This window comes from Paenarthrobacter sp. 22069 (assembly GCF_052046035.1).
GTDB lineage: Bacteria > Actinomycetota > Actinomycetes > Actinomycetales > Micrococcaceae > Arthrobacter.
In genome coordinates this window covers 56,608-157,155 of the sequence record NZ_JBQEQF010000010.1, presented here as the reverse complement: position 1 = coordinate 157,155, position 100,548 = coordinate 56,608, and the positions used below count along the sequence as shown (strand labels likewise).

99 protein-coding genes, 1 tRNA gene and 3 pseudogenes (1 of these 103 only partly in view) are annotated in these 100,548 nt (G+C 66.6%); 35 read left to right on the top strand and 68 right to left on the bottom strand.

The features are described from left to right. Positions 1-14 precede the first annotated feature (14 nt). Positions 15-903, bottom strand: a pseudogene (locus ACTJK0_RS10455) (IS5 family transposase). A 176-nt stretch (positions 904-1,079) separates the two neighbouring features. Here ACTJK0_RS10455 and ACTJK0_RS10450 point away from each other — a divergent pair. Beyond that, positions 1,080-1,412: a CBU_0592 family membrane protein gene (locus ACTJK0_RS10450; protein ID WP_440745099.1), complete on the top strand. Its 333-nt coding sequence runs from the start codon at positions 1,080-1,082 to the stop codon at positions 1,410-1,412. A 25-nt stretch (positions 1,413-1,437) separates the two neighbouring features. Here the strand turns inward: ACTJK0_RS10450 and ACTJK0_RS10445 are convergent, their stop codons facing one another. From ACTJK0_RS10445 to ACTJK0_RS10420, 6 genes are all read right to left on the bottom strand, one after another. Then, complete coding sequence (locus tag ACTJK0_RS10445) at positions 1,438-1,902, bottom strand: phage tail protein (RefSeq protein ID WP_440745098.1); 465 nt, start codon at positions 1,900-1,902, stop codon at positions 1,438-1,440. A 97-nt stretch (positions 1,903-1,999) separates the two neighbouring features. Continuing rightward, positions 2,000-4,279 (bottom strand): family 78 glycoside hydrolase catalytic domain, encoded by a 2,280-nt coding sequence (locus ACTJK0_RS10440; protein WP_440745097.1) that lies wholly within the window; start codon positions 4,277-4,279, stop codon positions 2,000-2,002. A 36-nt stretch (positions 4,280-4,315) separates the two neighbouring features. After that, positions 4,316-5,320 carry an oligopeptide/dipeptide ABC transporter ATP-binding protein gene (locus tag ACTJK0_RS10435; protein ID WP_440745096.1) on the bottom strand — a complete coding sequence of 335 codons (1,005 nt, stop codon included), beginning with the start codon at positions 5,318-5,320 and terminating at the stop codon, positions 4,316-4,318. Next, positions 5,317-7,395 (bottom strand): dipeptide/oligopeptide/nickel ABC transporter permease/ATP-binding protein, encoded by a 2,079-nt coding sequence (locus ACTJK0_RS10430; RefSeq protein ID WP_440745095.1) that lies wholly within the window; start codon positions 7,393-7,395, stop codon positions 5,317-5,319. Before ACTJK0_RS10430 ends, ACTJK0_RS10435 begins: the two co-directional genes overlap by 4 nt. Next, positions 7,392-8,345, bottom strand: coding sequence for an ABC transporter permease (locus tag ACTJK0_RS10425; RefSeq protein WP_440745094.1), 954 nt, complete (start codon positions 8,343-8,345; stop codon positions 7,392-7,394). The genes ACTJK0_RS10430 and ACTJK0_RS10425 overlap by 4 nt, the downstream gene beginning before the upstream one ends. 64 nt (positions 8,346-8,409) lie before the next feature. Further along, entirely contained in the window at positions 8,410-9,966 is a 1,557-nt protein-coding gene (locus ACTJK0_RS10420) for an ABC transporter substrate-binding protein (RefSeq protein ID WP_440745093.1), read from the bottom strand. 220 nt (positions 9,967-10,186) lie between these two features. On the opposite strand from ACTJK0_RS10420, the gene ACTJK0_RS10415 reads away from it, so the two are divergent. Further along, positions 10,187-11,446, top strand: a complete 1,260-nt coding sequence (locus ACTJK0_RS10415) for a glycoside hydrolase family 1 protein (protein ID WP_440745092.1) — start codon at positions 10,187-10,189, stop codon at positions 11,444-11,446. A gap of 57 nt (positions 11,447-11,503) precedes the next feature. Here the strand turns inward: ACTJK0_RS10415 and ACTJK0_RS10410 are convergent, their stop codons facing one another. Continuing rightward, positions 11,504-11,935: a universal stress protein gene (locus tag ACTJK0_RS10410; RefSeq protein WP_110542421.1), complete on the bottom strand. Its 432-nt coding sequence runs from the start codon at positions 11,933-11,935 to the stop codon at positions 11,504-11,506. Positions 11,936-12,346: 411 nt separating this feature from the next. Then, positions 12,347-13,069, bottom strand: a complete 723-nt coding sequence (locus ACTJK0_RS10405; protein ID WP_440745091.1) for an ATP-binding cassette domain-containing protein — start codon at positions 13,067-13,069, stop codon at positions 12,347-12,349. A 104-nt stretch (positions 13,070-13,173) separates the two neighbouring features. Here ACTJK0_RS10405 and ACTJK0_RS10400 point away from each other — a divergent pair, with 104 nt between their 5' ends. After that, positions 13,174-13,479, top strand: a complete 306-nt coding sequence (locus ACTJK0_RS10400) for a hypothetical protein (protein WP_110542418.1) — start codon at positions 13,174-13,176, stop codon at positions 13,477-13,479. Here ACTJK0_RS10400 and ACTJK0_RS10395 read toward each other — a convergent pair. Then, the gene (locus ACTJK0_RS10395) at positions 13,464-14,213 is read right to left on the bottom strand and encodes a GAF and ANTAR domain-containing protein (protein ID WP_110542417.1); all 750 of its coding nucleotides are present in this window, start codon (positions 14,211-14,213) and stop codon (positions 13,464-13,466) included. The two genes, ACTJK0_RS10400 and ACTJK0_RS10395, sit on opposite strands and share 16 nt — an antisense overlap. A gap of 102 nt (positions 14,214-14,315) precedes the next feature. Here ACTJK0_RS10395 and ACTJK0_RS10390 point away from each other — a divergent pair, with 102 nt between their 5' ends. Continuing rightward, positions 14,316-15,869, top strand: a complete 1,554-nt coding sequence (locus ACTJK0_RS10390) for a carboxylesterase/lipase family protein (RefSeq protein WP_440745090.1) — start codon at positions 14,316-14,318, stop codon at positions 15,867-15,869. On the opposite strand, the gene ACTJK0_RS10385 is transcribed toward ACTJK0_RS10390, so the two are convergent. From ACTJK0_RS10385 to ACTJK0_RS10375, 3 genes are all read right to left on the bottom strand, one after another. Then, positions 15,844-16,287, bottom strand: coding sequence for an SRPBCC family protein (locus ACTJK0_RS10385; protein ID WP_440745089.1), 444 nt, complete (start codon positions 16,285-16,287; stop codon positions 15,844-15,846). The two genes, ACTJK0_RS10390 and ACTJK0_RS10385, sit on opposite strands and share 26 nt — an antisense overlap. A gap of 93 nt (positions 16,288-16,380) precedes the next feature. Continuing rightward, on the bottom strand, positions 16,381-18,027 hold the full coding sequence (locus ACTJK0_RS10380) for an amidohydrolase (protein ID WP_440745088.1): 1,647 nt from the start codon (positions 18,025-18,027) through the stop codon (positions 16,381-16,383). After that, positions 18,020-19,474, bottom strand: a complete 1,455-nt coding sequence (locus ACTJK0_RS10375) for an APC family permease (protein ID WP_440745087.1) — start codon at positions 19,472-19,474, stop codon at positions 18,020-18,022. Before ACTJK0_RS10375 ends, ACTJK0_RS10380 begins: the two co-directional genes overlap by 8 nt. Positions 19,475-19,628: 154 nt before the next feature. Here ACTJK0_RS10375 and ACTJK0_RS10370 point away from each other — a divergent pair, with 154 nt between their 5' ends. Then, positions 19,629-20,237 carry a TetR/AcrR family transcriptional regulator gene (locus ACTJK0_RS10370; RefSeq protein WP_440745086.1) on the top strand — a complete coding sequence of 203 codons (609 nt, stop codon included), beginning with the start codon at positions 19,629-19,631 and terminating at the stop codon, positions 20,235-20,237. Positions 20,238-20,274: 37 nt separating this feature from the next. Here the strand turns inward: ACTJK0_RS10370 and ACTJK0_RS10365 are convergent, their stop codons facing one another. The 5 genes from ACTJK0_RS10365 to ACTJK0_RS10345 all read right to left on the bottom strand — a co-directional run bounded on the left by ACTJK0_RS10365 (position 20,275) and on the right by ACTJK0_RS10345 (position 24,519). After that, a complete protein-coding gene (locus ACTJK0_RS10365; protein WP_440745085.1) occupies positions 20,275-20,523 on the bottom strand; it encodes a hypothetical protein in 249 nt (82 codons plus the stop codon). Between the two features lie 20 nt (positions 20,524-20,543). Next, positions 20,544-21,035, bottom strand: a complete 492-nt coding sequence (locus ACTJK0_RS10360; protein WP_440745084.1) for an RpiB/LacA/LacB family sugar-phosphate isomerase — start codon at positions 21,033-21,035, stop codon at positions 20,544-20,546. Continuing rightward, complete coding sequence (locus ACTJK0_RS10355; protein WP_440745083.1) at positions 21,035-22,777, bottom strand: dihydroxyacetone kinase family protein; 1,743 nt, start codon at positions 22,775-22,777, stop codon at positions 21,035-21,037. Before ACTJK0_RS10355 ends, ACTJK0_RS10360 begins: the two co-directional genes overlap by 1 nt. A gap of 53 nt (positions 22,778-22,830) precedes the next feature. Next, positions 22,831-23,604, bottom strand: coding sequence for an SDR family NAD(P)-dependent oxidoreductase (locus ACTJK0_RS10350; protein WP_440745082.1), 774 nt, complete (start codon positions 23,602-23,604; stop codon positions 22,831-22,833). A 90-nt stretch (positions 23,605-23,694) separates the two neighbouring features. Continuing rightward, complete coding sequence (locus ACTJK0_RS10345; RefSeq protein ID WP_110542408.1) at positions 23,695-24,519, bottom strand: sugar phosphate isomerase/epimerase family protein; 825 nt, start codon at positions 24,517-24,519, stop codon at positions 23,695-23,697. A 185-nt stretch (positions 24,520-24,704) separates the two neighbouring features. Between ACTJK0_RS10345 and ACTJK0_RS10340 the strand changes: the two genes are divergently transcribed. From ACTJK0_RS10340 to ACTJK0_RS10320, 5 genes are all read left to right on the top strand, one after another. Then, the gene (locus tag ACTJK0_RS10340) at positions 24,705-26,042 is read left to right on the top strand and encodes an MFS transporter (RefSeq protein ID WP_110542407.1); all 1,338 of its coding nucleotides are present in this window, start codon (positions 24,705-24,707) and stop codon (positions 26,040-26,042) included. A 36-nt stretch (positions 26,043-26,078) separates the two neighbouring features. Beyond that, entirely contained in the window at positions 26,079-26,990 is a 912-nt protein-coding gene (locus ACTJK0_RS10335; protein WP_440745081.1) for a transketolase, read from the top strand. Next, positions 26,987-28,006, top strand: a complete 1,020-nt coding sequence (locus ACTJK0_RS10330) for a transketolase family protein (protein ID WP_440745080.1) — start codon at positions 26,987-26,989, stop codon at positions 28,004-28,006. The genes ACTJK0_RS10335 and ACTJK0_RS10330 overlap by 4 nt, the downstream gene beginning before the upstream one ends. A gap of 115 nt (positions 28,007-28,121) precedes the next feature. Then, complete coding sequence (locus ACTJK0_RS10325) at positions 28,122-28,781, top strand: GntR family transcriptional regulator (protein ID WP_110542404.1); 660 nt, start codon at positions 28,122-28,124, stop codon at positions 28,779-28,781. A 93-nt stretch (positions 28,782-28,874) separates the two neighbouring features. Continuing rightward, positions 28,875-29,324, top strand: a complete 450-nt coding sequence (locus ACTJK0_RS10320) for a transferase (RefSeq protein ID WP_440745079.1) — start codon at positions 28,875-28,877, stop codon at positions 29,322-29,324. Here the strand turns inward: ACTJK0_RS10320 and ACTJK0_RS10315 are convergent. The 12 genes and pseudogenes from ACTJK0_RS10315 to arfA all read right to left on the bottom strand — a co-directional run bounded on the left by ACTJK0_RS10315 (position 29,321) and on the right by arfA (position 39,630). After that, positions 29,321-30,346 (bottom strand): annotated as a pseudogene (locus tag ACTJK0_RS10315) (HoxN/HupN/NixA family nickel/cobalt transporter). The gene ACTJK0_RS10320 and the pseudogene ACTJK0_RS10315 sit on opposite strands and share 4 nt — an antisense overlap. Next, on the bottom strand, positions 30,347-31,180 hold the full coding sequence (locus ACTJK0_RS10310; RefSeq protein WP_440745078.1) for an urease accessory protein UreD: 834 nt from the start codon (positions 31,178-31,180) through the stop codon (positions 30,347-30,349). A 167-nt stretch (positions 31,181-31,347) separates the two neighbouring features. Next, complete coding sequence (gene ureG, locus ACTJK0_RS10305; protein ID WP_440745077.1) at positions 31,348-31,962, bottom strand: urease accessory protein UreG; 615 nt, start codon at positions 31,960-31,962, stop codon at positions 31,348-31,350. Between the two features lie 26 nt (positions 31,963-31,988). Further along, a complete protein-coding gene (locus tag ACTJK0_RS10300; protein ID WP_440745076.1) occupies positions 31,989-32,654 on the bottom strand; it encodes an urease accessory protein UreF in 666 nt (221 codons plus the stop codon). A 150-nt stretch (positions 32,655-32,804) separates the two neighbouring features. Further along, positions 32,805-33,290: an urease accessory protein UreE gene (gene ureE / locus ACTJK0_RS10295; protein ID WP_440745075.1), complete on the bottom strand. Its 486-nt coding sequence runs from the start codon at positions 33,288-33,290 to the stop codon at positions 32,805-32,807. A 21-nt stretch (positions 33,291-33,311) separates the two neighbouring features. After that, complete coding sequence (gene ureC, locus ACTJK0_RS10290; RefSeq protein ID WP_440745074.1) at positions 33,312-35,057, bottom strand: urease subunit alpha; 1,746 nt, start codon at positions 35,055-35,057, stop codon at positions 33,312-33,314. After that, positions 35,054-35,407, bottom strand: a complete 354-nt coding sequence (locus ACTJK0_RS10285; RefSeq protein WP_110542397.1) for an urease subunit beta — start codon at positions 35,405-35,407, stop codon at positions 35,054-35,056. Before ACTJK0_RS10285 ends, ureC begins: the two co-directional genes overlap by 4 nt. An 11-nt stretch (positions 35,408-35,418) precedes the next feature. Next, on the bottom strand, positions 35,419-35,721 hold the full coding sequence (locus ACTJK0_RS10280; RefSeq protein ID WP_110542396.1) for an urease subunit gamma: 303 nt from the start codon (positions 35,719-35,721) through the stop codon (positions 35,419-35,421). 98 nt (positions 35,722-35,819) lie between these two features. Next, positions 35,820-36,374 (bottom strand): cysteine hydrolase family protein, encoded by a 555-nt coding sequence (locus ACTJK0_RS10275; RefSeq protein ID WP_440745073.1) that lies wholly within the window; start codon positions 36,372-36,374, stop codon positions 35,820-35,822. A 79-nt stretch (positions 36,375-36,453) separates the two neighbouring features. Next, positions 36,454-37,458 carry a LacI family DNA-binding transcriptional regulator gene (locus tag ACTJK0_RS10270; protein ID WP_110542394.1) on the bottom strand — a complete coding sequence of 335 codons (1,005 nt, stop codon included), beginning with the start codon at positions 37,456-37,458 and terminating at the stop codon, positions 36,454-36,456. Continuing rightward, positions 37,458-38,045 carry an HhH-GPD-type base excision DNA repair protein gene (locus ACTJK0_RS10265; RefSeq protein WP_440745072.1) on the bottom strand — a complete coding sequence of 196 codons (588 nt, stop codon included), beginning with the start codon at positions 38,043-38,045 and terminating at the stop codon, positions 37,458-37,460. The genes ACTJK0_RS10270 and ACTJK0_RS10265 overlap by 1 nt, the downstream gene beginning before the upstream one ends. A 58-nt stretch (positions 38,046-38,103) precedes the next feature. Next, a complete protein-coding gene (arfA, locus tag ACTJK0_RS10260) occupies positions 38,104-39,630 on the bottom strand; it encodes an arabinosylfuranosidase ArfA (RefSeq protein WP_110542392.1) in 1,527 nt (508 codons plus the stop codon). Between the two features lie 306 nt (positions 39,631-39,936). Between arfA and ACTJK0_RS10255 the strand changes: the two genes are divergently transcribed. Then, positions 39,937-40,902, top strand: coding sequence for an ANTAR domain-containing protein (locus tag ACTJK0_RS10255; RefSeq protein ID WP_110542391.1), 966 nt, complete (start codon positions 39,937-39,939; stop codon positions 40,900-40,902). A 76-nt stretch (positions 40,903-40,978) separates the two neighbouring features. After that, positions 40,979-41,452 carry a hypothetical protein gene (locus tag ACTJK0_RS10250; protein WP_440745071.1) on the top strand — a complete coding sequence of 158 codons (474 nt, stop codon included), beginning with the start codon at positions 40,979-40,981 and terminating at the stop codon, positions 41,450-41,452. Positions 41,453-41,509: 57 nt separating this feature from the next. Here ACTJK0_RS10250 and ACTJK0_RS10245 read toward each other — a convergent pair whose 3' ends face one another. Together ACTJK0_RS10245 and ACTJK0_RS10240 are read right to left on the bottom strand one after the other, a co-directional pair. Then, positions 41,510-42,544: a LacI family DNA-binding transcriptional regulator gene (locus ACTJK0_RS10245; protein ID WP_440745070.1), complete on the bottom strand. Its 1,035-nt coding sequence runs from the start codon at positions 42,542-42,544 to the stop codon at positions 41,510-41,512. Between the two features lie 124 nt (positions 42,545-42,668). Next, positions 42,669-42,741: transfer RNA gene (locus tag ACTJK0_RS10240), tRNA-Lys, on the bottom strand. A gap of 245 nt (positions 42,742-42,986) precedes the next feature. On the opposite strand from ACTJK0_RS10240, the gene ACTJK0_RS10235 reads away from it, so the two are divergent. The 4 genes from ACTJK0_RS10235 (at position 42,987) to ACTJK0_RS10220 (ending at position 46,201) form a co-directional block, all read left to right on the top strand. Beyond that, on the top strand, positions 42,987-43,646 hold the full coding sequence (locus ACTJK0_RS10235) for a hypothetical protein (RefSeq protein WP_440745069.1): 660 nt from the start codon (positions 42,987-42,989) through the stop codon (positions 43,644-43,646). A 313-nt stretch (positions 43,647-43,959) separates the two neighbouring features. Then, positions 43,960-44,577, top strand: a complete 618-nt coding sequence (locus ACTJK0_RS10230) for a DUF47 domain-containing protein (RefSeq protein WP_440745104.1) — start codon at positions 43,960-43,962, stop codon at positions 44,575-44,577. Between the two features lies 1 nt (position 44,578). Further along, entirely contained in the window at positions 44,579-45,589 is a 1,011-nt protein-coding gene (locus ACTJK0_RS10225; RefSeq protein ID WP_110542387.1) for an inorganic phosphate transporter, read from the top strand. A 204-nt stretch (positions 45,590-45,793) separates the two neighbouring features. Further along, positions 45,794-46,201: a hypothetical protein gene (locus ACTJK0_RS10220; protein WP_110542554.1), complete on the top strand. Its 408-nt coding sequence runs from the start codon at positions 45,794-45,796 to the stop codon at positions 46,199-46,201. 107 nt (positions 46,202-46,308) lie between these two features. On the opposite strand, the gene ACTJK0_RS10215 is transcribed toward ACTJK0_RS10220, so the two are convergent. From ACTJK0_RS10215 to pstS, 5 genes are all read right to left on the bottom strand, one after another. Continuing rightward, positions 46,309-46,725, bottom strand: a complete 417-nt coding sequence (locus tag ACTJK0_RS10215; RefSeq protein WP_440745068.1) for a hypothetical protein — start codon at positions 46,723-46,725, stop codon at positions 46,309-46,311. A gap of 92 nt (positions 46,726-46,817) precedes the next feature. Further along, a complete protein-coding gene (pstB, locus tag ACTJK0_RS10210; RefSeq protein ID WP_110542385.1) occupies positions 46,818-47,597 on the bottom strand; it encodes a phosphate ABC transporter ATP-binding protein PstB in 780 nt (259 codons plus the stop codon). A gap of 55 nt (positions 47,598-47,652) precedes the next feature. Continuing rightward, a complete protein-coding gene (gene pstA / locus ACTJK0_RS10205) occupies positions 47,653-48,765 on the bottom strand; it encodes a phosphate ABC transporter permease PstA (RefSeq protein WP_110542384.1) in 1,113 nt (370 codons plus the stop codon). Further along, on the bottom strand, positions 48,766-49,698 hold the full coding sequence (pstC, locus tag ACTJK0_RS10200; protein WP_440745067.1) for a phosphate ABC transporter permease subunit PstC: 933 nt from the start codon (positions 49,696-49,698) through the stop codon (positions 48,766-48,768). Between the two features lie 102 nt (positions 49,699-49,800). Next, positions 49,801-50,922 carry a phosphate ABC transporter substrate-binding protein PstS gene (gene pstS, locus ACTJK0_RS10195; RefSeq protein ID WP_110542382.1) on the bottom strand — a complete coding sequence of 374 codons (1,122 nt, stop codon included), beginning with the start codon at positions 50,920-50,922 and terminating at the stop codon, positions 49,801-49,803. Between the two features lie 251 nt (positions 50,923-51,173). On the opposite strand from pstS, the gene ACTJK0_RS10190 reads away from it, so the two are divergent. The 3 genes from ACTJK0_RS10190 to ACTJK0_RS10180 all read left to right on the top strand — a co-directional run bounded on the left by ACTJK0_RS10190 (position 51,174) and on the right by ACTJK0_RS10180 (position 55,505). Next, positions 51,174-52,301, top strand: a complete 1,128-nt coding sequence (locus ACTJK0_RS10190; RefSeq protein ID WP_440745066.1) for an FUSC family protein — start codon at positions 51,174-51,176, stop codon at positions 52,299-52,301. 29 nt (positions 52,302-52,330) lie between these two features. Then, a complete protein-coding gene (gene radA / locus ACTJK0_RS10185; protein ID WP_110542380.1) occupies positions 52,331-53,704 on the top strand; it encodes a DNA repair protein RadA in 1,374 nt (457 codons plus the stop codon). A gap of 145 nt (positions 53,705-53,849) precedes the next feature. After that, complete coding sequence (locus tag ACTJK0_RS10180; protein WP_440745065.1) at positions 53,850-55,505, top strand: sensor histidine kinase; 1,656 nt, start codon at positions 53,850-53,852, stop codon at positions 55,503-55,505. Between the two features lie 54 nt (positions 55,506-55,559). Here ACTJK0_RS10180 and ACTJK0_RS10175 read toward each other — a convergent pair whose 3' ends face one another. Then, positions 55,560-55,793 carry a hypothetical protein gene (locus ACTJK0_RS10175; protein WP_110542378.1) on the bottom strand — a complete coding sequence of 78 codons (234 nt, stop codon included), beginning with the start codon at positions 55,791-55,793 and terminating at the stop codon, positions 55,560-55,562. A gap of 125 nt (positions 55,794-55,918) precedes the next feature. On the opposite strand from ACTJK0_RS10175, the gene ACTJK0_RS10170 reads away from it, so the two are divergent. Further along, positions 55,919-56,458, top strand: a complete 540-nt coding sequence (locus ACTJK0_RS10170; RefSeq protein WP_440745064.1) for an NUDIX domain-containing protein — start codon at positions 55,919-55,921, stop codon at positions 56,456-56,458. Here ACTJK0_RS10170 and ACTJK0_RS10165 read toward each other — a convergent pair. The 4 genes from ACTJK0_RS10165 to ACTJK0_RS10150 are packed head-to-tail and all read right to left on the bottom strand — an operon-like array spanning position 56,455 to position 60,016. Beyond that, positions 56,455-56,859, bottom strand: coding sequence for a universal stress protein (locus tag ACTJK0_RS10165; RefSeq protein ID WP_440745063.1), 405 nt, complete (start codon positions 56,857-56,859; stop codon positions 56,455-56,457). The two genes, ACTJK0_RS10170 and ACTJK0_RS10165, sit on opposite strands and share 4 nt — an antisense overlap. Further along, on the bottom strand, positions 56,856-58,403 hold the full coding sequence (locus ACTJK0_RS10160) for a tripartite tricarboxylate transporter permease (protein ID WP_440745062.1): 1,548 nt from the start codon (positions 58,401-58,403) through the stop codon (positions 56,856-56,858). The genes ACTJK0_RS10165 and ACTJK0_RS10160 overlap by 4 nt, the downstream gene beginning before the upstream one ends. A gap of 9 nt (positions 58,404-58,412) precedes the next feature. Next, a complete protein-coding gene (locus ACTJK0_RS10155) occupies positions 58,413-59,000 on the bottom strand; it encodes a tripartite tricarboxylate transporter TctB family protein (protein WP_440745061.1) in 588 nt (195 codons plus the stop codon). Positions 59,001-59,005: 5 nt separating this feature from the next. Then, positions 59,006-60,016: a tripartite tricarboxylate transporter substrate binding protein gene (locus tag ACTJK0_RS10150; RefSeq protein WP_110542373.1), complete on the bottom strand. Its 1,011-nt coding sequence runs from the start codon at positions 60,014-60,016 to the stop codon at positions 59,006-59,008. Between the two features lie 148 nt (positions 60,017-60,164). Between ACTJK0_RS10150 and ACTJK0_RS10145 the strand changes: the two genes are divergently transcribed. The 5 genes from ACTJK0_RS10145 (at position 60,165) to ACTJK0_RS10125 (ending at position 66,536) form a co-directional block, all read left to right on the top strand. Next, the gene (locus ACTJK0_RS10145) at positions 60,165-61,049 is read left to right on the top strand and encodes a LysR family transcriptional regulator (RefSeq protein ID WP_110542372.1); all 885 of its coding nucleotides are present in this window, start codon (positions 60,165-60,167) and stop codon (positions 61,047-61,049) included. 141 nt (positions 61,050-61,190) lie between these two features. Next, positions 61,191-62,105, top strand: coding sequence for a 5-dehydro-4-deoxyglucarate dehydratase (kdgD, locus tag ACTJK0_RS10140; protein WP_110542371.1), 915 nt, complete (start codon positions 61,191-61,193; stop codon positions 62,103-62,105). Positions 62,106-62,147: 42 nt separating this feature from the next. Next, a complete protein-coding gene (locus tag ACTJK0_RS10135) occupies positions 62,148-63,761 on the top strand; it encodes an aldehyde dehydrogenase (NADP(+)) (RefSeq protein WP_440745060.1) in 1,614 nt (537 codons plus the stop codon). Beyond that, on the top strand, positions 63,758-65,086 hold the full coding sequence (locus tag ACTJK0_RS10130; protein WP_110542369.1) for an enolase C-terminal domain-like protein: 1,329 nt from the start codon (positions 63,758-63,760) through the stop codon (positions 65,084-65,086). The genes ACTJK0_RS10135 and ACTJK0_RS10130 overlap by 4 nt, the downstream gene beginning before the upstream one ends. Positions 65,087-65,189: 103 nt before the next feature. After that, positions 65,190-66,536 (top strand): MFS transporter, encoded by a 1,347-nt coding sequence (locus tag ACTJK0_RS10125; protein ID WP_440745059.1) that lies wholly within the window; start codon positions 65,190-65,192, stop codon positions 66,534-66,536. A gap of 88 nt (positions 66,537-66,624) precedes the next feature. Here the strand turns inward: ACTJK0_RS10125 and ACTJK0_RS10120 are convergent, their stop codons facing one another. Both ACTJK0_RS10120 and ACTJK0_RS10115 read right to left on the bottom strand, forming a co-directional pair. Continuing rightward, positions 66,625-67,854: a beta-ketoacyl-[acyl-carrier-protein] synthase family protein gene (locus ACTJK0_RS10120; RefSeq protein WP_440745058.1), complete on the bottom strand. Its 1,230-nt coding sequence runs from the start codon at positions 67,852-67,854 to the stop codon at positions 66,625-66,627. Between the two features lie 7 nt (positions 67,855-67,861). After that, positions 67,862-69,475: a peptide chain release factor 3 gene (locus tag ACTJK0_RS10115; RefSeq protein ID WP_440745057.1), complete on the bottom strand. Its 1,614-nt coding sequence runs from the start codon at positions 69,473-69,475 to the stop codon at positions 67,862-67,864. A gap of 196 nt (positions 69,476-69,671) precedes the next feature. Here ACTJK0_RS10115 and ACTJK0_RS10110 point away from each other — a divergent pair, with 196 nt between their 5' ends. The 3 genes from ACTJK0_RS10110 (at position 69,672) to disA (ending at position 71,830) form a co-directional block, all read left to right on the top strand. After that, positions 69,672-69,914: a hypothetical protein gene (locus tag ACTJK0_RS10110; protein WP_440745056.1), complete on the top strand. Its 243-nt coding sequence runs from the start codon at positions 69,672-69,674 to the stop codon at positions 69,912-69,914. Between the two features lie 93 nt (positions 69,915-70,007). After that, positions 70,008-70,508: a 2'-5' RNA ligase family protein gene (locus ACTJK0_RS10105; protein ID WP_440745055.1), complete on the top strand. Its 501-nt coding sequence runs from the start codon at positions 70,008-70,010 to the stop codon at positions 70,506-70,508. Positions 70,509-70,753: 245 nt separating this feature from the next. Then, the gene (disA, locus tag ACTJK0_RS10100) at positions 70,754-71,830 is read left to right on the top strand and encodes a DNA integrity scanning diadenylate cyclase DisA (protein ID WP_440745054.1); all 1,077 of its coding nucleotides are present in this window, start codon (positions 70,754-70,756) and stop codon (positions 71,828-71,830) included. Between the two features lie 96 nt (positions 71,831-71,926). Here the strand turns inward: disA and ACTJK0_RS10095 are convergent, their stop codons facing one another. Continuing rightward, positions 71,927-72,631, bottom strand: a complete 705-nt coding sequence (locus ACTJK0_RS10095) for a hypothetical protein (protein ID WP_440745053.1) — start codon at positions 72,629-72,631, stop codon at positions 71,927-71,929. Positions 72,632-72,905: 274 nt separating this feature from the next. Between ACTJK0_RS10095 and ACTJK0_RS10090 the strand changes: the two genes are divergently transcribed. From ACTJK0_RS10090 to ACTJK0_RS10080, 3 genes are all read left to right on the top strand, one after another. Continuing rightward, positions 72,906-73,724, top strand: coding sequence for an A/G-specific adenine glycosylase (locus ACTJK0_RS10090; RefSeq protein WP_440745103.1), 819 nt, complete (start codon positions 72,906-72,908; stop codon positions 73,722-73,724). 56 nt (positions 73,725-73,780) lie between these two features. Then, a complete protein-coding gene (locus tag ACTJK0_RS10085) occupies positions 73,781-74,212 on the top strand; it encodes a DUF3592 domain-containing protein (RefSeq protein WP_110542360.1) in 432 nt (143 codons plus the stop codon). A 77-nt stretch (positions 74,213-74,289) separates the two neighbouring features. Then, positions 74,290-74,784 carry a hypothetical protein gene (locus tag ACTJK0_RS10080; RefSeq protein WP_110542359.1) on the top strand — a complete coding sequence of 165 codons (495 nt, stop codon included), beginning with the start codon at positions 74,290-74,292 and terminating at the stop codon, positions 74,782-74,784. A gap of 15 nt (positions 74,785-74,799) precedes the next feature. Here the strand turns inward: ACTJK0_RS10080 and ACTJK0_RS10075 are convergent, their stop codons facing one another. The 10 genes from ACTJK0_RS10075 to lysS all read right to left on the bottom strand — a co-directional run bounded on the left by ACTJK0_RS10075 (position 74,800) and on the right by lysS (position 85,981). Then, the gene (locus tag ACTJK0_RS10075; protein ID WP_440745052.1) at positions 74,800-74,973 is read right to left on the bottom strand and encodes a hypothetical protein; all 174 of its coding nucleotides are present in this window, start codon (positions 74,971-74,973) and stop codon (positions 74,800-74,802) included. A 35-nt stretch (positions 74,974-75,008) separates the two neighbouring features. After that, positions 75,009-75,770: an HPr family phosphocarrier protein gene (locus tag ACTJK0_RS10070; RefSeq protein WP_440745051.1), complete on the bottom strand. Its 762-nt coding sequence runs from the start codon at positions 75,768-75,770 to the stop codon at positions 75,009-75,011. Further along, a complete protein-coding gene (dhaL, locus tag ACTJK0_RS10065; protein ID WP_440745102.1) occupies positions 75,767-76,399 on the bottom strand; it encodes a dihydroxyacetone kinase subunit DhaL in 633 nt (210 codons plus the stop codon). Before dhaL ends, ACTJK0_RS10070 begins: the two co-directional genes overlap by 4 nt. A 2-nt stretch (positions 76,400-76,401) precedes the next feature. After that, entirely contained in the window at positions 76,402-77,403 is a 1,002-nt protein-coding gene (gene dhaK / locus ACTJK0_RS10060) for a dihydroxyacetone kinase subunit DhaK (protein WP_110542356.1), read from the bottom strand. Between the two features lie 250 nt (positions 77,404-77,653). Beyond that, complete coding sequence (locus ACTJK0_RS10055; RefSeq protein ID WP_110542355.1) at positions 77,654-78,163, bottom strand: amino-acid N-acetyltransferase; 510 nt, start codon at positions 78,161-78,163, stop codon at positions 77,654-77,656. A 254-nt stretch (positions 78,164-78,417) separates the two neighbouring features. After that, positions 78,418-80,550, bottom strand: coding sequence for an alpha/beta fold hydrolase (locus ACTJK0_RS10050; RefSeq protein ID WP_440745050.1), 2,133 nt, complete (start codon positions 80,548-80,550; stop codon positions 78,418-78,420). A gap of 396 nt (positions 80,551-80,946) precedes the next feature. Beyond that, complete coding sequence (locus ACTJK0_RS10045) at positions 80,947-83,439, bottom strand: ATP-dependent Clp protease ATP-binding subunit (protein WP_043450045.1); 2,493 nt, start codon at positions 83,437-83,439, stop codon at positions 80,947-80,949. Between the two features lie 356 nt (positions 83,440-83,795). Next, on the bottom strand, positions 83,796-84,125 hold the full coding sequence (locus ACTJK0_RS10040) for a histone-like nucleoid-structuring protein Lsr2 (protein ID WP_110542353.1): 330 nt from the start codon (positions 84,123-84,125) through the stop codon (positions 83,796-83,798). A gap of 138 nt (positions 84,126-84,263) precedes the next feature. Continuing rightward, entirely contained in the window at positions 84,264-84,440 is a 177-nt protein-coding gene (locus ACTJK0_RS10035; protein WP_181422393.1) for a hypothetical protein, read from the bottom strand. Positions 84,441-84,442: 2 nt separating this feature from the next. Further along, positions 84,443-85,981, bottom strand: a complete 1,539-nt coding sequence (gene lysS / locus ACTJK0_RS10030) for a lysine--tRNA ligase (protein WP_440745049.1) — start codon at positions 85,979-85,981, stop codon at positions 84,443-84,445. 68 nt (positions 85,982-86,049) lie between these two features. On the opposite strand from lysS, the gene ACTJK0_RS10025 reads away from it, so the two are divergent. Both ACTJK0_RS10025 and ACTJK0_RS10020 read left to right on the top strand, forming a co-directional pair. Further along, on the top strand, positions 86,050-86,964 hold the full coding sequence (locus ACTJK0_RS10025) for an alpha/beta fold hydrolase (RefSeq protein ID WP_440745048.1): 915 nt from the start codon (positions 86,050-86,052) through the stop codon (positions 86,962-86,964). A 164-nt stretch (positions 86,965-87,128) separates the two neighbouring features. Next, entirely contained in the window at positions 87,129-87,965 is an 837-nt protein-coding gene (locus ACTJK0_RS10020) for an alpha/beta fold hydrolase (RefSeq protein WP_110542350.1), read from the top strand. Positions 87,966-87,986: 21 nt separating this feature from the next. Here the strand turns inward: ACTJK0_RS10020 and ACTJK0_RS10015 are convergent, their stop codons facing one another. Both ACTJK0_RS10015 and ACTJK0_RS10010 read right to left on the bottom strand, forming a co-directional pair. Then, positions 87,987-89,471: a DHA2 family efflux MFS transporter permease subunit gene (locus ACTJK0_RS10015; protein ID WP_440745047.1), complete on the bottom strand. Its 1,485-nt coding sequence runs from the start codon at positions 89,469-89,471 to the stop codon at positions 87,987-87,989. Between the two features lie 121 nt (positions 89,472-89,592). Beyond that, positions 89,593-90,159 (bottom strand): type 1 glutamine amidotransferase domain-containing protein, encoded by a 567-nt coding sequence (locus ACTJK0_RS10010; protein WP_440745046.1) that lies wholly within the window; start codon positions 90,157-90,159, stop codon positions 89,593-89,595. A gap of 255 nt (positions 90,160-90,414) precedes the next feature. Between ACTJK0_RS10010 and ACTJK0_RS10005 the strand changes: the two genes are divergently transcribed. Further along, on the top strand, positions 90,415-91,995 hold the full coding sequence (locus ACTJK0_RS10005) for an HNH endonuclease (RefSeq protein WP_440745045.1): 1,581 nt from the start codon (positions 90,415-90,417) through the stop codon (positions 91,993-91,995). Between the two features lie 274 nt (positions 91,996-92,269). Here the strand turns inward: ACTJK0_RS10005 and ACTJK0_RS10000 are convergent, their stop codons facing one another. After that, positions 92,270-92,914 carry a TetR/AcrR family transcriptional regulator gene (locus ACTJK0_RS10000; RefSeq protein ID WP_440745044.1) on the bottom strand — a complete coding sequence of 215 codons (645 nt, stop codon included), beginning with the start codon at positions 92,912-92,914 and terminating at the stop codon, positions 92,270-92,272. A 143-nt stretch (positions 92,915-93,057) separates the two neighbouring features. Here ACTJK0_RS10000 and ACTJK0_RS09995 point away from each other — a divergent pair, with 143 nt between their 5' ends. Beyond that, positions 93,058-93,297, top strand: a complete 240-nt coding sequence (locus ACTJK0_RS09995; protein WP_440745043.1) for a hypothetical protein — start codon at positions 93,058-93,060, stop codon at positions 93,295-93,297. A 56-nt stretch (positions 93,298-93,353) separates the two neighbouring features. Here ACTJK0_RS09995 and ACTJK0_RS09990 read toward each other — a convergent pair whose 3' ends face one another. From ACTJK0_RS09990 to ftsH, 10 genes and pseudogenes are all read right to left on the bottom strand, one after another. Continuing rightward, positions 93,354-94,286 (bottom strand): pantoate--beta-alanine ligase, encoded by a 933-nt coding sequence (locus ACTJK0_RS09990; RefSeq protein ID WP_110542345.1) that lies wholly within the window; start codon positions 94,284-94,286, stop codon positions 93,354-93,356. Further along, positions 94,287-95,180 carry a DUF2520 domain-containing protein gene (locus tag ACTJK0_RS09985; protein WP_110542344.1) on the bottom strand — a complete coding sequence of 298 codons (894 nt, stop codon included), beginning with the start codon at positions 95,178-95,180 and terminating at the stop codon, positions 94,287-94,289. Continuing rightward, positions 95,173-96,904 (bottom strand): annotated as a pseudogene (locus ACTJK0_RS09980) (PH domain-containing protein). The gene ACTJK0_RS09985 and the pseudogene ACTJK0_RS09980 overlap by 8 nt, the downstream one beginning before the upstream one ends. Continuing rightward, entirely contained in the window at positions 96,901-97,413 is a 513-nt protein-coding gene (locus tag ACTJK0_RS09975) for a PH domain-containing protein (protein WP_440745042.1), read from the bottom strand. Before ACTJK0_RS09975 ends, ACTJK0_RS09980 begins: the two are co-directional and overlap by 4 nt. Then, positions 97,394-97,939, bottom strand: a complete 546-nt coding sequence (locus ACTJK0_RS09970) for a DUF3180 domain-containing protein (protein ID WP_440745041.1) — start codon at positions 97,937-97,939, stop codon at positions 97,394-97,396. Before ACTJK0_RS09970 ends, ACTJK0_RS09975 begins: the two co-directional genes overlap by 20 nt. Next, positions 97,936-98,481: a 2-amino-4-hydroxy-6-hydroxymethyldihydropteridine diphosphokinase gene (gene folK, locus ACTJK0_RS09965; RefSeq protein WP_440745040.1), complete on the bottom strand. Its 546-nt coding sequence runs from the start codon at positions 98,479-98,481 to the stop codon at positions 97,936-97,938. Before folK ends, ACTJK0_RS09970 begins: the two co-directional genes overlap by 4 nt. A 13-nt stretch (positions 98,482-98,494) precedes the next feature. Beyond that, a complete protein-coding gene (gene folB, locus ACTJK0_RS09960) occupies positions 98,495-98,887 on the bottom strand; it encodes a dihydroneopterin aldolase (RefSeq protein WP_440745039.1) in 393 nt (130 codons plus the stop codon). A gap of 13 nt (positions 98,888-98,900) precedes the next feature. Further along, on the bottom strand, positions 98,901-99,839 hold the full coding sequence (folP, locus tag ACTJK0_RS09955) for a dihydropteroate synthase (protein ID WP_440745038.1): 939 nt from the start codon (positions 99,837-99,839) through the stop codon (positions 98,901-98,903). Between the two features lie 9 nt (positions 99,840-99,848). Further along, positions 99,849-100,493, bottom strand: a complete 645-nt coding sequence (folE, locus tag ACTJK0_RS09950) for a GTP cyclohydrolase I FolE (protein WP_110542339.1) — start codon at positions 100,491-100,493, stop codon at positions 99,849-99,851. 9 nt (positions 100,494-100,502) lie between these two features. After that, positions 100,503-100,548 carry the end of an ATP-dependent zinc metalloprotease FtsH gene (gene ftsH / locus ACTJK0_RS09945; protein ID WP_440745037.1) on the bottom strand. Its footprint extends 2,018 nt past the window's final position, so only the last 46 of its 2,064 coding nucleotides appear in the window; its start codon lies off the right edge, out of view; it ends in the stop codon at positions 100,503-100,505.

The following is a 100,548-nucleotide window of genomic DNA, read 5'->3' as shown; positions in this document are numbered from 1 at the left end:
CTAGGTCGTGTCTGTTAATTGTGTACTCGGTGGAATGTTGTGATCGCTCCTAGTAGTACCCCGCCGAGGAATGTGGTGGCGTACTTGTCGTAGCGGGTTGCGATGCCGCGCCAGTGTTTGAGGCGGTTGAAGCCGCGTTCCACGGTGTTGCGTTCCTTGTAGATTGCCTGATCGAAGGCCGGTGGCCTTCCACCGGCTGAGCCTTTGGCCTTCCGGCGTTCAATCTGATCTGAGCGCTCCGGGATGGTGTGCCTGATCCGGCGGGACCTCAACTCGGTGCGCGTGGAGGGATGGGAGTAGGCCTTATCGGCGAGCAGCCGGAACTGCGTGGCGTCTTGAATCTTATGGGCTTCGAGTAAGGGCACCAGTTGCGGATTATCACCGGCCTGGCCGGGAGTCAGCAGCATCGTGACAGGCGCGCACGCCCGGTCGGTAAGAGCATGGATCTTTGTTGTCAGCCCGCCTCGAGAGCGTCCGATCGCGTGGTCAGCCGGCTCGCTGGGCAGAAACTTGTAACTCGGCACTGCCCCCTGTGTGGTCTGGATCGACCGTCACCTTGGGCGCTCCGGCAGCATGCTGATGTGCCCGAACACTGGTCGAATCAACGGAGAGCAGTGACTCCAACTCCGTGTCCTGGGCACCGGTTGCCGTCTTTACCGCCGCGAACATCTGCTCATAGGACCCGTCGACAGACCACCGCCGGTGGCGCTCCCACACCGACTGCCAGGCACCGAACTTAACCGGCAGGTCACGCCACGGCGAACCGGTGCGAAAACGCCAGCAAATACCCTCAAGCGTCAAACGGTGATCGTTCCAGGGCCGCCCTCGCCGGCCCCCTGCAGTCGCGACTACAGGCTCAATCACCGACCACAACTCATCTGAAATAACATTCGCACGAAGCATCCATCCAGCCTCGAACATCCAAAGCCGAATATTTAGCAGACACGCCCTAGGTCCATGTTAAGAATTTCTAAACCACAGCTTCAGAAGAAAGCAATTGAACTAAAGATATGACGACCCTAATAATGGCGATTGGAGCATAACGGAAGCCGATGAAGTAGCGAAGGTGGGAGGCACGCATGGAACTGGCCTGGGAGGTTTCCGGCTGGGCCGGTTCAGTCGTGATCCTCGGCGCGTTCCTGGCCGTTTCCATGGGTTGGCTGAAGGCGGGCAAGGGCTTCCAAACCGCCAATCTCGTTGGCGCTTGCGCCTTTATTGTCAACGGCGCGTTCCACGGGGCCTGGCCGTCGGTTGTCACCAACGTGGCCTGGTTCATCATTTCCGCCACAGCGCTCTACCGAATGAGGGCCGCCCGCTCATCCACTAAGACGGAGGCGGCGCCGGTGCACCTTCCCGGCGTCCCGGACACTACTGGCCAGCTGGCCGTGGTCGAACCGACCCGCGCAGCCTGACCCCTCTGGCTGCGGTGGCGGCGGTTCAGTACCCGCCCTTGATCACGAAGTACGAGCCGCGGATGGTGCCGGCGAGCTTGGACTTCTGGCGGGCGAACTTGAAGCTGGAGGCCAGTTCTTCGGGGACTTCCATGCCGTCCGAGAGCTTGAAGCCCACAGCCCGTTTGCCCCCGTCTTCGATGCTGTACATGACGTTGATGGACAGCCCGGACTCGTAGAACACGTACGTCATCCGCAACCCGTCCACCTCGAACGACGACACCTCCAGCGGTTTGGAGGCGATGACCAGGTCCCGCTCCGACTTAAGGATGGTGTTCACATACTCGAGCAGTTCCGGCGCATCCTGGGCAGGCGTGGTGGTGAAGTCATGGTCGTATTTGTTCTTGTAGTAGCGCGCCTCGTTGGCGCGCAGCCCGGCCAGCGCGTCCGCCACCGGTGATGATTCCAAACCAACAGTCGAGACGTCCTTGAAATCCACGGTGTACGGCATAAGTCCTCCTGGCGACGATGTTTTGGACATCGTTGCAGATTAGCGGTGGCGGCGCACCTGGTCCGGACTGGTTCTTCCGGACCAGGCGCAGCTTTCGCTAGGTCGTCACGAGGCCCCACGCCGCGGCAAAACGGTGCGTCCCACCAACAACCCCATGCCGGGCACCATCCGGAAGCACGACGTCGGCCGCCACCCCTTCAGGCACAGCCGCCTCAAGCAGGAACCCGCCGTCGTCGAGCTTCCATTCAACGCGGACCTCGCCGTGCGGGGTCTTCAGTGACGTCCTGGCCCAGTCAATCCCCTCCCCCGGCTGCGGGGCGATGAGGACCTTCGCATAGCCGGGTTCCAGCGGCCTGATGCCGCCGATGGCCTTGTGCATCCAGTCCGCCACGGCGCCCAGGGCGTAGTGGTTGAAGCTGGTCATCTCGCCGGGGTTGATGGTGCCGTCCGGGAGCATGGAGTCCCAGCGTTCCCAGACGGTGGTGGCGCCCATGGTGACGGGGTAGAGCCAGGACGGGCAGCCCTCCTCCAGCAGCAGCCGGTAGGCCTCGTCCACATGCCCGGTGTCCGTGAGGGCGTGGGTGATGAACGGCGTTCCGGCGAATCCGGTGGACACCCGGTAGTTGTTGTCCCGGACCAGGCCGGCCAGGCGGTTGCCGGCGAACTCCCGCAACTCCTGGCTGGGCAGCACATCGAACGCGATGGCCAGCGCGTACACGGTGGTGCAGTCGCTGCGGATGGTGCCGCCGGCACCGACGTAGTGTTCGGCGAAGGCCGCACGCACCCGGGCGGCGAGCGCCTCGAAGTGGGCCTCGTCGTCGTGCTTTCCCAGCAGGCCGGCGGCCTGCGCGGTGAGGCGTGCGGTCCGGTACATGCAGGCAGTGGCCACGACGGCGGTGTCCGCCTTGGCTGCCCACGGCTGGTCCGGCGCGGCGTCGGGGTCCAGCCAGTCGCCGAACTGGAAGCCCGAGTCCCACAGTCCCGCTGGTGAAAGCAGGCCCTCCACCCGGCGGGTGTGGGTGGCCATCGACTCGTACTGGGTCTCCAGCACGCCGAGGTCCCCGTACGCTTCCCACAGCGCCCATGGGACCCAGACCGAGGCCTCGCTCCACAGCGCGGACGATTCGGGGGCCGGGAATTCCGGCGGCTGCGGGCAGTACTTCAGGGCATCCGGCACGGTGATGGGGACCAGCCCGTCCTGCGCCTTCTGCTCGGCGGCCAGATCCAGCAGCCAGTCCTGCAGGAATCCCTTGACGTCGTAGAGGTAGGCGGCAGTGGGGGCGAACACGGCGATGTCCCCGGTCCAGCCGAGCCGCTCGTCCCGCTGCGGGCAGTCCGTGGGCAGGTCCAGGAAGTTTCCGCGCAGGCCCCAGACGATGTTGCGGTGCAGCTGGTTCACCAGCTCGTTGGAGCACTCGAAGGTGCCGATGCGTTCCAGGTCGGAGTGGACCACCACGGCCTCCACGTCATCCGCCGTGAGCCCGCCCGGCCAACCGGTGATTTCGGCATAGCGGAAGCCGTGGAAGGTCTTGGTAGGTTCGAAGACGTCCCGGCCGCCGGACAGGATGAAGGTGTCCGTGGCCTTGGCCGACCGCAGCGGCCGGACGCCCAGCTCGCCGTCCTCCAGCACCTCTGCGTGCCGGACGGTGATTGCCTGTCCGGCCTCCCCCTGTACGGTGAACCGGAGCCAGCCCACCAGGTTCTGGCCAAAGTCCAGGAGGGTCCTGCCGGACGGCGAGGTAAAGACGTTGACGGGGCGCACGACGCCGGCACGCACCACCGGCGGGCCCACCGGCTCGGCCAGCCGGTCGGCGTCGAACGCCAGGGTGCGCACGCCGGTCCAGCTGGCGTCGGGGGCAAAGGCGGGCTCGGCCCAGCCCGCCTGGCCGCGTCGGGTGTCGATGGTCTGCCCGTCGTACAGGTCGTTGAACGTGGTGGCCGACGGGCCGGCCTGCCAGCTCGCGTCGGTGCCGACGGACTGAATGTGGCCATCTTCGAACTCGATGTCCAGCTGGCCAAGGAAGCCCAGTTCGGACCCGTAGAGGTTGGACAGCCCGTGCCAGGCAAGGCGGCCGCGGTACCAGCCGTTGCCCAGCTCCGCACCAATGACGGTGCGCGGTCCCACCAGGGCGGTGACGTCGTAGGTGCGGTACCGGAGCCGCCACTCGTAGGAGCTCCAGCCGGGGCTCAGGACATCCTCCCCCACTGGGACGCCGTTGATGTACGCCTCATAGATGCCGAGCGCGGTGGCGCGCAGCGTCGCCTTCACCACGCTGCCGTGGCCCTCCTCAAGCCGGAATTCCTTGCGGAGGCGCGGGGCGCCGTCGAAGTCCTGCCCGGGGGTGATCATGGCGGCAAGCCAGGGAGTGGAAGTCATGGAAGAAATGATCCGTTCTGAAGTGGAGACAAAGTCTTAGGCGTAGTGGCAGGCGACGTCCGCGGCGCCCACCCTGCGCAGCGCCGGCCTTTCGGTGGCGCACAGCTCGGTGGCCAGGGGGCAGCGGAGCCGGAACGGGCAGCCCCCGGGTGCGGGCACGGCGGCGGCGCCCGTGCGGACACCCAGCGATTCCCGGGCCTCACGGCGCGCGGCCTGCTCAGCAGGGCGGGGCACCGGTGAGGCGGCCACGAGGGCCTGGGTGAAGGGATGTAGCGGGTTCTCCGTGACGGCCGCGGACGGTCCGCTTTCCATGACCTGGCCGCGGTACAGCACCACCACGCGCTGTGCCAGGAACTGGACCACGGCGATGTCGTGCGCGATGAACAGGTAGCTGAGGCCCCGCTCGTCGCGGAGGTCGGCCAGGAGGTTAAGGACCTGCGCCTGGGTGGAGAGGTCAAGCGCGCTAACGGCCTCGTCGCAGACCACGAGCTGGGGATCGCAGATCAGGGCGCGGGCCACGGAGATTCGCTGGCGCTGGCCGCCGGAGAACTGGCTTGGGTACCGGTCCACGGCCTCCCGGGGCAGGCCCACGCGTTCCAGCATGTCCTGGGCCTTTATCCGCGCCTCGGCCACGGAGATGCCGCGCAGGCGCAGCGGTTCGGCCAGGGATGTGCCGATGGTGTTACGGGGGTTCAGGGAGGAGTTGGGGTCCTGGAATACGGCCCGCAGTTCCCCGCCCAGGTCCCGGCGCTGGGCCGCGGTAGCGGACGTGATGTCCCGGCCCTGGTAGCTGATGGTGCCGCCGGAAACTTTCTGCAGGCCGAGGATCGCTTTGCCGATGGTGGACTTGCCGGAGCCGGACTCTCCCACCAGGCCCACCGTTTCACCGGGGGCGATGCTGAAACTGACACGGTCGACGGCGGCGGGTGCGGCGGCTGCCCGGCGTCCCCGGCCGTAGCGGACCACCAGGTCCTTCACCTCAAGCATGGGGACGACGGTGGCCGGTGTGGATCCTGTGCGCTCCGTGACTGCGGTGCTCATGCCATGTCCTTTTCGGTGAGTAGCGTCTGTTTGGGGGTGGCCTGGAGCAGGCGGGAGGCCGGGACGTCCGTGGCCAGCCAGTCCATGCCTTCGACGGCGAGCTGGTCCGCCTTGACGCACCGCACCAGGCTGTCTCCTGCGCCGGAGGGCAGCAGCGGGACGGGTTCCAGGCAGGCGGAGCCGGCAAACTGGCAGCGCGCGGTGAACCGGCAGCCGGTGGGCCAGTCCTTGGGCTGCGGCACCTGGCCGCTGATGGTGGCAAGCCGTTCGGGCATGGCGTTCCCGTGGTTGGCGTGCGGGTCGGCAGCCAGCAGGGCCAGGGTGTAGGGGTGGCGGGGGCTGTCCAGGATGGCTCCTGTCCTGCCGTTTTCCACCACCTGCCCGGCGTACATCACGGCCACCTGGTCGCAGATGTCCGCCACCACGCCCAGGTCGTGGGTGACCATGACCACGGACATGCCGGTATCCTTCACCAGTGCACGGAGCAGGGACAGGATTTCGGCCTGGACCGTGACGTCCAGGGCTGTGGTGGGTTCGTCCGCCACCAGCAGTTTGGGTTTGCCGGACAGCGCGAGGGCGATCGCCACGCGCTGCGCCATGCCGCCGCTGATCTGGTGCGGATAGGTCTTCAGGATCCGGGCAGCATCAACGATGCCCACCTTCTCCAGCAGGCTGAGCGCTTCCTTGCCGGCCTCGGCCTTGCCCATTCCGCGGAGCCGGCGGATGGTGGCGGTGAGCTGGTAGCCAACGGTGAACATCGGGTCCAGGGCGCGCATGGGTTCCTGGCTGATCAGGGCGATCTCGCGGCCGCGGACGGATTCCATGTCCTTGTCCGTGGTGGCGGCAAGGTTCCCGCCGTTCCAGAGGATTTGTCCGCCGGTGACCGAGACGCCGGAGGGCAGCAGTCCGAGCAGGGACAGCGCGGTCATGGTCTTGCCGCAGCCGGACTCCCCCACCAGGCCCAGGACCGTGCCCTGTTCGACGTCGAAGGAGACGTCGGTGACGAGCCGGACACCATTGTCGACGCCGACCGAGAGGTTGCGGACGCTGAGCGTCCCCCTGGCTGCGTCCCCGCCCGTGACATGCACGGGTGCGGCTGCCGCAATGGCGGCGACTGCTTTGGCGCGCTGCCGGCGGGCGGCAGCCGGGGGCAGGTGCGGCGCGGCGGCGTTGGGGGCCTTGCCCAGGGCGTTGCCGATGGCATTGGCGGACAGGACGGTGAGCGCCAGGACGGCACCGGTGGGCACCAACATCCAGGGGGCGTCGTAGACGTGCTGGGAGGCGCCCTGGATCATGCCGCCCCAACTGGGCTGCGGGATGGGCGGCCCGAAGCCGATGAAGGCCAGGCCGGCCTGGATCAGCATGCCGACGGCGAAGATGAGTGCCGCCTGGACCACGATGGTGTTGGCGAGTCCCGGCAGGACGTGGCGGAGGCTGATGCGCAGCGGGCCGGCGCCGTCCACCTTGGCCGCGTCCACGTAGAGCTGGGACCGCAGCGACTTGGCCTGGCCCAGGATCACCCGGTAGATACCGGCGGACATCAGGATGCCAAGGATGGCCATGACGACGGGGATGTTGGTTCCCACCGCGCCGATCACGGCCAGGATGATCACCGTGCCCGGCAGGGACATCATGACCTCGGTGACCCGGCTGATCACGCCTTCGGCCCGTTCACCCGCACCGGCGGCAAGAATGGCCAGGATGGTGCCAAGTCCGACGCCGACGATCACCGTGAGCATTGAGGTCCCCAGGGTGCCGGCCGCCGCGGCGAAGATGCGGCTGAGGATGTCGCGGCCCAGTTCATCCGTTCCCAGCCAGTGCGCGGCAGTGGGGCCGGAGAGGACGGCAGTGAAGTCCTGGTCCTCGGTTTTGAACGGCAGCCATAGCGGCGCCGTCAGTGACGCGGTGACCAGCGCGGCAAGCCAGACGAGGCCGGCCATGGCACCCGGTGAGGTGAACAGCCGGTGCTTGGAGAATTTGGTGATGGCCGCCCTGCCGGCGTTGCGGGCGGGAGCCGCTGCCGCCGTCGTGGTTTCTGCCTGGTCTGCGGGGGCCGGAGCCATGGAAGGGATCATGAGGCACGCAACTTCGGGTCGAGGAACTTGGTGGCCAGCTCCAGCACCAGGTTTACGGCAACCACCACCACGGTGGCGATCACCACCACGCCCTGGACGGCGGGGGCATCATGGGTGCTGACCGAGGTCTGGACGGCCTGGCCCAGGCCGGGCATGGCGAACAGCTGCTCGGCGATGACGGAGCCGCCGAACAGGCCAATGAACTGCAGCGCGATGCCGGCCACAATGGGCAGGCTGGCGTAGCGCAGGGCGTGGACGTAGAGGATCTTCCAGGTAGGAGTGGCCGTGGCGCGCAGCGTCCGGATGTGTTCCTGCTGCAGGGCCTCGAGCATGGAGGCCCTGGTCTGCCGGGCAATGAAGGCCGCCCCGCCCACAGCCAGGGTAATCACCGGCAGCGCCAGGGACAGCGCCCAGTCCTGCCGTGAGACCTCGAACGGGACGTAGCCGGTGGCGGGAAAGATGGAGGACTGGACGGCGAAAAGGTAGACGAAGAGGACGCCTACCCAGAACGCGGGCAGGGCAACCAGAAGGCCGACAAAACCGCCGATTGCCTGGTCCAGCACTCCCCCGCGCACCGCCGCGGTGACGCCAAGGGCGATGCCCAGGACCGCGCTGAGGATGGTGGCACCGGCGGCCAGCGAGGCGGTGACGGGCAGCCGGCTGGCCAGGTCTGCGCTGACGGAGCGGCCATCGATGAGGGAGATTCCCAGGTCGCCCTGGACCGCGGAACCGAGCCAGGTGATGAACTGCGTGAGCAGCGGGTCGTTCCAGCCCAGCCGCTGGTTGACCTCGTCGATGGCTTGCTGGGAGGCGCCGGCGCCGAGGGACACGGCCCCGGGGCTGCCCGGCATTGCGTGCACCAGCAGGAATGCCAGCACCGCAACCACCAGCACGGTGGCCAGCGCCATCAGCAGGCGCTTGGTGATGAATAGTGCCATGGTGACCTCCATCGGTCAGGCCCGTCCCGCCGGGCGCTCCCCATGGCGGGGAGGGCCCAGCGGGACGGTGCGGGTGTTAGCTGGCCGGGGTGTAGGACGAGAGGAGCGGGTAGGCGTTGGTGCCGGCGAACTTCACCGGGGCCACCTTCTTGGTGTTGTAGCCCTGGTTGGTCAGGGCCTCGTAGAGCGGGATCATCCAGCCGGACTCCACCAGGCGGGTGTTCAGTTTGGTGGCGGCTGCCTTGACGGCGGCGTCGTCTTTGGCTGCGGCCAGTTCGCCGGTGGCGGCGCTGAGCTGGTCATCGGTGGCCTTCTGGACGTTGGTGAAGCCGTTGAGGATGGCGCCATACATCACGCCGACGGGGTTGTCCCAGTTCAGCGGTGCGTAGCCCAGGGGCGTGGTGGCGACGGCGGCGAACGCTTCGTCGGTGGAGGCCGCCATCTTCACGTTCATGGTGATGCCGACGGCGGCGAGGTCCTTTTGGACGGCCTGCAGGTCTGTCTGGGTCTGGGCGCCGGCGATGATGGTGAACTCGAAGCCGTTGGCGTAGCCGGCCTCGGCCAGCAGGCTCTTGGCCTTGTCCGGGTTGTACGCGAACTTGGTGTCAAGGTCCTTGGTGAAGCCTGCCGAATCCTTGGGGAGTGCATTCCAGGCCGGGATGTCGCCCTTGTGGAGCGCGTCCACCAGGGCCTGGCGGTTGATGGCGTACTGGATGGCCTGGCGGACCTTTTCCTGGGCGAACGCCGGGGCGGTCTTGCCGATCTTGTCGAAGGCGATCATGGTGTTGACGGTGCCTCCGATCTGGGTCACCCCGACGCCCTTCGACTTGGCGAAGTCCACCGTGTTCGAGGTCAGCATGGAAACGTCCGCCTGGCCGGAGACCAGGGCGTTGGCCCGGGCCTGGGGGTCCATCACCACGCTGAAGACAACCTTTTTGTAGGCGTATTTTGAGGCATCGGCGCTCTTGTCGTTCTTCACCATCACGTACTTGTTGCCCTTCACAGTGGAGGGGTCCAGGGTGTACGGGCCGGAACCGTCCGGGGTTGCCGCCAGGCTGGCGGTGTCCGTGACACCGTTCTTGCCCACAATCATCCCGGTGGTGGAGGCCAGGTTCTTTTCGAATCCCGGTTGCGGCTTGGCGAACGTCAGGGCCACCTGGGTGGGACTAACCACGTCCACCGAGGCGATTTCCTGCGCGCCGCCCTTGGCGACGGCCGAGTAGGCGCTCAGCGCGGGATCGGAGCGGCGGTCGAGGTTGGCCTTGACCAGTGCGGCGTCCAGCTTGGACCCATCCGTGAACGTGACGTCGTCCTTGAGGGTCAGCGTCAGGACGGTGTTGTCCGCGTTGTAGCTGAACTCCTTGGCCAGGCCGGGGCCTGCGGAGCCATCCCGCTGCAGGGTCATGAGGCTGTCGTAGAGGCCTTCGAAGAACTGGCGCTGAGCGGCGGAGACGCGCAGCGGGTCGTAGCCGAACGAGGCCGAGTCGCTGTCGACGGCCAGCGTGAGGCTGCTGGTGTCGGCCTTGGCGGAGGCCTGGCTGGATCCACCGCCGCAGGCGGCCAGCGAGCCGATCAGCAGGGCTCCGGTCAAGACGGCAGCGCTGCCGCGTGCAGTGGTGGTCAGGAGTTTCATGTGGTGCGCCTTCGCATTCTTCTATGACTGCAACGGAAAGAAATCAGTGGGGGCCGGAGGTACCCGGCTCCCTTCCAGAATCAGCCGGAGCTGCCTGCCCCAGACATGACAATGTCATTCATTGAAAAGGTATTGTGGCGGCGGTCACGCCGGCCGACAGGATGGAAGGGAAGGCAGCGAAGCCTGGGACGCCGAGCGCGTCCATCACGAAAGGAACCCCATGACCAACCCGTTCCCCCGCGACTTCCTCTGGGGCGTGGCCACCGCAGGCCACCAGGTGGAAGGCAACAACGTCAACAGCGATACCTGGTTCCTGGAGCACCTGCCCGGGACGATCTTCGCCGAGCCGTCCGGAGACGCCGTCGACCACTACCAGCGGTACAGGGAGGACATCGCGCTGATCGCCGGCCTGGGTTTCACTTCATACCGGTTCTCCATCGAGTGGGCCCGGGTCGAACCGGAGGAAGGCCACTTCTCCGTAGCCGAACTGGACCACTACAAGCGGGTCCTGGAGGCGTGCCGCGACCATGGTCTGACTCCCGTCGTCACCTTCCACCACTTCACGTCACCGTTATGGCTCCTGCGCACCGGCGGCTGGGAGTCCCCGGAGACCCCGGAACTCTTTGCGCGCTACTGCGAACGGGTCATGGGACACCTGGGTGAGCTGATCGGCGTCGCCTGCACCCTGAACGAGCCCAACCTTCCATGGCTGCTGGAATCGTTTGGCATCGGCGGCGAAGCGCCGGAAAACCGCGGAAACGTGCCCGTATGGGCCGCGGCCGCGCAGCGCCTGGGCGTTGATGCCGCCACCGTGGCCCCCTTCCAGTTCTGCTCCACAGAGGCGGGCTTTAACGTCAAGCTGGCCGCGCACCGGGCGGCAACTGCCGCGATCAAGGCGCACCGCCCGGAGCTGCAGGTGGGCTGGACCCTTGCCAACTCGGACATCCAGTCCGTCCCCGGCGGCGAGGAACTGGCGGCCCGGGTGCGCCGGGACGTCAACGAACGGTTCCTGGAGGCATCACGCGGCGACGACTTCGTGGGCATCCAAACCTACGGCCGGACCGTCTACGGTCCCGACGGCCATGCCCCGGCACCCGAGGGCGTGCCCACAAACCAGATGGGTGAGGAAATCTACCCGCAGGCCCTGGAGGCCACCATCCGCGAGGCCCACCGGATCGCCGGCATCCCGGTGATCGTCACCGAGAACGGACTGGCCACCGAGGATGACATCCAGCGCGTGGCCTACCTCAAGGCAGCGGTCGACGGCGTTGCCTCCTGCCTTGCCGACGGCATCGACGTGCGCGGCTACATCGCCTGGACGGCCTTCGACAACTTCGAGTGGATCTTCGGCTACCGGCCCAAGTTCGGCCTGATCGCCGTGGACCGCACCACCCAGGAGCGCACGCCGAAGGAAAGCGCGCACTGGCTGGGCAGCTTTGCCCGCGAGCAGGCACAGGCCGGGGCTGTACAACCGGCCTAACTGGACAGGAGATGCCCCGGACTTCCCTTGCGAGGTCCGGGGCATCGTCCTTGCCTGCTACTCCGGCTCCCGGATCACCAGGACCGGGCAGCGCGCGTGATGGATGGTCTGGTGGGACACCGACCCGAGCAGCATTCCGGTGAACCCGCCATGGCCGCGTGAGCCGACCACCACCATGTCCGCATCACGGGACGCATCAATGAGCGCCGAGGCCGGATTGCCTTCCACGATGCGCCCCGTAATGGCAGCACCGCGGTCCTTGACGCGTTCCAGCTCCGCCTCAAGGATGGCCTGGGCGTCTTTCTGGAAGATGTCATAGTCCCACGCGGTACCAAGGGCATCGCTGACGTAGGGGAAATTCCACGCCGTCAAAGCCTGGATTTCACCTGCGCGCAGCCTGGACTCCTCAACCGCCCAGTCCATCGCGGCCCGTGACTGGTCGGAACCGTCCACGCCCACCACTATCCGGAAAGTCCCGCTACCGGCCACAGTTCCTCGTTTCCTGGTCCGCCCTTGCGGTCACTGCTGGCCCTGCCCGGCGGGGGTACCCTGTGGCGGTACGGCTACGGTCGAATGCTCTGGCTGGGCTGCCCTGTGCGGGTTCCCCGCCTCCCTGGCACAGTGCATGCAGCAATAGATGCCTGCTTCGCTTTCCACGGGATGGCCCAGGATCCGGCAGCCGCAATGCTCGCAGGCAGGTGCCATCATATGGATCGCGCATTCGAAGCTGTCGAATGTGCCGCTCTGGTTCCCCATACTGACAGTGAACATCCGGCCCTCGCTGCTGCCGCAAACGTCACATCCGCCCATCGTCTCCGCCTCCTGTTGAAACGCCTGATCCCGACACTCAAGTTGACCGCCGGCGCCGATTAACTGCCTAGGGGCGAAGGTCCTTCGGGCCTAAATGTGGCGGAGATACCGTTCGGGTGAGTCCATGAAGCTCCGCCAGGCCGCGACGAGTTCCAGTTCCTCCCACGACCTGGCCCGCAGCCCCCAGGGCCCGACTTCAAGGATGGTGGCCCCGGGAAGCGCCGCCAATAAAGGGGAATGGGTGGACATCAGCACCTGCGATTTCCCGTCTGCCAGGCGTTCCTTGAGGACGGACAGAAGGCCCAGGCAGCCGGAAAAGGACAGCGCGGATTCCGGTTCGTCCAGTACCCACAGGCCGGGTCCGTTGAACCGGTCGGCTGCCAGTTGCAGGAAGGATTCGCCGTGGGACATGTCATGGAAGGGGATGTCCGGACTTGAGGTGCTGGGGTTGTCTTCCAGGTACGTGTAGAAGCGGTGCATGGTTTCAGCCCGGAGGAAGTAGCCGCGGCGGGTGGCTCCCGCGTTCCGGATGAGCTGCAGGTGGTCGCCAAGAATGGATTCGGTGCGCCGGGTGACGTGGCGGGCACCTGTGGACCCGCCCTCGGGAGACAGTCCATAAGCGAGGGCCACGGCTTCCACCAGGGTCGATTTTCCCGAGCCGTTCTCGCCTACCAGGATGGTGGCCGGGCCCAGGTCCAGGCCCTGGTCGAGGACCTGCGAAACCGGCGGCAGGACCGCCGGCCACCGTGAGCGGTCCAGCATGTTTCCAGGGTCTTCTCCCAGCCGCCGGACCGGGTATGCGCTCAGGGCCATGGCTCCATCCTCCCAGCAGGAATTTATCCGCGCGGTTCCCATCCACCCGGTGTTCCGCTCCGAATCGCAACTGTACGAGTCCACGACGAGCCTGGGAGGGCACGATGGATAGCCTGGACCAGCAGGCCCTCACTGCTGCTGTCATCAAGGAACACGGGCTGGACCTCGCGCAGCTGTGGATGGAATTTGTCGCACTGGGCGGGGATGCCTCCGAGCAACTCCTCCGGGACTACTGCGCCGGCGAGGCCACCCTGTCGCCCAAGGAGCGGGATGCCCTGGCCCAGGCGGTGAACGAACATTGCGCCACCGAGGGCCTTCCACTGCGCGCCCCGCTCAGCGACTCCGACCTGGTCCATTTGCAGCCGGAACAGCGTGACCCTGACTGCAAGGGGCCTTACTCGTCAAAGTAGGTAAATGTGTCCGCGGCACCGGCCACCGATTCCACCACGGCGGCAGCAACCTCGCGGAGCTTCATGTTCCTGCTGTTGGAGGCGTCGCGCAGCAGCTTGAATGCGGCAGCCTGGCTGCACCGGTTCTGTGCCATGATGGCGCCTGTTGCCAGATCGATCACCGTGCGCGTCTGCATGGCCGCGCTCATGCCTTCCTTGGTCTCCTCAAGCTTCAGCATGCGCAACGCAAGTTTCAGTCCTTTGGAAGCCTGCCGAACAAACGCCTCGGCCATGGTGATCCCGCCACCGCCGACGTCAACAGGCTGCGGGCAGTAGAAAGTCAACACACCCCGTGCGTCCTCCTCAAGCACCGCCGGGATGCTCAGCACCGAAAGGAATCCCTGCCTCCGTGCAGCCCCGACGTACTCCGGCCAGCGCTGCTCCCGCCGCAGGTCCGGAACCAGGACAGTGCCGGCCGTCCGCATGGCCATCAGTCCCGGGCCGTCCCCGTATTTGGACTCCAGCTCGGCCATTCGCAGGCCGGGGTTGCTGCCGGCCGTCGCAGCCGGCTTCTTGGGCCGCAGCACGGTGATTTGGCAGCAGCACGGATGGTCTGGGGAGCCGAGCCTGGACGCTGCATATATTGCGAGGTTTTGAAGGAACGCCTCGGCCTCCGGATTCTGCAGGAACGACTCCTGGAGATGGAGGGCAACGTCTGCGAAGTCCCCGTATTCGGGGACGCCGGGATTGTGCACCGGTCTTACCTCCCGGACATTGGTTAAAAGCCACAACATTGCGGCCGCCCACTGCCGAACGGTGATGCCAGCCTACCTGTGCGGAAGCCTTAGTCTGGCAACATGACGCGCCTCTCCACCCCAGCCGGGTCCCTGCACGGGACTTCCCTGCAGGCCGAAGGGACAACGGTCCACCGTTTCCTGGGTATTCCCTACGCGGCATCGGTGTCGGGAACCAACCGGTTCCGCCCGCCCGCACCGGTTCAACCCTGGGGCGGGGTGCTGGACTGCACCGTCCCCGGACCTGCAGCACCCCAGGATCCCGAGTCGCACGCCCCGCCCGGCACTCTGCCGCGCACCTGGAGCGAGGAGGGCTGCCTCAACCTCAATATCTGGACGCCGGGGATGGATGGTCCGGCCAGGCCGGTGATGGTCTGGATTCATGGCGGCGCCTACCTCATGGGCGCCAACAGTGACGGCATGTACGACGGCGCCCGCCTCGCCGCGGCGGCTGGTGCGGTGGTGGTTGCCCTCAATTACCGGCTTGGCGCTTTGGGCTTCCTTCATCTGGCAGAACTGCTGGGCCCGGAGTTCGCGGACTCATCGAACCTTGCCCTGCTTGACCAACTGGAGGCACTGCGCTGGATCCGGCGCAATATCCTGGCGTTCGGCGGCGACCCGGAGAACGTGACTGTTTTCGGTGAGTCCGCAGGCGCCGCAGCCGTTGGCACCCTGCTGGGGATGCCGGCGTCGGAAGGCCTCTTCCGCCGGGCCATCATGCAAAGCGGCACCGCCGAACGCTGCCGCCGTCCGCAGGACTCGGCACGCGTCACGTCGCTGTTCCTTGAGCTGTGTGGCTTGGCGCCGTCCTCCGCCGCCGAACTGCTCACGCTTCCGGTGGAGCGGCTGCTGGCAGCCCAGCAGGACCTTGAGCAGCGTTTCGCCGCTGAATCCTTCGCGGTGCCGCTGCCGTTCCAGCCGACGTCCGGCACACCGTCACTTCCCGCGCCGCCGCTGGAAAGTATCCGCAACGGTCTCAACGGCGGGGTGGACCTGCTGATCGGGACCAACCTCAATGAGGGTTCATTCGCCGTCGAAATGCGTCCGGCCGTTGCCGGTGATCCGGACTTGCCGGAGCGCGCCGCGGCAACCCTTGCCGGCAGCGGAGTGCCGGAGGCAGCGGCCTCCGGCTACACCGAAGCATTGGCCCGGGTGATGGGCCGGGAAGCGACGGGGAAGGAACTGCTCGAGGCCTCGATCGCGGACTCCCTGTACCGCCAGCCGAGCAACCGCCTGCTGGATGCCAGGAGCCTCGCTGCCCGCAACGGAGCCGCCGGAAGGAACTTCGCCTACCTCTTCACCTGGCGCAGCCCGGCCACGGGCGGGAAGCTGGGTGCCTGCCATGCGCTGGAGATCCCGTTCGTCTTCCGGCATCTGGACACACCGGAGGCTGCGTTCCTCACCAGGGGCCGCGCTCCCCAGGCGCTGGGCGAGACCATGAGCGGCGCCTGGGCGTCTTTTGCGCGCAGCGGACAGCCGCTGCCGCCGGCATGGCCGGAATACGGCGCGGAGCGGAGCACCATGGTCCTCGACGAGGACGTCCGGGTGGAAGCCGACCCGCGCCGCTGGATCCGGGAGTTTTTCGCCTCCGTCAGCCCGCTGCTGCCAGCTGGTTAAGCTTGTCGCGGATCCCGTTCAGCGCGGGATCCCGCAGGGAATTGAAGGCCGGCTTCAGGAGCGGCTGGATGACCTTGGCCGGCCCGTGGATGCTGAACTCGGCCGTGTACTTCACCACCGAACCTGTCCCGTTGGGGCTGACATCGATGGAATCGAACGAGGTTACAGTCTTGTTCTCGCCGCGCAGCTTGATGTGGTTGGCGGTCAGCTCGATGACTTCGTATTCCAGGGACTGGCGCTTGCCCCTGAACTCGGACTCGGCATGGTACCGGTGGCCCACAGCCACAGGGCCCGGGGTGAGCTTATCCATGACAGGGGTGTTCGGATCCCACTCGCTGGTGTTCTCGAACGCGCTCATGAAGGCGAAGGCCTTCTCTGCGGACAGGTTGGTTTCCACACTTCCGGTGACTGTGATCATCGTCCCAGTCTAGGAAGGGGTCCGTGGGAAGCCCAGCCCCGAAAAAGGGGCCGGGCCACGCCGGGGCGTCACTAGCGTCCGTGGCCAATACAGCTAGCGGGTGACGCCGACGGCAAGATGCTGCAGCTGCCCGTCCACGACAGTGGCCAGGACCTGCCCTCGCGCAAGGTCGTCCGGCGCCGCGGCCAGCGGGTCAAGGTCCAAAATCGTGAAGTCGGCCCGCTTGCCCACGGCCACAGACCCCGCCTCCGCCCACTCCCCCGCTGCTTTGGCGGCATGGGAGGTGTAGCCTTCCAGCGCCTGGCGGGCGCTGAGTGCCTGGCCGGGGGCAATCGGCTGCTCTTCGGTATGGCCGGACCGCCGCCGCAGCTGGGCGTCCGCGAGGATCGGCAAGGGTTCAAACGGTGCCACCGGCCAGTCCGAACCAAGCGCGAGTGTCACGCCCGCGGACCGGAGGTCCGCGCACCGCCAGCCGCGGTCCGCTCGCTCTTTGCCCAATCGGGTTGACCAGTTGTCGGTCTGGTCTGCGCGGGAGTAATGGGTGCAATGGCTGGGTTGCATGCTGGCGATCAGGCCCGTCCTTGCGAACCTCGCGATGATCCCGTCCGGAACCGTTTCAATATGCTCGATCCTGTGCGGTGCCCGGGCCACGTCCGCCGGAAGGTCCTCGAAAGCCGCCACCACGGCGGCCACGCCGGCGTCCCCGATGGCATGGGTGGCGGTGGGGATGCCCCGTTCTGCAAAGAACCTGGCAGCCCGGGCGTACTCCTCCGGTCGCGGCCAAAAGGGCGTAACGGACTGGCCGTGGCTATCGGGCTCAAAGAGCCACGCCGTGCCGTTATCAATGGTCCCGTCCACGAACAGCTTGATCCCGGCCACTTCCCATCGGGAGCCGCGAACATTTTCCACCTGCCCGGCAAGCCGCTGCCAGTCATCGTCCCCGCTGCCCGGCATGCACCACGGCGACACCCGCACCCGGACCGGCAGTCCCCTCCCGGCCGCGGCCAGGTCTCTTTCGAGGGCAGCAAGGAGCTCCAAGGTTCCTTCTCCACAGTCCATGACATGGATGCCCGTCAGCCCCGCCCGGGAGAACGACTCGAAGACTTCGCCCAGCCGCTCCTTCCGTTCCTGGAAGGTCTCTGACGGCATGAGCGCCAGGACCAGGTCCAGTGCGGCGGCCTCCAGCAGGAGCCCGGTGGGCCTGCCCGTGCCGTCGCAGACCACTTCTGCCGCCTGGTCGAAGTGCCGTGGTCCTGTGATCCCGGCCAGTTCCAGCGCTGCCGTGCTGGCCAGGGCTGAATGGGCATCGAACAGGCGGATCAGCGCAGGCCTGCCGGCCACGACGTCGTCGATCAGCTCGCGGTGGGGTGGAACAGCCCCGAACGCGTTGGGATCAAGCCCCCACCCGCGGACCCAGCCGTCCGGCGGGGTGGCCTCCGCCTCCGCCCGCAGCAGTGCGCGGACGGCGGCGAGGTCGGTGATGCCGGAGAGGTCGCAGCCGCGCGTCATGTCCAGGCCCATGACGGGATGGACGTGGCAGTCCATCAGGCCTGGAGTGAGGACGGCGTCGCCAAAATCGATAACTTCGGATCCATCCCAGGAGCTGGCCTCTTCCCGCGTTCCGATGGCCTGGATGCGTCCGTCGCGTACCGCTACGGCCTGCGCGGCGGGGCTGTGCGTTTCGTCCATGGCGTGGACCGTTCCGGCCAGGATGATCAGGTCCGGTTTGATGTCATTCATGGGTTTCAAAGCTTCCAATTCGGTCGAAGGTGGCAGGACGACGGCGGCGCACCCACCGGGCGGCGAGCAGGCCGGCGGCGAACACCACGGGCGTCACCAGGATCAGGATGGTGTTGGTCAGCGGGTCGGCAGCGGTGAGGAGTTCAATGTTCACCGCTATGAGCAGGACGACGCCGAAAAGGAGGACGGCGGAAACGAGGCTGAGCGGGGCAAGGAGTTTGTTGCGGGCAGCGGAAGGGTTCCGGCGCAGGTAGAGGAACGCGGCCACGGACACCAGCCCCTGCAGTCCAACGATGCCGAAGATGCCCGGCGTATTCACCCAGATCAGGAGCTGCTGGTACGGGTCCGCGTTGAGGATGGCGCAGATGGTGATGACCACGGCCGCCAACAGGGTCTGCAGCTGTCCGGCGCGGTGCGGCGAGTGGAACCGGTGGTGCGTTTGGCCCAGGAATGCGGGCAGGATCCCGTCCTTAGCCAGCATGTAGACATAGCGGTTGATCGCGTTATGGAACGCCAGTTGTGATGCGTAGACGCTAGTGACGATCAGGACGTACATGGCAGTTTCGGCCCAGGGTCCCACGTATTGCCCGATGGTCTGGAAGAACATCCCGCCGGACAGCTCCCCGGCAGCTTCCACCACCTGGTCGTCGCCGAAGGCCTGAATGACCGCCCACACGATAAAGGCATAGAACACGGACATGAAGCCCACTGCGATGTACATGGCCCGCGGAACGGACTTATCCGGGTCACGGGCTTCGGACCGGTACAGCACGGTGGATTCGAACCCCATGAAGGCGGCGAAGCAGATTCCCAGGATGGCCAGGACACCGGGTCCAAAGGCCTGCTCCGGGCTGAAGGATCCCATGCTGATGCCGTGCGCGCCGCCGTTTCCCAGGATGCCCGCGCCCATCACGCCGAGGATGCCGGTCTCTGCGACCAAGAGCACGCCCAGGACCTTGGCGCCGACGTCGATGCCCCGGTACCCGAGGAACCAGACGGCCGCGACGGCGGTAAGGGCGACCGCGGGCCATGGCACGTCGAGTCCGAAGAGGACCCGCAGCATGTCGTGCGTCTGGACGGCGAAGAGACCGTAGACGCCGATCTGCAGGCAGTTGTAGGAGATGATCGCGAGGATGGCTGAAGCCAGCCCGACGGTCTTTCCCAAAGAAATCGAGATGTAGGTGTAGAAGCCGCCGGAAGCCTTCACGTGGCGCGTCATTGCCATGAAGCCGATGGCGAAGAGGGTCAGGACGATGCCGGCCAGGAGGTAACCGGCCGGGGCGCCGATGCCCGCGACTCCGATCGCCACCGGGGCTACGCCTGCCATCACTGTCAGGGGTGCCGCGGCCGAGATTACCAGGAAGGCGATGCCTCCGGTGCCCAGCGCATTGCGTTTGAGGGTGCCGTCCGGGGAGGGCGGTTTTGGTCGGGTTTTGGTAGCAGGCATTACGTGGTCCTTTCCTGGGAGCCCACTTAAACGAAAGGCTTTCGTTTAGTATGGGACCAAGTGGTCCAGAGCACAATAGGTTTCCGGTGAAGGCGATAAGGTTTCCGGCAGTTAGGCTGGAGCCGATGTCCAAGAGCTGCAGTCAGGAGAACCGATGGGCCGCCCGCCCCTCCCGTTGATTTCCGTGGAGGCCCTCACCTCCGCTGCACTCGAACTGGTGGACCAGACCGGTGATTTCAGCTTTCCCAAGCTCGCCAAAAGGATTGGCGTCAGCCAGTCCTCCATCTACAACCACGTCAGCGGCCGGGACGAGATCCTGGAACTGCTGAGGCACCGGATTATTACCGAGGAACCATATTCCCCGGTTGACCATCAGGACTGGGAAGCGGCCCTGCGGGTCCTTATCCGCGCGTACAGGGATGCTTTCGCCCGCCATCCGCGGCTGGCACCCCTCATGGTGCTGCAGTCCATCACCGACCCGGACGTGATCGGGCTGTACGAGGATCTCGCGCTTGCGCTGGAGGCGGCGGGCTTCAGGGGCCGGGACATTGTGTCGGCGATTTCGACAATTGACAGCTTTGCGTTGGGCGCAGCACTCGACCTTGCCGCCCCGGAGGTTGTCTGGGATCCGCCGGCTGACGGTTATCCTGCACTGAAACGTGCGTTGAGCTTTTCGGGGCCGCCATCGGAACGCGGCGATCATGCCTTCGACTTTGGGCTGGACGTCATTATTGCCGGGCTGCGGGCGAAGCTGGCCTCCTGACCTGCAGCCCCGCCGGAATGGTTCCCGAAGAGCGGCGCTACCGCAGGGCGGCAGCCATTTTGTAGCAGAGTTGCCCCGCCAGCATCCGCGGCTGGATCCATGCCTGGTACCCCTCGTCGGCGGTGAACAGCTCCCTGTGGCCGGCGGCGTCGGCGGCCAGCCACAGGGCGGCCGGGTTTCGCATGGCGTCATCCACCACGCCGGCCCGGACCAGGGTGGAGTTCCGGCGGATCTCCACAGGAACTCCGATCAGCCGGGTCCAGTCGGAAGAGGGGTAGGGCTTCATGGCATTCCCCGGGGGTTCGGCTAGCAGGACTCGAAGTCGGTGAGGACCTTCACTTTGCCGGCGGATGCCGACGACGGATCGAACGTGTAGCCGATCCACTCCTTCGCCAGCCGCCGGGCCAGCTCGATCCCCACGACGCGCTGGCCCATGGTGAGCACCTGGCAGTCGTTGGAGAGGATGGAGCGCTCAACCGAGAACGAGTCGTGCGCTGCGGTGGCGCGGATGCCTTCCACCTTGTTCGCGGCGATGGCCACGCCGATGCCCGTGCCGCAGAAGAGAATGGCCCGGTCGGCCCGGCCGTCACGGATCATCTCGCCGGCCGCAATGCCCACGTAGGGGTAGGGCCGGGTGAAGTCGTCCGCGGCGTCGGCCCGGTTGACGCCGATGTCGATGACCTCGCTGACGCGGGGGTCGTTGCGGAGGTCCGCGAGGACCTTGTCCTTGTAATCAACGCCGGCTTCATCCGCGCCGACAATGAGCCGCAGCCCCATAGCGTGTCCTTCCGTCGTCATTATTTCGCTCCTACCTGCGCAGAGGTGCTGGTGGTGAAATGCGGCCCCACCACGGCGAAGACCATGGCAAGGGACGTGGCCCCGGGGTCGGCGGTGCCCAGGCTCTTCTCGGCCAGTGGGCGTGCGCGGCCCTTCAGGGGCAGCAGATCGGCGGTTGCCTCCGCCGCGGCTGCCGCTTCGCGGGCAGCGTCTTGCCAGGCCAGGCCTGGCTCGGCACCGTCAGCCACCGCGCGGCTGAATGTTGAAGCGAACGGCAGCAGCGCGTCCACCATGGTCTTGTCGCCGATCTCGGCCTTGCCCAGCTGGACAATCCGGTCCGCGAACGCCGTCACGGCGGCCGCAAGGGCGCCAGCCTCAGGTGCGGAGGAGTTGCCTACCGTCTCGCCCAAGGCCCGCAGTCCTGCTCCCCACAGCACACCGGAGGTGCCCCCGGCCTTGTCTGCCCAGGCATCTCCGGCCGCAGCAAGGACATCTCCCGCGCCTGCACCTTCGGTGAAGGCGGCAGAAGCTGCTGCGGCTGCCGCATCCACGCCGCGGACCATGCCGCGGCCGTGGTCACCATCGCCGGCGATGGCGTCCATCCGGCCAAGCCGTTCCTCCGCCCGGTGCAGGGAGGATTTCGCGGCATCAATGGCGTCAACGCACGCGGCCGCATACTCGCGGGAGGCCTCCGTGGCGACGAACGCTGCTGCGGCCGCACCGCCGTCGGCCGCTTCTTCCCCGGCGGAAGTTCCCGCCTGGCTAACGACAGCACCGCGCCGGTAGGAGGGCGTCTCCGCGGGGGCAACCCACAGCGGTTCCAGTTCCTCATCCAGCCAGGTGATGGTTAGCGACACGCCGGCCATGTCCAGGCTGGTGACCAGTTCGCCCACCTCAGGCAAGACCAGGGTGTAGCCGGCCGCGCGAAGCAGTGGCGCCACCGTCCCCCAGAGGACGAAGAGTTCCTCGTGCTTGGTGGAGCCGAGGCCGTTAAGGATGACGGCGATCCGCTTGCCGGCGTTGGCAGGGGTCTCGGAGAGCACCCGGGCCACCAGTTCCCGGCCCAGCTCCTTGGCGGACGGCAGGTCCGTGTCATGGAGCCCGGGCTCGCCATGGATGCCAAGGCCCAGGCCCATCTGCCCCTCCGGAAGGGTGAACAGCGGGGACTCGGCACCGGGGAACGTGCAGCCGGCGAACGCGCTGCCGATGGTGCGGGTCAGGTCGTTGGCCTTGCGGCCCAGGCGGACCACCTCGGCCAGGTCGGCGCCGTTCTCGGCGGCGGCCCCCATCACTTTGAAGACGGTGAAGTCACCGGCGATCCCGCGGCGCTTTCCGGATTCCGACGGCGGCGCGCTGGCGATGTCGTCCGTCACCAGGACGTTCTCCGCGGCAATGCCCTCGGCGGCCAGGCGTTCGCTGGCCATGCCGAAGTTCATCACGTCGCCGGCGTAGTTGCCGTAGGTGAAGACGACGCCGGCACCGGACTCTGCGGCCTTGGCCACCGAGTAGGCCTGCTGGGCGGAGGGCGAGGTGAAGATGTTGCCCACCACCGCGCCGTCGGCGAAACCGGTGCCGATAACGCCGGCGAACGCCGGGTAGTGTCCGGAGCCACCGCCGGCCAGGACGGCAACCTTGGGCTGCGCAGGCCGGTAGCGGCGGACGGCGCCGCCCGGGACCTGGCGGACCAGGTCCGAGTGGACGTCGCAGAAGCCTGCCAGGGCCTCCTCGGCGAACTCTGAGGGGTCGTTGAAGATTTTGGTCATGGTGGGTTCTCCGGCGTCCGGGCGCTGTCAGTACTGGGGGCTGTCAGGGGCTGCTAGTGGATGTGGCTGCCGCCGTTGATGTCGATGGTGGTGCCGGTGAGGTAGGCCGAGTCCTCGGAGGAGAGGAAAGCGATTACGGAGGCCACTTCCTCGGTGGTGGCGTTGCGGCCCAGCGGGATGCCGGCGTTGATGGCCGCCTCCTGCTCCTCGGTGCTGCCGACGCGGATGTTGGTGTCCACGGCACCCGGGGTGATGGCGTTGACGGTGACGCCGGTGGTGCCCAGCTCGCGGGCCAGGGCCTTGGTGAAGCCCAGGATGGCTGCCTTTGCGGCGGAGTAGGGGACCTTGCCGAAGACGCCGCCGCCGCGTTGGGCGGAGACCGAGGACATGTTGACGATCCGGCCCCAGCCGTTGGCGATCATGTCCGGCAGGAAGGCCTTGGTCACCAGGTAGGTGCCGGTGGCGTTGACGTCCATGACTTTGTGCCACAGCTCAAGGGTGGTTTCCAGGAACGGGATCGGCGAGGTGATGCCGGCGATGTTGGCCAGGGCTCCGACGGGCGGGAGGTTGCCGGCGGCCACTTCGGCGGCGACGGCGGCCTGGGCGGCCGTGACGGAGGCTTCGTTGGCGACGTCGATCTCGTGGCCGAAGGCGGGGACGTTGAACTCGTTGCCGAGTTCGGCGGCGACCTTGGCCGACTTCTCGCCGTCGAGGTCCAGGATGACGATGCCCCAGCCGTCATGGGCGTAGCGGCGGGCGGTGGTGATGCCGATGCCGCGGTCGGAGGTGGCTCCAGTGAGGACGGCGGTGCGCTGGATGGTGGTCATGATGGTGCTCCTTGAATTGTTTTAGTGGATCGATTGCTCCGTAACGGCCCTTATGAGGCGTCAAAACGACGTTTACGGAGCAATGGATGGTTAGAGAAGGTCGGTGATGAAGCTTGCTGCCTTGGCGGCGGCGGCCGGGCGTTCGTCGTTGGTGACATCCCGGGTTTCCAGTTCGAGCGAGAAGTGGCCGGTGTAGCCGTCGGCGGCGAGCCGCTTCAGGCCGCCGGCGAAGTCGGCGTCCCCGTTGCCGATGCTGAGGTTGATGTTCCCCGGCACGGCGTCGCGGAGGTGGACGTGACTGATCCGGCCCTGGTGCCGGTCCAGGTAGGCCTGGATGTCCTCGCCGGAGGCCACGATGTGGCTGAAGTCCATGACGATTCCGACGCCGGATCCTGCCAGCCGGTCCGCAAGCAGTCCCGCGCGTTCCAGGTTCCAGCAGAAGCGCAGGAAGTGCAGTGACTCGGTCCAAATTTCGACGCCGAACCCGGCAGCGCGCTGGGTGGCACCGCTGAGCTGGGCGGCGATGAGGTCGAGGTCTTCCTCGAGGCTCCGGACCGGTTCGTGGTCCAGGGCGCCGCAGGGAAGCACCAGTGCCTTCGCCCCGATGTTGGCGGTAAGGGTGAGCAGGGCGTCGAGGTGGCGCTGCCGCGCTGCCTGCGCATCGCCGTCGAGCACCTTGTTGAGGTCCCCAATGTCGCCATTTACAGAACGCACCCGCAGACCGGAGGCGTTGACCTCGGCCGACACGGCGGCGACGGCCGCGGTATCCAGTTCGTAGGGAACGTGGTCGCAGACGCCGGGCAAGGCGCCGAGGTCGATTTCGTCGAAGCCAAGGCCCTTCATGGTGCGCAGCGCACTGGCCAGGTCCTGGTGCCGGAAGCTGATGGATGAGCATCCGAGTCTGGAGTGGAACATCATTGATCCTCTGGTTCGCGCCGGTCTGTAGTGATGGGCACCACAGTACAGGCGTTAACTGTCAACAGTCAACCCTGGAGGTCGACTGTTGACAGTGACGATGATGTAGGTCACACTTGGACTCATCAGTTGTTAACAGTCGACAGCGGCCTTCTTTTGCAGCCGCTCTTCGAAAGGGAACCACCATGAGCAAAGATGCTCTGACCATGCGCGGTCCGGTCCACGGCACCAAGGACGCCAGGCGCGTCGCCATCGGATCCGGCGTGGGGGCCGTCATCGAGACCTATGACTTCATCGGCTTCGGCACCGCTGCTGCGCTGTACTTCGGCACGGCATTCTTCCCCGGGAGCGATCCCGTCACGGGCACCCTCGCCTCCTTCGCCACCCTGGGCGTCGGCTTCGCTGCCCGCCCCCTGGGCGGCATCATCGGCGGGCACCTCGGCGACAAAGTAGGCCGTAAACCAGTCCTGGTCTCCTCGCTCATCCTGATGGGCCTGGCCACCTTCGCCATTGGCCTGCTCCCCACGTACGCAGCGGTCGGCCTCCTCGCCCCCGCACTCCTCGTCTTCGTCCGCATCGTCCAGGGCCTCGCCTTCGGTGCGGAATGGGGCGGTGCCATCCTGATGAGCTACGAGCACGCGCCATGGAAGGCCAAGGGCAAGTACACCGGCATCGTCCAGGCCGGCTTCCCGGTGGGCCTGCTGCTGGCCAACCTGACCTTCCTGGCGAGCTCCGGCCTTGGCGGTGAGCTGGCCTGGCGCATCCCCTTCCTGGCCAGCATCGTACTGGTCATCGTGGGCCTGATTATCCGCTCCAAGGTTCCCGAGTCCCCCGTCTTCGACGAGGTCAAGGACAGCGGCACCATCGTCAAGGCTCCCATTGTCGAGGTCATCAAGACGGACTGGCGCAACATCGTCAAGGGCATCGGCCTCCGCATCGCCGAGACCGCCGGTTACGCCGTTTCCATCACGTACATGATTTCCTACATCAACAGCCAGCACCTCGCGGACAAGACCCAGACCCTGGTCGCCCTTTGCATCGCGTCCGCCATCGGCATTTTCGCCACCCAGGCCTGGGCCGCCCTGACGGACCGCATCGGCCGGCGCCCGCTGTACGTCTGGTCCACCGCCTTCGCAGCCCTGTTCGCCATCCCGATGTTCCTGCTGGTCAACACCGGCCTGTTCATCGCCATCATCCTTACCATCGTGATCTCCTACGCGGTCTGCCAGAACTCCCTCGCCGGCGCCCAGGGTGCCTGGTTCCCGGAACTCTTCCAGGCCAAGACCCGCGCCTCCGGTGCCAGCCTCGCGTACCAGATCTCCGCCATGGTGTCCGGCTTCACCCCGTTCATCACCACCCTCCTGTTCGTCAGCTTCGGCTGGATGGGTCCGGCCCTGCTCTTCGGCGCCTATGCCCTGATCGGCCTCTGGGCCGCCGTCGCCACCCGGGAAACCTGGGGCAAGCGGGAACGCGAACTGGCTGACGAGGCCACCAAAAGCACCCCGAACACCGTCAACGCCTGAATGACCAGCACGCACAAAACGACCACGGAGACCGTAATGCCTACAGATACAGTCCAGGACGCCACCCCGCAGGGACAAACGCTGCAGAATGTGGTGACTCCGGAACGGCTGGAGAAGATCACCGCCGCCGCGTACCGCATCCGGCACCACGCCCTCAACATGGGCGAGGTCCAGGGCCAGGGGTATGTAGGCCAGGCCCTGGGCGCGGCCGACATGCTCGCCACCGTCTACGGGGACCAGCTGCGGTACCGTGCCGAGGACCCGCACTGGGAAGCCCGCGACCGGTTCCTGCTCTCCACCGGCCACTACGCAATCGGCCACTACGCGGCCCTTGCCGAAGCCGGAATCGTCCCGGTGGAGGAACTGGAAACCTACGGGTCGGATGACTCCCGGCTGCCGATGTCCGGGATGTCCACCTACACCCCCGGCATGGAAATCTCCGGCGGCTCGCTGGGGCACGGCCTGACCATCGCCGTCGGAATGGCACTGGGACTGCGCTACCAGGGGTCCTCCGCCAGGGTCTTCAACTTCCTGTCCGACGGCGAACTGGACGAGGGCTCCACCTGGGAAGCCGCCATGGGCGCGCACCACCACCAGCTGGGCAACCTCACCGCCATGGTGGACATCAACGCCCTGCAGGCCGACGGCAAGACGGACACCGTCCTGCGTACTGAACCGGTCACCGAAAAGTGGGAATCGTTCGGTTGGTACACCCAGCGCGTGGACGGGAACGACGTCGCCGCCCTGCTCGCAGCGTTCGACAACGCAGCCGCCCAGGCCGCCGCCGTCGGACGTCCCTCCGTCATCCTGTGCGACACCAAGGTGGGCCGCGGTGTTCCACTGCTGGAAAACCGCGAAAAGGCGCACTTCATGCGCATCGAAGAAAACGAATGGCAGATCTGCCGCGAGCAACTCACTGCCAGCTACGAAGGAAAGGCTTCAGCATGAGCACCACCACCGAGGCCCCAAACACCACGGCCGCCGTGAAGCCGAAGCTGAAGACCTCGGCGATGATCGCATCGTTCGCCGATCCCGGCCAGAAGACCTCCTCCGCACCGTTCGGGCACGCACTGGTCAAGGCCGCGCAGGAGAACGACAGGATCGTTGGCCTGACCGCGGACCTGGGCAAGTACACGGACATGCACATCTTCGCCAAGGCCTTCCCGGAGCGGTTCTTCCAGATGGGCATGGCCGAGCAGCTGCTCTTCGGCGCCGCCGCGGGCCTGGCCGAGTCCGGCCTGGTGCCGTTCGCCTCCACCTATTCGGTGTTCGCCGCCCGCCGCGCCTACGACTTCCTCTGCCTGGACGCTGCGGAACCGAATCTAAACGTCAACATCGTGGGTGGCCTGCCCGGACTCACCACCGGCTACGGCCCCAGCCACCAGGCCACCGAGGACATGGCGATCTTCCGCGGCATGCCCAACCTGACCATCGTTGACCCGTGCGACTCGATCGACATCGAACAGGCCGTCCCGCAACTGGCCGCCTCCGACGGCCCCACCTACCTGCGCCTGCTTCGCGGCAACGTGCCCACGGTCCTGGATGAGTACGACTACACCTTCGAACTCGGCAAGGCCAAGGTCCTGCGCGGCGGCAACGACGTCGTCTTCATCTCCTCCGGCCTGATGACCATGCGGGCCCTCCAGGCGGCCAAGGCGCTGGCGGAACACAAGGTGGACGTCGCCGTCGTGCACACCCCAACCATCAAGCCGTTCGACGCCGAGACCGTCCTCAAGGAGGTCAACACGGACCGCTTGGCCGTCACGCTGGAAAACCACTCCGTGGTGGGCGGCCTGTTCGAAACCGTTGCCTCCGCCGTCGTCACCGCCGGCGTGGGCAAGCGGGTGGTGCCCGTGGCACTGCCGGACCAGTTCCTGGACGCCGGCGCCCTGCCCACGCTGCACGACCGTTACGGCCTGGCTGTGGACCGCATCGTGGCCAAGGTCCTGGCCGAACTGGGCTAGGCAGTAACCAATGCAAAAGCACGGCACCGGTCCTAAGCCGGCGCCGTGCTTTCTGCCGTAGTATCGAAATCACTACCGACTGTAAACAGTCGACTTATGACATTGAGGACAAGCCATGGCCGGATTGACCGCCCCGCTGCTGGGACTGGAAAAGAAAAGCCTGCGCGAGCAGGCGCTCTCGGCGCTGAGGACCGCCATCACCAGCGGAGAACTGGAGCCGGGACGGCACCTGGTGGAAACAGAACTGTCCGAGATGCTCCAGATCAGTCGCGGCACCCTGCGCGAAGCCCTGCGGCAGCTGGAACAGGAAGGCTTGCTGTCCGCCGGGCCCCGCGGACGGCTCTCCGTCCGGCACCTGGACGAGAAGGAAATCCGGGACATTTACGCCGTGCGCGCCGCCCTGGAATCGCTCGCAGCCCGGACGCTGTGCGAGCTGCCGGACCGGCAGCACGTCACCGAATCCCTGCACGCGGCCGTTGACGCCATGAGCGCGGCCACCAGCGGCAGCCTCGAGGAACGGATCGAATCCGACCTGGAGTTCCACCGCACGCTTTGCCGGCTCACCGGCAACGAAACGCTGCTCCACTCCTGGGAATCGCTGGAGGGCTCCATCCGGATGTCCATCATGTTCGCAGGGCTGGAAAAGGGCGTGAGCAACATGAGCGTGGACCGCCATAAGGACATCGTGGCCGCCATCGACACCGGCGACTCCTCGCTTGCCCGGAAGACCATCCTGGAACACATGGACACCGCCGCCGCGAACCTGGTGGCCTAGCTTCCCTCGCCGGACGCCGTTTGGGAATCCCTGCGCGCTCCCGGCCGTTAACTTACTGCGCGGTAAATAACCGCGGCGTTAACGAGGGATGGTATGACCGCAAAGTTTGTGTCATTTGAGGACGACGCCGGCAAGGTCACCCGGTATGCCCGCCACGACAACGGCGGTGGGCTGATCGCCCCGGGAGCCATGGTGGCGGACAGCGCCAGGATCGGCCCCATGACCTACATCGAGCACGGTGCCAGGGTGGGTGCAGGGTGCCGTATCGGCCACGGCAGCTGGATTGACCGGGACGCGATCATCGGAGACCGGACCGTGATCGGCGACGGCGTACGCATTGGCCGGGGCACAGTAATCGGCCACCGCGTCAACATCGGCAGCCACTCAAGGATCGGCTCGAGCGTCCTGATTGAGCACGGCGCCCACCTTGACACCGACAGCACTGTGCCCGACGGCAGCGAAGTGCTTGCCGGTGCGCACTCACGCCTTGCGCCGGCACGTCACCGGCAGCACCGGAAAACCAAGGGCGGGATCGCGGCCTAAGTCACCCTGCTTTCCGCTGCGGCAGCGCCCCAGACGGCCAGCAGCAACGCCACCAGCAGCAGGCCGGCGTCGCCCAGGTCGATCGATCAAAGCCAAGCCGTCACCGGATCATGCAGGCCGAATGCGGCATGAATGAAGCCGGCCAAAGTAATCACGGCAATGAACAGGGCCGAGACCGCCGAGATGCCCGTCACCACAGCATTGAAGCCGAGCTTCCGCCGCGGGTCGGCCAGTGCCGAGCGGTACATCCGCATCATCGCCATGCCGTTCACCGAATCACACAGCGTCATCGCGGCTGCGAAGGCGAGCGGGAGGGCGAGCAGGGCGAACGGGGGCACCCCGGCCAGCGACGCCGCCGTCGTCATCATCAGCAGCCCGATGGTGGTGGCGGTATCGAAACCCAGCCCAAAGAGGAAGCCGATCACGTAGATGTTCCGGGGCCGGCGCACCCTGGCGAGGGGTTCGGCCAGCAGGCGCGCCACCAGTCCCTGCGGTTCCAGGTCGCGGGGATCAATGGCTGCTCCGGACCGGGAGCGCCAGAAGGCAGCGGCCGAGCGGGTGAAGGCCGAGCCGTTGAACAGCCCCATGGCCAGCAGGAACAGCCCGGATACACCGCTGCCGATCAGCCCCAGCAACATATTGCCGGCCGTACCGTCCTCCATCAGGCCGCCAACCATGGACGAACCGGCGATCACCAGCACCCCGGCGAGTGTCACCACCGAGCTGTGGCCCAGGCTGAACGCGAAGCCCACGCTCACCGGATGTTGCCGCTGTGCCACGAACTTCCGGGTGGAGTTGTCGATGGCGGTCAGATGGTCCCAGTCGTAGCTGTGCTTGACCCCGGCAAGGTAGGCGGTGAGGACAAGTCCCCAGGAGAGCGCCCCGCCGCCCACGGCGTTCCCGGCGAGGAGAAGGACGACGGCGGCAGCGTGCAGCGCGGCCACGGCACCAAAGGTGACGAGCGCCCGGGTCCGGAGCGGCAGCGAGTCCCGGTCCCGGTACAGTGCAGCGATGCTGGTCACTTAATGCTTCCTCAGGTTCAGTGGTCCCTGCCCGAACCACCGGTGCCGCAGCAGGTCAGTGCAGGATCGAAGCAGGCGGTTCAGTTCATCGGTGCTGTTGGAGAGGCTCCGCAGCACCAGCCCGGTGGTCCCCGAAACAGTGCGGGTCAGCGAGATGCCGGTCAGGGCGTGGTGGTCAGCGGTCAGCAGGTGCAGTTCGTCGGCGAGCGCCTGGTCCACCCGGGGATCCACCACCACCAGCGATCCGAGGTGGCTGTAGCCTTCCATGAAGCCAAGGCCGGTGACGTCACCAAGCGGCGGCCGGATCAGCAGGTTGTCCAGTGCCAGGAGCTGCGGGTCACTGCCAGCGGCATCGACCCAGACCTCGTTCCGCAACCGGACCTCCTCATAGCGGAAAGCAGCCCCGTCCGGGGACCAGCCCGGGGTGACCACCTCGGCCATGACCAGCGATGACGAGGGCCGCAGGGTCACGGACGTCCTCTGCCGATAGCTTGCTTCCCGGTAGGCGATGAGCTGGTCCGGCCTGAGTTCCAACCGGGCCCCCTCCCCCAGCCGCACAGACATCCGCTGCTCCGCAAACGACCCGGGAGTCCGGTAGACCTTGGTCGCAGATTGGGTGGCCAACAGGAGGGAGGCAGAGTCCCCCACCTCCACATCAATGAGAAAGAGATCGGCCCCAAGATAAGCCCCACCAGGATTCACGACGACATAACAAACCTGCCCGGAGTCATCGAGGTAATACGGCCGGAGCACCCGAAGTGCCCCCTCGTGGAACTGATGCAAGGCAACCGACCGGCCACCCCGGGAACTGACGCCCAGCTCAAGCCGCCCCATCGGTGACTTGTCAGCGCGAGCGGAGCCGGGGATAGGGGGCCGCGGCGTGGCGGGCACCGCGGAGCGGGCACGGCCCCCTATCCTTGGCGAAGCGCCGGAAGCGACCCCACCTGCGGGCGCTGGCCCCGGCGAGGTGCCTGCTTGAGGTGACCCAACCGCCGTCGTACTCATGCCAGGTCGAGCATCAGGACGTCGTGCCGGATCCAGTCGATGACCTTGTCGAGCCCTTCGTCGGTTTTCAGGTTGGTGAAGCAGAACGGTTTGTTGCCGCGGAATTCTTTGGAGTCCCGTTCCATGACGGCGAGGTCTGCCCCGACGTGGGGTGCGAGGTCGGTTTTGTTGATGATGAAGAGGTCGGACTTGATCATGCCCTGGCCGGCTTTGCGGGGGATTTTCTCGCCCTGGGCCACGTCGATGATGTAGACGGAGAAGTCCACCAGTTCGGGGCTGAAGGTGGCGGAGAGGTTGTCGCCGCCGGATTCGACGAAGATGACCTGCAGGTCGGGGTGCCGGGCTTTGAGTTCCTCGATGGCGGCGGTGTTCATCGAGGTGTCCTCGCGGATGGCGGTGTGCGGGCAGCCGCCGGTTTCGACGCCGATGATCCGGTCCACGGGCAATACGCCGTTGGCGGCGAGGATTTTGGCGTCCTCGATGGTGTAGATGTCGTTGGTGATGGCGGCCATGGAGATGTCGCCGCTCATGTGCCGGGTGAGCCGCTCCACGAGCTGGGTTTTGCCGGCGCCGACGGGGCCGCCGATGCCGATTTTGATGGGTTCAGTCATGGTTTCCTCCTAGGTCACGAGCACGGTCAGCTCATGAACATCCGGGCACGCTGGCGTTCGTGCCGCATTTGCGAAATTTCCAGTCCGGGGCTGACGGCGCCGAGGTCGTCCGGCGTCAGGTGCGCGATCCGGTCGACGGCGGCAGCGACGTCGTCGTGTGCCTTCCGCAGCACCCGCTGCCCGGCGTTCTGGCCGAGCGGGATGGCGCGGACGGCGTTCTGCGTGAGGGACGTGACGGTGGCGAAGAGGTAGGCGGCGAGCGCCTCCTGCAGTGGAACGCCTAGGGAGCGGGCGACGACGGCGAATGCCAGCGGCTGGTGGCCGGCGGCGCGGCCCGTGGCCACCAGGTCCCGGTACAGTTCCAGCGCAGGCGAAGGAAACACCTCCCCACCAATCTCCAGCAGCCGGCCGCCCATCTTCACACTGGCCTCCCGAACCTGCCGCGGCAACAGAGAGGCAGTAAGCAACGCATCGAGCTCCGCAAGTTCAGCGCCCTCATAGAACAGCCGAACAGCAAGCCCATCGGAGTAAGTCAGCTGCTGGCCGACGAAGGCACCGAGCCAGAGCCCGAAAGACCCTTCATCAAAAACGAGCTCCCGATCGATGTACGTTTCAAACCCAAAAGAGTGAGCAAAAGCCCCGGTAGGAAGAGCAGAGTCAGTGAGCTGCTGAAGAGCAAGCTGGTAACTCATAACCGCGCTCCCAAGGCGACGGACGCGCCCAATCCGGCGGAGGTGGGTGATAGGGGCCGCGGCGTGGCGGGCACCGCGAAGCGGGCACGGCCCCTATCACCCGCCGAAGCCCCCGCGCCTTCCCCAGCCGACGCAGCCGAAGGCGTTGAATTAGTGACTGTGTTCAGCATGGCGGAAGGGCACAGGCATGACGCGTTCCTGGCGGGTGTAGGGCACGGCGTTGTGGCGGAGGTAGTCCTCGACGGTGTGATCGTAGGCGCACACCATGACCTCTGCCTCGTATTCCGAGGATGCGTCGAAGAACTGTGCCTGGAGGTGCCGGTTGCCGAGGGAGTGTGCGGTGACGCCCATTTCGTGGATGGTCCGCGGCGCGATGACCAGGACGTCGGTGGGCAGGACGGACACCACGATCATGTTGGTTTCTTCGACGTGGAGGATGTCGCCGTCGCGGAGGTCTCCTGACCCGGCGGGGAGGCGGATGCCGATTTCCTTGCCGTGGTCGGTGGTGGCGCGCTGGATGCGTTTGACCAGGGAGGTGCTGGGCAGGACGACTTTTTCGCGGTGCAGGCCGGCGTAGGCGGCGAGGTCTGCGTCGGGCAGGTCGTGGAGGTTGCCGAGGATCCGTTCGATGATCACGTGGTTTCTTTCTGGGTGTGACTAGAAGAGGAAGTACCGCTGGGCCATGGGCAGCACGTCGGACGGTTCGCAGGTGACGTCCTCGCCGTCCACCGTGACCTGGTAGGTTTCGGGGTCCACTTGGATGTCGGGCGTGGCGTCGTTGTATTTGAGGTCGGCTTTGGTGAGGTTGCGGATTCCGGAGACGGGCCGGATGACCTTCTCCAGGCCCAGTTCGAGGGGCACGCCGGCGTCGATAGCTGCTTTGGACAGGAAGGTGATGGAGGACTGCTGCACCGCTTTGCCGAAGGTGGCGAACATGGGACGCATGGTGCGCGGCTGCGGGGTGGGGATGGACCCGTTGGAGTCGCCCATCAGGGCGTAGGCGATCTGGCCGCCCTTAAGCACCAGTTCCGGTTTGACGCCGAAGAATGCCGGGTCCCACAGCACCAGGTCCGCGAACTTGCCCACTTCCACCGACCCTACGGAGTCCGCGATGCCCTGCGCGATGGCGGGGTTGATGGTGTATTTGGCCACGTAGCGCTTGAGCCGGAAGTTGTCGCTGTCCCCGGACCCGTGGACACCGCCGTCGGAAGCTTCCAACACCCCGCGCTGCTTCTTCATCTTGTCCGCCACCTGCCAGGTGCGGGTGATAACTTCGCCTACCCGGCCCATGGCCTGGGAGTCGGAGGAGGTGATGGAGAAGATACCCAGGTCCTGCAGGACGTCCTCGGCGGCGATGGTTTCGGCGCGGATGCGTGAATCGGCGAAGGCCACGTCCTCGGGGATGTCCGGGTTGAGGTGGTGGCAGACCATCAGCATGTCCAGGTGCTCTTCGATGGTGTTTCGCGTGTACGGCAGCGTGGGGTTGGTGGAGGCGGGCAGGACGTTGGGCATGCCCGCGATCTTGATGATGTCCGGGGCGTGTCCGCCGCCGGCGCCTTCGGTGTGGAAGGTGTGGATGACCCGGCCGTTGATGGCGCGGATGGTGTCTTCCACGAACCCGCACTCGTTCAGGGTATCGGTGTGGATGGCCACCTGGACGTCGTACTCGTCAGCGACGCTCAGCGAGGTGTCGATGGAGGAGGTGGTGGCGCCCCAGTCCTCATGGACCTTCAGCCCGATGGCGCCGGCGCGGATCTGCTCGGCGAGGGGTTCGACGGCGGACGCGTGGCCTTTGCCGAACAGGCCGATGTTCATGGGGAACGCCTCGGCGGCCTGCAGCATCCGCTGGATGTGCCACTTCCCGGGGGTGACCGTGGTGGCTTTGGTGCCTTCGGCGGGGCCAGTCCCGCCGCCGATCATGGTAGTCACACCGCTGGCCAGGGCGGTGGGCACCTGGTCCGGGGAGATGAAGTGGATGTGGGTGTCGATTCCGCCGGCGGTGAGGATTTTCCGTTCCCCGGCGATGATTTCGGTGCTGGAACCAATGACGATGTCCACGCCGTCGGTGATCTGCGGGTTTCCGGCCTTGCCGATCTTGAAGATGTGGCCGTCCTTCAGCGCCACGTCCGCTTTGTAGATGCCGGTGTAGTCCAGGATCACGGCGTTGGTGATGACGGTGTCCGGAATGTCTTCATGCTGGCCGTCCCCGTCGCGGGTGGCCTGGCCGTTCTGGCCCATGCCGTCGCGGATCACTTTGCCGCCGCCGAAGACCACCTCCTCGCCGTAGACGGTGAGGTCCTTCTCGATTTCGAGGAAGAGTTCGGTGTCCGCCAGGCGGATTTTGTCCCCGGTGGTTGGTCCGTAAAGGTCGGCGTACTGCCGGCGCGGAATGTCGAAGCTCACTCGCCGTCCCCTTCCGTAAGAGGCCCGCTTTGGCGGGTGCCGCCGTCGAGCCTTCCATTGACCGCGTTGCTGAGCCCGTAGACCTCGCGGGTCCCGGCCAGTTCAATAAGCCGCACGCTGCGGGAGTCCCCCGGCTCAAACCGGGCCGCCGTTCCCGCGGGAATGTCCAGCCGGCGGCCGTAGGCGGCATCGCGGTCGAAGGCCAGGGCCGCGTTGGACTCGGCGAAGTGGAAATGCGACCCCACCTGCACCGGCCGGTCGCCGGTGTTGGTCACGGCCACCTCAATCGCGTCCCGCCCGGCATTTGCGGTCACGGGTTCCGGCCGGAGCACGTACTCCCCTGGGATCATTGCAGCGCTCCTTAGCGGATGGGGTTGTGGACGGTGACCAGCTTGGTGCCGTCGGGGAACGTGGCCTCGATCTGCACGTCGTGGATCATCTCGGGCACTCCCTCCATGACGTCCCCGCGCGTGAGCAGGGTGGTGCCGTAGCTCATGAGGTCGGCCACGGTCCGGCCGTCACGGGCCCCTTCGATCAGTTCATAACTGATGATGGCCACGGCCTCCGGGTAGTTGAGCTTGAGGCCCCGGGCCTGCCGCCGGCGGGCGAGGTCGGCGGCCACCACGATCAGGAGCTTCTCCTGCTCACGCGGCATCAGGTGCATGGGGTTCCCTTCGACGGTGCGGGGCGTGTGGACAGCGTAGGCCCGTCAGGTTTCCGCCACGTTTCCGGGCCATCAAGAAAGGCTGGATGCCGGTCCTGCTATGACTCACTCAACCGGGCCAGGATGTCATCACTGGACTGCACAGGCTGGCGGTAGGTGGCGGAAAGGATGCGGAGCATGTCGGCGGCGTCCTGGTCGGCTTCGGATGCCATGGCGTCTTTGGCATAGGTCACCCGGACGTTGTGTGCGAAGGCGTCCGCGGCGGTCTGGGCGATGCAGTTGTGCGTTGAGACGCCGGCCAGCACCACCTCACCGGCACCCCAGTTCCGGAGCCGGGCCAGCAGGTTGGTGCCCACGAAGGCGCTGTCCCGTGTCTTGTTGAGCTGGGGCAGGTCCCCGGTGATGAGGCCCGGCACCGATTCGGCCTGCCGGCTGCCGCGGAAGATGAATCCCTGGTCGTCGTCCAGCATGCTCAGGGTCCAGGTGGACTTGTCCCGCTCGTGCTCGGTACCCACCAGGAGCGCCTTGTGTCCGGCCGCCTGGAACCCCTCCAAGAGTCGGTTGCACTCACGGACCACCCGTTCCTGCTGGGCTGCCAGTTCCGGTGTCTCAAAGAATGCGTTCTGCATGTCGATGACCAGGAGGGAAATCATGGGGGCACCTTTCCGAATCGTGAACCGGTGCCATGGCTGTACCCGCCGGCGGCACGGGCAAAACCTGCATACGCAGAATCTAGGGTGCGGACTCCCGGATCCTCAACTCAAACCCGGCCTCCACGTGCACACCCTGTCCTGCGGTCTCGCGCCCGGCGATCCGGTCCAGCAGCAGGCCGATGGAGCGCTCGGCGATCTCCTCCATCCCGGGCGCGACGGTGGTCAGGGACGGCGACGCGAACCGGGCTTCGTCGATGTCATCGAACCCGGCGACGGCCACGTCCTCCGGGACCTTGACGCCGCGGATCAGCAGTTCGTGCAGGGCGCCAAGCGCCAGCACGTCATTGAGGCCAAAGACCGCGTCGAACTCCACGCCGGCAGCCAGGAGCCCGGCCACGGCGGCAGCCCCGGTGTCCCGGCGCCACTCCGCAGGCGCCACCAGGGCGGGGTCAAACGGGACGCCGGCGTCTTCGAGCGCCTTCCGGTACCCGTTCAGGCGCAGGCCCGCGCTTCCGGAGGATTCCCCGGGATTCGCCCCGATCACGGCAATACGACGGCGGCCGCCGGCCAGCAGGTGCGCCGTCAACGCCGCTGCGGCTTCCTCGTTTTTCATGGTGACCAGGTCGAAGCGCGGGTCCATGATGTGCTCACCGAGCATCACCAGGGGCTTGGTGCCGGCCCGTGCGGCGATGGACTCCGCATCCGCCACCAGCGGCGTGAACAGCAGGCCGTCGGTGAGCTGCCGGAAGGTTCCCTGCAGGGCGCCGAGTTCAACGCCCGGCTCGGCGTCGGACTGCTCCACCATTACCCGGTAGCCGTGGCGGGCGGCGGCCTTCATCAGCTTGGAGGCCAGCTCCGCGTAGTACGGCGCGGAGAGGTCGGACAGGACCAGGCCCAGCATGGAGGTCTTGCCGGACCGGAGGCTCCGGGCGGTCAGGTTTGCCTCATAGCCCAGTTCCGCGATGGCGTCCTGCACACGCTGCTTGGTGGCCGGCCGGATGAATTCGTAGTCGTTCAGGACGTTGGAGACGGTCTTGAGGGACACGCCTGCAGCCCTCGCGACGTCGTTCATGGTGACTGCCATTAACGTTCTTTTCCTGCTTTCGCCGCGGCCTTGGCCGCCTGCTTGCTGGCCCGTACCTTGGCCAGGGATTCCGGGTCCACAATGTCCGCCACGGACAGGTAGCTGCCTTCCTCACCGTAGTGGCCCGCAGCTTCGCGCCATCCGGGCGCGTCAAGGCCACGCTGCTTGCCCAGCAGTGCCAGGAAGATCCTGGCTTTCTGCTCCCCGAAGCCAGGCAGGGCCTTGAGCCTCCGCAGCACCTCGGCGCCGTCCGGCGAGCCCTTGGTCCAGATGGCGGCGGCATCGCCGTCCCACTCGTTCTCAACCGCCTCCGCGAGCGCCTGCACGCGGGCGGCCATGGACCCGGGGAAGCGGTGGACTGCAGGCCGTTCCTTGAACATCTCCACGAAGGCGGCGCGATTATGCGAGGCAATGGCGGCGGGATCCACCGAACCGATCCGGGTCCTGATTTTCTCCGGCCCGGCGAAGGCGGACTCCATGGTCACCTGCTGGTCCAGCAGCATGCCGGTCAGCAGGGCGAAGGCGTCCTCACTCAACAACTTGTCCGCGGCAGGGTCCCCTGTGATGTGCAGTTCCATGCCGTCCATCCTCCCACCTGCGGGCCGCCGTCGTCACAGGAACGGCGGCGGCCCCGCGCAGGGCCGTTCAGCCCTCCACAGCCAGCCGGATCATGGACCAGGAAACGGCGGGAAGCTCCGCTGTGAGCCGGCCGCCTTCAGCCTTCACCGTGCCGTTGTCCGAGGGCAGGACTGAGGTGGAATCATCGGCGCTGGCCTGCCAGTAGGGGTCTTTGTTGGCGTAGGTGACAGCCTCCACCACCCGCACGTTGCCCAGGCCGGCCACCGCGGCGTCCAGGGTGAGGGCTTCGGCGGCCGACCGGTTGACGGCGAACACCACGGCTTCAGCCTTGTCCGCATCAAACGTGGCAACGGCGGACAGCGCGGCGACGTCCGCCGTCTTGCCGCCGCTGACAAGCGGGGATTCGACGGCGAGCCGCAGCACGGTGCCGGAGGCATGCCGGGAGGTCAGGGCGAAGGGGTGGAAGGTGGTCTGCTTCCAGGCCCGGCCGCCGGGTTCGGTCATGATGGGCGCAATGACGTTGACCAGTTGGGCCAGGCTGGCCGAGTGGACGCGGTCCGTGTTCCGGAGCAGCGTGACCAGGAGGTCGCCCACCACCACGGCGTCCGCCACCGTGTAGGTGTCTTCAAGCAGGACGGGCGCCACCGGCCAGTCCTTGCCGGTGGGTACCCGGGACTCGTCCCGGCTCATGTGCCACACGTTCCACTCGTCGAAGGAGATGTTCACCTGTTTGGTGGATTTCTTCACGGACTTCACGTGGTCGATGTGGCTGACGATGTCGCGGATGAAGGCTTCCATCTTGTGCCCGGCGGCGAGGTGTTCCTGGAGGTCGCCGAAGTCTTCGAAGTACTGGTGCGCGGAGACAAGGTCCACGAGGTCGTAGGTCTCGGACAGCACCACCCGCTCCCACTCCCCAAAGGTTGGCATGGTGGGTCCCGAACTGCCGCAGGCCACGAGTTCCAGGTCAGGATCGATCATGCGCATGCCGCGGGCGGTGTCCGCGGCCAGCCGGCCGTACTCGAGGGCGTTCTTGTGCCCGATCTGCCAGGGGCCGTCCATTTCGTTGCCCAGGCACCACATTTTGATGCCGTAGCCGTCTTCGGCGCCGTTGGCGCGGCGCTGTTCCGAAAGGGCGGTGCCGCCGTCGATGTTGCAGTACTCCAGAAGGTCCAGCGCCTCCTGGGTGCCACGGGTGCCGAGGTTCACGGCCATCATGGGTTCCACCCCGGCCTTGGCCGACCATTTGGCGAATTCGTCCACGCCCACAGTGTTGGGGTCCGTGGAATGCCAGGCAAGGTCAAGGCGCACCGGTCGCCGGTCCACCGGGCCCACGCCGTCCTCCCAGCGGTAGCCGGAGACGAAGTTGCCGCCCGGGTAGCGGACCGTTGACACGCCCAGTTCCCGGGTCAGTTCCAGCACGTCCCGGCGAAAGCCGTCTTCGTCCGCGTCCGGGTGGTCCGGCTCAAAGATGCCGGTGTAGACGCACCGGCCCAGGTGCTCCACAAAAGCACCGAAGGTCCGGCGGCGGACGGGCCCGACGGTGAAGGAGGGGTCGATGGTGATTGTGGCGGCGGCGGGTTGTGGCAGGGTCACGAAGGCATCCTCGGTTCGATTTTTACAACGTTATAGAAAACATTCTTGAAGCCAGTGCCTGCAGAGTCAAGTGTTTTGTTTGCGGCGGCCTTAGCGGACTTTCACAGCGCTGTTAACGGGCCGAACGCATCCGACCTGCGGCAACATCCGCAGGGGCCCTTGGGACCGCGCGTCCAAGTACTACCTAATCGAAAAAACAGGTACCAGCTACGCGTTCACCTGGAGTTTGCCGGGATTTAAGTTTTTCTCAGAGACAAGGCCTGTTGGCTCTCGGTACTTGGCTCACTAGGGGGTGTGAGACTGGCAATGCGCGCACGACAGGTAGGCCCAGGCTTCCCGGTCCAAAGGATCCGGGTGATAGGCGGGGCCGGCGACGAGGAGTCCTTCGAGACCAAGGGCTCTCCCCCAGCCGTCGCCGGCCCTCTTGCACCCGCCGCAGGCCACAGGGTCCACGCGAAGCTGCACGCGGCAGGCAGCCACGGGCACGGCACACCCGGGAACCCGGCCCTCCTGCTGGACCTGGTCAATGGCACCCAGTCCCTAGCCGACTCATTGGACCTGCTGGCTGAGGCCTCGGCGGGGCATGTGGTAAGGACGGCAGGACTGGAGGTGGGGTGCGGGGTGGTGCTGCACCAGCCCAAGCGCAGCCCGGCCATCACCGGCACCAGCGAGGAAGTGGTCCGCCTGCTCGACTGGGAACAGGACGCGGCCGAAGGCCCGGTCACCGACGTCATGGCCGGCGGCCACCCCGTTGCAGTGCTCCAGAGGAACGGGGACTTCCGCTGGCAGCGTTACTCCAGCCAGCTGCAGTCCGCCGGCTATGGCAGTGCCCTGGCGGTGCGGCTCCGGCTGGAACCCGAAGCTCCTGGCGACACAACAGTTCCCCGGGAAGACGGACGTCCCGGCCGCAGTGAAGGAGGCCAGCCGGGAGCAGTGCTTGCCTTCTTCGCACCCGACGCAAAAGCCTTCCCGCTGCAGGTCATTGCCGAAGCACGCAGCTTTGCGGCTCTGGCAACCAAGAGCCTGCAGATGGCCGTCAACCTGCACGCGGCCCGCTCACTGGCCACGGACCTCCGCTCGGCCCTTGACAGCCGCACGTCCATCAATGTGGCCTGCGGCGTGATCATGGCGCAGAACAGGTGCTCCTACCAGGAAGCATTCTCCATCCTGGCCAAGGCTTCGAGCCACCGGAACATCAAGGTGCGCAAGGTGGCAGAGGACATCCTGGAACAGCTGCCGGAGGGCGCTCCGCAGGCGCACTTCGGCCATTAGCCTTCCCCGCCTGGTTCACCCCGCCCGGGATGGGTAGGAACCATCGAGGACCGGGCACGGCAGGAGGGGCGGAGTGATGGAAAGCATGCAGGCAGTCTCCCCGCGCGGCCATACCGGTGCCCCCACCTGGCTGGCAGGCCCCCTGGCCGCGGGCCTCGGACTGGCCGCACACCTTGGCGGCGGAGGCCAGTCGCCGGCAGCCCCTCTCGTGGTGGCGCTGGCGGCGCTTGTGGCTCTGGCCGCCGTGCTCCTGGGACACCTGGCGCCCGCACGGCTCCCCGGCTGGGCCATCCTGGTGGCGTCCGCCGTCGCGCAGCAGCTGCTGCACCTGGCGTTGGCCGCCTTCTCCACTGCCGGCGCCGTCCCGCTGCCGGACCACATGCACGGCGGACTCCCTGCGCCGGACGTACCGTCGTCGCCAACCGCCCCTGAGGCGCAGTCGCTGCACCTGATGCTTTACCTGCACGCGGCCGCGGCACTGCTGGCGGCCGCCGCCGTTGCCCAGTGGGGCCGGTTCAGGGGAAGGGCACGGGCCTCCCTCCGGACGTGAAGGTGCCCCGGCGAGGCTGACGCCGGCAGTGGGCAGGTCGGTGGCCAGCCAGGCTGGCTATGACAATGCGGGCGGCGGCGTGCCGGGGGCGGCGGTACTGGCGCGCAGGACCAGTTCGGGCGGGACCACGGTGGAGCTCACCGCGGCGCCGGACTCGATCTCCTTGAGCATGATGTCCATGCAGCGCCGGCCCAACTCCTCGAAGTCCTGGTGGACGGTGGTCAGCGGCGGCGTGAAGTACCCCGCTTCCGGCTGGTCATCGAAGCCCACTACGGAGACGTCATCGGGCACCTTGACCCCTGCTTCGGTGAACGCGCGCAGCAGACCCAGGGCCATCTGGTCATTGCCCACGAAAATGGACGTGGCCGTCAGGCCTGACGCCAGCCGGCGGCCGATGGCGTAGCCGCTGCCCGCGCTCCAGTCGCCCTCGACCAGGAGGGATTCGTCCAGGCCTGCCTCCCGGAGCGCGGCGCGCCACCCCTCCGCGCGTTCAGCGCCGTCCGTCCAGTCCGGCGGCCCGGCAACATGTCCGATCTTCCGGTGACCTTCCTTGATGAGGTGTTCGACGGCGAGCCGGGCGCCCGCGCGCTGGTCCACCATTGCCCCGCTGACCGAGGCGCTGCCGGTGGAGCCCACCGCCACGACGGGCACGGGAAGGTTCAACTGCTCGAGTACTTCGAGGGTGTCCGCATGCGGCACCAGGACGGCGATTCCATCCACGGCCTGGTCCATGAAATGGCCCACGGCATCGGAGATCGCCTCCCGGCTGACTTCCCGGAGGGCCGCGATGCTGACGAAGTACCCGGCGTTGCGGGCTGCCTGCTCAACCCCCAGCAGGGTGTTGGCCGGGCCGTACTGGGACAGTTCACTGGCCAGCACGCCGATGGTCTGCGAGCGGCGGGTGACCAGGCTCCGGGCCGCAGTGTTGCGCCGGTACCCCAGTTCGGCAATGGCCGCCTCGACTTTTTCGCGCGTCGCCTGGCTGACGTTGGGGTGGTTGTTTACCACGCGGGAGACGGTCTGGTGCGAGACACCGGCCACCTTGGCCACGTCTTCCAGGCGCGGCATCCGGCCCTTGCTGGTTTTCGGCATGTGCCTATTGTGCCTGCTGCCGTGTTCCCCGTGCCCTGTGGGACGGATGGGGTGATCCCGTGTCCCGGGGGTAATGGAAAGGTGTCCGCCCTGACTCCGGGCGGACACCGCGATTCCCTGTGGGTGGGCCCTGTGGGGCTCGAACCCACGACCCACGGATTAAAAGTCCGATGCTCTACCAACTGAGCTAAAGGCCCCTGCCGGCCAGTCGGACACGCTGTGTCCACCCGTCCGGCCCAATCCATTTCTGGACGTTAATACTCTAACCCATGCTTCCGGCGGCTTTGTCACATGTCCCGCGCCCCGGCGTCGTGCGTTCCTGCCCCTGGTCAAGGCGCTTTCCGCAGCCCTAAGACTCCTTTGCGGGGCTTCGAACCGTCCATCCCCGTGCGGCCCGGCAGATGCTCGATTTCCGCTGCGGCACAGGAGTAGCGTGGGGGGCATGAGCGAGCAAGCAGGAACCAGTCCTTACGGCGGCGCCAACCGGCACCACAAGCCCAAACCTTTCGCGCCGATGGACTTCGAACCCTTCGCCGGCGGGGCCGACCCCGCCCGGGTCTCGGAGGCCGCCCACCTTGCCGCCCAGGCCCTGGTCCGCCATGGCCGTGACAGCGACGATCCCGTGATCACCGAACGCCTGGTCAAGCTCGCCGACGAACAGGGACTGGACGCCATCGCCGAGATGTGGGCGGAAAGCCCTGCCCGTTCCCTCCCCGGCGCCCTGTGGCGGCTCTACGCACTCCGCGCGGCCACCGTCCAGGACCCCGAACGCATCTCCGTCTACTTCCGTGCGGGCAGGGACACCGCGCAGGTCTCCAACGTGGTGGCCGGCGCCGCCGAACCGCCGGGCGCCGATGAAATGCGCGCCATGGCCGATGCCATCCTCTCCGGCGCGTTCGACGGCGATTTCGACGTCGCACTGGAACGTTCCGCCGCATTCTGCCGTGTCGTGGCCCTGGGCCAGGCCACCCTTGCCGACGGCGCTGATCACGCCAACGAGGCACATGCCAGCAAACTGACCCGCAACTCCCATCAATTGGTGAAGACCGCCGAAGACCTGGAACACGCTGCGAACGCGTGGCGCCTGGGTGAGCTGGACTGATACCTTCCCGGTCCCCGGAGCGCGATTCGGGGACGACGCCGGCCGCCGCTGTCAAGATTGACTTGGGCCGGGTGAAGTAGAAGACTGAAACCGGTGCCGAGCCGCGAAACCCCCGGGCTTCAACAATTAGCCGCCTAGAGCGGCCTACCGCCGAGAGGCGTATCCGGTTCGGCACCATTTTTCTGCCCTCATCCGGGTGGCCAATTCAGGGCGTTCTGTGACTGGCCGGTAGAGTAGGCAGGTGTTGCGCGCCGGCGTCAAGTCACACGGCCGCGACCCCCGCCTTGATGAGTCCCCGGAGACCGGTAAATACGTGAAGCTGCGCCTTTTTCCCCAGGAGCCCGCAGGGCTGAACCTGCTCTCGCAGATGGCACAACAGATCGTGCTGGCCACCGCCACCCTGGCCGAGATCCTTGGCGTACCCGCGGACGGCCACGCCAAGCTCGTGGAGGACATGCACAACATCGAGGCGAAGTCCGCCGAGCTGCATTTTGCCCTGCTGACGCATATGCGGACCAGTTTTGTGAACCCCCTTCCCCGGGAGGACATGTACGCACTGTCCCGGTACCTCAACGAGGCCATGGAAAAGATGGACGCCGCCGCGGAACTGGTGGCGCTCTACAAGCTGGACCGCCTGCCCAAGCGCGCCGCGGACCAGCTGGAGATCATCAGCCGGCAGGCCGACCTGACGGTGGACGCCATGCGCAGGCTGAACAACCTTGACGACCTCGAGGACTACTGGATCGAGATCCTCCGCCTGGCCAAGCGGGCCGAGCGGACGCACCGCGTCTGGGTGGCGGACATGATCGCGGATATGAAGTGGGCCCAGTACTCCCGCAACCGGGACATCGCCAACCAGTTGGTGGAGGTCACCAAGGATATGCGGCGGGTGGCCACCCAGGTAGGCAGCATCATCGTCAAGGAGTCCTGAGGTGGCGGCAGCCATCTTCACCGCGGTGGTCCTGCTGGCTGCGGGATTCGCGTTCCTCAACGGCTTCCGCGATGCGTCCACTTCGGTTGCCCTTGCCGTGCGCAACAGGGCCCTCACCCCTAGCGTGGGCGTGCTCCTGGCCGCGTTCTTCAACTTTGTGGGCGCCCTGCTGAGCGCCTCGCTCGCGGTCGCCGCCAGCCAGAGCTGGATCAACCTCCCGCACGGTACGGACGGCCTCAACATCCTCGTTGCCGGGCTGGCCAGCGCCTGCGCCTGGGGCCTGCTGATGTGGCGCCGCGGCATCCCCGCCTCATCCACCCACGCCCTCGTGGGCGGCCTGGCCGGCGCGGGCCTGGCAAGCCTGGCCATCGGAGGACCGGGCGTCGCCGGGGTGGACCAGTCACTCCTGTTCCAGGTGGTGCTGCCCCTGGTGCTGTCCCCGCTCGTGGCCTACAGCGGTTCCTTCCTCCTGGTGTATCCCGCCACGTGGGTGGCCCGCTATACCCAGCCCAACGTCGTGAACCAGCGGTTCCGCCGCGGCCAGGCCGTGGCCGCAGGGGCAGTCGCCTTCGGCCACGGGCTGCAGGACGGACAGCGCGTCAGCGCCGTCCTGCTGCTGGCCCTCCTGGCCGCAGGCTATTCCGACGGCGGGATCCCCACCTGGGTGGCGGCGCTCTCCGCCGTGATGATGACGGCCGGCACGCTTCTTGGCGGCTGGCGGATTTCGCACACCATCGGCTACAAGATCACCCGGATCGACCCCCTGCGCGGGTCCGTGGCCCAGACCTTCAGCGCACTGATGCTTTTTGTGGGCGCCATCGCCCTGCACTGGCCGCTCTCCACCACCCACACGGTGACCGCCGGTGCGCTGGGGGCGGGGGAAAACCAGCACTTTTCCGTGACCAACAGGAAACTGGTCATCAGGATCCTGTGGTTCTGGGCCCTGACTCCCCTGGCAACCTGCGCCCTCGCCTTCGTGCTGGCGCTGGCGTTGTCCCCCATACCTGGCTAAACGGCAGCTGCTGGCCCTGCCGTCCAGCGGCCAACCCTGCAGAGCCCAGCCCTGTACAGCTCCCGTGGCAGTGACGTAGATTCAAAGTGCGCCTCCGGCCACTGATGCCGGGGACGGGCCGTCCCAGCCGGGTGCAGGGCCGTGGACGGGCGCCGCTGCAGCAACACGGCGGCCCGGATGCACAACGCGGAAAAGCCAGGCATCATGTCTCTCCCGTATTCCCGCGGCCCACTGCCCCAGCCCCGGCAGCTCCAGTGCGAGGCCTGCGGAACCGAAACGCAACTGACGATTCACGCCATTACGGCCATTGGTGCCGCCGGCGGGGATCTGGTGACGGTCTCCTACACCTGCAACGACTGCAGCCTGTTCCAGGAACACACCGCCTACGCCACCGACGTCGCCGCTGCCCTGAGCCAGGTCCGCTGGATGGCCAAGGTGGTCCTCTTCGGGGACGACTACATCCATTGCGGTTACCCCATGGAGGAAGCGGAATTCGAGGTGGAACGGCTCTGCTACCGCAGCAGCAACACGGGCAGCGGCCTCAATGCCGTGTCCCTGCCCACCAGGGTCCTGCGCTGCCATTGCGGGTTCCAGCTGGAAGTCCCGGAGTAGCCACGCCGCGGTGGGCTGAGCGGCCGCAGCAACCGGGGCCGGCACGAAATCCGCCGGGGCACGGAGCCGGTCCGCGTGGAACGGGGGCTGGTTAAAGCCGGGGCCGGCTAGAGCTGGGGAACCGCGGGACCCGCCGGGCCGGCTGCCAGGACGTCTGCCAACTCTTGCGCAGTGAGGTTCGCAGCCGCGCACAGCTCATCCTGTGCCACTCCAGCCGCGGAGGCCTTGCGGACCGCCTGACGCAGCGACTCCAGGGCGTTGTCCAGTTCCCACTGCACGCTTTCGAGGTGCGAACTGGTCCGCCAGACCTCCGAGAGCACGTCGCCCTCATCCTCCGCTCCGGCAACGGCCAGCGCAATGTGGGGTTCAAGCTCCGGGGCCAGTGGACCGGCGGCAAGTGGACCCGCCAGGCCTGCAGCGGCGGCAAATGTCGACGCCGAAGCAGCATCGGGCTGCGCCTGTGCGGTCCCAAACAAGGAAACAGTAAGCTGGGGGCGCACGCCGCCGTTGGCCGTTTGCGTCATTGCCGAACTCCTTTAGCTGGCTTACTACTAGAAATCAAAGTATCTAGGCTAGCGTACTAAATGGGATTGGTTGGCAGCGAACGGACAGCTGCTTATCCAAAACGGCCTGAGACGTAGTCCTCGGTGGCCTTCTGGACAGGGTTGCTGAAGATCGTGTGCGTGTTGCCGTACTCGATCAGTTTGCCCGGCTTGCCGGTGCCCGCGATGTTGAAGAACGCGGTCCTGTCGGACACGCGTGCAGCCTGCTGCATGTTGTGGGTGACGATCACCACCGTGTACTGGTCCTTGAGCTCATTGATCAGGTCCTCGATGGCGAGGGTGGAAATGGGGTCCAGGGCGGAGCAGGGCTCGTCCATGAGGATCACCTGCGGCTCCACGGCAATGGCGCGGGCGATGCAGAGACGCTGTTGCTGGCCGCCGGAGAGGCCGGAGCCCGGCTTCTCCAGCCGGTCCTTGACCTCGTTCCACAGGTTGGCACCCTTCAGCGAGCGCTCCACCAGGACGTCTGCCTCGCCCTTGGAGATTTTCTTGTTGTTCAGCTTGACCCCGGCCAGCACGTTGTCGCGGATGGACATCGTGGGGAACGGGTTGGGGCGCTGGAACACCATGCCGATCTGCGAGCGGACCGTCACCGGGTCCACGCCGGCACCGTAGAGGTTGTCACCGTCCAGCAGGACCTCACCCTCCACCCTGGCCCCGGGGATTACCTCGTGCATGCGGTTCAGGGTGCGGAGGAAGGTGGACTTTCCGCAGCCGGACGGGCCAATGAACGCGGTGACGGACTTGGCCTCGATGTTGATGCTGACGTCCTCTACGGCGAGGAAATCGCCGTAGTACACGTTCAGGTCCTTGACGTCGATGCGCTTAGACATGGTGTTCCTTCAGTTACTGGATAGAAATTGAGTCTAGGGCCGGAGCGGGAAGCGCTCAGCGGCCTGTTTTGGGGGCGAAGATCCGTGCGACCAGGCGTGCCACCAGGTTCAGGACCATGACCAGGATGATCAGCACCAGCGCCGCTCCCCAGGCCCGCTGTGAAGACGGGTCCGGGTTTGAGGGCGAGGTGGGGTTGAGGATCTGGGTGTAGATGAACGTGGGCAGCGAGGCCATCCAACCACCGAACACGTTGGAGTTGATGCTGGTGGCAAAACCGGCGGTGACCAGGATGGGCGCCGTCTCACCGATGACCCGGGCGATGGCAAGGGTGACGCCGGATGCGATGCCGGAAATCGCCGTCGGAATAACCACCTTGAGAATGGTGCGCCACTTGCGGACGCCCAGGGCGTAAGCCGCTTCGCGGAGTTCATTGGGCACGATCTTCAGCATTTCCTCGCTGGAGCGCACCACCACGGGAATCATCAGCACCGACAACGCGACGGCGGCCACGGCGCCGGTTTTTGTGCCCGGCCCCACCACAACGAAGAAGAACGCGGCAGCGAACAGGCCGGCCACGATGGAGGGAATACCCGTCATGACGTCAACGAAGAACGTGATGGCCTTCGACAGGCGGCCGCCCTGGCCGTACTCCACCAGGTAGATGGCGGTCAGCAGTCCCACCGGAACGGAGATGACCGTGGCCAACAGGGTGATCTGCACGGTGCCCAGGAGGGCGTGGTAGATACCGCCCCGCACGGCTGCACCGGTTTCCACGGCCTTGTTGTCAAAGGCGCCGGTGACGCCGTTCATGGAAGTTGTGAGGAATCCGGGCGTGATAAGTCCCGGGATGCCGTTGACCAGCACGGTCCAGATCACTGAGACCAAGGGAAGCAGCGCCACGAGGAATGAGCCGACCACCAGGCAGGTGGCCAGCTTGTCCTTGGCCTTGCGGGAGCCCTCCACCACAGCGCTCCAGGACACCAGGCCAGTGGCGAACAGCAGCGCGGAGACCACACCCCAGCCGAAGGCGTTGAAACCAATCAGGGCCAGGATGGCGGCGCCGACCACCAGGGCGGCGCCCAGCACGGCATAGGGTGCGTACTTGGGCAGCTGACCCTTCGTGAGCGCCGACCGCTTGCTGCGGACGGGGGTGAGCGTGGAGGTCATTTAGTTGGCTCCCGAGAATTCTTTGTGCCGGGTGATGACCCAGCGGGCGATCATGTTCACGGCCAGGGTGATGAAGAACAGCACCAGGCCGGCGGCGATCAGGGTGCTGACCTTGAGGCCGCTGGCTTCCGGGAAGTTCAGGGCAATCTCGGCCGCGATGGTCTGGTTTCCGGATTGGATCAGGCTGGCGGTGAGGGCGCCGGAGGAGAGCACCAGGGCAACGGCCATGGTCTCGCCCAGGGCGCGGCCCAGGCCCAGCATGATGGCACTGATGATGCCGGGACGGCCGAAGGGCAGTACTGCCATCTTGATCATTTCCCAGCGCGTTGCGCCCAGCGCCAGCGCCGCCTCCTCATGCAGCTTGGGGGTCTGCAGGAAGATTTCGCGGGACAGTGACGTGATGATCGGCAGGACCATGACCGCCAGGACGATGCCCGCCGTGAGGATGGTCTTGCCGGTGCTGGAGGCCGGGCCCTGGAAGATGGGGAGCCAGCCCATGTTTGCCGCGAGCCAGCCATAGGCCGGGGCGATTTCCTTGGCCAGGAAGGCAGCACCCCAGGCGCCATAGACCACGGACGGAATGGCGGCGAGGAGATCCACCACGTAGCCCAGCCCGGAAGCAAGCCGGCGGGGTGCGAAGTGCGAGATGAACAGTGCCACGCCGATGGCGATGGGCGTGGCGATCACCAGCGCGATGACGGCGGCGATCAGTGTGCCGATCACGATGGGCCAGATGTAGGCGAAGAAGCCCTGGCCGCCCTGGATCTTGTCGGCGGGTGCGGTCAGGGCGGGAACTGCCTGGACCACCAGGAAGAGCGCGACGCCGAAGAGGACGGCGAGGATCAGGCAGCCGGCCGCCAGCGTGGCGCCGGAAAAGACTTTGTCGCCGGCGCGTCCGGCGCCCTGGGTACTGGTCAGGGTGGTGGCGGTCATTCGACGGCCCTTCGGTTCGTTGCTTGATGGAGGAAGCGGATGCAATGCCAAGTTCCCCGCGCTGCCTTCCGGCAGGCGGGGAACCCGGTTTTGCAGCGTTTGCTAGGACTTGACCTTGATCGAGTCGATGGCCTTGACGGCCTTGGCTGCCAGGTCCGAGGACAGCGGAGCAGACTTGGCCGAGTCTGCAGCAGCCTTCTGGCCCTCGTCGGAGACTACGTAGTGCTCGAAGGCCTTGACCAGGTCAACGGTCTCCTGCTTGTCGTACGTGGTGCACAGGACGTGGAAGGACACCAGGACGATGGGGTACGCCCCTGCGATGGTGGTGGTGCGGTCCAGCTTGATGGACAGGTCGTTGGCGGCGCGGCCTTCAACGGGCTTGCCGGCATCCACTGCCTTGGCGGCAGCATCCGCGGAGATCTTGGTGAACGAATCACCCACCTTGATCTGGGCAACACCCAGCTTGCCGCTCACTGCGGAGTCGTCAGCGTAGGTCACGGCACCCGGGGTGTCGGTGACAGTCTTGACGACGCCGGAGGTGCCCTTGGCATTTTCGCCCTGCAGGCTGGCAGGCCAGATACCTGCAGCCTTGTCAGTCCAGACACTGGGAGCTGCGGCAGCCAGGTAATCGGTGAAGTTCTGGGTGGTGCCCGAATCGTCGGAGCGGTTCACCGGGGTGACCTTCAGGTCGGGCAGCGAAACGCCTGCGTTCAGGGCGGCGATGGCGGGGTCGTTCCACTTGGCGATCTGGCCGCGGAAGATCTTTGCGACCGTGGTGGCGTCCAGCTTGAGGTCCGTCACGCCGGGAACGTTGAAGGCCACGGCGATCGGGGAAATGTAGACCGGGACGTTGATGGCGCCGTCGGGCCCGCAAACGGACTTGGAGGAGGCGTACTCATCGTCCTTCAGGTACGCGTCCGAGCCGGCGAACTGGGCCGAGCCGTCGAGGATGGCCTTGCGGCCTGCGCCGGAGCCGTCCGGGGAGTACTGCACGGTGGCACCCGAGTTGGCGGAGGCGAAGTTGGTCTTCCACGCGTCCATGGCGGCGCCCTGGGCGGAAGAGCCGATGCCGGTCAGCGTGCCGGTGACCTTGGGGCCGGCGGCGGACTGGTTGCCGGCAGGAGCGGTGCCCGTGGCGTTGTCTGAACCGCAGGCGCTGAGCGCGAGTGCGCCGACTGCGATGACAGCGATAGCCGCGTGGCGGCCGAAGCGGAGTGCCTTCACTTAGATGTACCCCTTCCAGGGTTATTCAGGTGCGGGACAGGGCCGGAGAACCCTGCTGCGCGATGCGTACGGTGTGTACCTTCCAGTAAGTTATGGGCCGCAGGTAACGGGATGGGCTGTCCAAAGTGAACGGAGGATGAACGACGGCGGGATATTGGCTGACATATGCCGGGTCACCATTGCGCGGATCACAGGTGCGGCCGTAGTGGCCTGTCCCGAACGCCCTGCCTCCACTGAATAGACTTGAACCCATGGCATTCGAAGCAGGACTCTCGGCAACCAGGCGGTTCCTGCGCAGCCGCGTCCGGACCGGTCTGATCCGGAGCCGCAACTCGTTCGTCCCCGCCATCCAGATGACCGTCTGCGCCGTGGGTGCCTACGCCTTCGCGGAATATGTCCTGGGCCATTCCGGCCCGCTGTTCGCCGCCACCTCGTCGCTGATTGCGCTCGGGTTTTCCCGTGAGCCGCGGCTGCGGCGGGTGATGGAGGTCGGCCTTGGCTGCACCATCGGCATTGCCGTGGGTGACCTGCTCCTGCACTGGCTGGGCGGCGACATCTGGGTGGCCGCCGTCGTGCTTCTCTTTTCCATCCTGCTGGCCCGCTTCCTGGACAGCGGGAACATCTTCACCACGCAGCTTGCCCTGCAGTCGCTGCTGGTGGTGCTGTTGCCGGCACCGTCCGGCGGCCCGTTCACCAGGAGCATCGATGCGGTGGTGGGCGGCATGTGCGCCCTGCTGGTGACCATCCTGGTGCCCAAGGATCCGCGCCGGGAGCCGCGCCGGGACGTCCAGAAACTGCTGCACGAGCTGGCCGAGGTGCTGCGCGAATGCGCGGGTGCCCTGGTCAACAGCGACTCCACGCAGGCATGGCATGCGCTCATCCGGGGCAGGAACTGCCAGCCCCTGGTGGATGCCATGCGCCAGTCCCTCCGCGCCTCCGGCGAAGTGGCCACGCTGGCGCCTGCCTACCGCAGGCACCGCGACGAGCTTGACCGGCTGAAGCAGTCGCTGGACTTCATCGACCTGGCGCTGAGGAACAGCCGCGTCTTCGCGCGGCGTCTGACCAGCGCCATCAACCACACTGCGTTGTCGGACGAGGCCACGGACAGCATCGCCGAGGTGCTTCAGGAGACCGCTGCCGCCATTGACGAACTGTCGCTGGGGCTCGCGGAAACGCACGACGGCGTCCGGCGCGCCCACCTGCGCACGGCCCGCCGGGACCTCAATGAGATTGCGCTACGGCTGCATCCAAAGCTGCTGCAGGTGCAGCGGCTGGAGGGTGAAACGGTGGTCATGCTGTTCCGGCCGCTGATGGTGGACCTGCTCGAGGCCACCGGCATGGACGCCGCCGAGGCACGGGATGTTCTGCCGACGCTGTAGTGTCGGTGCCCGCCACTAGGGTTGGACGCATGGCAACAAAGACTTCCCGCGCTTCCAAGGCGCCCGCGTACAAATGCGCCGAATGCGGCTGGACCACCGTTAAGTGGGTGGGCCGCTGCGGCGAGTGCCAGGCGTGGGGCACCGTTGAGGAAACGGGCACGGCGGTGGCGCGGACCACGGCCGCTACAACAGTGGTTGAACCGGCGCGGCGGATCGCGGACGTTGACGCCACCACTGCCGCGTTCCTCCCCACCGGAGTGGACGAACTGGACCGGGTGCTGGGCGGCGGGCTAATTCCCGGCGCCGTCATCCTGCTGGCGGGCGAGCCAGGCGTGGGCAAGTCCACGCTGCTGCTGGACGTCGCCGCGAAGTTCGCCCGGACCGCCCAGGACGTCCTCTACGTCACCGGCGAGGAGTCCGCCGCGCAGGTGAAACTTCGTGCTGAGCGGATCGACGCCGTCGCCGAATCCCTGTACCTGTCCGCGGAAACGGACCTGGGCCAGGCGCTGGGCCAGGTGGAGAAGATCGAGCCACGGCTGCTGATCGTTGACTCGGTCCAGACCCTCAGCAGCGCGGATGTGGACGGCAGCGCCGGTGGTGTGTCCCAGGTGCGCGAAGTGGCGGCCTCAATCATCGCCGCCGCCAAGCGGCGCAACATGACAACCCTGCTGGTGGGCCACGTGACCAAGGACGGTTCCATCGCCGGGCCGCGCCTGCTGGAGCATCTGGTGGACGTGGTGTGCCAGTTCGAGGGTGAGCGGCATTCGAGGCTGCGAATGCTCCGGGCCGTGAAGAACCGGTACGGCCCCACCGATGACGTGGGCTGCTTCGACCTCAACGAGAACGGCATCGAAGGCCTGGCCGATCCCAGCGGCCTGTTCGTCAGCCGCACCAAGGACCCGGTCTCGGGCACCTGCATCACCGTCACCATGGAAGGGCGGCGCCCCCTGCTGGCGGAAGTGCAGTCACTGCTCGCCGAAAGCCCCAACTCACAACCGCGCCGCGCTACCAGCGGCCTGGACAGTTCCCGCGTTTCCATGCTGCTGGCCGTTCTGCAGCAGCGCGCCGGGACACTGCTCCACAAGGACGATTCCTACGTCGCCACCGTCGGCGGGGTGAAACTCAGCGAACCGGCAACAGACCTCGCGGTGGCCCTCGCCGTGGCGTCGGCGAAAGCCCGCAAGCCCCTGCCAATCCGGCTGATCGCGTTCGGCGAGGTGGGCCTGGCAGGCGAGGTCCGGCCGGTGCCGGGCATCAACCAGCGCATCCAGGAGGCCCACCGCCTGGGATTCACCCACGCGGTGGTCCCTGCCAGCCACACCGGCCCGGGTCCTGTCCCCGCAGGATTTTCCGTCCGCGAAGTTGAGCACCTCACGGAAGCGCTGAGCCTGCTGATCGGTTAGGACGCTGGTGGCCAGTAGACATCCACCGTGACAAAGGGCCCGTCGCGGGTACTGTGTTTGCAGAGCCTTCCTGCAGCGGGAGGCCTGCTCAAATTCGGCACTGGGGGCCAATTTGGTAATTCGGGAACATTTTGGCAGGGGCCACGTGTCAGGCCAGACGCGCCTTCCGATGGCAGCTACGGTCGTGCCCGACCGGCTGGACGGGTTGTACGGCGGATTGGGGAGCCGCATGCGGGTTGTGGTCAGCCAGCTTCCCCTGACTATCACCGTCGGGCTGGTGGTTGCCGCTGCCGCCGTCTTCAGCCCGGATGCGTTTGGTGACAGCCTGTTCGCTCTGGCCCTGCTGGCCCATCTGGCCCTCTTCCTCATCTGCCTGGCAGTGCCGTGGAACCGGGTGCCGGAACATGCATTTGTCGTCATTCCGGTGCTGGACTGCCTCGCCGTTGGGTTCACCCGGGAAGCCGGCGGCCCGGCCTTCAATGTCCTGAGCCTCATGATGGTGTTTCCCGTGGTCTGGCTGGCGGCTCAACGCGCCCCGTACATGCCCGTCCTGGCCATACTCGCAGCCGTGCTCGGCACTCTTGTTCCGCCCTTCACCATCGGCGGCCCGCCCACCGGCGCTTCAATGATCCGCACCATCTTCCTGCCCCTTGTCATGTCGGCTATCGCTGTTACTGCCCACGTGGTATCCGGGACCCTGCAGGGGCAGCGGATCAAGCTGGTGGAAAACGAGCACGACCTGGCCAGCGCCCTGGATGAAAGCGTCCGCCGGCAGGGCCTTCTGGATGCCGTGCTGAAAGCGGTCGGAGTCGGTGTTTGGGTGGTGGACCGGCGCGGCAGGACGGTGCTGACCAACAGGGCCATGCAGGCCGAGGCCGCGTTGGCCGGGCTCACCAATCCGGGCCCCGGGCGTGGCCACCTCCTGGCAGCAGACCGTGCCACCCGGGTCCCGGCCGTCATGTCCCCGCCGGTACGCGCGGCCAACGGGGAGGCGTTCACCGACGAGCTGTACTGGGCGGGCCCCGAAGGCGGCCAGCGCGCCTACTCCGTGAGCTCGCATGGCTTCCCGGCCGCTGGCGGGCAGGAAGCCGGGGCGGTCATTACATTTGTGGACGTGACCTCGCTGATCGGGGCCCTCGCGGCGAAAGACAACTTCGTTGGCACCGTGTCGCACGAACTCAGGACACCGCTCACGTCCATTCTTGGTTACCTGGAACTAGCCATGGACGAGCCTGGACATGAGGATATCCGGGAGGAACTCCTCGTGGTCCGCCGGAACGCCGAACACCTGTTGAACCTGGTCAACGACCTCATTGCAGTGGCGTCCGAGCGCGTGGAACTGTCCCCGGAAGACACGGACCTCGCCCGGATTGTCACCGAGGCGGTGGACTCGGTGTTGCCCAAGGCGGCCGGCGCGGGGCTTGAACTGAAGCTGGACGTGGAGCGGCCGCTTCCCGCCCGGCTTGACCCGGCAAGGATCAGCCAGGTCATCCGGAACCTGCTGTCGAACGCCATCAAATTCTCGCCCCATGGCGGCCGTATCACTGCCACCGCCCACAGTACGGAAGCCGGATTGGTCTGTTCCATCAGCGACACGGGGATGGGCATGAGCTGGGAGGAACAAGAACAGGCCTTCACCAAGTTCTTCCGGTCGGCCCGCTCCCGTGAAACGGCTATCCCCGGCGCTGGACTGGGACTTCCGGTCAGCAAGACGATCGTGGAAGGCCACGGCGGTTCCATCAGCCTGGACAGCGAACCCGGCCGGGGCACGACGGCAACCTTCGTCCTCCCCCATCCGTAAATGATGGCGGCAAAGGCCGGATTCAGCCGCGGGACGCTACCGGGGCGCCTGGGGTCAGCCCCCTGCCAACCACCGCGAAACGTCGCTGCGCAGCACCAGAAGCGGGCCGCCAGTGGCGTTCACATTACCGTTTGCCACGTAATAGCCGCGGCCTGAACCCGCTCCCCCGGCGGCGCGGTCCAGGGCGTCCACCAAGTGCCGCGGGAGGTGGCCCTGCGGGCCAAGGCCGCGCAGCTCGTCGACTTCTTCCGGCGTCAGCCGTCCCAAAACCTCAGCAATGTTGGCCATGAGTGGTCCCATCCCTCTCGAGCAGAGTGCCTGAGGGAATAACCTAGAACAGCGCCGTGAACTCCACGTTAACGGCGGACTGCAATTTGACGATGGCCTGCAAGCGGACCACCGCGGGAGGATCAATGCCCATTCGAAGCGCCGGCATCCTGCTGTACCGCCGGGATCCGGATGCCGCTTCCGGCACCGCCGCCCGTGACGGGCTGCAGGTCTGGATAGCGCACATGGGCGGCCCCTTCTGGGCCCGCAAGGACCAGCACGCCTGGTCTATCCCCAAGGGCGAATACGCCGATGGCGAGGACCCCCTGGCGGCTGCGCTGCGGGAATTCGCCGAGGAGATGGGGACGCCTGCCCCTGAGGCCGGCTACCGGCTGCTTGGCGAATTCCGGCAACCCTCCGGAAAAGTCATTGCGGTTTTCACGGCAGACGCGGACTTCGCACCGGAGGAGATCAGCAGCAACACCTTTCCGCTTGAATGGCCCAAGGGTTCAGGCCGGATCCAGCACTATCCCGAAATCGACGACGCGCGGTGGTTCCCCAGGCAGGAGGCCCGCCTCAAACTCGTCAAGGGGCAACTGCCCATCCTCGATGCGCTGGACAGGCTTGTTGCCGGGGACGGGTTTGGGGCGGGGTCCGGCTTTGGAGCTGAGGACGGGGAGGCCTAGGAGCGGGCAGCCCCGGCCTTGACCGCCAGTACAGGCCGGTCCGCCTGCATGAGGATCTGCTGCGCGTGGCTGCCGAGGATGAACTTGCCCACCTGGGTCCGGTGACGGAGGCCGATCACGATCAGTGAGGCGTCCACCTCCCGCGCCACATCCAGGAACTCGTCAGCGAGGTCGTGCTCGTAAGGCGGCTGGATGACGGTGGCCGTGACGCCGGCGTCGGCGGCCTGCTTCGCGGCCTGCGCGAGGACATCCTCGGGCGCCACCGACTTGTCCACCGGCGCACCTTGCCGGGCCGAGTTCACGATATATAGGTCCTTCTGCCGGAGCTGTGCTTCGGCAATTCCCGCGGCGAGGGCTGCCTCGCCGGCCGGGGTGGGAACGAACCCTACAATGATGCTCATACCTTCTCCTTGATGTTCTGGTTGGTGCTGTTCCCGGCAGCGGCGGCTGCCGCCGTCGTGCCTTTACGCCTGGCCAGCATGCTCCTGATGCCCGGCAGCACAGCCACGAGGACAAAGACCGCCAGCAGTGTTGCCGAGATGGGGCGGGTGAAGAACCCTGCAGGGTCGCCGCCGAAGACCAGCAGCGAGCGCCGCAGCGAACTCTCCAGCAGCTCGCCGAGGACGAACGCCAGGACCAGCGGCCCCGGCTCGAAGCCGAACTTCTTCATCAGGTAGCCCAGCACGCCGAAGAACACCACCAGCGTGACGTCGAACATGCTGTTGTTGATGGTGCAGGCACCCAGCAGCGTGATCAGGGCGGTGATCGGTGCGAGGATGGCCGCGCGGACCCGGAGGATCCGGACGAAGATGCCCACCAGGGGCAGGCTCATGATCAGCAGCAGGATGTTGCCGATGTACATGGAGTTGACCACGCCCCAGAAGAGGTCGGGGTTCTGCTCCACCAACTGCGGGCCGGGTGTTACGCCCTGGATCAGCAGCGCCCCGAACATCAGTGCCATGGTGGCGTTGGCCGGAATGCCGAGGGTCAGCAGCGGAATGAAGGATGACGTCGCCGCCGCGTTGTTCGCTGTTTCCGGCCCGGCCACGCCCTCCGGAGCTCCCTTGCCGAAGCGCTCCGGCTGCTTGGCCCGCTTCTTTTCCATTGCGTAGGAGGCCATGGACGCGATGGTGGCACCGCCGCCGGGCAGGATGCCCAGGAAGAAGCCGAGAACGGATCCGCGGGTGATGGCGCCGGAGGCATGCTTTAGATCGGACCGGGAGGGCCAGACGTTGGAGACTTTCGACGGCGCCTTGGCGGCGCGGTGCCGCTCCTCCAGGTTGTAGAGGATCTCGCCCAGGCCGAAGAGCCCCATGGCGATGGGCACGAAGTCGATGCCGTCGGCCAGCTGCAGGCTGCCGAACGTGAAACGGCTTTCACCGGTGAAGACGTCGCGTCCCACGGTTGCGAGCAGGAGTCCGACGGCGGCCGCGATGAGTGCCTTGGCCTTGGAACCTCCGCTGATGGTCGCCACCAGCAGGATGCCCAGCATGGCCAGGGCGGAGTATTCGGCCGGTCCGAAGTCGAGGGCAAAGCCGGCCACCACGGGGGCCAGAAAGGTCAGGCCAATGATTGCTGCGGTTCCGCCTATGAAGGAGCCGATGGCTGCCAGGCCGAGGGCGGTCCCCGCCTTGCCCTGCCTGGCCATCTGGTACCCGTCAAAGACGGTGACCACCGACGATGCCTCACCGGGCAGCCGCAGCAGTACGGAGGTGATGGTGCCGCCGTACTGGGCACCGTAGAAGATGCCGGCCAGCATGATGATCGCCGTGACGGGTTCCACGCTGTAGGTCAGGGGCAGCAGGATGGCGATGGTGGCTGCGGGTCCAAGCCCGGGCAGCACGCCGATCAGCATGCCGATCACGACGCCGATCAGGCAGTACAGCAGGTTCATCGGTTCCAGGACGACCGAAAAACCGTTGATCACAGGATTGAGGAAATCCACGGTGGTCTCCTAGAAGAGGTGGGGGATGGAGGTGCCGAGCGCCAGGACAAAGATCCCGTAAAACGCGGCGACGACGATTGCGCTGACCAGGAGGGCCGAGCGCCAGGTTTCGCTGCCCAGGAATTTCATCCAGACGATGCACAGGAGGAGGGACGGGATCTCGAAACCGATCACGGGCATCAGTGCCACCATGGCGGCAAGCGTGGCCAGGCCGATAAATGGGGAGAGCGACATCCGGGTGAATTTCTCCGCATCCCGGTTATGCCGGCCCCATACCAGCTGGAAGATGGCCAGGGCCACCATGACGCAGCTGGTCAGGAAGGGCCACAGCCCGGGCTCGGGCTTTTCCGGAGTGCCCAGGCCCATGGCAACTGACAATGTGAGGGCACCGATCCCGATGGCAAGTACCACCAGGGAGGAGGCGGCGTTGGCCATCGGTCCGGCAGCCGGAGGCTTTTCCTCCTCCCACTGCGCGGCGAGCTCTTCGGGGGTCAGGGCTTCCGGAAGTTCTTCGTCCGGGCCGGGCAATGCGTCCCCATCCTGATGCCGGGTTGTGCTCCCGTTCCTTCCGGCAGCGACTGCTGGAGTAGTCTCCATGGCCGTTACTTGTTCCCGCTGAGGCTGATGCCGTACTTCTCCACCAGGGACTTGTACTTCGCGGCGTAGTCCTTCCACTGGGTGACCACTTCCTCGCCGGAAATCTCCTTGGGGGTCAGGAGGTTCTTCTTGTTGAACTCCTTGTAGGCATCGGAGCTGAAGGTGCCCTTGAAGGCGGCGGCCAGCTTATCCTTGACCTCCTGGGGCGTACCCTTCGGGGCCGCGACCGCACGGTACTGCGCCACCGGCACGTCATAGCCCGCTTCCTTTGCGGACGGGACATCCGGCAGGAAGCTGTTGCGCTCTTCGGAGAAGACCAGCAGCGGCGCCACCTTCCCGGCCTGGATCTGGGCCATAGCCTCGCCCAGCTGGACCGTGGCCAGCTCCACCTGGTTGCCCAGCACCGCGGTCAGGGCCGGCTTGCCGCTGTCAAACGGGACATCGGTGCCCTGCACGTTGGCTTGCTTGAACAGCACTGTCTGGGCGAGCTGGCTGCCGGTGCCCACGCCCGTGGTGCCGAAGGTGACGTTGCGGCCGGCTGCGGTGACATCCTTGAAGCTCTTGAAACCGGAGCCCTGGCTGGCCACGAGGACGTAGTCGTCCTGGGAGAGGCCGGTGATGATATCGAGGTCATCCAGGTTGACGGCCTCGTCCTTGCTGACGGCCAGGGGCGTGATGGTGATCAGCGAAGCGGTGAGGAGGACCAGTTCCTGGCCGTCGGCCGGCTTGCCCGAAACTTCCTTCGTGGCCAGCGCACCATTGGCTCCAGGCTTGTTCACCACCGGCATCGGGGCACCCAGGGTCTTGGCCGCTCCGTCGGCGAGTGCCCGGGCAATGAGGTCGGTGCTGCCGCCGGCGGCCTGGCCTACTGTCATTGTGACGGGGCCGGACGGGTATGTGGAGGTGTTGCCGGCCGCGGCTCCGCCGGCAACATTGCCGCCGCAGGCGGTCAGTGCCAACAGGGCGAAGAGGGACGCCGTTCCGAGGACGGCGCGGCGTGACGGGAAGTGCATCATTGGAACTCCTAGGGCAAGTGCAAGTGCGGGCTGGGGCGCCCGGAACAGCCGTGAAGGGGGTCACCCCGCTTCGCTTTGTCGAGTGTAGGGAGCCGCTATGATGCCTGTCTAAGCCCTTATCTGCATCATTTGATACCCGGAAGGCATCATGTTTACTTTCGACCAGCTGGCCGGCTTCATTGCCGTTGCCGAGGAACTGCATTTCGGCCGGGCAGCGGAACGGCTCAATATGACGCAGCCACCACTCAGCCGGCAGATACAAAAGCTGGAAAAGATCGTGGGGGCCGAGCTGCTGGAGCGTGACAACCGGAAGGTGGAGCTGACGTCCGCCGGCCGGACCTTCCTGGATGAGGCCCGCAGGCTGATGGCCCTCGCCGAAAGGGCCCCGGTGACAGCACGCCGGATCGCGTCCGGCAAGTCGGGCGTGCTGCGGATCGGATTCACCGCAGCCAGCGGCTTCAGCATCCTGGGCCCGCTGCTGGGCGAACTTTCGGGCATCATTCCGGATGTGGACATCGAGCTGCAGGAACTTGTCACCGGCGAACAGCTGGCAGGTCTGCTGACCGGCGAACTGGACCTGGGGCTGGCCCGCCCCCCGTTCGACACGGACACCTTCGACTCACACCTGCTCTACAGGGAGTCGATAATGCTGGCCGTCCCCGAAGGCCATCCCCTCACGGGCTTGGGACGGAACATCACCGCTGACGATTTCAGCGAGGAGCCCCTGATCATGCACTCCCCCACGCAGGCCCGTTACTTCTATGACCTGGTGGTGCGCATGCTGCCCATCCGGCACGCCAATGTTGTGCATACGGTCAGCCAGATCCTCACCATGGTGTCGCTGGTTGCCGCCAACCGGGGCCTGGCATTCGTGCCGCACTCGGCCACCATGCTGGGCATCCGCGGAGTGGAATTCCTGCCACTCGAGGGCGGCGACAGCGAGCAGGTCGAACTCCATGCCCTGTGGAACCGCCGCGTCACCAACCCTGCCCTTTCCCGCCTCCTAAGGGACCTGGAGTTCGCCATGGAGTAGCCTCGAATCCGCGCGAACCTTGATGCCGGGAAGGTATCAATACATACAAAAATGCACTTAGACAGGCATCAGGGTCCCTCCTACTCTGGAGAGGAACCATCAGCCTGCCGCCGCGCGGCGCACCTACCGAAGGACCACACCGTGGCTAAGTACACCCCCCAGGAACTCGCGGACACGCTCAAGGAAGGCCTGCTGTCCTTCCCCGTGACCTCTTTCGACGCGAACCTGCAGTTCGATGAAGAGAACTACCGCAAGCACCTGGCGTGGCAGGCGAGCTTCCCGGTTGCCGGCCTGTTTGCCGCCGGCGGCACCGGCGAAGGCTTCTCACTCACGCCGGCCGAATCGGAGCACGTGGTGCGCACCGCCGTCGAGGAAGTGGGGAGCCGGGTACCTGTCCTGGCATCGGCGGGCGGGTCCACCGCCCAGGCCATCGCAAACGCCCAGGCCGCGGAGGCTGCAGGTGCTGAAGGTATCCTCCTCCTGCCCCCGTACCTGACCGAAGCCGACCAGGACGGCCTGGTGGAGCACGTCAGCGCGGTCTGCAAAGCCACCTCGCTGGGCGTTATCATCTACAACCGGGCCAACGCCATCTACAAAGACACCACAGTGGCAACCCTCGCGGAGCGGCACGAAAACCTGATCGGGTTCAAGGACGGCGTGGGCGACCTGGAACACGACGCCCGCGTCTACGCCAAGCTCGGCGACCGGCTGTTCTACCTTGGCGGCCTGCCCACCGCCGAGACCTTCGCGCTGCCGCTGCTGCAGCTGGGGATGAGCACGTACTCCAGCGCCATGTACAACTTCGTTCCGCAGTTCGCGCTGGACTTCTACCAGGACGTCCGCAACAATGACCGCGCCGCCGTGAACAAGAAGCTCAATGACTTCGTCATTCCCTACCTGGACATCCGTGACCGCGTGAAGGGCTATTCCGTGTCCATCGTCAAGGGCGGGCTGGAGGCCATTGGCCGGTCCGCGGGACCCGTCCGGCCTCCGTTGCAGAACCTGGCCCCGCAGGACTTCGCGGACCTGAAGGCCTTGATCGCCACCGTTTCCTAGCCGTCACCACAGACCGCACCACTCCAACCACAGGAGGAACCCATGACCCTTACCGGACATTCACTCATCGCCGGCCGGACGGTTGCCGGCGCAGGCAAAACCACTTTCGGGTTCAATCCCGCCACCAACGAGGCCCTCGAGCCCGCGTACACCCTGCTCACCGGGGAGCAGCTCCAGGCCGCGACCGCAGCAGCGAAGGATGCTTTTGCGTCCTTCAGCACTCTTGACCCGGAGACCCACGCCGCGTTCCTGGAGGCCATCGCCGACAACATCGACGCCATCGGTGAGGAACTGATCACCCGCGCCGAACAGGAAACGGGTCTTCCTGCCGCACGGTTGCAGGGCGAACGCGCCCGCACCACCGGCCAGCTGCGCCTCTTCGCCGGCGTGGTCCGCCAAGGCGACTTCCGCGGCGTCCGGATCGATCCCGCCCTTCCCGACCGCACCCCGCTGCCCCGCGCGGACATCCGCCAGCGCCAGATCCCGCTCGGCCCGGTGGCGGTGTTCGGCGCCAGCAACTTCCCGCTGGCCTTTTCGACGGCGGGAGGAGACACCGCATCCGCCCTCGCCGCCGGCTGCCCCGTGGTCTTCAAGGCCCACAACGCCCACCCCGGCACCAGCGAACTCGTGGGCCAGGCCGTGACCAAGGCCGTCAGGGACGCAGGCCTGCACCCCGGCGTGTTCTCCCTGATCTACGGCCCCGGCGCGAGCATCGGCCAGGCACTCGTGGCCGATCCCGCCATTAAGGCCGTCGGCTTCACCGGTTCCCAATCCGCCGGCATCGCCCTGATGAAGACTGCCGCCGCCCGCCCCGAACCCATCCCTGTCTATGCCGAAATGTCCTCCCTGAACCCCGTCTTCGTCTTCGACGGCGCCCTCACCGGCGGCACCGAAAGCATTGACGCCATCGCCCAGCAGTACGTCGCTTCCGTCACCGCAAGCTCCGGCCAGCTCTGCACCTCACCGGGCCTGCTGTTCGCCCCCGCCGGCGAGCTGGGCGACAAACTCGCCACCGCCGTCGCACGCGCCACTGCCGCCTGCTCCGGACAGACCATGCTCACCGAAGGCATCGCCAGCTCCTGGAACACCGGAACCGAGGCACTCGGCTCAGCGGCCGGCGTCGAACTGATTGGCCAGGGCACCCCCGGCCCCACCCGCAACGCCCCCGCCCCCACCATCTTCGGCACCGGCATCCAGCAGTTCCTGAACAACCACGTCCTGCACGGGGAAATCTTCGGCGCCGCGTCCCTGGTCATCCAGTACAACAACACCGAGGACCTCCTCCAGGCCGCCACCCGGATGGAAGGCCAGCTCACCGCATCCCTCCAGCTCACAGAGTCCGACTACGCGATGGCAGCACCCCTCATCCCCGTCCTGGAACAAAAGGTAGGCCGGATCATCGTCAACGGCTGGCCCACAGGAGCGGAAGTAGGCCACGCCATGGTCCACGGCGGCCCCTTCCCCGCCACCTCCGACTCCCGTACCACCTCCGTCGGGACCCTGGCCATCCACCGTTTCCTCCGCCCCGTCGCCTACCAGAACCTTCCCCAGGAACTCCTCCCCGAACCCCTCCAGGACAGCAACCCCTGGCACCTCAACCGCCGCATCAACGGCGACGTGATGCCCGCAGCCGAGAAAGCAGAAGTCAGCGCATGAGCATTCAGCCCCTTATCGCGGGCATCGAGGTGGTGCCGGTCGCCGGGCACGACAGCATGCTGATGAACCTCAGCGGCGCGCACGGTCCTTTCTTCACCCGCAACATCGTCATCATCACCGACTCCGAGGGCCGGACCGGCCTGGGTGAAGTTCCCGGCGGTGAGAAGATCCGCACCACCATTGAGGAGGCCGGCGCGCTGCTCAAGGGCAAGCCGGTGGCGCGCTACCGGTCCCTGCTGCGCGAGGTTGCGGCGGCATTCGCGGACCGCGATGCCGGAGGCCGCGGGCTCCAGACCTTCGACCTGCGCACCGCGGTACACGCCGTGACCGCCGTCGAATCCGCCCTGCTGGACCTGCACGGACAGTTCCTGGGTGTCCCAGTGGCGGAACTGCTGGGTGACGGGCAGCAGCGGACCTCGGTGCCGATGCTCGGGTACCTGTTCTTCGTCGGCGACCACAAGCGCACAGACCTGCCCTACCTCGTGGAAGACAACCCGTCGGACCGCTGGGAGAAGCTCCGCCGCCAGGAGGCCATGACTCCGGAAGCCGTCGTCGCCCTCGCCGAAGCCGCCCAGGAACGCTACGGATTCAGCGACTTCAAGCTCAAGGGCGGCGTGCTGTCAGGCGACGACGAAGTGGACGTCGTCACCGCCCTGGCCAAGCGGTTTCCGGACGCCCGCGTCACGCTGGACCCGAACGGCGGCTGGCTCCTCGAGGAGGCAATCCGGCTGGGCAAGCGGATGCAGGGCGTCGTGGCGTACGCCGAGGACCCCTGCGGTGCCGAAGGCCGCTTCTCCGGCCGTGAAGTCATGGCCGAATTCCGGCGTGCCACCGGCCTGAAGACCGCCACCAACATGATCGCCACCGACTGGCGCGAAATGTCCCACGCGGTCCGGAGCAACGCCGTCGACATCCCGCTGGCGGACCCGCACTTCTGGACCATGCACGGCTCGGTCCGGGTGGCGCAGCTGTGCAACGAATTCGGCCTGACCTGGGGATCGCACTCGAACAACCACTTCGACATCTCGCTGGCCATGTTCACGCACACCGGTGCAGCCGCCCCGGGTGAAATCACTGCCCTTGACACGCACTGGATCTGGCAGGACGGCCAGGGCCTCACCACGGAGCCGCTGCAGATCAGGGACGGTGCCATCGAGGTTCCCAACAAACCCGGGCTCGGCATCGAACTGGACCGCAACGCCCTGGACAAAGCCCACCAGCTGTACCTGGAGCACGGCCTGGACGCCCGCGACGACAGCATCGGAATGCAGTACTACATCGACGGCTGGGCCTTCGACCCCAAGCGGCCCTGCCTGGTCAGATAACCAGCGTTCCGTCACGGACAGCTGCCGCGGCCTTCCCCGGCAGCTGTCCGGTAATTTCTCCGAGGCCCCGGCCTTGCCAGTCCCCACCCAAAGGAAACACTCAATGAAGCCTGTGGACAACGCCGTCCTGGACCTGGCATCCGCCACCAGGAAGTTTTTCAAGCGCGTGCTCCCGGTCATGCTGGTCATGCTGGTCTGCAACCAACTGAACCGCTCCAACATCGGTTACGCCCAGGACCACCTCCAGGCGGACGTCGGCATCGGCGCCGCAGCATACGGTTTCGGTGCCGGCCTGTTCTTCATCGCGTATGCGATCTTCGAACTGCCCAGCAACGTAATGATGGAAAAGTACGGCGCGAAAATCTGGTTGACCAGGATCATGGTCAGCTGGGGCATCGTTTCCTTCCTCATGGCGTTCGTGCAGAACGAAACCATGTTCTACATCCTGCGGTTCCTCCTGGGCGCTGCAGAGGCCGGATTCTTCCCGGCCGTGATCTTCTACTTCGCGCGCTGGGTTCCGGCAGGCCAGCGGGGCAAGGCGACCGCTGTCTTCATCGCCGGCTCCTCCGTGGCGGCCGCCATCTCCGGGCCGGTCGCCGGGATGCTCCTGAGCCTTCAGGGCGCTTTGGGCCTGCACGGCTGGCAATGGCTGTTCGGTTTCGAAGGCATTGCCTCCGTGCTGGTGGGCATCGTGGTCTTCTTCCTGCTCGACGCCAGGATCCAGGACGCCAGGTGGCTGTCCCCGGCCGAAAAAGCCGCCCTGGCCCAGGCGATCAGCGCCGAGGATGAACAGCACCCCACGGCGGACACCGGGAAGGTCAACCGCTGGAAGATGCTCCTGAACCCGCAGATCCTGCTTCTGTGCGGTATCTACTTCGCCATCCAGCTGTCCATCTACGCCAACACGTTCTGGCTTCCCAGCATCGTCAAGCGGATTCCGGGGACCACGGACCTCTCCGCCGGCTTCCTGTCCTCCATCCCCTGGATCTGTGCCGTCGTCGCCATGTACTTCGCCGCGAAGTGGCAGGACAAGGCCAAGTCCAGGAAGCCCCTGCTGGTGGTTGCGCTCCTGGTGGCCGCGGCCGGCACGTACGCTGCTGCCGTGGCATCCCCGGTGCTGGCGCTGGTGTTCCTGGCCATCGCCGCCATGGGTTTCAAGAGCGCATCTCCGCTGTTCTGGACCATCCCCCAGTCCGGCCTGCACCCGCTGGTCCTGGCCCCCGCCATCGCCATCATCAACTCGCTGGGCAACCTGGGCGGCTTCGTGGCACCCTTCGGCTTCGGCATCATCAAGGAACAGACAGGCAGCGTAATTCCCGGGCTGTTCGCCCTGGCCGCAGCGTCCGCAGCGGCTGCCGGACTGGTCTACTTCCTGAGGGAGCGCCGCACCGCGGAACCGGCCGGGAACGCAGCGGACGCCTCCGGGGCGGCGGTTCCCAGCCGCGCCTGACGAGCCGGGTCCTCGAAATCGCCGGAACGGGGCCGGGACGCCGGAACGGTACGGCGTCCCCGGCCCCCTTCCGGCGTTCTGGCGGTAGTCAGGCGCCCGTAATCACCAGGGCCACGCTGTGGCCGCCAAAACCGAAGGCATTCACCAGCCCTGCCGGGGCAGACTCCGGGGGCAGCTGGTGGGTGCCTTCGGTGATGACGTTGAGGTCCACGTCGGGGTCCAGTTCCTCCACGTTCAGCGTCGCGGGCACTTTTCCTTCGCGCAGGGCTTCAAGGACCACGACGGCGGCCAGCGCGCCGGCCCCGCCCAGCAGGTGCCCGGTGTGCCCCTTCGTGGAGGTGACGGGGACAGCCGCGCCGAAGACGGCGTTGATGGCCTGCCCTTCCAGCCGGTCGCCCACGGGGGTGGAGGTGGCATGCGCGTGGACGAACCCGATGTCCGCGGGCTGCATCCCGGCCGAGTCCAGCGCCTTCTGCATGACCCGTCGCTGCATCGCGGGGTCGGCGGCCACAATGTCGTTCGCGTCGGACGTCACTGCACCCCCGGCCACCGCGCCGAGCACGGCGGCGCCCCGGGCGCGGGCGTGCTCCTCGCTCTCCAGCACCACCACGGCGGCGCCTTCGGCAAGCACGAATCCGTCACGGGCGCCGTCGAACGGCCGCGATGCCCGCTGCGGCTCACCAGGGTAGGTGGACAGGGCACGGATCTGCGAAAAGCCGCTGATCACCAGATCGTTTACGGAGGCATCCACACCGCCGGCAATCACGACGTCGGCTGCACCGGAGCGGATCATCTCGGCTGCCTGGACAATGGCCTCAGCCCCGGATGCGCAGGCGCTGACAGGCGTCCGGGCGCCGCCGCGGGCGCCGAGGTCGATGGACACCCACGCGGCAGGGCCGTTGACCATGAGCCGGGTGAGGGTGTGCGGCGAGACCTTGCGGGGGCCTGATGCGGCGAGCGCCCGGTCCTGCTCGAGGGTGGAACCGAGGCCGCCGTAGGCCGAGCCGATCACCACGGCGAAGCGTTCGGGATCAACCTCCGGGCGTCCGGCCTGCGCCCAGGCTTCGCGGGCCGCAACCAGCGCCAGCTGGCCGCACCGGTCCATCCGCTTCATCTCGCGCGTGCTGAGGTGCTGCGAAAGCTCTGCCGTGACCTGCCCCGCGATCCTGACCGGCAGCTGCGCCGCCCAGTCATCCTCGAGCGCCCCGATACCGGAACGCCCGTCAAGCAGTGCCTCCCAGGTTTCCTTGACTGTGGAACCCAGGGGGTTGATTGTGCCGGCGCCGGTGACCAGTGCGCGGGATTCGATGCCAGCCATAAAAGCCCTACTTTGCGGGGTTGTGCGTGCCGATGGGCACGAGCGTGAGGTCGGGGTGGTTTTTCTCGATCCGCCGCAGCGCCCACACGTCGTTGAACAGGGCGAGGTACTCGCCGTCGGACCGCAGCAGCACCTCAGCGCCGGGCACGTTGGCCAGCGCGGGCATGGCATCCGCCGTCGAAATCCGGGCCAGCGAGTACGGTAGGCGTTCCAGGCGCATGGGCGCGCTGAAGTCGTGCGCCATCCGGTCCTCCACCACTTCGAACTGCATGGGCCCGACGGCGGCAAGCACCGGCGCCTGGTCACCGCGGAGGTCGGAGCGGAGCAGCTGGATGACGCCCTCGTGTTCGAGCTGCTCGATGCCGCGGCGGAACTGCTTGAACTTGCTGGGATCCTTGGACCGGGCAACCTGGAAGTGCTCGGGGGCGAACAGCGGGATGGCCGGGTACTCCACCGGGTTTTCGAGGAACAGGCTGTCGCCCACGCGCAGGGACGACGCGTTGACCAGGCCCACCACATCGCCCGGATAGGCCTCGTCGATGACTTCGCGTTCGCGGCCGAACACCTGCTGGGCGTACTTGGTGGCAAACGACTTTCCGGTGCGGGTCTGCGTGACCACCATGCCACGTTCGAAGACGCCGGAGCAGACGCGGATGAAGGCCACGTGGTCGCGGTGTGCCTTGTTCATGCCGGCCTGGACCTTGAACACGAAGCCGGAGAACGGCGATTCCACGGGGCGGGGGTTGCCGTCGATGTCCGGCCGGGGGGCTGCGGGCGGGGCGAAGTCCACCAGTGCGTCCAGCAGTTCCTTGACGCCGAAGTTCAGGGCGGCGGAGCTGAACAGGATGGGGGTGGCCTTGCCTGCGTGGAAGGCGTCGACGTCGAACTCAAGGTTGGACTCGACCACCAGCCCCGCTTCGTCAACGGCGTCGGACCAGTTGCTGCCCTGATCTTCCGCGGCTTCCTCCGGGGTGAAGTATTCAGTGATGGCGATCTGGGCGCCGGCGTTGTTGCGCTGGAACCGGGCGAAGCGGTCATTGCGCAGGTCCCAGACGCCCCGGAAGTCACCGGAGATGCCCACGGCCCAGGTCAGCGGCATGGGTTGGAGGCCGGTGCGTTCGGTGATTTCGTCCATCAGTGCCAGCGCATCCAGGCCGGGCCGGTCCCACTTGTTGATGACGGTGATGATGGGCAGGTTCCGCTGCTTGCAGACCTCAAAGAGCTTCATGGTCTGGGTTTCCAGGCCCTTGGCGGCGTCCACCAGCATCACGGCGCAGTCCACGGCGGCGAGCACCCGGTAGGTGTCCTCGGAGAAGTCCGCGTGCCCGGGGGTGTCCAGGAGATTGATGACGGTGTCGCGGTAGGAGAACTGGAGGGCGGCGGAGCTGATGGAGATGCCGCGGTCCTTTTCCATCTGCATCCAGTCGGAGACCGTTTCCTTGCGGTTGGCCTTGCCGCTGGACGCGCCGGCGGTGCCGATGACTTTCGCGTGCAGGGCCAGCGCCTCGGTGAGGGTGGACTTTCCGGCGTCCGGGTGGGAGATGACGGCAAAAGTCCTGCGGCGGCCCGCTTCCTTGTGAATCTCGGAGATCCGGGCGGGGGTCAGGACATCTTGGGACACGGTGCTACCTTCGCTGCGGTTTGTGGCTGCCCAGGGGCCTGTCGGATACTGCGCTGCGACTCAAGGGCGGGGAATGCAATTGGCAAACGGCCAAAGTACAAGTTTATCGCAGGGCCGCAAACCGGCCGGGTGGCGCTTAACGTGGGCGAAACCGGACGTTCAAGGCCGCGAAATGCCATGGCGTTAGCTTGGGCGCATGATGCATGGCGCCACCTTCTCCGGGAACCTCTTTTTCGACCCGCTGGCCACCAACCTGGGTTCCGGCACGGGCAGCGGCACAGCAGAGGCAAAGGGGCCAGCGCACGAGCAGGCGGACCCGTCCGGCCCGTCCCGGAAGCGCGGGATGCAAACGCCGGCAGAGCATAATGCGCTCCGCGCCGCATCCCTTTCGAAGCTCAGCCGGGACCTGGAACGGATGCTCCGGGAACGGAAGCGCTGATGCACGACGGCGGGGCGGCGGCACCAGCCACCCGGCATGCAGGTGCCGCCCAAGCACCGCGGGCCCGGGACCGGAGACCGGCATGATGTTTCCATGCGCAGCATCGAGTTGGTCTTTGACAGCCTTACGGATTCCCTGGTCAGGGACGACTGGGCCCGGCTGGAGGCCGCGGGCCTTCCCAGCCTGGCAGCGCACACCTCCCCCAGCAACGCCCCGCACGTCACGCTCGCCGCCGGCCCGGAACTGCAGGTAGGTGGCGATGGGCCCTGGCACCGGCTGCCCATGGACATCGCACTGTCCGGAGCGGTTGTCTTCCCGGCAGGCACCGGAAGGTACGTCCTCGCCAGGGCAGTCCTCCTGGCTGCACCCCTCCTGGACCTGCACCGCGACCTGCACGGGGCCCTCTCAGGCGCCCTGCCCATGACGGCCCCGGGAGCCTGGACCCCGCACGTGACCATCTCGCGCCGGATCCGCGGGGACCAGCTGGGCGCAGCCATGGACCTGCTGAACCTGCGCTTGGACGGCCGTTGCACGGCGGCGCGGCTCTGGGACGGCAGCACCAAAACGCTCACGCCCCTGGGCCGGCCCGCCTGACCAACAGCGGAGCCATGGCACAACGGACCAAAAGTGGCTACCGGGCCCAAGTGGCCGGCGGGCATTTTTCCGGCCCTTCCGCGCACCCCCTAATGGGGCACTTTGGGGCTTGCCCGTGCGGAAGTTGCGTTTCTTGCCCCTATCATGGAGCTTGCGGGAATCACAGCACTTTTTGATCCTGCCGGCCAACTGCGGACGCCGGCATTCCTGCGGGTGGGAGTCCGCACCTTTGAAGGGAAACACCTATGGCGCGGAGCCCCGAAGAATCGCTGAGGGCCACTCTGGGCAGGGTGGCACCCGGAACGCCCCTTCGCGACGGCCTGGAACGGATCCTGCGCGGCCGCACCGGCGCACTGATCGTCCTGGGCTCCGACCGCACCATCGATTCCATCTGCTCCGGCGGATTCGACATCGGCATCGAGTTCTCGCCCACCAGGCTGCGGGAGCTGGCCAAGATGGACGGCGCCATCATCTGCGACAGGGACGCCGGCAACATCCTGCGCGCCGCCGTCCAGCTGGTTCCGGACTCCAGCATCGAGACCCAAGAGTCGGGCACCCGCCACCGCACGGCGGAACGGGTGGCCAAGCAGACCGGCGTCCCCGTCATCTCCGTGAGCCAGTCCATGCAGATCATTGCCCTCTACGTGAATGGCCTGCGGCACGTCCTGGAAGGCTCGGAGAACGTCCTGGCCCGCGCCAACCAGGCCCTGGCCACCCTTGAGCGCTACGTGGCCCGCCTGGACCAGGTCACCAGTTCGCTGTCCGCGCTGGAAATCGAGGCCATGGTGACGGTGCGGGACGTGGCCGTCACCCTCCAGCGGCAGGAGATGGTCCGCCGCATTTCCGAGGAGATCTCGCAGTACGTCCTGGAACTGGGCGAAGACGGCCGGCTCCTTTCCCTCCAGCTGGATGAGCTCACGGTGGGCCGGGGTCCGGGCAGCGACGTGATCATCCGCGATTACGCCAGCCCCAATGCTTCCGCTGAAGACATCGACAGGGCCGTCAATGAGCTGGTCAGCCTCGGTCCGACCGAGTTGATCGATCTCGGAAGGATTTCCGCGATCGTAGGGTTCGCAGGCGGTGAGGCCAATCTCGATGCCGTCGTCCAGCCCCGCGGCTACCGGCTGCTGTCCGGCCTGAAGGCTGTCCCCAAGGCCGTGGCCGACCGCTTGGTGGACCACTTCGGCGGCCTGCAGTTCCTCATGGCGGCCACCATCGATGACCTCATGACGGTTGACGGCATCGGTGACCAGCGCGCCCGCACCGTGCGTGAAGGCCTGAGCCGGATGGCCGAGGCAAGCCTCCTGGACCGCTTCCTCTAAAGTCCTCATGCGTGGGACACCGCTCATCGAGTGCTCCGTAGTTGTCGTTATGAAGCCTGAAAACGACAATTAGGCAGCAATCGATGAAGCAGCAGCTCAGTTCAACTGGAAGACGGCCTTGGGGCTGGCGCGCGAACCCAGCTTCGCGGTGAAGATGTAGTAGGCCCCGCCGCCGCCCGGAGCTGCGGCCACCGCCTTGCACCCGTCGGCACTGCGGTTCCGGCTCCACGGGAAGTTGGCCGTTTCGCCGGCGCCGGGCGCGATGACCTTGACCAGGTCCTCGCTGGACGCCTGGCAGTCCTTGGACGAGAAGATGCGGTCCGATCCGCTGGTCACCAGGAACTCCATCTGCGAGGTCCCGATGTTGACCTCACAGGGAACCGTGCCGCCGTTGGTCACCTTCAGGGTGAGCAGCGGGTTTTCCCCCGGGCCGTAGGCGGGCTTGTCCGTGGACGCCGATACGGTCACCAGGTTCTGGTTGCAGGCAGGGGTGGCGGAGGCAGTGGGCGACGGCGTGGCGGACGGGGTTGCCGACGCGGACGCCGAGGGGGTGGCGGCAGCAGACGGGGAAGCCTGGGAGGTGGCCGGATCGGTGGAAGACGGCTGGGTGGAGGACGCCTGCTGCGAACCGCCCTTGAAGGCCCCCGCCAGGGCGAATCCGCTGATCACCAGCGCGATCACCAGAAGCAGCGCACCGCCGGCCACCAGCCTCCGGCGGCGGTACACGGCGGCGCTCGGCTTCCGGACGCTGCTGGAACCCGATGCCGTGCCGCGTGCTGGTGAATTGCCTTGCCTGCCCATCCTCCTAGGCTAGGGAACACTGCCTGTTCTGCCTTGCCACCACGCCGCCGGACCCCCGTCACTCTGGTCACAGCCGGTTTGCAGCCCGCCGGAAGGCATCCATTACAGTGTTGGCATCGACACTCAAACCTCTCCCACCCCGGACCTTGCCGTGGGCCCCGCCAGCCTGGAGCTGCTCCACCAGCAGATCACCTCCTGGTTCGCCGGCATTGCCCGCGACCTGCCCTGGCGCGAGCCTGCCTGCTCCGCCTGGGGCGTGCTGGTCAGCGAGATCATGCTGCAGCAGACCCCTGTGGTCCGGGTGCTCCCCGTCTGGCACGAATGGCTCAAGCGCTGGCCCTCCCCCGCCGCCCTGGCCGGGGAACCGGCAGGCGAAGCAGTCCGTTCATGGGGCAGGCTTGGCTACCCGCGCCGGGCGCTGCGGCTGCACGCCGCGGCAACGGCAATTGTGCAGGACCACGGCGGCAAGGTACCGGACACCTACCCGGAGCTGTTGGCCCTGCCCGGTGTGGGCAGCTACACGGCCGCGGCGGTGGCTGCGTTCGCGTACGGCCGCCGGGAGACGGTGGTGGACACCAACATCCGCAGGGTCCACGCCCGGCTTGTGTCCGGCGTCGCGCTTCCCGCCCCGGCGCTGACGGCGGCGGAGATGCGCCTGGCCGCCGCCCTGTTGCCGGACGACGACGACACCTCGGTGCGCTGGAACGCTGCGGTCATGGAGCTGGGGGCGCTGGTGTGCACGGCCCGGGCGCCCAAGTGCGCTGCCTGCCCGGTGAAGGACTCCTGTGCCTGGCGTGCGGCAGGCGAGCCGCCGCCGTCGTACGTCCCCAAGGGCCAGGCGTGGCACGGCACCGACCGCCAGGTCCGCGGCGCCGTGCTGGCCGTACTGCGGCTTGCGGATGCACCCGTGCCACCGGACATGTTCCAGCGCGAACCCGCCGATCTCGGCTACGCCCCGGAAGGAATCGGGGTTCCCCTCGCCGCGCTGCACCGGCTCAATTCCGCCCCGGAGCAGCTGGAACGGGCGCTGGCGGGGCTGCTGGCCGACGGGCTGGCGGAACTGCACGACGGCGGTTACCGGCTCCCGGCTTGATCCGTTGCGGTGCGGGCGGATGGCATACTTCTTGGTGACTGGAACCGGGGGAAGCCATGAGAACCATCCTCTACATCGTGTGGGCGCTGTTCGTTGCCGCCGCGATCTTTTCGCTGCTCTACGCCGCCCGCAGGACCAGGCGCCAGGAGCGGCTCATGTCCGCCTGGCCCAAAGCCCAGGCCACGGTCACCGGCAGCGCCACCGGGTGGACCAGCGGCGTGGGCGGCGCCAACCGCAACCTCCGCTACTACCCCACCTACCAGTTCGTGGATCCGCAGGGCACCCTGTTCATGGGCAAGTCGGAGGTCTCCACCGTGGAACAGCCCATGCCTGGCTCCCTGATCGAGGTGGCGTACAACCCCGCAAACCCCGGGGAATCACTCCAGGTTTCATCGGAGCCGCGCACCGCAATGGGCTGCCTCATCGCGTTTTTCGCCGTCTTCGCCATCGCCCTGTTCTGGTTCATCGGTATCTTCCCCGTGGATTAGGCCTCCGGCATAACGATGCTGCCGCCAATTGGGGCCGGCCCGGGTTGGGGCGCCTGGTGCGGACGTAGCCTGAAGGCATGCGCAAGCCCGGACTGCTCCTGGCGTTACTGACCACCGCGTCGCTCGTCTCGGCCTGCGAGCCCGCCGGCAGCGCGTGTCCGGCGATTGCCCAGGCCACCGCCGTGGCCGTGACGGTCACCGCCGGGTACTCACCCCGGGTGGCGACACTGCACCTCCGCGCCTGCCAGGACGGGGCCTGCACGGAGGGCGGCGTCGAACTGCGCCCGGGCAGCTCCTCCATCGATCAGGGATGCAGCCCCGAGGGCGCCTGTTCGGCCACTGCCTCGCCCGATGGCACCAAGGTGGGGACCCTCATGCTGGCCGCCCTGACCGAGTCGCCCATAACGGTGACCGCCTCCGGCACGGCAGCGGATGGCGGCGCGCTTCCGGTCCGCACCCTGGAGTTCCGCCCGAAAGCGCTGTATCCGTTCGGTGAGCAGTGCGGCAAGGTCCTGTCGGCGGCTGTCGTGCTGGACGACGCCGGGCTGCACCAACAGCCTGCGTCCCGGTAAGGTTCGGGGCGGCGGCTAGAACAGGGCGGGCTGGGTGAAGGTTTCGCCGTCGGCTGCGCCGGCCGCCTCGGCGCCGTAAACGGGCTCGGCGCTCCAGTCGAAGCCGAGTTCGGCAAGCAGTTCCTCCACGGAAATTTGACCGTCCAGCACTTCGATTTCCGGTGTGTTGTCTGCTTGCGGCCGTTCCATGGCATCGAGCTTATTCGCAGCAGGCTCCCACCGGGTCAGGGCTCGCCGAAGCCGGCCTCCACCAGGCCGCCCACGTACTCCACCGCCCGTTCGGCGTCCACGCCCCACGCCTCCACGTGCAGCACCGTCCCCTTGCCGGCGCCCAGCGTCATCAGGCCCGTCATGGACGCGCCGTCCACGCCGTTGATGGTCACTTCGGCGTCAAGCGAGGCCAGACCGCCTGCCACCTTGGCGGCTGGCCTGGCGTGCATCCCGGCCTGGTTGACCAGCTCGAAGTCGCCGGTGCAGTCGGGCGGCGCGCTGCTGACCGGCTCCGGCCCCGGCCCCTGTCCGTCCGGTCCGGGCTGGGCCGCCGGCGAGCGCACGCCTTCAGCCGCCCGCCGGACCGCCTGTACGTCCGCTCCGCCCTGGGCGGCCACCGCGGCGGCCACCAGGCCTTCCACCAACGGGGCGTCGGCGATCAGGACGCCTCCCGGGTTCTCCAGGAATTCGAGCGCCGATTCCGCTGTCATCACGGCCGACCCCAGGTCGGTAAGGACCACGGTGCCGTCCGGACCGCCGGCGGCACTGCGCCGGCCGCCGGACTGATGGCCAGCCTGGCCTCCGGACTGGTCCCCGGCTTTGGCCCTGGCCTGCTCAAGGGCGCCGAGGACCTTCTCGAGGCTGGTGCCGATCCTGCCGTCGTCGGTGCCGCCGGCGGGCAGGATGACGACGTCGGGTGCCATTTGGGCGGCCAGCTCGACGGCGCCGTCGGCAATCTTTTCGCTGTGGGACACCACCACGATGCTTACCGTCACGCAGCCGCCCCAACGGCCGCACGCAGGATCAGCGCGCTGGACGCGGCGCCCGGGTCCCGGTGGCCGGCGCTGCGTTCGCCAAGGTAGCTGGCCCTGCCTTTCCGCGCCACCATCGGATCGGTTGACACTGCCCCGGCCTCGGCGGCTTCTGCAGCCGCCACCAGGACACCAAAGACATCGCCGTTGCCACCGTCGGCGGCGGCCCGGGCCGCATCGACCGCCGGCGCCCAGGCATCCACCATGGTCTTGTCGCCGGGCTCGGCCTTCCCGCGCGCTACGATTCCGTCCCGGGCAGCCGCCAGCGCTCCGGCCCACGCCGCTGCATCAATCTCAGCGGAATCACCAAGGGCGGTGGCGGCGCGAAGGAATGCCGTTCCGTAGAGGGGGCCGGCGGCGCCGCCCACCTTGGACATCAGCGTCATGGCCGTCATCTTCAGTGCGGCACCGGGCGTCTCCGGCTCGGCCTCGCCGAGCTTGGCGAGCACAGCCTGGAAGCCCCGGTCCATGTTCTCGCCGTGGTCCGAGTCGCCGATGGCGCGGTCCAGTTCAATGAGTTCAACACGGTGTTCGGCCATGGCCTGCGCGCACAGCGTCAGCCATTTCACGGCCCAGTTCACATCCAGTGCCACAGTCACACGCCCCAGCGCAGGGCGGCGGTGTGGACGGGCGCGTCCCACAGTTCCGTGAGTTCGTCGTCGAGCCGCAGGACCGAGATGGAACAGCCCTGCATCTCCAGCGCGGTGATGTAGTTGCCCACCAGGGACCGTTCCACCGTGGCGCCGGCATCGGCAAGCACCTGCACGGCCCGCCGGTACACGATGTAGAGCTCGCTGAGCGGGGTGCCGCCCATGCCGTTGACGAACAGGAGCACTTTGTCGCCGGAGCTGATTTTCAGGTCGGCCAGGACCGGTTCCAGCAGGCGGTTCGTGATGCTGTCGGCGTTTTCCATGGGGATTTTGTGCCTGCCCGGCTCACCGTGGATGCCGATGCCGATCTCGATCTCGTCCTCGGCCAGGTCAAAGCTGGGAGTGCCCGCATGCGGAACAGTGCAGGCCGAGAGCGCAACGCCCATGGTCCTGACATTGGCATTAACCCGTTCGCCCATGGCGGCCACGGCATCCAGGTCGTCGCCGCGCTCGGCGGCGGCACCGGCGATCTTCTCCACCAGGACAGTGCCGCCCACTCCGCGGCGGCCGGCCGTGTAAAGCGAGTCCTCCACCGCCACGTCGTCATTGACCAGCACGGTACGGACGCTGACGCCTTCGGCCTCGGCGAGTTCGGCCGCAGTCTCGAAGTTCAGGACGTCGCCGGTGTAGTTCTTGACGATATGCACGACGCCGGCACCTGAGTTGACTGCCAGGGTGGCCGGAAGGATCTGGTCCGGCGTAGGCGAGGTGAACACCGCCCCCGGCACGGCGGCGTCGAGCATCCCCTGCCCCACGTAGCCGGCGTGCAGGGGCTCATGGCCGCTGCCGCCGCCGGAAACCAGGCCCACCTTGCCGGCCACCGGCGCGTCCTTGCGTGTGACGTAGATGGGGTCCTCGCTGACGTTGACCAAGCCGGAATACGCCAAGCCAAAGCCCTGGACCGCTTCCTGGACAACGGATTTGGGATCGTTGATGAGTTTCTTCATGGCGGTGCTCCTGGCTGTGCTCCTGAAGGATGTGTTTTCCGACCCTACTACCGGGATAACCGCCCACGGTAGGTTCATCCAGCCCCGGTTTTGACAGTTCCCGCCTGGGCCCTGGTTCCGGATGCAGCAAAGGGACAGCCCCCAATGACTGTCCCTTTCCTGAGGCCCCCCACATCCCGGCCTCCGGTAGTTTATCCATCAATTCTAGTAAAGCCAATACGCGTCTTCGCAGGTGGGACCGCTGAAGTGCCTAAAGGGTGCGGATCATGCGGGTGTTGCCAAGGGTGTTGGGCTTCACGCGTGCCAGGTCCAGGAATTCGGCCACGCCTTCATCGTGGGAGCGGAGAAGCTCAGAGTAGACCTCCGGGTCCACTGCAGACTGGTCTGCCATGACCTCGAAGCCGTGGCGCTTGAAGAAGTCCACCTCGAACGTGAGGCAGAAAACCCGGCTCACGCCCAGGGCGCGGGCCTGTTCCAGCAGGCTCTCCACCAGGACGTGCCCCACACCCCTGCCGCGCCACTCTCCGGACGCTGCAAGGGTGCGGATCTCGGCCAGGTCCTCCCACATGACGTGCAGGGCCCCGCAACCGATCATGCCGCCGTCGCTGGACTCGGCGATCAGGAACTCCTGGAGGCTTTCGTAGTAGGCCACAGTCTCCTTCGCCATCAGGATGCGCTCCTCGGCCAGGGGCGCCACCAGCTTCTTGATGGCAGGGACGTCGCTGGTGCGTGCTGGGCGGATGTGGAAGGAGTCGGTCACAAAGCCATCCTACGAGGCGCGACGGCTGCTATTGGTTGCGGACGGGCTGGGGCGTTCGGGTACCGGCGCCATTTGCCGCTTGCTGCTCCTTCGTCGCTCTGACGCAAGCTACACAAATAGCCCCGGCACCCTCACTTCGCTAAAGGTGGGCCGCCCACAAGCGTCGGTGGTCAGGCATTTGTGTAGGCGCCGTCAAAGCGAGGAACGAGCAGGCGCCGGCAAATGCCTCGGCCGACGGCGCAAAGCCAACCAACCTAGAGGCCCAGTTCGGGCGGCAGGTCGGTCTCGGCGCCCAGGACGTTCCGTGCCAGGAACCACTCCACCACCTGGTACCAGAGCTTGGCGTGCTGGGGCTGGAGCACCCAGTGGTTTTCGTCCGGAAAGTACAGGAACCGGTGGGGCGTCTGTCCGTCCTGGTCCGCAGCGAGCCGGGACTTGGACAGCAGCTCGTACCAGAGCCGCAGCCCCTCGCCGATGGGCACCCGGTAGTCCTTGTCCCCATGGATTACCAGCATGGGGGTTCCGATCTTTTCAGCGTGCAGGTGCGGGGAATTTTCGAGCGCCATCTCTTCTGTCATTTCCTTGAGCCAGTACTGGGAGGCGTCGGTGGTGGGCCCGAACTGGTCGAGGGCCCAGAGGCTGGCGTGGGTCACTATGGCCTTGAACCGGTCCGTGTTGCCGGCTACCCAGTTGGCCATGTAGCCGCCAAACGAGCCTCCCATCGCCGCAGTCCGGGTCTGGTCGATGTCCGGCCGTTCCACAGCGGCGTCGGTGACGGCCATGAGGTCCGTGAACGGCGCCTTCCCCCAGGAGCCCCAGCCGCGCTGGATGCAGGACTGGCCGTAGCCGGTGGACAGGGCAGGGTCCGGCAGCAGCACCGCGTACCCCTTGGCCGTCAGCAGCCAGGGGTTCCAGCGCCAGGTCCAGGCGTTCCAGGACCCCAGCGGGCCGCCGTGGATCCAGAGGAGCAGCGGCGCAGGCTTTTCGGCGGACGCGTCCCCGGGCAGGGCGAGGTAGGCGGGCACCCGGGATCCGTCGGCGGCGGTGGCGGCGATTCGCTCCAGCCGCCCGGGACGGGTGGGACGTTCGGCGGGGGCTGGCAGCCGCGTGGTTTCCCCGCTGGCGAGGTCGATCCGCACGGCCTCTGCAGGGAACTCGTAGGAGCTGCGCAGGGCATAGGCGGTCCGCCCGTCGGGAGCAATGACGACGTCGGAGTAGGCCGCCGCGTCCTGCGTCACCCTGGTGACGCCCACTTCAGCGGCAGCCGCCAGGACGCTGACCCGGAAAACCGGCGACGCGCCGTCGTCGTCCGCCGTGACCAGGATGGCCGAGCCGTCCGGGAGCCAGGCGGCGGGTTTGGGCCAGCGGTCCCAGTCGTGGGCCAGGGGGTGCAGGTCCGCGGAGTCCCCGCCGTCACGCCCGGCACCGCCGGAAACGTCCAGCAGGTGCATCCTGATTTCGGGAGCCCGCAACGGGGTGGAGTCACTCTCGCTGACCACCACCAGGGTCCTGCCATCAGGGCTGACGGGCCCAGGGAAGAAGCTCATTCCTTCCTGGTCCAGCAGCACCTTGAGACTGCCGGATGCGACGTCCACCGCCACCAGGATGGAACGGCTGTCCGCCTTGGCGAGGGGCTTGGTGCAGCTGCTGTAAATGGTCTTCCCGTCCGGGCTGACCACCGTTTCCGCCTCCCGCAGCCTCGGTCCCACCTCCGGGGTCAGGTTGCGCAGGACCAGGGGCGCGGTGGCGTCAACGGTCGTTGGCTTGCCGGCTCCTCTGTCCTCCCCTGGTTCCACGGCGAAAATCCGCGGTTGGCCGGGGCCCAGGTCGGCGTCCCAGTAGCGGACCGGATATTCGCTGTGCAGGATGGCCGAGACTTTCCCGTCCTTGCGGGACTTGCGCCGCGCGGCGTCGTCCTCCTCGTCCGCCGAGCCTGCCAGGACGTCGGCCGTGACGAACGCCGCGTCGGCGTCCCGGGCCGCCATGACCCTGCTGACGCCGCCGGGGCGGCTCAGGACCACGCGCGCTTCGCCGCCGTCTGCCGGGAGCAGCCACAAGGCGTTGACGGGCTCCTCATCCGGGCTCTCGGGGTCGGGGCGGGCGGAGGTGAAGTAGACGTCCCCGTTGGCGGCGAAAGCCGCACCGGCCTCGCCCTTGGCGCTGCGCGTGATGCGGCGGGCGTGCTTCTGCCCGGCCGGGTCCAGTTCCCACAGGGCAGAGGCGTACTCCGTGCCTTTACCGTTCAGGGTGCTGACCGTGGTGACCAGCCGTGAGCCGTCGGGGCTCAGGGCCAGGCCGCTTACCCGCGGGATGGAGAGGTAGTGGTCGAGGTCGTGGAAGGGTGTCTGCGGTTGCTCATCCGGGATCGCCGGGTTCTGATTAGCCATGGCCCGATTCAACCCGAGTTGTGTCTCCCGTCACAACCACTTCACTAACGGCGGAACGCCGACGGCACATCCGTCGCTTCGTGGGTCGAGGGTGCGGGGCCGGGTTGGCGCCGTCGGCCGAGCCATTTGCCGGCGCCTGCTCGTTCCTCGCTTTGACGGCGCCTACACAAATGCCTGACCGCCGCCACCCGCGCGAGGTGCGCCTTCGCGTGAAGCGGAGGGGCCGGGGTCATTTGTGTAGCTTGCGTCAAAGCGACGGAGGAGCAGCAAGCGGCAAATGACTCCGGTGCCGCAGCGTGGTGACCGTGGACGCGCATGCCAACGCTTTGACGGGACGGAGGGCAAAGCGAAAGCCCCGCCTCTCCTTGCGGAGGGGCGGGGCTTTGGCTGTGGAGGCTAGACGCTCGGGGCGATCTCCGGGATGCGGGGCTTGGCGTTGCCGGCGAAGGTGAACTTCGCGTCGTCGCCTTCGCCTTCGACATCCACCACGACGATGTCGCCGGTGTGGATCTCACCGAACAGGATCTTCTCGGAGAGCTGGTCCTCGATCTCGCGCTGGATGGTGCGGCGCAGCGGCCGGGCGCCCATGGCGGGATCGTAGCCGCGGGTTGCCAGGAGCACCTTGGCGGCCTTGGTGAGCTCGATGCCCATGTCCTTGTCCTTGAGGCGCTTCTCCAGGCGGGTCACGAACAGGTCCACGATCTCGATGATCTCGTCCTGGGTGAGCTGCGGGAACACCACGACGTCGTCAACACGGTTCAGGAACTCGGGACGGAAGTGCTGCTTGAGCTCCTCAGTGACACGGGCACGCATGCGGTTGTAGCCGGTCTGCGTGTCGGTGCCGGACTGGAAGCCGGTGGCAACACTCTTGGAGATGTCCCGGGTACCAAGGTTGGTGGTCATGATGATCACGGTGTTCTTGAAGTCCACAACGCGGCCCTGGGAGTCGGTCAGGCGGCCGTCTTCCAGGATCTGGAGCAGCGAGTTGAAGAGGTCAGCGTGGGCCTTCTCCACTTCGTCGAACAGCACCACGGAGAACGGACGGCGGCGGACCTTCTCGGTCAGCTGGCCACCCTCTTCGTAGCCGACGTAGCCCGGAGGGGCACCGAAGAGCCGCGAGACGGTGTGCTTCTCGGAGTACTCGGACATGTCCAGCGTGATGAGGGCGTCCTCTTCACCGAACAGGAACTCCGCCAGGGCCTTGGCGAGCTCGGTCTTGCCGACGCCGGTGGGGCCGGCGAAGATGAACGAGCCGCCGGGGCGCTTGGGGTCCTTGAGCCCTGCACGGGTGCGGCGGATGGCCTGGGACAGTGCCTTGATGGCCTCGTCCTGGCCTACCACGCGCTTGTGCAGTTCCTCTTCCATCTTCAGCAGGCGCGAGGATTCTTCCTCGGTCAGCTTGAAGACCGGGATGCCGGTGGAGTTGGCCAACACTTCGGCGATGAGGTCCTCATCCACCTCGGAGATGTCGTCCATGCCGCCGGACTTCCAGTGGCGTTCCTTCTCCGCCCGCTCCGAGATCAGCTTCTGCTCCTTGTCGCGGAGCGAGGCTGCGCCTTCGAAGTCCTGGGCGTCGATGGCGGATTCCTTCTCCATCTTCAGCTTGGCGATGCGCTCGTCCATGGCCTTGAGCTCCGGCGGAGCGGTCATGCGGCGGATGCGCAGCCGGGCGCCGGCTTCGTCGATCAGGTCGATGGCCTTGTCCGGCAGGAAGCGGTCGGAAATGTAGCGCTCGGCCAGGCTGGCGGCGGAGGCCAGGGCACCATCGGTGATGGTGACTCGGTGGTGTGCTTCGTACCGGTCGCGCAGGCCCTTCAGGATCTCGATGGCGTGGGCCACGGAGGGTTCCTTGACCTGGATCGGCTGGAAACGTCGCTCAAGGGCGGCGTCCTTTTCGATGTGCTTGCGGTACTCATCGAGCGTGGTGGCACCGATGGTCTGCAGCTCGCCGCGGGCCAGCATCGGCTTCAGGATCGAGGCTGCGTCGATGGCGCCCTCGGCGGCACCGGCACCAACAAGGGTGTGGATCTCGTCGATGAACAGGATGATGTCACCGCGGGTGCGGATCTCCTTGAGGACCTTCTTCAGGCGCTCTTCGAAGTCACCGCGGTAACGGGAACCTGCCACCAGGGAACCGAGGTCCAGGGTGTACAGCTGCTTGTCGCGGATGGTCTCCGGAACGTCGCCGCGCACGATCGCCTGGGCCAGGCCTTCGACGACGGCCGTCTTGCCGACGCCGGGCTCGCCGATGAGGACCGGGTTGTTCTTGGTGCGGCGGGAGAGGACCTGCATGACGCGTTCCATTTCCTGCTCACGGCCGATGACCGGGTCCAGCTTGTTCTCGCGCGCCGCCTGGGTCAGGTTGCGGCCGAACTGGTCCAGGACCACGGAACCGGCGGGCGCGCCCTCCGGCTGGCCGCCGCCGACGCCTGCGCCGGTGGTTTCCTTGCCCTGGTAGCCCGAGAGGAGCTGGATGACCTGCTGGCGGACCCTGTTGAGGTCGGCGCCGAGCTTGACCAGGACCTGGGCGGCAACGCCCTCACCCTCACGGATCAGGCCGAGCAGGATGTGCTCCGTGCCGATGTAGTTGTGGCCCAGCTGCAGGGCTTCGCGCAGCGAGAGCTCCAGCACCTTCTTGGCGCGGGGGGTGAAGGGGATGTGGCCGGAGGGAGCCTGCTGGCCCTGTCCGATGATCTCCTGCACCTGCTCGCGAACGCCGTCGAGCGAAATGCTCAAGGACTCAAGAGCTTTGGCGGCAACGCCCTCACCCTCATGGATCAGACCCAAGAGGATGTGTTCGGTACCGATGTAATTGTGGTTCAGCATGCGTGCCTCTTCTTGGGCAAGCACAACTACGCGACGGGCACGGTCCGTAAATCGCTCAAACATTTCGCCACACTCCTAGCTACGACGTACTTTGATGCTACGTGCCAGCTCCGGAGTTGTGGAGCGTGTTCGCCACAGGGGAAACCGGGGCGCTTGCGGGAATAAGCGACCGGGAGGAGCTGCGGACCCGTCCGGCCGCCGAATCGGTCGCTGAATCCGGACGGCACCTCAGCGTACTGGCGCATTCCCGGGGTATCCGGCCAAACGTTTACCCGGGCTGCCTGCCGGGGCGCGGAAACCGCAAAAAAGCCAAATTTGGGGCGGTCAACGTGCCGGCGCGGCGCCCGTTATTCGGGAATAGAGAAACCCCGCCCCGCCTGGCGGCGGTAAGCGGGGTTTCGGTGGAGCTAAAGCCGGCCCTAGGAATTTGCCTTTTGGTAGGCTTCCTGGATTTCGGCCTGAATTCGGCCGCGGCTGTTAACTGTGTAGCCGTTGTCCCGGGCCCATTGCCGGATTTGCGCCGAATCATGGCTGCGGCCCGCGGCCGGTGCCTTTGCCCGCTGCGGGCGCCCACCGGACGCCTTGCGTGCAGCGGTTATGAACCTCTCCAATGAAGACCGGAGTTCAGCGGCATTGGCTGCGGACAGGTCAATCTCGTAGTTGGCCCCATCGAGGCCGAACTTCACATTCTCGTCTGCGGATCCCCCATCCAAATCATCAACGAGGATGATGTTTACTTTCTGTGCCATTAAGGTCTTCCTCTTGCTGGAAAGTCGGTTTTCAGAAAAGCAGGATGTTTCCCAAAAAAAGTATGACTCTTATCTTGGCAACGCGTCAAAGCGCCTAATGGTTCCTTGGGGATAAAGGCGGAAAGTAGGGGGTTTTATCTATTTGGGTTCCGGGCCGGGGCCGTCCGTGGGCTGCCCTGGCTGGGAATCGGCTTCGGCCTGGGCGCGGGCCTCCGCCTGCCGCTCGGCCTTGTCCGCGTTGAAGATTGCCTTCATGGCGAACCAGAAGATCAGGCCCACCACCAGGGAGGGAAGAATGACTGCGACGTATTCCATGGTCAGTGCCCCTCGGGCTTCAGCAGGGGGAAAAGGATGGTTTCGCGGATCCCGGCGCCCGTGAAGAGCATCACCAGCCGGTCGATGCCAAGGCCGATGCCGCCCATGGGCGGAGCACCGTATTCCAGGGCCCGCAGGAAGTCTTCGTCAAGCTGCATGGCTTCGACGTCACCGGCGGCCGCGTGCAGGGACTGCTCGGTGAGCCGCTCGCGCTGGATGACGGGGTCGATCAGCTCGGAGAAGGCAGTGCCGCGCTCCATGCCGCCGATGATCAGGTCCCAGGCCTCGATCAGCCGGCCGTCCTCGCGGTGCGGTCGGGCCAGCGGCTGGGCGGAGGGCGGGTAGTCGTAAACGAAGGTGGGGTTCAGCAGGGTGGGTTCCACGATCTCTCCGAAGAGCTCGACCACGAGTTTCTCGGCGTCCCACTTGGGGTCCACCTTGACCTCGTGCTTGGCAGCAAGATCGCGAAGCACCTCAACGGTCGTGTCCGGCGTGATCTCCTGCCCAACGGCGTCGGAAAGTCCGGGGTACACGGGCAACCAGGCCCACTCGCCGTCGAGGTTGATCTCCCCCGCCTCCGTCTGGATGGTGCGGCCGGCACCCACGACGTCCGCGGCGTCGAGGATGATTTCCTTGATCCGCTCGGCCATGACGAACTGGTCCGCCCAGGCCTCGTAGCACTCAAGGGTGGTGAATTCGGGGCTGTGGGTGGAGTCCACACCCTCGTTGCGGAACACGCGGCCCATGTCGTACACGCGGTCGATGCCGCCCACCACGGCGCGTTTGAGGTAGAGCTCGGTGGCGATGCGCAGGGTCATCTTCTGGTCGAACGCGTTCATGTGGGTCTCGAACGGACGGGCCAGGGCGCCGCCGTGGACCAGGTTCAGGATGGGCGTTTCCACCTCGACGTAGCGGTGGCGGAACAGCGTCTCCCGGATGGAACGGGTGATGGCGGCACGGGTGTACACCATCTCACGGGCCTCGTCGCGGACCATCAGGTCCACATAGCGCTGGCGGACACGGGTTTCCTCGTTCAGGTCCGCGTGCAGGACAGGCAGCGGCCGGAGGGCCTTGGAGGCCATGGACCAGGAGTCGGCCATGATGGACAGCTCGCCGCGGCGGGAGGAGATCACCTCGCCCTTGATGAACACGTGGTCGCCCAGGTCAACCAGGGCCTTCCAGTCCACGAGCGCTTCCTCGCCGATGTTGGCCAGACTCAGCATGGCCTGCAGTCGCGTTCCCTTGCCGTCGGTGCCGCCCTCCTGGAGGGTTGCGAAGCAGAGTTTGCCGGTGTTGCGGACAAAGACCACACGGCCGGTAACGCCCACAATGTCACCGGTTGTGTCGTCCGCCTCGAGATGCGCGTACTTTTCCCGGATCTCGGCCAGCGAATGCGTGCGCTCCACACCCACGGGGTACGCCTCCGCGCCGCGCTCAAGAAGTTTGGCGCGCTTTTCCATGCGGATCCGCATCTGCTCGCTGGCGTCGACGGGCTCTGGGGAGTTCTTGGGCGCGGGGGTGTTTTGGGAAGTCACAATCATCAAGTTTACCGGGCATTGGGTGGCCGGGTTCCCAGTTGGCGAGCAGGTGTGCACCCTACGATGGGCTGGTGAAAGAACGCATACTTCCAACGCACGACGGCGGCAGGCTGGCTTTGTACAGCTACGGCACCGACGATGCGCCGGGCGAAAAGCGGGTGCTGCTGATCGGCGGGGCGTTCCTCACGGCGCTGATCTACCGTCCGTTTTCGATTGAGCTGGCCAGGGGCCTGGGTGAGGGCTGGGCGGTGGATGTCTACGACCGCCGCGGCCGCGGCAACTCGTCCGAACAGCCGGCGGACTATTCCATGGCCACCGAGATCCAGGATGTCCGGACGGTCCTCACCGCCACCGGGGCCCGGAATATTCTTGGCCACAGCCTGGGCGGCGCGGTGGCACTGAACGCTGTCCAGGAGTTCACCGGGACCTCGTTCGTCCCGGACAGGCTGGCCGTGTACGACGCAGCGGTGAATATCGACGGCAGTATCGACACCACATGGCTTGACGGATTTGAGGATGCGGTCAACAACGGCAGGGTGGGCCACGCCCTGGCGCATATGAAGAAGGCCACCAAACCCGGCTCGGCGATGGCCAGGATCCCCGAGCCGGTGCTGGCGGGCCTGATGGCGGTGTTGTCCCGGACGAAGATCAACAGGATGTTCCGGCAGGTGATGCCCAGCGGAGTGGGCGAACTGCGGGCCGCGTACGACGAAAAGGACCACGCCAGGGACTTCAGCGTGCTTCCCGCAAACACCCATTTCATGGCCGGCGGCAAGAGTCCTGCCTACTACAAGGAAACAGCGCAGCGGCTGCACCAGGCAGTACCGGGCAGTACCTACCGGCTCTCCCCCAAGTGCTTCCACGGGTCCATCCCGGCTGCCGTGAAGGAACTGGTGACGGACATCGCGGCATACTTCAAGGACGAAGGTCCGGACGGGAATCGCCGCCCGGACACCCCTGACGCTATCCCCGTTCGCCGCGGCTGAAGCCGGCCAGGGCCGCCTTCCCGAGGCCCTGCCACATGGTCCGCGGCTTCGGCTCCACGCTCCCGTCCGCGCCGCAAGCCAGGGCCTCATGGAACGCCTGGCGTAAGTTCCGCAACGCCGGGCGCCGGGATGCCCCGCACAGTTGGCTCGGCTAGGCTCGGAACATGACGCGAGAGAACATCAGAACCCCCGGCGGCGGCACTGTGGAGCTCTTCACCACAGGCGCGGAACTGGCTTCGGCAGGTTCGGGCGTGGTGGTTGTTCCGCCCTCCATGGTGACGGCCGCGGACTACACCAAATTCGCGCAGAAGCTGAGCGCATCACTGGGCCGCCCGGTGCACACCTTCAACCGGCGCGGGCGGGGATCCTCGTCCCCGCAGCCGGAGGATTACACCCTCGACGTGGACATCCGGGACCTGGACACGGTCATGAAGCACACCTCCAGCACGGACGTCTTTGGCCACAGCTTCGGCGGCGCCGTTGCCCTGCATGCCGCGCGGACCCTTCCTGTGGAACGTCTGGCCGTCTACGATCCCGCGGTCTCCGTGAACGGCAGTGTCACGGCCAGCTGGATCGCCGAGTACGAACGCGCCATTGCTGCCGGTGACGACGACCGCGCCCTCGCCGTCATCCAGCGGGGCCTCGAGGCCGGCGGAACGTTCTCGTCGCGTATGCCGCTGTCCATGCTGACACTGGCGAACAAGCTCACCGCGGGCACCACGGAAGGGAAGCAGCAGCGTGAGCTGATGCGGACCGGCGTCCGCGAAATCAAGGCCATTATTGCCGCGGACATGCCGGCCGAGCCGTTCCAGGCACTCCCGCTGGAGACGCTGATCGTGGTGGGCGAAAAGAGCCCGGCCTACTTCGGCATCGCCTGCGGCCAGATCCACGACGTCCTCTCCGGGTCCAGCTACACCATCCTGCCCGGCTTCGGCCACGACGGCGCCATCAAGGCCCCGGACAAGCTGATCAAGGAACTGAGTGACTTCTTCGCCGGCTGAGTACGGGTGGTACGGCTTGGGCTAATGCCCTGCGCCGTGGCCCGCGCCGGCGCCTTCGGTCTTGCGCATCATCGCAGAGAGGACGACGGCGGCAAAGGCTATGACGGTGGCCGTCATGAAAGCGGCACTCATCCCGGCAACGAGTCCGGACGCCGCACTCACAACGGCGAAGATGGACACCAGGAGTGCCGTACCCGCGGCGCCGGCCACCTGCTGGGTGGTGCTCATGATCGCAGACCCGTGCGAGTAGAGGTGCGGCGGCAGCGGGTTAAGCCCCGTGGTGAAGGCCGGAGTGAACAGCAGCGCCAGGCCGAAACTCAGCCCCACGTGCAGGGTGATGATCCACCAGACCGGTGTGCCGGCGTCGAGCATTGAAAACTGCCAAAGTGTGACCACCATGAGGATGGACCCGGACACGGTGAGCGGCAGCGGGCCCACCTTGTCGAAGGCGCGGCCGATGACCGGGCCCAGCAGCCCCATGGCCAGACCTCCGGGAAGCAGGGCAAGGCCGGTCTCAAGCGAGCCGAGACCGCGGACCTGCTGGAGGTAGAGCGGCAGCAGGATCACGCCGCCGAACAGCGCCATCATGGCCACTACCATCAGCAGGACCGAGACCGTAAACATCCGGAAGTTGAAGGCCCGCAGGTCCAGCAGCGGTGCCGCGGCCTTCTGCAGCCGGAGCTGGCGGAACACGAAAACGGCCAGTGCTGCGACGCCGATGGCAAGGGCTGCGATGGCGCCCGCGCCGGGACCCGCCTGCCCGCCGTGGCCGCCGCCGATCTGACTCAGGCCGTATACCAGGCCGCCAAAGGCGGGAACGGTCAGGATGACGGACAGGAAGTCGAGCTTGCCCTTCTCCGCTTCACCCACGTTGGTGAGGTATTTGGCGCCGATGGCCAGCGCTGCGAGGGCTACGGGCAGGACGAAGACGAACATGAAGCGCCACGTGAAGTGCTCCAGGATCAGGCCGGAGACGGTGGGGCCCATGGCCGGCGCAACCGAGATGGCAATGCTTACGTTCCCCATCACTGCGCCGCGCTTAGCCAGCGGCACCAGGGTGAGGATGGTGGTCATCAGCAGTGGCAGCATGATGGCAGTGCCGCCCGCCTGGACGATGCGGGCCAGGAGCAGCACTTCGAAGCCGGGGGCCGCCGCGGCAAGCGCGGTTCCACCGGCGAAAAGGCCCATGGCCAGCATGAACACAGCCCTGGTGGTGAGCCGCTGGAGGATGAAACCCGTGGTGGGGATGACCACGGCCATGGTGAGCATGAAGCCGGTGGACAGCCACTGGACAGTGGGGGCGTCCACGCGGAGGTCCACCATGAGCCGCTGCACGGCGACATTCATGATGGTCTCATTGAGGATCACCACGAATGTCGCCACCAGCAGCGTGCTGATGATGGTTACTGCCTCCCGGGACATCTTCTCCGGGGCACCGGACTGGATTTCCTGTCCGGGTGCTTGTACGGACTGGCCGCCGGAATTGGGCGAGGTCTCGGTAGACATGGGTGTTCCCCCAGGGGTTTTAAGAGTGATGCGCGGTCAGCCGCTGCAGATGCCAACACTCTACCCGCTGGAGTAATTCCTCCATACGGGTATTTCTTAACCGTGGGGGAACATTGGGGGGTTAGGCCGTCTGCCCCGCATGCTGTCCTTCGGAGATTTCCTCCACCAGCTTGTTGTTGAAGGCCGGAAGGTCGTCGGGGTTCCGGCTGGTCACCAGGCCCTGGTCCACCACTACTTCCTGGTCTGTCCAGTTGGCGCCGGCGTTCTTCAGGTCGGTTTCGAGGGTGAAGTAGGACGTGACGTTCCGGCCCCGGACCACGCCGGCCTCGATCAGCAGCCACGGTCCGTGGCAGATGGATGCCACCGGCTTGTGCTGTTCAAAGAAGCTGCGGGTGAAGCTCTGGGCGTCCTTGTCCACCCGCAGGTGGTCAGCATTCACCACGCCGCCCGGAAGCACCAGGGCGTCGAAATCGGAGGCATTCGCTTCGGCGACGGTGAGGTCCACGTCGAAGGTATCGCCCTTCTCCGTGCCGTTGTAGCCCTGGAGCTTGCCGCTCTTGGGAGCCACCAGAGTGGGCTGGCCGCCGGCGTCCTTCACGGCCTGCCAGGGGCTGGTGAGCTCCACCTGCTCCACGCCATCAGTCAGCAGGAATGCCACCTTCTTGCCTGCGATGCTGTGCTCTGACATTGTTCCTCCTCATCCTTGCGGTTGCGCGCTTTTGGCACGCGGGGGTCCCGCTCGAGAGTTGATTGCCTGACCAGTCCAGCCTAGGAAATGGAAAAGTAATAAGCAAGCTGACTATCTTACTTGCGTACGACGACGGCACGCAACTTGCGTGAGCGAGGGACCTTGGGCGGCTGGTGGCGTTGGAAGTAGCGGCTGGCCGTCCGGCGCCTGGCCCTGCCAGGTCAGAATGTCGGACCCTCGTTGGATGATGTGGGTATGGGAATCGGCGGTGGCGTTGGGGCAGTGATGGAGGGTGTCTGTGCCTCTGTTGCTGTCCTTGATGCGCTGGGCCTTGAAGATGCTGCTTTGGCTTCGGACGCTGCTGTTGGTGCTGATGTTGATGTGTTGCAGCGGCGGTACGAACTGCGGCTGGAACGACTCGAGGTGGTGAAACGGCTCGAGGGCCAGCTCGCCGCGGTGAAAGCCCGCGATGTTGCCGACGCCGTGCAGATCCAACACGCCTTGCTTGCCCCGAACGCCCCCGTACAGGAGCGGACCTACGCGGAGATGTCCGCCGTGGAGGAGATCGCCGGGATCCTGGCCATCAGCTCCCGAGCTGCCAGCGCCCTCGTGGACCAGTCTCGCCGGGTCTGCTCCCTGCCGCCGGTGATCGACGCGTTGGCCGCCGGGGCCATGTCCTGGCAGCACGCCCGCATCGTTGCGGACGAAACCGAGGGCCTCACCCCTGCCGGCGCTGCTGGTTTGGTGGCGCACTTCTTCGACCCCGAGGCACCCAGCCGGGCCCGCGGCGCCACCCCCGGCGATCTCGTCCCGTCCCGGTTCCGGGCCAAGGTCCGTGGGTGGCGCGAACGCCACCACCCGGAATCGATCGAGAAGCGCCATGCAAAGGGGGTCGCTGACCGGCGGATGGAATACACCCCCGACAGGGACGGCATGGCCTGGCTCTCCCTCTACCTGCCCGGCGACTCCGCGTCGGCGATCTGGAACCGCACCACCGCCACCGCCCGCGGCCTCCAAGGCCCCGACGAACCCCGCACCCTCACCCAACTCCGCCCCGACATCGCCGCCAGCCTGCTCCTGGGCGCCGGCACCGCTGGGGGCGAAACTGACGCAAACACGGCCGAGCTTGGAAAGGTCCCCACCCCGCGCGCAGATGTCCTGGTCACGATTCCAGTGTTCGCACTGCTCGGCCTCACGGATGAACCCGCGGAACTGGACGGGTACGGTCCCATCCCGGCATCGATGGCCCGGACACTGGTCGCGGACGGGGCGGATTCGTTTTACCGGGTGCTGGTCGACCCCCGCGACGGGGCGCCTTTGGAGATCGGCCGCACCCGCTACCGGCTGACCGAGGCCATCAAACAATGGATCAGGATGCGGGACCGGAAGTGCACCTTCCCCGGCTGCAGCAACCACACCCCGGACAACGACATCGATCATGGGACCGCCTGGGAACACGGTGGCCGGACAGACGTCCGCAACCTGGCACAGCTCTGCCCCAAACATCACCGGCTCAAACACAACAGCCACTGGACCCCGGATGCCGCAACCCCAAACGAGCCACCAGGCTGGACCTCACCCACCGGCCGGCACTACACACCCGAACCCCCCACCCCCGAACCAACCCACTGGGCACCAGGCATCCTCGCGGGAAGTCATGCTGCGCTGCCCGCCTGCTTCCATGGCGAAGACGCCTGCGTCGAAGACCTGCCGCCGTGGGAACCGGACGACGACACCCTCATCGACCTCGACGACCTCCCACCCGACGACCCCCTCTGGGCAGAATTCCTCACACAGGCCTTATCCCTGGCACAGCCCTTTGCCCTCTCGCCGTAACCACACTTGTGCGGACGCCACCCACGTGTGATCCGGCACTCAATAAGCGCTGGGAGGAGGCAGCGGCAGGCTTCCCAGGCTCGTGGCCTAGCAGGCTCATTTGTCGCCGAATCCCTTGAGCCGCGGGCCCTTGGTAGCGGACGGAGCCTTCTGGATCGGAGCCTTCTGGATCGGAGCCTTGGCAGCGCGGAGCGTCATGTATCGAGGATTGTTGATTCCGCCGTATCCCTTGCATCACGCGGTTCTGCCAGCGCTGACGCGGTGTTGCAGGCACCTACTTCCTGTGGTGCTCGATCAACCAACCCGCCATCTGCTGTGCACGTTGGGCCGCCTGCAGATCCCCCTCGGTGGCAGCAATGATGGAGCCCTTCATGAGAAGGTGCCAGGACCGCGCGAAGTCCTCCGCACGGGCCAACCCGGCTTCTTCCGCAAGCCCCTGGACGTGCCTACGCATCTTGGCCAGGTAGTCCTTGCTGGCCTGGCCCAAGGGATGGGACGGGCCCATCTCCAGCAGGACATTGATGAAGGCGCTGCCCTCGAAATCGTCCCGGCCAAACCAGTCGCTGAAGACGTCGAAAATCGCCAGCAGTTGCTCCACCGGCGTGCTGCCCCGCTGCCGCGCCTTCGAGATGATGCTGTCAATGGTCCATTGTTTGTCCCTCTGTTCCAGGAACGCCAGCACCAAGGAATCCTTGGAGGGGAAGTGGCGGTAGAAGGTGGCCTTCGCAACGCCGGAACGCTCAATGAGTTCGTTTACACCAACGTCCCGGATCCCCCGCCGCGAGAACAATTCATAGGCCACTGACAGGATCCGCTCCTCCGGGTCCAAGTGGCCGCAGGAAGGCGTGGACTGCTGTGCGGACGCCTCCGGGGACCCGTCGTTGGACTTCATCCCCGACCCCGGATTCATCACATCCATAGGGTAATTCTGGCACGAGACAGACTTGTCTATCTCGCTGTAGTGTGGTTTCCACGTGCAGTGCATTCGAACGTCGCACGGCCGCGTGGCTGTTGGGCATTGATGCAAGGAGGCCTCTATGACAAGCAGAGCAGCTCGCCCCGGTGCCCCCTGACCCGGAGCCATGGCTTCCCAGTGACACGCCCGCCGAGATCCGCGAGTTCGCCATTGAGTCCCTCCGATGGCAGGCGCAGGAAATCATCGATGAACTGCTTTCCAGCACAGACCCAGCTGACGAAATGGCCAAAGCCCGCGTCCGGCGCTTCCTGGCACAAAATCCGGGGCAGCCGGAAAAGGCACTTCTGGAACAGCTCATGGCAAGGGAGGATGGACCGGGCCTCTAACCGGCCACCTTTACGCCGGGCTCAGCAATGCCGGGCCCAGGAATCCAGGGCCGTGCTCAGGAGTCCAGCGGCATATTGTCGATCAGCCGGACCGGACCGACTTTGGCCGCGATCAGAACCAGGGCTTCGCCCCGGAAGGGGGTTTCGCGGCAGTTCTCGGCCAGCGGCTCCAGGGTGCCGGGATCCACTACCTCAAAGTAATCGAGTTCCACCAGGGGCTGGGACTCCACCAGGGCCAGCGCCGAGTCAAAGTCCAGCGGCTCATGGGCATCAGCCCGCTCCTCCAGCAGCCTCAGGGCCCTGGATAAGACCAGCGCAGCGTCCCTCTCCTCGTGGGACAGGAACCGGTTGCGGCTGGAAAGCGCCAAACCGTCAGCTGCCCGGACGGTCGGGACGCCAATGATCTCCACGGGGAAGTTGAGGTCGGCAACCATGCGCCGGACCAGCGCCAACTGCTGGGCGTCCTTTTGCCCAAAGTACGCGCGGTAAGCCGGCAGGTTGCCGTTGAGGGACGAGGCGTCGCCGGCGGAACCAGCGGGAAGGCCCGCCGCAGGCATCCCGTAGTGCAGCAGCTTGGCCACGACGGTGAGTGCGCCGTCGAAGTGTCCGGGCCGCGAGGCTCCCTCCCACTTCTCCCCCAGCCGGCCGGAGGTAACGCGTACCAGGGGCTCACCGCCGGGGTAGACCTCCTCCACGGAAGGTGCGAACGCCAGGTCCACGCCCTGCTCCTCCAGCAGCGCAAGGTCAGCCTCAAGCGTCCTCGGATAGCGGTCCAGGTCCACGGCGTCGCCGAACTGCAGGGGGTTGACGAAGATGCTTGCCACTACCACGTCGTTCTGCTCGACGGCGGTCCGGGCCAGGGCGGCATGGCCCTCGTGAAGTGCGCCCATGGTGGGCACCAGCCCCTGGGAAACGCCTCCCTTGGCGGCCAGGAGCCTGGCGCTTTCGGTCTTCAGGCCGGCCACTGTGGTGACGAGTTGAATGGACACTCAGTCCTCCTTTTGGTCGAGGGCGTCGTGCAGCCCCTTCAGCTGGTCAGGTTTCAGCAATCCGCGCCCTTCGGCCCGGAGCGCCGTGGCTCGCGCCATCGCAAGGTAGGCCGCCAGGACGTCGCCGTGCCCCCCGCCGTCGAACTCCCGCAGCGCCTCGGCGTGGGCACGCACCGTTCCCACATCTCCGCGGGCCACGGGACCGGTGAGTGCCGATTCCCCGGATGCCAGGGCATTCTCCAGCGTGGCCCGCAGGAGCGGACCCAGCATGCGTTCGGGCAATTCGACGCCCACGTCACGCAACAGTTCCGAGGCCTGTGCCACCAGGGTGACCAGGTGGTTGGACCCGTGCGCCAGGGCTGCATGGTAGAGGGTCCTGTCTGCTTCCGCGATGGCAACGGGCTCGGCGCCCATCTCCACCACCAGCGCCTGCGCGATGGGCAGCATGGCGGCATCGGCGGTCACCCCGAAAGTGCAGTCCAGCAGCCGGGTGAGGTCCAGGCTCATGCCCGTGAAGGTCATGGCAGGGTGCAGCGCCAGCGGGATGGCGCCGGCGGCGCGGACCGGATGCAGTACCCCGACGCCGAAGCGCCCCGACGTGTGCGCCACGAGCTGGCCCGGCTGCCAGGCGCCAAGCTTCGCCAGTCCCTCCACCAGCTCGGGAAGCGCGTCGTCCGGGACGGCGAGCAGCACCAGTTCAGCCCGCTCCACGATGTCCTGCACGTCAAGAATTGGCACGCCGGGCAGCAACGCCTCAGCCCGTTCCCGGCTCGCGTCGGACACGGCCGAGACCCCGATGACGGCGTGTTCGGCCGCGCGCAGGGCGGCGCCAAGCACGGCTCCCACTTTGCCCGCGCCGATAATTCCGACGCCGAGGCGTCCTGGCTTAGCCATGCTGCTGGCCTTCCTGTTGGTGTTGGGGACGGGCGTCACCGGCTGCCGCCTCCGGCAGCGGCGCCGCAACCCCCGCCGCCCCGGTCACGGCGTTGGGTGAAGTTGCCGGAACAACCTGCCGCAACCATTGTTCGGTGGTTTGCCTCTTCCGTGCCAGCCGGGCGCGCGCTGACTGCTCGTCAAACAGTTGCCGGGCCTCGTCCAGACCAGCCTGGGTCAATCTCGGCGCCACGGGACCGGCGGTGGTGTGCAGGACCAGGTCGGCAACGCGGAACCGGCGGGCCAAGGGCCCCTGGTGGAGCGCCATCGACTGCGTCCGCTGGTGCGGCACCACCACAAGGTGCCGCCACCAGCGCCCCGAGCGGATCAGCAATGCCGTGCCAGTGGCCGCATAGCCGTTCCGCCGCCAGGTTAGGGGTGCAAGCAACCGCGCCCGGCGCGGCGTGGTGACGAAGCCGCCGTCGGAATCCCTGCCTGAAAGCCCCGCGGCGAAAACGGCCGCGGGCACATCCGTCCCGGGGTCCGGCAGCACCAGCGACAGCATGGCGAGGACGTCGGAGAATGTGCCCACCGGCAGGAGGATGGTCCTGGTGTTGCCCTCAACGGCGTTGCCGGAAGCCCCGTAGCCGGCAACATTGACCTGTATCCGGTACCAGCCGAGCGGACGCCACAATGGCGGCTGGGAGACCTTCACCGCCTGGATGCGGCCGGGCGGCAGGGTCTGCGCCTGCGTGTCCAGCAGTCCGTACCGGAGCCGGATCCCGTTGGGCGAGACGGCGGCCGTGAAGTTGTAGCCCTTGTTGAAGAAGTTCCAATAACCGGCGGCGAGGCCCAGGGCAGCCGGCACGAGGTAGAAATAGAAGGCGCGGTTGTCCGTCACCGCGGACAGGACCACCGAAGCGGCGCCCCCCACCACGATGACGAAGCTTTGCTCGCTCAGCAGCAACGATCCGATAAGGCGCGACGGCGGCACGGCAAGTACCGTTGCTTCCGGCGCCTCGCGTGCAGGCCGGGCAGGGTGCGCCCCTGGGTACAGCTCCCCCGAAGCTGTTCCGCCGACGGTCCCAGTGCCGCCGATAGTCCCGTTGCCGGCGATAGTCCAAGTCCCGGGGACGGAACCGGTGCCCGCAGCAGGGCCGGATGCGGGGCCAGTGCCGGCCCTGNCCGGACGCCAGGGCCAGGATGGTGGCGCGCAACTGCCGGGCATCCCCAATCTTGAGATAGGCCAGGCGCACCGCGGACTCACCGGCGTCGGCAACCTCGAACTTGAGCTCCGCCAGGCCGAAGATCCGGGCCAGCAGCGGCTGAACGATGTCGATGGCCTGCACCCGGTCCAAGCGTGCCTGCCGGTGCTGGCGGAAGAGGAAGCCGGTGTTCACTCGGACATAGCCGCCGGACACCTGGTATTTGGTGAAGTACCAGGTGAGGACGAAACCCAGCACTGCCACGGCCAGCACCAGCGCACCGCCGCCCAGAAGCCACGGCGCGCGCCGGGCGAAGCCGTTTTCAAACACCGCCTGGCCCTGCAGCATCCGCTCCAGGAGGTCCCGGCCAAAGAAGAATATGATCGCGGCCAGGGCGAACCAGCCCCTGACAAAAGGTGACGCCGGATGCACACGCCGCCAGTCGCCGTCGGACGTTTCGGTGCTGTCCGGGACTGGAGCAGGGGGTGCGGGGGCAGTTGGTGCGGGGGGCTGCCCAGGCAAGTGGCCGTCAGCCGTCACAGCCCTGCCAGCCTGGCCTCGCCGCGTGCTGCCAGCTGTTCACGCAGCCGCGCACCTTCCGCTGCCGGAAGGCCGGGGATGCGGGCGTTCGTACTTGGGGAGGCCGTGTGCAGCTTCACGCTGCACAGGCCCAGGGCCCGTTCCACCGGTCCCACGGCGATGTCCACGTACTGCATGCGGCCGTAGGGCACTGCCATGGTGCGCTGGAAGAAGATGCCGCTCCTGACCAGCAGGTCGTCGTCGCGCTCGGCGTAGCCAATGGCCCGCACCTGCCGCGGGATGAGGACCAGCCGCCACAAGGCCGCCAGCAGCATGACTGCGGGAACGGTGACGGCCAGCCACAGCGGCGGCCAACGCCACCAGCCCAGGAGGACCATCACCAGCGGCGCGGACAGGACCAGGACGGCGGCCAGGTTGGCAACAGCCCATTCCACCAGGCGGACGGTGACATATTTTGGTGACACCCGCTGCCAGTCGATACCCGGCGGGTCAATCGCCTCGGTATGCATACTCGCCTTCCCCTGCGGCCTCGCCGCGGGCAGGCCGGCCCTTCCCGTCGACGCCCTTGGTGTCACCGTCCTCCGGGGGAATCTTGCAGAAACGTTCCACCAGGAGCCCCACCACGATCATCACCAGGCCGCCACCGGCCATGGCAAGGGCCAGCCAGGTGATGCCCTGGTCGCTGCGCAGGCTCCAGATCCGCAGCTGGTCCAGGAAGATGCCGATGTGCCATCCCAGCAGCACCGTTCCGGCATACGCGCAGGCCTGCGCCAGGACCAGCGTCCGGGCGGCCAGCAGCGGATCCAGCTGCCTCTTCTGCGCCTTGCTGTTCGGTTCCTGGCTGTTCCGCCAGCGCAGGACCCGGATCCCCAGGACCAGCGTGATAATGACGATGACGCCCATGGTGGCCAGCGCGGTGGCAGGTAAGACAGGTGTGGCCATGCTGTAGCGGCTGGTGACAACGGTGGCTGACCAGCCCGCGACGGCAAGGATGACGCAGATCAGCAGCAGCCGCAGCGGGTTGATGGGCTTCATCGTTCCTCCACCGCTCCCGCCGTCGGCATGCCGTCAAAGTCACCGAAGCCGTCGAACGGTGCCAGGTCGGCAAAGTCCTCCGCCTGCACGGCGAGGGTGCTGATCCGCTCCCCGTCCAGGGTGGCTGCGGGTTCAATGAGCGACCAGGGGTAGAGGACGAACGCCCGGGACGCCGCCCGGGGATGCGGGAGGGTCAGGGCGGGGTCATCGCTGTGAAGGTCGCCGTAGGTGATGACGTCGACGTCGAGCGTCCGCGGCCCCCAGCGGACCTCACGGACGCGGAGGTGCTTGTTCTCCACCGCCTGGCAGTGTGCCAGCAACTCCTGCGGGGACAGGCTGGTTTCCACGGTGATGACCATGTTGAGGAAGTCCGGCTGCCCGGCGGGGCCGCCCACGGCCTTCGTCTGGACGATGGGCGAGACGGCAAGGAGCCGGACCTCGGGCGGGTCCACCAGGTCCGCGACGGCCTCCGTCAGGGTTTCGTTCCGTTCCCCGAGGTTGCTGCCCAGGGCAAGCACGGCCTTGGTGTAAACGCCGTTCACGGCCGTACCCCGTTCATGCCTGGGCTCCAGCCAGCGCAGCATCGGCGGGCTTCCGTTCCCGGTGGACGCTGACAGCCACGTCGCCAAACGGGACCTCGATGGGGGCCTGTGGTTTGTGGACGGTGATGTCCACGGCCTCCAGCCTGAATTCAGCCAGGAGGCTGTCGGCGATCCGCACCGCCAACGCCTCGATGAGGTTCAAGGGTTCCCCGGAAATCCACTCGGTAATACGCTGCGCCACCTCGCCGTAGTGCGCGGTGTCCAGGACGTCGTCGGATTGCGCCGCTTCAGTGAAGTCGAGATACAGCACCGCGTCCACGACAAAGGGCTGGCCCTCCCGGCGTTCGAAATCGAAGACACCGTGGTGACCCACTGCGGTCACTCCAGTCAGCGCAATCCTGTCCATGGGGTCCCCGGCCCTATTGCGTCTTGGGTACGGCTTGTTGTGCCGGTCCTGCAGCCATGCGCGCAGCGACTTTGACGGCGTCAAGGCTGGGCCCGACGTCGTGCACGCGCACTGCCCAGGCGCCGCGGTACGCGCTGATGGCGGTGATGGCCGCGGTGGCACCGTCCCGCTCTTCGGGCGCGGCGGACTTGCCGGCCACGGTGAGCAGGGTGCCCAGGAAGCGCTTGCGCGAGGCACCCACCAGGACCTTGTGGCCAAGGCTGTCCAGCTGGTCCAGGTTCTGCAGCAGCTCCCAGTTCTGGGCGTCGTTCTTGGCGAAGCCCAGGCCCGGATCAATGATGATCTGCTCCTGGCTGACCCCGGCGGCGTAGAGCTTGTCCCGCACTCCTGCCAGCTCGGACACCACTTCCCCCGCAACATCCGCGTATTCGGCGAGCGAGTTCATGGTCCGGGCGTCCCCGCGACGGTGGGTGAGGACATAGGGCACCTTGGAGGCCGCCACGAATTCGGCCATTTCGGGCTCGATGCTGAGGCCGGAGATGTCGTTGATGATGGCGGCGCCGGCCTTGACTGCCGCTTCGGCCGTAGAGGCGTGCGTGGTGTCGATGCTGACCAGGGCTCCGGCCTTCACCAGAGCTTCGATCACGGGCAGGACGCGGCGCTGTTCTTCAGCGGGGGTGACATCGTCCGCGCCGGGCCGGGTGGACTCGCCCCCCACGTCGATGATGTCCGCACCGGCGTAGAACATCCGCAGGCCGGCGGCGATCGCGGTGTCAGCCGTTGAGTGCTTCCCGCCGTCGCTGAACGAGTCAGGGGTGACGTTCAGGATTCCCATGACCAGGGTACGGGCGGTGGGGAGGTCTTCGAAGCGTGCCGCCGGGCGGGGCTTGCGCAGGATGGGCAGCGGGGAGGTTGCGGGCCCCGTTCCTGGGGCTGCAGCGAGTGAATCCATGGTCTGTTGTTACCTTCCGAGGATGAGGCTCATGGCTTCGGCACGGGTGGCCGGGTCATGAAGCTGCCCGCGGACCGCGCTGGTGACGGTCTTCGCTCCGGGCTTGCGGATGCCGCGCATGGACATGCACATGTGTTCGCATTCAACAACGACAATGGCGCCACGGGGCTTGAGGTGGCGGACCAGCGCTTCGACGATTTCAGTGGTGAGCCGTTCCTGCACCTGCGGGCGGCGAGCGTAGATGTCCACCAGACGGGCCAGCTTGCTCAGCCCGGTGACCTTGCCGTCGTGGGACGGGATGTACCCCACATGGGCCACTCCGTGGAACGGAACCAGGTGGTGCTCGCACGTGGAGTAGAACGGGATGTCCTTGACCAGGACCAGTTCCTCATGGTCCAGGTCAAAGGTGGTGGACAGGACGTCCGCGGGATCGTGGTGCAGCCCGGCGAACATCTCGGCGTAAGCCTTGGCAACCCTCTTCGGGGTGTCGAGAAGGCCGCCGCGGTCCGGATCCTCACCGATGGCAAGGAGGATCTCGCGGACGGCCGCCTCGATCCTCGGCCGGTCCACCTTTTCGTGTTTCGAAGGGTGGGCACCGCCCTCCGCAGGGTAGCCGGCGGAGGCGGGAACGTCGTCGTCGTCGAAAGAAGTCACAGGGAAAGCTTAGCCGCGAAGGGTGTCAGGCCCCGATTCGGGGGTGCCTCCGTGA

What these genes read in the sequence shown, in the direction of transcription:
- ACTJK0_RS10450 (WP_440745099.1), top strand. Translation starts at nt 1,080, where the DNA reads ATGGAACTGGCCTGGGAGGTTTCCGGCTGGGCCGGTTCAGTCGTGATC.
- ACTJK0_RS10445 (WP_440745098.1), bottom strand. Translation starts at nt 1,902, where the DNA reads ATGCCGTACACCGTGGATTTCAAGGACGTCTCGACTGTTGGTTTGGAA.
- ACTJK0_RS10440 (WP_440745097.1), bottom strand. Translation starts at nt 4,279, where the DNA reads ATGACTTCCACTCCCTGGCTTGCCGCCATGATCACCCCCGGGCAGGAC.
- ACTJK0_RS10435 (WP_440745096.1), bottom strand. Translation starts at nt 5,320, where the DNA reads ATGAGCACCGCAGTCACGGAGCGCACAGGATCCACACCGGCCACCGTC.
- ACTJK0_RS10430 (WP_440745095.1), bottom strand. Translation starts at nt 7,395, where the DNA reads ATGATCCCTTCCATGGCTCCGGCCCCCGCAGACCAGGCAGAAACCACG.
- ACTJK0_RS10425 (WP_440745094.1), bottom strand. Translation starts at nt 8,345, where the DNA reads ATGGAGGTCACCATGGCACTATTCATCACCAAGCGCCTGCTGATGGCG.
- ACTJK0_RS10420 (WP_440745093.1), bottom strand. Translation starts at nt 9,966, where the DNA reads ATGAAACTCCTGACCACCACTGCACGCGGCAGCGCTGCCGTCTTGACC.
- ACTJK0_RS10415 (WP_440745092.1), top strand. Translation starts at nt 10,187, where the DNA reads ATGACCAACCCGTTCCCCCGCGACTTCCTCTGGGGCGTGGCCACCGCA.
- ACTJK0_RS10405 (WP_440745091.1), bottom strand. Translation starts at nt 13,069, where the DNA reads ATGGCCCTGAGCGCATACCCGGTCCGGCGGCTGGGAGAAGACCCTGGA.
- ACTJK0_RS10400 (WP_110542418.1), top strand. Translation starts at nt 13,174, where the DNA reads ATGGATAGCCTGGACCAGCAGGCCCTCACTGCTGCTGTCATCAAGGAA.
- ACTJK0_RS10390 (WP_440745090.1), top strand. Translation starts at nt 14,316, where the DNA reads ATGACGCGCCTCTCCACCCCAGCCGGGTCCCTGCACGGGACTTCCCTG.
- ACTJK0_RS10385 (WP_440745089.1), bottom strand. Translation starts at nt 16,287, where the DNA reads ATGATCACAGTCACCGGAAGTGTGGAAACCAACCTGTCCGCAGAGAAG.
- ACTJK0_RS10380 (WP_440745088.1), bottom strand. Translation starts at nt 18,027, where the DNA reads ATGAATGACATCAAACCGGACCTGATCATCCTGGCCGGAACGGTCCAC.
- ACTJK0_RS10375 (WP_440745087.1), bottom strand. Translation starts at nt 19,474, where the DNA reads ATGCCTGCTACCAAAACCCGACCAAAACCGCCCTCCCCGGACGGCACC.
- ACTJK0_RS10370 (WP_440745086.1), top strand. Translation starts at nt 19,629, where the DNA reads ATGGGCCGCCCGCCCCTCCCGTTGATTTCCGTGGAGGCCCTCACCTCC.
- ACTJK0_RS10365 (WP_440745085.1), bottom strand. Translation starts at nt 20,523, where the DNA reads ATGAAGCCCTACCCCTCTTCCGACTGGACCCGGCTGATCGGAGTTCCT.
- ACTJK0_RS10360 (WP_440745084.1), bottom strand. Translation starts at nt 21,035, where the DNA reads ATGACGACGGAAGGACACGCTATGGGGCTGCGGCTCATTGTCGGCGCG.
- ACTJK0_RS10355 (WP_440745083.1), bottom strand. Translation starts at nt 22,777, where the DNA reads ATGACCAAAATCTTCAACGACCCCTCAGAGTTCGCCGAGGAGGCCCTG.
- ACTJK0_RS10350 (WP_440745082.1), bottom strand. Translation starts at nt 23,604, where the DNA reads ATGACCACCATCCAGCGCACCGCCGTCCTCACTGGAGCCACCTCCGAC.
- ACTJK0_RS10345 (WP_110542408.1), bottom strand. Translation starts at nt 24,519, where the DNA reads ATGTTCCACTCCAGACTCGGATGCTCATCCATCAGCTTCCGGCACCAG.
- ACTJK0_RS10340 (WP_110542407.1), top strand. Translation starts at nt 24,705, where the DNA reads ATGAGCAAAGATGCTCTGACCATGCGCGGTCCGGTCCACGGCACCAAG.
- ACTJK0_RS10335 (WP_440745081.1), top strand. Translation starts at nt 26,079, where the DNA reads ATGCCTACAGATACAGTCCAGGACGCCACCCCGCAGGGACAAACGCTG.
- ACTJK0_RS10330 (WP_440745080.1), top strand. Translation starts at nt 26,987, where the DNA reads ATGAGCACCACCACCGAGGCCCCAAACACCACGGCCGCCGTGAAGCCG.
- ACTJK0_RS10325 (WP_110542404.1), top strand. Translation starts at nt 28,122, where the DNA reads ATGGCCGGATTGACCGCCCCGCTGCTGGGACTGGAAAAGAAAAGCCTG.
- ACTJK0_RS10320 (WP_440745079.1), top strand. Translation starts at nt 28,875, where the DNA reads ATGACCGCAAAGTTTGTGTCATTTGAGGACGACGCCGGCAAGGTCACC.
- ACTJK0_RS10310 (WP_440745078.1), bottom strand. Translation starts at nt 31,180, where the DNA reads ATGGGGCGGCTTGAGCTGGGCGTCAGTTCCCGGGGTGGCCGGTCGGTT.
- ureG (WP_440745077.1), bottom strand. Translation starts at nt 31,962, where the DNA reads ATGACTGAACCCATCAAAATCGGCATCGGCGGCCCCGTCGGCGCCGGC.
- ACTJK0_RS10300 (WP_440745076.1), bottom strand. Translation starts at nt 32,654, where the DNA reads ATGAGTTACCAGCTTGCTCTTCAGCAGCTCACTGACTCTGCTCTTCCT.
- ACTJK0_RS10285 (WP_110542397.1), bottom strand. Translation starts at nt 35,407, where the DNA reads ATGATCCCAGGGGAGTACGTGCTCCGGCCGGAACCCGTGACCGCAAAT.
- ACTJK0_RS10280 (WP_110542396.1), bottom strand. Translation starts at nt 35,721, where the DNA reads ATGCACCTGATGCCGCGTGAGCAGGAGAAGCTCCTGATCGTGGTGGCC.
- ACTJK0_RS10275 (WP_440745073.1), bottom strand. Translation starts at nt 36,374, where the DNA reads ATGATTTCCCTCCTGGTCATCGACATGCAGAACGCATTCTTTGAGACA.
- ACTJK0_RS10270 (WP_110542394.1), bottom strand. Translation starts at nt 37,458, where the DNA reads ATGGCAGTCACCATGAACGACGTCGCGAGGGCTGCAGGCGTGTCCCTC.
- ACTJK0_RS10265 (WP_440745072.1), bottom strand. Translation starts at nt 38,045, where the DNA reads ATGGACGGCATGGAACTGCACATCACAGGGGACCCTGCCGCGGACAAG.
- ACTJK0_RS10255 (WP_110542391.1), top strand. Translation starts at nt 39,937, where the DNA reads ATGCGCGCACGACAGGTAGGCCCAGGCTTCCCGGTCCAAAGGATCCGG.
- ACTJK0_RS10250 (WP_440745071.1), top strand. Translation starts at nt 40,979, where the DNA reads ATGGAAAGCATGCAGGCAGTCTCCCCGCGCGGCCATACCGGTGCCCCC.
- ACTJK0_RS10245 (WP_440745070.1), bottom strand. Translation starts at nt 42,544, where the DNA reads ATGCCGAAAACCAGCAAGGGCCGGATGCCGCGCCTGGAAGACGTGGCC.
- ACTJK0_RS10235 (WP_440745069.1), top strand. Translation starts at nt 42,987, where the DNA reads ATGAGCGAGCAAGCAGGAACCAGTCCTTACGGCGGCGCCAACCGGCAC.
- ACTJK0_RS10220 (WP_110542554.1), top strand. Translation starts at nt 45,794, where the DNA reads ATGTCTCTCCCGTATTCCCGCGGCCCACTGCCCCAGCCCCGGCAGCTC.
- ACTJK0_RS10215 (WP_440745068.1), bottom strand. Translation starts at nt 46,725, where the DNA reads ATGACGCAAACGGCCAACGGCGGCGTGCGCCCCCAGCTTACTGTTTCC.
- pstB (WP_110542385.1), bottom strand. Translation starts at nt 47,597, where the DNA reads ATGTCTAAGCGCATCGACGTCAAGGACCTGAACGTGTACTACGGCGAT.
- pstA (WP_110542384.1), bottom strand. Translation starts at nt 48,765, where the DNA reads ATGACCTCCACGCTCACCCCCGTCCGCAGCAAGCGGTCGGCGCTCACG.
- pstC (WP_440745067.1), bottom strand. Translation starts at nt 49,698, where the DNA reads ATGACCGCCACCACCCTGACCAGTACCCAGGGCGCCGGACGCGCCGGC.
- ACTJK0_RS10190 (WP_440745066.1), top strand. Translation starts at nt 51,174, where the DNA reads ATGGCATTCGAAGCAGGACTCTCGGCAACCAGGCGGTTCCTGCGCAGC.
- radA (WP_110542380.1), top strand. Translation starts at nt 52,331, where the DNA reads ATGGCAACAAAGACTTCCCGCGCTTCCAAGGCGCCCGCGTACAAATGC.
- ACTJK0_RS10175 (WP_110542378.1), bottom strand. Translation starts at nt 55,793, where the DNA reads ATGGCCAACATTGCTGAGGTTTTGGGACGGCTGACGCCGGAAGAAGTC.
- ACTJK0_RS10170 (WP_440745064.1), top strand. Translation starts at nt 55,919, where the DNA reads ATGCCCATTCGAAGCGCCGGCATCCTGCTGTACCGCCGGGATCCGGAT.
- ACTJK0_RS10165 (WP_440745063.1), bottom strand. Translation starts at nt 56,859, where the DNA reads ATGAGCATCATTGTAGGGTTCGTTCCCACCCCGGCCGGCGAGGCAGCC.
- ACTJK0_RS10155 (WP_440745061.1), bottom strand. Translation starts at nt 59,000, where the DNA reads ATGGAGACTACTCCAGCAGTCGCTGCCGGAAGGAACGGGAGCACAACC.
- ACTJK0_RS10150 (WP_110542373.1), bottom strand. Translation starts at nt 60,016, where the DNA reads ATGATGCACTTCCCGTCACGCCGCGCCGTCCTCGGAACGGCGTCCCTC.
- ACTJK0_RS10145 (WP_110542372.1), top strand. Translation starts at nt 60,165, where the DNA reads ATGTTTACTTTCGACCAGCTGGCCGGCTTCATTGCCGTTGCCGAGGAA.
- ACTJK0_RS10135 (WP_440745060.1), top strand. Translation starts at nt 62,148, where the DNA reads ATGACCCTTACCGGACATTCACTCATCGCCGGCCGGACGGTTGCCGGC.
- ACTJK0_RS10130 (WP_110542369.1), top strand. Translation starts at nt 63,758, where the DNA reads ATGAGCATTCAGCCCCTTATCGCGGGCATCGAGGTGGTGCCGGTCGCC.
- ACTJK0_RS10125 (WP_440745059.1), top strand. Translation starts at nt 65,190, where the DNA reads ATGAAGCCTGTGGACAACGCCGTCCTGGACCTGGCATCCGCCACCAGG.
- ACTJK0_RS10120 (WP_440745058.1), bottom strand. Translation starts at nt 67,854, where the DNA reads ATGGCTGGCATCGAATCCCGCGCACTGGTCACCGGCGCCGGCACAATC.
- ACTJK0_RS10110 (WP_440745056.1), top strand. Translation starts at nt 69,672, where the DNA reads ATGATGCATGGCGCCACCTTCTCCGGGAACCTCTTTTTCGACCCGCTG.
- ACTJK0_RS10105 (WP_440745055.1), top strand. Translation starts at nt 70,008, where the DNA reads ATGCGCAGCATCGAGTTGGTCTTTGACAGCCTTACGGATTCCCTGGTC.
- disA (WP_440745054.1), top strand. Translation starts at nt 70,754, where the DNA reads ATGGCGCGGAGCCCCGAAGAATCGCTGAGGGCCACTCTGGGCAGGGTG.
- ACTJK0_RS10095 (WP_440745053.1), bottom strand. Translation starts at nt 72,631, where the DNA reads ATGGGCAGGCAAGGCAATTCACCAGCACGCGGCACGGCATCGGGTTCC.
- ACTJK0_RS10090 (WP_440745103.1), top strand. Translation starts at nt 72,906, where the DNA reads ATGCTGCAGCAGACCCCTGTGGTCCGGGTGCTCCCCGTCTGGCACGAA.
- ACTJK0_RS10085 (WP_110542360.1), top strand. Translation starts at nt 73,781, where the DNA reads ATGAGAACCATCCTCTACATCGTGTGGGCGCTGTTCGTTGCCGCCGCG.
- ACTJK0_RS10080 (WP_110542359.1), top strand. Translation starts at nt 74,290, where the DNA reads ATGCGCAAGCCCGGACTGCTCCTGGCGTTACTGACCACCGCGTCGCTC.
- ACTJK0_RS10075 (WP_440745052.1), bottom strand. Translation starts at nt 74,973, where the DNA reads ATGGAACGGCCGCAAGCAGACAACACACCGGAAATCGAAGTGCTGGAC.
- dhaK (WP_110542356.1), bottom strand. Translation starts at nt 77,403, where the DNA reads ATGAAGAAACTCATCAACGATCCCAAATCCGTTGTCCAGGAAGCGGTC.
- ACTJK0_RS10050 (WP_440745050.1), bottom strand. Translation starts at nt 80,550, where the DNA reads ATGGCTAATCAGAACCCGGCGATCCCGGATGAGCAACCGCAGACACCC.
- ACTJK0_RS10045 (WP_043450045.1), bottom strand. Translation starts at nt 83,439, where the DNA reads ATGTTTGAGCGATTTACGGACCGTGCCCGTCGCGTAGTTGTGCTTGCC.
- ACTJK0_RS10040 (WP_110542353.1), bottom strand. Translation starts at nt 84,125, where the DNA reads ATGGCACAGAAAGTAAACATCATCCTCGTTGATGATTTGGATGGGGGA.
- ACTJK0_RS10035 (WP_181422393.1), bottom strand. Translation starts at nt 84,440, where the DNA reads ATGGAATACGTCGCAGTCATTCTTCCCTCCCTGGTGGTGGGCCTGATC.
- lysS (WP_440745049.1), bottom strand. Translation starts at nt 85,981, where the DNA reads ATGATTGTGACTTCCCAAAACACCCCCGCGCCCAAGAACTCCCCAGAG.
- ACTJK0_RS10020 (WP_110542350.1), top strand. Translation starts at nt 87,129, where the DNA reads ATGACGCGAGAGAACATCAGAACCCCCGGCGGCGGCACTGTGGAGCTC.
- ACTJK0_RS10015 (WP_440745047.1), bottom strand. Translation starts at nt 89,471, where the DNA reads ATGTCTACCGAGACCTCGCCCAATTCCGGCGGCCAGTCCGTACAAGCA.
- ACTJK0_RS10010 (WP_440745046.1), bottom strand. Translation starts at nt 90,159, where the DNA reads ATGTCAGAGCACAGCATCGCAGGCAAGAAGGTGGCATTCCTGCTGACT.
- ACTJK0_RS10005 (WP_440745045.1), top strand. Translation starts at nt 90,415, where the DNA reads ATGGGAATCGGCGGTGGCGTTGGGGCAGTGATGGAGGGTGTCTGTGCC.
- ACTJK0_RS10000 (WP_440745044.1), bottom strand. Translation starts at nt 92,914, where the DNA reads ATGGATGTGATGAATCCGGGGTCGGGGATGAAGTCCAACGACGGGTCC.
- ACTJK0_RS09985 (WP_110542344.1), bottom strand. Translation starts at nt 95,180, where the DNA reads ATGGCTAAGCCAGGACGCCTCGGCGTCGGAATTATCGGCGCGGGCAAA.
- ACTJK0_RS09975 (WP_440745042.1), bottom strand. Translation starts at nt 97,413, where the DNA reads ATGCATACCGAGGCGATTGACCCGCCGGGTATCGACTGGCAGCGGGTG.
- ACTJK0_RS09970 (WP_440745041.1), bottom strand. Translation starts at nt 97,939, where the DNA reads ATGAAGCCCATCAACCCGCTGCGGCTGCTGCTGATCTGCGTCATCCTT.
- folB (WP_440745039.1), bottom strand. Translation starts at nt 98,887, where the DNA reads ATGGACAGGATTGCGCTGACTGGAGTGACCGCAGTGGGTCACCACGGT.
- folP (WP_440745038.1), bottom strand. Translation starts at nt 99,839, where the DNA reads ATGGATTCACTCGCTGCAGCCCCAGGAACGGGGCCCGCAACCTCCCCG.